Genomic DNA, 115343 nt, shown 5'->3' with positions numbered 1-115343 from the left:
CGTCTGGACAAGTACCGCACCGTCACCGCGACCGGCACCTTCGACACCGCCCACGAGGTGGTCGTCCGCCGCCGCACCAACTCCGACGGCGAGGTCGGCTTCCACGTCCTGACCCCGCTGCGGCTGACGGACGGCGCGGTCGTGCTGGTCAACCGGGGCTGGATCCCCGCCAACGGCGTGCAGACCGCCTTCCCGAAGATCCCGGCGCCTCCGGCGGGCAGGACCACCGTCACCGGGCGGCTCATGGCCGACGAGACGACGGCGGCCAGCGGCATCAAGAACGTCAAGGGGCTGCCCGACCGGCAGATCATGCTGATCAACAGCGCGACGGAGGCACGGCGCCTCGGCGCGAAGGTGGTCGGCGGCTACATCGAGCAGACCGCGCCCGCGCCCAGGGGCGACACCCCGGAGCAGATCTCCAGCCCGGGCAGCGAGGACGCTCCGCTGAACTACGCGTACATGATCCAGTGGTGGCTGTTCGCCGCCGCCGTGCCGGTGGGCTGGTGGTTCCTGGTCCGCCGCGAGATCCGGGACCGGGCGGAGGCAGCGGCCGGGGGCGACGCGCAGGACAACTCCCCGGAGACCGAGCCCGCCGCCGTGTAGCGCCCCTACCGGGGTGGCAGGGGCGTCACTCCCCCGGCCGCACCACCTGATTGCCCCTCAGACCCGCCGGGAACCGCCTTCCCGTGAGAGCGCGCATCGAGGACTACGCCGTCATCGGCGACGAGCAGACCGCGGCCCTGGTCGGCATGGACGGCTCGATCGACTGGCTGTGCCTGCCCCGCTTCGACTCCGGCGCCTGCTTCGCCCGGCTCCTCGGCGACGACGACAACGGCCACTGGCGGATCGCCCCCAAGGGCGCGCACACCTGCACCCGGCGCGCCTACCGGCCCGACACCCTCGTCCTGGACACCGAGTGGGACACCCCCGACGGGACGGTGCGCGTGACCGACCTGATGCCGCAGCGCGCCCGGGTGCCCGACGTCGTACGGATCGTGGAGGGACTCAGCGGGCGGGTCACCGTGCGCGGCACGCTGCGGCTGCGCTTCGACCACGGCTCGATCGTGCCGTGGATGCGGCGCTCGGACGGTCACCGGGTCGCCGTGGCGGGACCCGACTCCGCCTGGCTGCGCACCGTGCCGCCGGTGCGCACCTGGGGCGAGGACTTCGGCACTCACTCGGAGTTCACCATCGGCGAGGGCGAGCGGGTGGCGTTCGTGCTCACCTGGCACCCCTCGCACGAGCCGCGCCCCCGGCTGATCGACCCGTTCGACGCGCTGGAGTCCAGCGTGCGCGACTGGCAGAGCTGGGCGCGCCGCTGCCGCTACGAGGGGCCGTACCGGGACGCCGTGGTCCGCTCGCTGATCACGCTGAAGGCGCTCACCTACCGCCCGACCGGCGGGATCGTCGCCGCCGCGACCACCTCGCTGCCGGAGAAGCTGGGCGGGGTGCGCAACTGGGACTACCGCTACTGCTGGCTGCGCGACTCCACCCTCACCCTCGGCGTGCTGCTCGCGGCGGGCTATCACGAGGAGGCGGAGGCGTGGCGCGACTGGCTGCTCCGGGCGGTCGCGGGCAGCCCGGAGGACCTTCAGATCATGTACGGGGTCGCGGGCGAGCGGCGGCTGCCGGAGAGCGAGCTGCCCTGGCTCTCCGGGTTCGCGCGCTCGGCGCCGGTCCGGATCGGCAACAGCGCGGTGGACCAGCTCCAGCTCGACGTGTACGGCGAGGTGATGGACTCCCTCTGGCTCGCCCGGCAGTCGGGTCTGTCGCCCCGCCCGCACATGTGGTCCCTGCAGTGCGCGCTGATCGACTTCCTGCGCTCGGAGTGGCGCCAGCCGGACGAGGGGCTGTGGGAGGTGCGCGGGGGACGCAGGCAGTTCACGCACTCCAAGGTGATGGTGTGGGTCGCCGTCGACCGCGCCGTGCGCACCCTGGAAGAGCACCCCGGGCTCGAGGGCGACCTCACGGGCTGGCGGGAGCTGCGCGACGACATCCACCGCGAGGTGTGCGAGAAGGCGTACGACCCGGAGCGCAACACCTTCACCCAGTACTACGGCTCGCGCACCCTGGACGCCGCGCTGCTGCTGATCCCGCGCGTCGGCTTCCTGCCGCCGGACGACCCGAGGGTGATCGGCACCGTGGACGCGATCCGCGCGGGGCTCGGCCAGGACGGCTTCGTGCGCCGCTACGACACCGACGACACCGAGGGTCCGGTGGTGGACGGGCTGCCCGAGGGCGAGGGCGCGTTCCTCGCCTGCTCGTTCTGGCTGGCCGACGCCCTGCACATGACGGGTCGCACCGAGGAGGCGCGGGACCTCTTCGCCCGCTTGGTCGACCTGTCCAACGACGTGGGGCTGCTGGCCGAGGAGTACGACCCGGTGACCGGCCGCCAGCTCGGCAACTACCCCCAGGCGTTCAGCCACATCGCCCTGGTGAACACCGCCCGCACGCTCTACGGGGGCGAGGGGGCAGGATAGGGGGCATGGATCTTGGACTGAAGGACCGGGTGTACATCGTGACCGGCGCCTCGCGGGGGCTCGGCAACGCCGCCGCGCGGCAGTTGGTCGCCGACGGGGCGAAGGTGGTCGTCACGTCACGGGACGCCGAGCGGGTGGCCGACGCGGTCGCCGAGCTGGGACCGGACGCGGTGGGCGTGGCCGTGGGCAACGCCGATCCGGAGGCGCCGGAGCGGCTGATCGCTGCCGCCCGTGAGCACTTCGGGCGGCTCGACGGCATCCTCGTGAGCGTGGGCGGACCGCCGCCCGGGTTCGTGGCGGACGTGACCGACGAGCAGTGGCAGGACGCCTTCGAGTCGGTGTTCCTCGGCGCGGTGCGCCTGGCCCGCGCGGCGGCTGCCGAGCTGGAGCCGGGCGGGGTCATCGGCTTCGTGCTCTCCGGCTCGGTGCATGAGCCGATCCCGGGGCTGACCGTCTCCAACGGGCTGCGCCCCGGACTCGCCGGGTTCGCGAAGTCCCTCGCGGACGAGCTGGGACCGCGCGGCATCCGAGTCGTCGGACTGCTGCCGGGCCGGATCGACACCGACCGGGTGCGCGAGCTGGACCGGCTCTCCGCCGACCCCGAGGCGACCCGGGCTGCCGCCGAGTCCCGTATCCCGCTGCGCCGTTACGGCGCCCCGGAGGAGTTCGGGCGGACCGCCGCCTTCCTGCTGTCCCCGGCGGCGTCCTATGTGACGGGCGTGATGCTGCCGGTGGACGGCGGGATGCGGCACGGGTTCTGACGGACCATCAATTCCGGCTGCGGGGAGGTGACTTGCTCGCCCGGTGATCAGGTGACGCGTTCGGCGCGGTGCCTGATCACCCGCAGCCGGACCTCGGCGGGCAGTGCCGTAAGACCCGCCGAGTCCCGGGCGCGGGCCAGGGGTCCGGAGGTGAACTCCGCGAGCGCGGCTCCGGGGGGCATGTCCGGCTCCAGCCGGAACCACGCCCGTACCGCGGGCGCGCCGCGGCGACCGGTCAGCAGCACGTCGCTCTGGGCCACGCCCTCCTGCCCCGAGGCGTCCCGGGCCAGGGCGTTCTGCAGGGCGGAGCCGCGCAGCCGCGCGGTGCCGCCGTCGCCGGTGTCGACCCGTACCTCGGAGACCCGGTGACGGCGCAGGACCGACACCAGCCACCACACGCCGATCAGGAACAGGATCGCCAGACCCGCGATGAGGGCGGGCCACCACCAGTCGGTGTCCCGGAAGCTGGTGCGCTCCGCCCGGCTGAGCAGCACGTCGTGCGCGCTGGTGTGGATCCACCAGCGCGGGAAGGGCGCCCCGAGTCCGGCGGCGAGGACCACACCGCCGAGGGCGAGCAGCAACAGCCCCGCGAGCGCGAGCAGGACCCGGTTGACGATGCCGGTGCGCATCGGGCTCACCCCTTCTTCCCCGGGCGGCGGACCCGGACCGACAGCTTCGGCGGGCGGCTCAGCCCCAGCTCGCGGACCGCGCCGTCGAGCGTGGTGTCGAGGTCCTCGCGGACCTCCTCCGGTTCGCGGAAGTGCGAGACCACCTTGACGTCCGCCTTTCTGCGTCCGACCCGGACGTGTGCCTCGCGGACGCCGGAGATGTCCATGGCGCGGTCGCGCAGCAGCACCGCCGCCGCCTCGCGGCGCAGCGCGGCGCGCACGTCGGGGTGCGGGCGGCTCATGGGCAACAGGCGGCGCAGTCCGGGCGTGAGCGCGAGGAGGAGCAGCCAGAGTCCGACGGCGGCGACGAAGGCGGCGCCCGCCAGCACCGGGATCGCGTCGACCCGCTGCTCGGCGAGCTGCCGGGCCAGTTCGCGGCGCCAGTACATCGCGGGGTGCCCGGCGCGCACGGCGGCCACGTCGTACAGCAGCAGACCCGCGCCGCCGATCAGGCACAGGGCGACGAGGGCGGCCGGGACACGGCGCGCGGACCAGAAGCGGCCGCTGCTCTTCTCGGGCGGGGGTGCGGGCTGCTCGTCGGGGTCGAGGACGGGCAGGCGGTGGGTGGTGTTCTCGCTCATGACGTCCTCCCGTGCGCGTCACCGGGGGCGGCCACCGGGTGCAGCCGCTCGACCTGGACGACCACCTCGGGCACCGTCATGTTCGCCAGCGCGCTCACCCGTTCGGTGACCCGGCTACGGACGGCGGCGCAGCGGGCGCCGATGTCCGCCGGGTAGGCGAGTTCGAGGGAGACCCGCACGCGTGCCGTGCCGAACGGACCGCCCTCGCCGCGGTGGGTGCCGGAGCCGTGGGAACGTACGGCGACGGTGGCGTGCGGTTTTCCGACGCCCGGCGGGAGCGGGGCGAGCGCCTCGCGGGCCGCCTGGGCGGCGATCTTCGCGACGGCCTTGTCCGCGATCCGGGTGGCGCCGCGCTCGCCCGCCGGGGTGGGCTCCGTGGCCGGACGGCCGGCCGCCGTCGCGCTCACGGTGTTCACCGCCGCCGGTCGCGCCGGCCGTCGCGGGCGCGGAAGAAGTCACCCGGCTCCAGGTCGCCGTCCAGGAAGCGGCCGACGACGAACCCGACGGCTCCGAGCGCCGCCACCAGCAGGAAGGCCCCGAATCCGCCGAAGTACCCGGCGAATCCCAGCGCCAAGCCGGCGATCATGCCGGCCACGGCCATGCTCATAGCGCTCCTCAGTTCGTCAGGCCCCCACAACCCGGATTCCCCCTACGACGCGGTGAATACGCGCAGCTCACTGAATACGTGGCTGGGCGGGTTCCTCGTCGTCCTCCTCGTCGGGCAGCTTGACGTCGCTGACCGCGATGTTGACCTCCACGACCTCCAGCGAGGTCATGCGCTCCACGGCGGCGACCACGTTCTCGCGCACCGCGCGGGCGACGTCGCCGATGGAGTAGCCGTACTCGACGACGATCTCCAGGTCGAGCGCGGTCTGCACCTCGCCGACCTCTGCCTTCACGCCCCGGGTCACGGCCTTGGAGCCGCCCGGCACCCGGTCGCGCACGGCGCCGAAGGTGCGGGCGAGCCCGCTGCCCATGGCGTGCACGCCGACCACGTCGCGTGCGGCCATTCCGGCGATCTTCTCCACCACGCCGTCCGCGATGGTGGTGCGTCCCCGGGCCGCCGGGTCACCGCCGCCGCGCCGGGTGGTCTTGCGGGTGGACACCTGCGACTCGTCGTTTCCGCCGGGGCTCGTCGTCGTCTCGGTCATCGCCGTAGGTCCCTTTCGGTCGTGGTTCCTGGACCACCGTAAGCACGGCTGCGCGAATGCGCGCCAGGTATACGGCAGGCTGGAGGAATGACGGCTGAGTGGACACAGGCGGTGCGTCAGCGGCTGGGCGTGGGCAGACTTCTGCCGCTCGGCGGGAGCCGCGACGGCGCGTGGATCTCGGAGCAGGCGGCCGGGGCGGTGCTGGGGAGCGCGGCCACGGACGAAGTGCCGGGGGTACGGCTGGGGGCCCTCAGGATCGGGCTCGCCGATCCGGCGGACGCCGGGGAACCGGTCGTACCGCCGCCGCCGAGCGCGCTGCCGCCGGGCGCCCTGCGGGTGACGGCGGACTTCGCGGCGGGCGCGGAACGCCCGCTGCCGGTGACGGCGGAGCTGCTGCGCGCCGCGCTCGCGGACGCGGCGGTCCGGCGGCTCGGGCTGGTGGTGACCGAGGTGGACCTGCGGGTGACGGATCTGCTGGGTCCGGCGGATCCGCCGCCCGAGCCGCGCCGCGCGCCCGCGCCGCCGTCCGCCGCCGAGGCGACGGATCCCGACGGCTATCTGGTGGCCACCGCCGCGCGGGCGGTGCCCGGGGTGACCCGGCTGACGGCGGTGCTCGGGGACCGCTGCGGGGTGGTGCGGACGGAACGGCCCGCCGTGCCCGCCTCGCTCCCCCGGCGCCATGTGTGCGTGGAGCTGGCCGCCGACCCCGTCCACCGCACCGCCGACGTGGCCCGCGCGGTGCGTACGGCGGTACGGGACGCGTTGGAGGACCGTCCGACGGTGGCGGTGCTGGTGACGGCGGTGGAGGAACCGGAAGCGGAGTCCGGTCCCCTCACCTGAGCCGTGAGTCGCGGCTTTCGCGGGGTGACGCGGGGGCTCAGTCGCCGATGCCCGCGAGGTCGCGCAGACGGCGGGTCTGGGCGGCGCGCTCGGCCGTGCGCTGCTCGTCGTAGGTGCGCTCGGGGGCGCCGCGCAGCAGTGCCTTGGTCTCCACCACGGCGTCGCGGGGCGCGGCGAGGAGCGCGGCGGCCAGGTCGGCGGTCGCCGCGTCGAGTTCGGCGACCGGGACCGCCGCGTTGGCAAGCCCGGAGACGACCGCCTCCTCGGCGTGCACGAAGCGGCCCGTCACGCAGATCTCCAGCGCGCGGGCGTATCCGACCAGGCCGACCAGCGGGTGGGTGCCCGTGAGGTCGGGCACCAGCCCCAGGCTCGTCTCTCGCATGGCGAACTGCACGTCGTCGGCGACGATGCGCAGGTCGCAGGCGAGCGCGAGCTGGAAACCGGCCCCGATCGCATGGCCCTGGACAGCGGCGATGGACACGAGGTCGTTCCGTCGCCACCAGGTGAACGCCTCCTGGTACTCGGCGATGGTCGCGTCGATCCCGGCGTCGTCACGGCGCGCGAGGTCGACGAAGGTCGGCTCGCCCTCGATCCCCTCCGGCGTGAACATGCGTCGGTCGAGACCGGCGGAGAAGGACTGGCCCTCGCCGCGCAGCACGACGACACGCACGGTGCCCGGCAGCAGCTTCCCCGCCTCGGCCAGCGCCCGCCACATGGCGGGGCTCTGCGCGTTGCGCTTGGCCGGGTTGGTCAGCGTCACCGTGGCGAGCGCGTCGTCGACGGTGAGCCGTACGCCGTCCTTGTCGAGTACAGGAGCGAGGTCCTGGTCGGGCGAAGCCATGGGGCGCCTCCGATGGGTGCGGTCATCACGCGGTGCCGTACGGCACGCGAAGTGACTGCACAGTAACCACCCGGGCGATCACACGACCGACCGGGTGGCCACCATCGAAGCCGATGGGCCGCCCGGAGTCAGGACGATGCGGCCTTCTTGCCCCGGGTCGCTCCGCCACGCCCACGCAGCGTGACGCCCGACTCGCTGAGCATCCGGTGCACGAAGCCATACGAGCGGCCGGTCTCCTCGGCCAGCGCTCGAATGCTCGCACCGGAGTCGTACTTCTTCTTCAGGTCTGCCGCGAGCTTGTCGCGCGCGGCGCCGGTCACCCGGCTGCCCTTCTTCAGAGTCTCGGCCACCCGTGCCTCCTCATGGGAAGTGCGCTCTGGTCTTCTCATGATCACCCCTCCGGGGCGGGTTGGCCACCCATTCGGCAAGGTCCGTGAGACAAGGTTGTGACGACAGGAGCACATCCCCACATGCGGAATCCCGTATTCCACGGCTGGATGCGCGGGCTTTCCGCGCGGCTTTCTGGTGAATCACCAGGTCACGGACGCGAAGCGGCCGGCCCCTCCGCACGGGAGGGACCGGCCGCGAAATCCGTGTACGACACACCTCGGTACGAGGAGATCTCACACAGATGAGGGATCACCGATCGGCCGAATGATCCATGTCCGTGGATCACGCAAGGGCGACGAGGTCCGCGTAGTCGGAGCCCCAGAGGTCCTCGACGCCGTCCGGGAGCAGGATGATCCGCTCCGGCTGGAGCGCCTCGACGGCGCCCTCGTCGTGGGTGACCAGGACGACCGCGCCCTTGTAGGTGCGCAGGGCGCCGAGGATCTCCTCGCGGCTGGCGGGGTCGAGGTTGTTGGTGGGCTCGTCGAGCAGCAGGACGTTGGCCGAGGAGACGACCAGGGTGGCGAGCGCGAGGCGGGTCTTCTCGCCGCCGGAGAGGACGCCCGCGGGCTTGTCCACGTCGTCGCCGGAGAACAGGAACGAGCCGAGCGTCTTGCGGACCTCGACCAGGTCCAGGTCCGGCGCCGCCGAGCGCATGTTCTCCAGGACCGTGCGCTCGGGGTCCAGGGTCTCGTGCTCCTGGGCGTAGTAGCCGAGCTTGAGACCGTGGCCGGGGACGACCGAGCCGGTGTCGGGCTGCTCCGCGCCGCCCAGGAGGCGCAGCAGGGTCGTCTTGCCCGCGCCGTTGAGACCGAGGATAACGACGCGGGAGCCCTTGTCGATGGCCAGGTCGACGTCGGTGAAGATCTCCAGCGAGCCGTACGACTTCGACAGCCCCTCCGCCATCAGCGGGGTCTTGCCGCAGGGCGCGGGCTCGGGGAAGCGGAGCTTGGCGACCTTGTCGGACTGGCGGACCGCCTCCAGACCGGAGAGGAGCTTGTCGGCGCGCTTGGCCATGTTCTGCGCGGCGACCGTCTTGGTCGCCTTGGCACGCATCTTGTCGGCCTGCGAGTGCAGGGCGGCGGCCTTCTTCTCGGCGTTCTGCCGCTCGCGCTTGCGGCGCTTCTCGTCGGCCTCGCGCTGCTGCTGGTAGAGCTTCCAGCCCATGTTGTAGACGTCGATCTGGGCGCGGTTGGCGTCCAGGTAGAACACCTTGTTGACGACCGTCTCGACCAGGTCGACGTCGTGGGAGATCACGATGAAGCCGCCGCGGTAGGTCTTGAGGTAGTCGCGCAGCCAGGCGATCGAGTCGGCGTCGAGGTGGTTGGTGGGCTCGTCGAGGAGCAGGGTGTCGGCGTCCGAGAAGAGGATGCGGGCCAGCTCGACGCGGCGGCGCTGACCGCCGGAGAGGGTGTGCAGGGGCTGGCCGAGCACGCGGTCGGGCAGGTTCAGCGCGGCGGCGATGGTGGCTGCCTCGGCCTCGGCGGCGTATCCGCCCTTGGTGAGGAACTCGGTCTCCTGGCGCTCGTACTGCTTGAGCGCCTTCTCGCGGGTGGCGCCGGAACCGTTGGCGATGCGCTGCTCGTTCTCGCGCATCTTGCGGATCAGGGTGTCCAGACCGCGCGCGGAGAGGATGCGGTCACGGGCGAGCACGTCGAGGTCGCCCGTGCGGGGGTCCTGGGGCAGGTAGCCGACCTCGCCGGAGCGGGTGATCTGCCCGGCGGCCGGGATGCCCTCACCGGCCAGGCACTTGGTGAGGGTGGTCTTGCCGGCGCCGTTGCGGCCGACCAGACCGATGCGGTCGCCCTTGGCGACACGGAAGCTGGCGTTCTCGATGAGGATGCGGGCACCGGCGCGCAGCTCGATACCGGAGGCGGAGATCACGGACAGGCTCCTGGGCGTACGGGACGGGATCGTCGGGCGGTCTGCTGAGGGCGTTCCCGCCGTCTAATGCGCGAGGAGAAAGGCCATGCGGGCAAGTCTAACGGGGGCGGGCAAGGGGATTTCCTGACGCGGGGACCCTCCGGGGGTTGGCGGGGGTTCGGCGGGGGCGGGGGGTGTCTTCGGGGTGTGCGGGGGTGGGGTCGGCTCCGGAGAGGAGGAGGTGCGCCCGGTGGCGGGTGGTCGTGCGCGAGTGAGTCGGCTTCGGGGGTGAGGGGGTGCGCCCGGTGGCGGGATGGTCGTGCGCGGGTGAGTCGGCTCCGGGGGTGCGGGGTGGCTCCGGGGGTGAGGGGGCGCGCCCGGGGGCGGGATGGTCACGCGCGGGTGAGTCGGCTCCGGGGGTGAGGGGTGGCTCCGGGGTCGGGGTTGGCTCCGGGGTCGGGGTTGGCCGTCCTCGCAGGGGCACTGCTCGCGCGGGGGATCGTCGCCTGTCCCCGCGGGACCATCCCCCGTCCGCCCAGGATCACCGCTCACGCGCGTGAGACCACTCCGCGTTCCCCGCGGCCACCGGCCGCCCTCGCTGCCACAGCGGGAGCTGCCCTCGCACGACGCCCCTCCGCCGCGAGCGAGCGACCTCTGCCCGGCTGCTCAGCGCCCAGGGGCGCCACTGGACCCGCGAGGGGCCGCCGCCCGGTCCCGCAGGGCCGTCGCCCCGCCGCTCTTGCCGCTCGCATGACCCCCACTCGCTCCACGGGACCGCCGCCCCGCACGGGACCTGGTGGAAGCCCCGCAGGGTTCCGCGGTGGTCGGGGGCAAGTGGACGGGTAAGGATGGCGGCAGGGCGCCGGATGTGAGGGCGGCGTGGGACGGAAGGTGTGGGGTCGGTGCAGTTCGACGACGACGCGAATCTCGACACGTCCGAGGTGCAGGACGTGCGCGGGAGCCGGATTCCGGGTGGGCGGGCGACCATCGGGGGTGGCATCGGCGGGCTGATCGCGCTGTTGCTGGCGCTGTTCCTGGGGGTCGGGCCGGATCAGCTCGGGCTGTCGTCCGGGGGCGATCAGGCGGCGCCGCAGCCGTCGTCGCTGGGGCAGGTGCAGGAGTCGTGCCGTACCGGCAAGGACGCGAACACGCGGACCGACTGCCGGATGGTGGCGGTGGTCAACAGCGTGCAGGACTACTGGTCGCAGGAGTTCCGCTCCCAGGGCCGTACCTACACCCCGGCGCCGACCGTGCTGTTCACCGGCCAGATCCGTACCGCCTGCGGGGCGGCGACCTCGGCGGTGGGACCGTTCTACTGCCCCGGGGACCGCAAGGTCTATCTGGACCTCGGCTTCTTCGACGAGCTGCGGACGAAGTTCGGGGCGAGCGGGGGTCCGTTCGCGCAGGCGTACGTCGTCGCGCACGAGTACGGCCACCACGTGCAGGACCTGGAGGGCACGCTGGGCCGCACCCAGGACGGGATGACCGGCGAGAACAGCAACTCGGTGCGCACCGAGCTGCAGGCGGACTGCTACGCGGGCGTGTGGGCGCACCACGCGACGACGACCCCGGACCCGGCGACCGGGCGCCCACTGATCACCAGCCTGACCCCGGCGGACATCAAGGACGGTCTGGACGCCGCCGCTGCCGTGGGCGACGACCGCATCCAGCAGGAGTTCCAGGGCCGGGTGACCCCGGAGACCTGGACGCATGGCTCCTCACTCCAGCGCCAGCAGTGGTTCGACCAGGGCTACCGCACGGGCGACCCGGCGCGGTGCGACACCTTCGGCTGACGGGCAGGGGGAAAGACCCGGGGCGTTGTCAGTGGCGGGTGTCACACTGAGCGGCGAGTCACCACGGATCCGGACAGGACCGTCCGGAGTACCCGGCGCACAAGGGAGTGATCGCCATGACGGTGAGGGACGGACGGCCGAGCGTCTACCCGACGGTGCTCTACGCGGACGCGAAAGCCGCGATCGGGCAGCTCACGGAGGCTCTCGGCTTCACCGAGCTGACGGTGTACGAGTCGGAGGACGGCATGGTGCTGCACGCCGAGCTGGCCCAGGGCAACGGCGCGGTGATGGTCGGCTCCAAGGGCCGCGGCGGCGTCTTCGACTCGGTGATGAAGGACGCCGGGCCCGCGGGGGTGTACATCGTCGTGGACGACGTGGACGCCCACCACCAGCGGGCCGTGGAGCACGGCGTGGAGATCCTGATGCCCCCGACGGACCAGGACTACGGCTCGCGGGACTACATGGCGCGCGACGCCGAGGGCAACGTCTGGAGCTTCGGGACGTACGCACCGGCGATCGCGCTGTGAGTTCCTGAGCCCCGCGGGGGCGCGCCGCTAACCGCCGGTGTGCACCTGGAAGGCGGCCCGGCGTACCGCTTTGGCGAGCGCGGGGTCGGGGTGGGCGGCGGCGAGCGCGACCAGGACCTGCACGGTGCGGGGGTGGCCGACGGCGCGCACCTCCTCCAGGAGGGCGGGGACGGTCGGCTGCACGGCGGCCTCCAGGTGCCGCACCAGCATCTCCGTCTCGCCGTGGTCGGCGACGGCGGCGGCGGTGTCGACCCAGAGCCAGGTGGCTTCCTCGCGGGTGAGCACCTCGTGCGCGTCCTCGGGGTCCACGCCGTCGTGCTCGGCGAGCCACAGCAGGGCGTACGGCCGCAGCGCGGGCTCCTCGACGACCGCGCGGACGTCGGGCTCGGCGGGGGCGCCGACGACGCGCAGCGCCTCGAAGGCGAGCCCGCGCAGCAGGGCGTCCTCGCCGCGGGCCGCCTCGATGAGCTGGCCGACGGCACCGCCGACGGGGCGGGCGGCGAGCCAGGCGCGGTACTCGGCGCGGGCCGCGTTGGGGCGGAGCTGGGCGCAGCCGCGCAGCATGTCCTCGGCGGACTGCTCGATGTTCCCGGCGGGGCTCTGCGCGGCGACGCAGATCTGCTCCAGCTTGACCCAGACGGCCCAGTTGCCGAGCGGGGTGAGGGTGGCGTGGCCGTCGCCGTAGGTGAGGGCGCCGACCGAGGCCAGCGCCCGCACGGCCCAGTCGAGGAGCGGGGCGAGCGGGGCGTCGGCGGGACCGTCGTCCGGGGCGGCGAGCGGGGCGGGGACGCCGGGAGCGTAGGAGACCTCGCAGCGCTCGGTGCGCAGTTCGGTGACGCGCTGCTCAAGCAGGTCCAGGAGCTGTTCGACGGGCACGGGTCCCGCGGACAACTGGAGGAAGGAGAGCACCTGGGGCATGGCCGAGACGACCTCGGCGACGGCGGCCGGTTCGTGGCCCGCCGGTTCGGGGCAGGCGAGCGACCAGGCGTCGAAGAGGGCGACCCAGCCGCGCAGCACGGCGCTGTCGTCGCGGTCCCAGGCGCGCAGGCGCCAGCCGGGGCGGGCGCTGTCGCCGTGCACCTCGACGAGTCCGGCGAGCCGGGCGGTGTCCCAGTCGGCGCGGATCTGACGGGTGGTGAGACCGAGGTCGGCGGCGGCGCGGGCGGCGGTCGCGTCGGAGAGGGTGGCCTTGCCGTCGGCGGTGGCGGCGTCGCTGCCAGGACCGAGGGCGGAGTCGGCCCAGCGTGCGACGCGGACGGCGCCGGCCAGTCCGGTGCGGGCCATTCTGGCCAGTTCGGCGGGGGCCGGGGTGCCCTCCGGGGGCCGGGGTGCGGCGCGGCGCGGGCGCCGCTGGTTCACAGCTCTGGGGGCGGCGGCCAGGGGTCGCGGTCGGACGAGTCGGAGCCTGGAGTCGCGCGGGATACGGGACGTCACGGGTGCAGTCTTCCGGTTGACGGTCCGAAAACCCAAACGGGATGTCACGGGCGGCGACGGAGAAGGCCAACGCACCAGGTCGGGCGAGGGGCACGGAGTCAGGATCAGGCCATGACCCCGGGGACCTCCGGCGGGGTACGAAGCGGTACGGAACCGGGGATTCCGGCTGGCTGAGGGGGCGTACCGGTGTTCGCGCCCGGGTTCACATCAGCGGGACCAGGAACCGGCGCAGCCGCTCCTCGTACTCCTCCGGACCGGCGTTCCACATCGCGGCGTGCGGGGCGCCGGGGACGGTGTGGAGGGCGACGAGGTCGGGGCGGCGGTCGGCGAGGCGGCGGGAGTACTGCCAGGGGGCGACGGTGTCACCGGGGCCGTGGATGATCAGGGTCGGCGCGGGGACCTCGGGCGGACCCGAACCGGCCGCTCCGGCGGCGCGCCCGGGGCGCAGTCCCGCCCTGCCCTGCGCGGCGCGCACCGCGAGCGGCAGCAGGGGGCGCGGGAGGTGCCGGGCGTGGGCGAGGGCGCGCAGCGTCGACTCCCAGTCGAGGACGGGCGAGTCGAGGATCAGCCCGGCGACCCGGTCGGCCAGCGGGGAGTGCTGGGCGGCGCGCAGCGCCATGGTGGCGCCGGTGGACCAGCCGAGCAGGACGACGCGGCGGGCGCCGTGGCCGACGGCCCAGCGGATCGCGGCGTCCACGTCGCGCCACTCGGTCTCACCGAGATGGTTGATGCCGTCGGGCGGCGCCGGGGCTCCGGTGTCGCCCCGGTAGGACAGCGCGAGCACCGGAAGGCGCAGCGCGTGCAGGGCGCGCAGCACGTTCAGGGACTGCTCGCGGGTGGCGCCGAGCCCGTGCACGGCGATCACCCAGGTGTCCCGCTGCCCGGGCACGAACCAGGCGGGCAGCAGACCGTTCTCGCTGGGCACCTCGACGTCGGCGAAGTCCAGCCCGAGCGCGGTGCGCGGGTCTCCGACGTGGACGTTCGGGGTCAGCCGCACCGACTCGCCGGGGGTGAGCGTGCCGTGGGTGACGCGTTCGAGGCGCCGTACGACCGTGTCGGCGGTGTGCTCGGCCGAGTCCAGGACGGGTCCGACGACCGCGTGCGTGCCGTGGCCGGTGATGCCGTACGTCCCCCGCCGCAGCGAGGCGAGATCCCGGGTGAGCGTGATCCGCCCGGCCTGCGTGGCGTGCACGGTGAGCCGGGGCTCGGTCGGCAGCGGTCGCCCGGCGGGCGCCTTCAGCGCGGCCCCGCTCGCATACCGCCCCACGGCCAGGGACACGGCCCCCGCCGCGACGACGGCACCGACGACAGCAGCGGACACTTTGACTGTACGCACGGCTCCAGTGTCGGGGGACGGGGCGGGGGCGGCCAGTGGAAGCGGCGTCCCGACGGGAGCCGGGGGCTGGCGGAGACCCGGCAGGCGGCGGAACCCGGGGCCGGGACCGGCGGCCGGGCGTCGAGATCGGAGCCCGGGGGCCGAGGCCGGGAGGAGGCGGGAACCGGCCCGGAGCCGGACCGACCCCGAAGCCGGACCGGCCCCGAAGCGGCGCGCCGCCGGAGGAACGGGGAGACACGCCACGGCTCCCGGCGCGAGCGGGAACGGTCGGCGGGGCGGCTCGAAAAGGTCGGCGTCGCGTCAGCCCTGCTGGCCGTAGCCCTTCAGGCGGTCGGTCGCCTCGGCCAGTTCCGCCTCCGTCAGCAGGGACGGGGTGTGGCCGGGGACCGAGGAGGCGGTGAGCCACAGGTGGCACATCCACTCCAGTTGGGCGGTGCGGTCGTACGCCTGGGCGAGGGTGGTGCCGTAGGTGAGGGTGCCGTGGTTGCGCAGGAGGCAGCCGGTGCGGTCGGTGAGGGCGGTGACCGCGTGGGCGGCGAGTTCGGGGGTGCCGTAGGCGGCGTAGGGGGCGACGCGGACGGGTCCGCCGAGGGCGCAGGTCATGTAGTGGACCGGGGGCAGCTCGGGGACCAGCGTGGAGACGGCGGTGGCGTGTACGGCGTGGGTGTGGACGACCGCGCGGGCGTCGGTGGCGCCGTAGACCGCGAGGTGCAGGGGGAGTTCGCTGGTCGGCTTCAGCGTGCCGAGCACCTGGTGTCCGCTCAGGTCGACGCCGGTGATGTCGTCGGGACCGAGCCGGTCGTAGGGCACGCCGGTGGGGGTGACCAGCACGGTGTCGCCGACGCGCGCGGAGACGTTCCCCGAGGTGCCGACGACCAGCCCCTCGGCGGCGGTGCGCCGTGCGGTGGCGACCACCTCCGCCCACGCCTCGGCCTCCGCCGCGCCGATCCGCCCCGTGTCGCCCCGCGTGTCGCCCCGCTGCCGGTCCATGCGCCGATCCTGCCAGCCGGACGGCGACGGCGGGCGGTGCTCCGGGGACTCCGGGGCCGACCGGACCGTACGTCCGATCGAACGAAAATCATGACACAGCATCACAAATCAGCCCCCGCACCCCGCCCCGCACCTTGAATGGGGCGTCCGCCGACCGACCGGACGACGACGTTTCACCGCCACCCCGGGGGACGCATGGCCTTCTCTGCCCACCGCCGCGCCGGAGTCCTCGCGACCGCCACCGCGGCGCTCGCCCTGACGGGCACCCACACCAGCGCCGCCGGACCGCTCCACGCGACGGCCGCCGACCGGGCACCGCACCGCGCCGTCCTCCCGGCGCTCCCCCGGGGTCACGACGTCTCCTCGCACCAGAAGCGCGTGGACTTCACCCGCGCCCGCGCCAGGGGCGCCCGGTTCGCCTACGTCAAGGCGACCGAGTCGACGAACTACCGCAACCCGTACTTCGCCGGGCAGTACGACGGCGCCCGCCGCGCGGGACTGATCCGGGGCGCCTATCACTTCGCCCGCCCCGACCGCTCCTCCGGCGCCCGCCAGGCCGCGTACTTCGTCCAGCACGGCGGCAACTGGCGCGCCGACGGCGTCACGCTGCCGCCCGCGCTCGACATCGAGTACAACCCGTACGACAAGCACCACAAGTGCTACGGGCTGAGCCACCGGAAGATGGTCCGCTGGATCTGGTCGTTCAGCGACGAGGTCCGCCGCGAGACGGGGCGCCGCCCGGTCATCTACACCACCGCCAACTGGTGGAACGCCTGCACGGGGCGCAGCCGCGCCTTCGCCGCGAGCCACGCGCTGTGGGTCGCCGGACACGGCTCCTCGAGCCCCGGGACGCTCCCCGCGGGCTGGCGTTACTGGACGTTCTGGCAGTACGGCGTCAAGGGTCGGCTGCCGGGTGACCAGGATCTCTTCAACGGCTCCGTGAACCGCCTGCGGACCTTCGCGCTCGGCCGCTGACCCAAGGGGCGTACGGGCACTGCGGAATCACAGATTCCGGTCGGAATCCGGACCCTCCGTTTCCGACACCGTGATGCCCGGCCGAGTTCACCTTCCGTTCACCCAGGTTGCCTACGTTCATCCAGCCAATGACGCTCGAACGATTGCCTGGGTAAATGGAAAGCTTCTCGCTGATCCTCGCGATTGTGGTGGTCACCGCACTCGCGTTCGATTTCACGAACGGTTTCCACGACACCGCCAACGCGATGGCCACGACCATCTCGACCGGTGCGCTCAAGCCCAAGGTCGCGGTGGCCATGTCGGCCGCTCTCAACCTGGTGGGCGCTTTTCTCTCGGTGGAGGTCGCCAACACGATCTCCAAGGGTCTCGTCGACGAGGCCGGCATCCGTCCCGAGGTCATCTTCGCCGCGCTGACCGGCGCGATCCTCTGGAACCTCCTCACCTGGCTGGTGGGTCTGCCCTCCAGTTCCTCGCACGCCCTGATGGGCGGTCTGATCGGCGCCACCGTCGCGTCGGCGGGCTTCGGTGCCGTCCACGGCGACGTACTGGTCACCAAGGTGCTGCTCCCGGCCGTCGCCGCCCCCGTGGTGGCAGGGCTGGCCACCATGCTCGCCACCCGGCTGTCCTACGGCGTCTCCAAGGACTCCGGCGGCGCGGCGACCCGCAAGGGCTACCGCGCGGGCCAGATCGCCTCGGCGGGTCTGGTCTCCCTCGCCCACGGCACCAACGACGCCCAGAAGACGATGGGCATCATCACCCTCGCGCTGATCACCGGCGGCGCCATCGCCCCTGGCTCCAACCCGCCGGTCTGGGTCATCCTCTCCGCGGGTCTGGCCATCGCGGCCGGTACCTACATCGGCGGCTGGCGCATCATCCGCACCATGGGCACCGGTCTCACCGACCTGGAGCCGCGTCAGGGCTTCGCCGCCCAGACCAGCGCCGCGACGGCCATCCTGGCCTCCTCGCACCTCGGCTTCTCCCTGTCCACCACCCACGTCGTCTCCGGCGCGGTGATGGGCGCGGGTCTGGGCCGCAAGGGCGGTGTGGTCCGCTGGTCCACCGCGACCCGGATGTTCGTCGCCTGGGCGCTGACCCTCCCGGCCGCCGCCCTGGTCGCCGCGGGCGCCGAGTCCGTGACCGACCTGGGCGACTGGGGCACCGCCGCCGTCGCCGTCTTCCTGATCGCCGCGAGCGCCGCGATCTGGAAGATCTCCCGCCGCGAGGTCATCGACCACACCAGCGTCGCCCCGACCGGCGCGCACGAGGAGCCCGCCGGTGTGGTCACCACCGCCATGGCAGCGGTCACCCCGCCCCCCGCGGGCACCGTCGCCGAGAGCCTGAGCACCGAGAGCCTGACGGCCACCATCCCCGCCCCGGCCGTCGTCGAACCGGCCACCGCGACCCCCGTCGCCCCGCCCGCCTCCGCGGCCTGACCCGGAATCCGAAGGAGCAACCCCATGCAGATCGACTGGGCGGCCATCGGTTCCGTCTTCGGTGTCAGCCTCGTGGCGAGCGTGGCCCTGGTGGTCCTGTTCACCCTGGGCGTCGGCGGGCTCGCCCGCCGCGAGAAGGCCGCCGCGCGCGGCGAGTCGGCCGCCCTCGCGGTGACCGGCGCGTACGTCTGCTTCGCCGCCTGCGCGGCGGCGGTGGCGTACGGGTTCTATCTGATCGTGGCGAAAGCCTGAGCCGACAGCCTTGATCGTGGCGAAGACCTGAGCCGACAGCCTTGATCGTGTGGCCCCTTCCGGCACCCGCCGGGAGGGGCCACACGCGTTGCCGAGCCCCCCGACGTACGCCCCGCCCGCGCCTGATATGGCCCCGATGTGGGCCCGCCCACACTCTCCCTCCGCAGGTCAAGGGCAGGTTGACGGCCCTTCGGGGGGCGTGGTGGACTTCCGGGGCCATGTACGGCGGCAGAAGAGGAAGCCGGTGCGAATCCGGCGCGGTCCCGCCACTGTCACCGGGGAGTGATCCCCGGAAGCCAGGAACTCCTGCCGCCGGTCTCGTCGAACCAGGGCGTGGACACCCTGAGTGAGGACATACCGCCATGCCCGGCTGCCCGTCGAGTACCCCTCCCAGGACCACTCCCGCGCCCACGGCCGGCTGAGCCGATGGGTGCCGATCGCTCCTACGCGTACGGCGCCGCCGCCGGTCTCCTGGGCGACCTGCTCCTCGGTGATCCCCGCCGCCGCCACCCCGTGGCGGCGTTCGGACGCGCCGCCGGAGCCGTCGAGCGCGCGCTGTGGCACGACCACCGCGGCTGGGGCGCCCTGCACACGCTGGTGTGCGCCGGGGGCGCCGTCGCGACGGGCGCGCTGGCCGAACGCGCCGTACGCCGCTCCCCCGCCGCGACCCTCGCGCTGACCGCCGCCGCCACCTGGGCCGTCGTCGGCGGCACCTCGCTCGCCCGGGAGGCGCGCGCCGTCGGCCGTGCCCTGGCCGACGGGGACCTGACCGCCGCCCGCGCCCGCCTTCCGCATCTGTGCGGACGCGACCCGCAGGCGCTGGACGCCGACGGGATCGCCCGCGCGGTGGTCGAGTCGGTCGCGGAGAACACCTCCGACGCGGTCGTGGGCGCCCTGGTGTGGGGCGCGGTGGCCGGGGTGCCCGGGCTGCTGGGCTTCCGGGCCGTCAACACGCTGGACGCCATGGTGGGGCACAAGTCGCCCCGGCTGCGCCGCTTCGGCTGGGCCGCCGCCCGCCTGGACGACGTGGCGGGGTGGCCCGGTGCCCGGCTGACCGCCGTGCTGGCGACGCTGGCCGGACCCGATCCGCGCGGTGCCGTCCGTGCCTGGCGGGCGGACGCCCACCGGCATCCGAGCCCCAACGCCGGTCCGGTGGAGGCGTCGTTCGCGGGCGCCCTCGGCGTGCGCCTGGGCGGCACGCTGTCCTACGCCGGACGGATCGAGCACCGGCCCGTGCTCAACGGCTCCGGGCGCGCGGTCCGGGTCACCGACATCGACCGGGCGGTACGGCTCTCCCGCCGCGTCGGTCTGCTCGCGCTCGGTGTGAGCGCCGGGGCGAGCCTGATCCTGAAGGGACGCGGGAAGTGAACGGTGGTCTCCTCGTCGCGGGTACGACCTCCGACGCGGGCAAGAGCGTCGTGACGGCCGGGATCTGCCGCTGGCTGGTCCGCCAGGGCGTGAAGGTGGCGCCCTTCAAGGCGCAGAACATGTCCCTCAACTCCTTCGTCACCCGCGAGGGCGCCGAGATCGGACGCGCCCAGGCCATGCAGGCGCAGGCGTGCCGCGTCGAGCCGACCGCGCTGATGAATCCCGTGCTGCTCAAGCCCGGTGGCGAGCAGAGCAGTCAAGTGGTGCTGCTGGGCAAGCCGGTGGGCGAGATGAGCGCCCGCGGCTATCACGGCGGGCGTCAACAGCGGCTGCTCGGCACGGTGCTGGAGTGCCTTGCCGAGTTGCGGGGCACGTATGACGCGGTGATCTGTGAGGGGGCCGGTTCGCCCGCCGAGATCAATCTGCGGCGCACCGACATCGTGAACATGGGGATCGCGCGCGGCGCGCGGCTGCCCGTCCTCGTCGTCGGCGACATCGACCGCGGCGGCGTCTTCGCCTCCTTCTACGGCACGCTCGCCCTGCTCTCCCCCGAGGACCAGGAGCTGGTCGCCGGGTTCCTGGTGAACAAGTTCCAGGGCGACGTCACCCTGCTGGAACCGGGGCTCGACATGCTGCGCGGTCTCACCGGGCGCGGCACCTACGGCGTGCTGCCGTTCCGGCACGGGCTCGGCATCGACGAGGAGGACGGACTCCGCGTCTCGCTGCGCGGCACCGTCCGCGAGTCCACGGTCGCCCCGCCGGTCGGAGAGGACGTGCTGCGGGTCGCGGTGTGCGCGGTCCCGCTGATGTCCAACTTCACCGACGTGGACGCACTCGCCGCCGAACCCGGTGTGATCGTGCGGTTCGTGGACCGCCCGGAGGAACTGGCCGACGCCGACCTGGTGGTGGTCCCGGGCACGCGCGGGACGGTACGGGCGCTGGCCTGGCTGCGCGAGCGCGGTCTCGCGGACGCGCTGGTCCGCCGCGCCGCCGAGGGGCGCCCGGTGCTGGGCATCTGCGGCGGCTTCCAGGTGCTCGGCGAACGCATCGAGGACGAGGTGGAGTCGCGCGCCGGAACGGTCGAGGGACTCGGACTGCTGCCGGTGCGGGTGCGCTTCGCCCGCGAGAAGACCCTCACCCGCCCGTCGGGGGAAGCCCTCGGCGAACCGGTCGAGGGGTACGAGATCCATCACGGGGTCGCCCAGGTCCTGGGCGGCGAAGCCTTCCTGGACGGCTGCCGGGTCGGCCAGGTCTGGGGCACCCACTGGCACGGCTCGCTGGAGTCGGACGGCTTCCGGCGCGCCTTCCTGCGCGAGGTCGCCGCCGCCACCGGGCGCCGCTTCGTCCCGGCCCCCGACACCTCGTTCGCCGCGCTGCGCGAGGAGCAGCTCGACCGGCTCGGCGACCTCATCGAACAGCACGCGGACACGGACGCGCTCTGGCGGCTCATCGAGTCCGGCGCGCCGCGAGGACTGCCCTTCATCCCCCCGGGAGCGCCCGCATGAGCACAGTGTTGTTGTTGTCGACCGCCGACACGGACCTGCTGGCCGCCCGCGCCAGCGGCGCCGACTATCGCATCGGCAACCCCGTCCGCGTGGACGTCACCGGCGAACTGCCGGGGCTCCTGGAGGGCGCCGACCTCGCGGTCGTACGGCTCCTCGGCGGCAAGCGCGCCTGGGAGGACGGGCTCGCCGCGCTGAAGGCGTCCGGCGTGCCGACCGTGCTGCTCGGCGGCGAGAGCGTGCCGGACGCCGAGCTGATGGCCGAGTCCTCGGTGCCCGCCGGGGTCGTGGCGGAGGCGCTGCGCTATCTGGTCGAGGGCGGTCCGGAGAACCTCCTCGAGCTGTCCCGGTTCCTCTCCGACACCGTGCTGCTCACCGGCGAGGGCTTCGAACTCCCGCGCTCGATGCCGGAGTTCGGCGTGCACGGCGCGTACGCGCTGCGGGAGGGGCGCCCGACGGTGGGCGTGCTCTTCTACCGCGCCCATGAACTCAGCGGCAACACCGGCTTCGTGGACACCCTGTGCGAGGCGATCGAGGCGCGGGGCGCCAACGCCCTTCCGGTGTACTGCGGTTCACTGCGAGGTGCGGACCCGGCGCTGTACGAGCTGCTGGGGCGGGCCGACGCGCTGATCGCCACGGTGCTCGCGGCGGGCGGCACGCACGCCTCTCAGGCTTCGGCGGGCGGCGACGAGTCGTGGGACATCGGCGCGCTCGCGGACCTCAACATCCCCGTGCTGCAAGGGCTTTGCCTCACCTCCTCGCGCGCCGCGTGGGACGCCTCGGACGCCGCCCTCTCCCCCATGGACGCGGCGATGCAGGTCGCCATCCCGGAGTTCGACGGCCGTCTGATCACCGTGCCGTTCTCCTTCAAGGAGCAGGGTCCCGATGAGGTCCCGGTCTACGTCGCGGACCCCGAGCGGGCCGCGCGGGTCGCCGGAATCGCCGTACGGCACGCGGCACTCGGGCACAAGCCGAACGCCGAGAAGCGCATCGCGCTCGTCTTCACCGCCTACCCGACCAAGCACTCCCGCGTCGGCAACGCGGTCGGTCTGGACACTCCCGCCTCGGCGGTCCGCGTCCTGGACGCGCTGCGGGACGCCGGGTACGGGGTGAGCGGATACCCGTCCGGGGGCGACGAGTTGATCCACCGGCTCATCGAGGCGGGCGGTCACGACGTGGAGTGGCTGACCGAGGACCAGCTCGCCGCCGCGCCCGCCCGGGTGCCGCTCGCGGACTACCAGGCGTGGTTCGCCACGCTGGACCCGGCGCTGCGCGACGCCATGGTGGAGGCGTGGGGCGAGCCGCCGGGGAACCTGTACGTGGACGGCGACGACATCGTGCTCGCCTCCCTGCGGTTCGGGAACGTCGTCGTGATGATCCAGCCGCCGCGCGGCTTCGGGGAGAACCCGATCGCGATCTACCACGACCCCGACATGCCGCCCTCGCACCACTACCTCGCCGCCTACCGCTGGCTGGAGAACAGCTTCGGGGCGGACGCGGTCGTCCACATGGGCAAACACGGCACGCTGGAGTGGCTGCCCGGTAAGGGACTTGGACTGTCGGGCGGCTGCGCGCCGGACGCGGTGCTCGGTGAACTCCCCCTGGTCTACCCGTTCATCGTCAACGACCCCGGCGAGGGCACCCAGGCGAAGCGGCGCGGGCACGCCACCGTGGTCGACCATCTGGTCCCGCCGATGGCCCGCGCGGACACCTACGGAGACCTGGCGAAACTGGAGCAACTCCTCGACGAGTACGCCCTCGTGTCCGACCTGGACCCGACGAAGGCGCCAGCCGTCCGCGCCCAGATCTGGACCCTGGTCAAGGCGGCCGAGCTGCATCACGACCTGCATGTGGACGCGCAGCCGGAGGACGACGACTTCGACGCGTTCGTCATGCACATCGACGGCTATCTGTGCGAGATCAAGGACGTGCAGATCCGCGACGGACTCCACATCCTCGGCGGCGGTCCTCTCGGTGAGCCGCGCGTGAACCTGGTGCTGGCGGTGCTGCGCGCCTCCCAGGTGTGGGGTGGCCAGGCGAACGCCCTGCCGGGTCTGCGGGCGTCGCTGGCGGCTCATTTCGGGCTGGTGGAGAAGGAGCTGCTGGCGGAGCCGGGCGCGGCGGTGAAGGTGCCGGTGGAGCTGACCGCGCTGGTCGAGGGTCCGGCGCGGACCGGTGCCGACGCGATCGACCTGCTGGAGCAGTTGTGCCGCCGGATCGCGGAGGGGATGGAGGCGCGGGACTGGGACGCGGCAGCCGTGCCGACGGTCCTGGAGGAGGTGCTCGGCTTCGAACTGGGCGAGGCGTCCTCCGTGTTGGAGTTCGCCTGCACGGAGGTCGTGCCCCGGCTGGCACGCACGAGTGACGAGATCGGGCACATCCTCCGCGCCCTGGACGGCGGTTACGTCCCGGCGGGTCCCTCGGGCTCTCCGACGCGCGGTCTGGTCAACGTCCTGCCGACAGGACGGAACTTCTACTCCGTCGACCCCAAGGCGATTCCCTCCCGGCTGAGTTGGGAGGTGGGGCAGTCCCTTGCGGACTCGCTGGTGCAGCGGTATCTCACCGACACCGGGGGCTATCCGCAGTCGGTCGGTCTGACGGTCTGGGGCACCTCCGCCATGCGCACCCAGGGCGACGACATCGCGGAGATCCTGGCGCTGCTGGGCTGCCGCCCGGTGTGGGACGACGCCTCGCGCCGGGTCACCGGCTTCGAGATCGTCCCGCTCCCGGAGCTGGGGCGTCCGCGCATCGACGTCACGGTCCGCATCTCCGGCTTCTTCCGGGACGCGTTCCCGCACGTGGTCGGGCTGATCGACGACGCGGTGCGGGCGGTGGCCGAGCTGGAGGAACCCGCCGAGTCCAACTACGTGCGGGCGCACGTGGAGGAGGACGCCGCCGAACACGGTGACCGGCGGCGCGCGACGGCCCGTATCTTCGGCTCCAAGCCGGGGGCGTACGGCGCGGGGCTGCTGCCGCTGATCGACGCGCGCAACTGGCGCTCGGACGCGGACCTCGCCGAGGTGTACGCGGTGTGGGGCGGTTACGCCTACGGGCGCGGGCTCGACGGGCGGGCGGCGCGCGGGGACATGGAGACGGCGTTCCGGCGGATCGCGGTGGCGGCGAAGAACGTCGACACCCGCGAGCACGATCTCGTCGACGCGGACGACTACTTCCAGTACCACGGCGGCATGGTCGCCATGGTGCGACACCTCACGGGCGACAACCCCGAGGCGTACGTGGGCGATTCGGCGGTGCCGGACCAGGTGAAGACGAGGACGCTGGGCGAGGAGACCCACCGCGTCTTCCGCGCCCGCGTGGTCAACCCCCGCTGGATGGCGGCCATGCGCAGGCACGGCTACAAGGGCGCCTTCGAGATGGCGGCGACCGTGGACTACCTGTTCGGGTACGACGCGACGGCGGGCGTGGTGGACGACTGGATGTACGAGAAGTTGTCCGCCGAGTACGTCTTCTCGCCAGAGAACCAGGACTTCATGAAGAAGTCCAACCCCTGGGCTCTGCGGGGCATCACCGAGCGCCTCCTTGAGGCGGCGGACCGGGGGCTGTGGGCGGAGCCGGACCAGGAGACGCTGGAGCGGCTGCGGGCCACGTATCTGGAACTCGAAGGGGAACTGGAGGGAGACGAGTGAGCACGCATTTCCCGTTCACGGCGGTGGTCGGGCAGGAGGACCTGCAACTGGCCCTGCTGCTCAACACGGTGGCGCCGAACATCGGCGGGGTGCTCGTGCGGGGCGAGAAGGGGACCGCCAAGTCCACGGCGGTACGTGCCCTTTCGGCGCTGCTGCCGGAGGTGCGCGTGGTCTCCGGGTGCCGTTTCTCCTGCGATCCGGACTCTCCCGACCCCGACTGCCCCGACGGACCGCACGAGTCGGTGGCTTCCGGACCCCGCCCCGCGCGCATGGTCGAGCTGCCGGTCGGTGCGTCCGAGGACCGGCTGGTCGGTGCGCTGGACATCGAGCGGGCACTCGCGGAGGGCGTGAAGGCGTTCGAGCCGGGGCTGCTCGCCGCCGCGCACCGGGGGATCCTCTACGTGGACGAGGTCAATCTGCTCCACGACCACCTGGTGGACCTGCTGCTGGACGCCGCCGCCATGGGCGCTTCGTACGTGGAGCGCGAGGGCGTCTCCGTGCGGCATGCGGCGCGGTTCCTGCTCGTGGGGACCATGAACCCCGAAGAGGGGGAACTGCGACCGCAGTTGCTGGACCGGTTCGGGCTGACCGTGGAGGTCGCGGCGTCGCGGGAGACGGACCAGCGGGTGGAGGTCGTACGGCGCAGGCTGGCGTACGACGACGATCCCGCCGGGTTCGCGGCCCAGTGGGCGGGCGAGGAGGCTTCCGTACGGCAACGGGTCGTGGCGGCGCGGGAGTTGCTGCCCAAGGTGCGACTCGGGGACGGGGCGCTGCGGCAGATCGCGGCGACCTGTGCCGCGTTCGAGGTGGACGGGATGCGGGCCGACATCGTGATGGCGCGTACCGCGACCGCGCTGGCCGCGTGGGCGGGGCGTACGGACGTGCTCGCGGAGGACGTGCGGCAGGCGGCGCTGCTGGCGCTGCCGCATCGCAGGCGCCGTAATCCCTTCGACGCGCCGGGACTTGACGAGGACAAGCTCGACCAGACCCTGGAGGAGTCCTCGGAGTCCTCGGAGTCCTCGGAGTCTTCCGGGTCCTCCGGGGACGACGATCCCGATCCCGACGGACCCGGTGGCGGCGGTGGGCAGCCGTCCCCCGACGCCGGTCCGCAGGACGGTGACGGGGGTGCCGCCGCTTCCGAGGGCGGGGAGTCGGAGGGCGCCGGTGCCGGTGCGGGCGAGCAGACGCCCGCGCGGGCGGCAGAGCCGTTCAGGACCCGGATGCTGAGCGTGGACGGGATCGGGGAGGGCGCGGCCGGGCGGCGTTCGCGGGCGCGGACCGAGCACGGGCGGACCACGGGGGCACGGCGCCCTCAAGGCGCCCTGACCAAGCTGCACTTGGCGGCGACCGTGCAGGCGGCGGCGCCGCATCAGCGGGTGCGGGGGCGTTCCGGACCGGGGCTTGTGCTGCGGCGGGACGATCTGCGGCAGGCGGTGCGGGAGGGGCGGGAGTCCAACCTCGTGCTGTTCGTGGTGGACGCCTCCGGGTCGATGGCGGCCCGGCAGCGGATGAGCGCGGTGAAGGGTGCCGTGCTGTCGTTGCTGCTCGACGCGTATCAGCGGCGGGACAAGGTGGGGCTGGTGACCTTCCGGGGTGCGGCTGCCGAGGTCGCGCTGCCGCCCACCTCGTCGGTCGACGCCGCCGCCGCGCGGCTGGAGTCGCTGCCCACCGGTGGGCGTACGCCGCTGGCGGCGGGGTTGCTGCGAGCGCACGAGGTGCTGCGGGTGGAGCGGTTGCGCGATCCCTCGCGGCGACCGCTGGTCGTGGTGGTGACGGACGGGCGGGCGACCGGTGGTCCCGAGCCGGTGGCGCTCGCGGGGCGGGCGGCACGGCTGTTCGCTGCCGAGGGAGTCGCGTCGGTGGTCGTGGACTGCGAGTCGGGTCCGGTGCGGCTGGGGCTCGCCGGGCGGCTCGCGGGTGAACTGGGCGGCACGGCGGTGACGTTGGACGAGTTGCGGGCGGACTCCATCGCCGGGCTCGTGAGGGATGTGCGGGGTATGTCGAGGAGGGCCGCGTAGTGCCGCAGGGACAGCCGAGTGTCGTACCGGACGACGGACTGACGACGCGTCAGCGGCGCAACCGGCCGCTGGTGGTGGTGCACACCGGGATCGGGAAGGGCAAGTCGACCGCCGCCTTCGGTCTTGCGCTGCGCGCCTGGAACCAGGGGTGGCCGATCGGGGTGTTCCAGTTCGTCAAGTCGGCGAAGTGGAAGGTCGGCGAGGAGAACGCGCTCCGGGTGCTCGGTGCCTCCGGGCAGGGCGGGTCCGTGGACTGGCACAAGATGGGCGAGGGCTGGTCCTGGGTGCAGCGGGACGCGCAGTGGGACAACGAGGAGAAGGCGCGGGAGGGGTGGGCGCAGGTCAAGCGGGACCTGGCTGCCGAGACGTACCGCCTGTACGTGCTGGACGAGTTCGCGTACCCGATGCACTGGGGGTGGGTGGACACGGAGGAGGTCGTCTCCGTGCTGCGGGACCGGCCGGGGAATCAGCATGTGGTGATCACCGGGCGTAACGCGCCTGCTCCGCTGGTGGAGTTCGCGGACCTGGTGACCGACATGTCCAAGGTCAAGCACCCGATGGACGCGGGGCAGAAGGGGCAGAGGGGCATCGAGTGGTGATGTCCGTACCCCGGCTGGTCATCGCGGCGCCGTCCTCCGGCAGTGGGAAGACCACGGTCGCCACGGGGCTGATGGCCGCGTTCGCCGCGCGCGGGCTCGCGGTGTCTCCGCACAAGGTGGGTCCGGACTACATCGATCCCGGGTATCACGCGCTCGCGACCGGGCGGGTGGGGCGGAATCTCGACGCGTATCTGTGTGGCGAGGAGTTGATTGCTCCGCTGTTCCTGCACGGTGCGCGGGGGTGTGATCTCGCCGTGGTCGAGGGGGTGATGGGGCTCTTCGACGGGGCTGCCGGGCAGGGGGAGCTTGCGTCTACGGCGCAGGTGGCGAAGTTGCTGCGGGCGCCGGTGGTGTTGGTCGTCGACGCCTCGTCGCAGTCCCGGTCCGTCGCCGCTCTGGTGCATGGGTTCGCTTCCTGGGACACGGGGGTGCGGATCGGGGGCGTGATTCTCAACAAGGTCGGTTCCGACCGGCACGAGGAGTTGTTGCGGGAGGCGCTGGAGTCGGTGGGGGTTCCGGTGCTGGGGGTGTTGCGCCGGTCGGCGGGGCTGGAGACGCCTTCTCGGCATCTGGGGTTGGTGCCGGTCGCCGAACGGCGGGCTGCTGCGGTGGAGGCTGTGGCGGCGATGGGGGCGGTGGTGTCCGAGGGGTGTGACCTCGATGCGCTGCTGGCACTGGCTCGGGGGGCGGGGGCGTTGTCGGGTGCGGCCTGGTGTGCGGCTGAGGTCACGGAGTCGCACACTCACGACCACCCGTCTCGGTTGGCTGAAAAGGGAACGTCCGGTGCGGATCGGGTCGCTGAAAAAGCTCGGCCCCTCATCGCCGTCGCCGGTGGACCCGCCTTCTCCTTCTCCTATGCCGAGCACACCGAGTTGTTGACCGCCGCCGGAGCGGAGGTCGTCGCCTTCGACCCCCTGCGGGACGAGGAACTGCCCGACGGCTGTGCCGGGTTGGTGATCGGAGGCGGGTTTCCCGAGGTGTACGCGGGCGAGTTGTCCGCCAACGAGAGGTTGCGGAAGTCCGTCGCGGAGTTCGCGGAGCGCGGGGCGCCGATTGCCGCCGAGTGTGCCGGACTGCTCTATCTGTGCCGGGAGTTGGACGGGGCGCCGATGTGCGGGGTGCTGGAGGCGTCCGCGCGGATGAGCGAGCGGCTGACGCTGGGGTACCGGGACGCGGTGGCCGTCGGCGACAGCGTGCTGGCGGCGGCCGGGACGCGGATGCGGGGGCACGAGTTCCACCGGACCGTCGTGGAGCCCGGTGCCGGTGCCGACCCTGCCTGGGGGGTGCTCTCGCCCGTCCGGAGGGTCGAGGGCTTCGTACGGCGGGGCGTGCACGCGAGTTATCTGCACACCCACTGGGCGGCCGAGCCCTCGGTGGCCCGTCGGTTCACGGAGAGGTGCCGTACGTCATGAGCAGCAGGCTGATCGGGGTCGGAGTGGGTCCCGGCGACCCGGAACTGGTGACGGTCAAGGGGGTCAACGCGCTGCGCGGCGCCGACGTGGTCGTCGTACCGGTGATGGACACCGGGGAGCGGGGGCGTGCCGAGGCGACGGTGCTGCACTACGTGGACGCCGCGAAGGTGGTCCGGGTGGTGTTCGCGCTGAACGAGCGGACCGACCGGGCGCGCCGGGAGGCGGCGTGGGACGCGGCGGGCACGCGGGTGGCGGAGCTGCTCGCGGCGCACGGGTGCGTGGCGTTCGCGACCATCGGCGACCCCAACGTGTACTCGACGTTCACCTATCTCGCGCAGACCGTCGCCGGGCTGGTGCCGGGGGTCGTGGTGGAGACGGTGCCCGGGATCACCGCGATGCAGGACCTGGCGGCGCGGTCGGGTGCCGTACTGACGGAGGGCACCGAGCCGCTGACCCTCGTACCGGTGACGGCGGGCGAGTCCGCACTGAAGGAGGCGCTGGCCGGTCCCGGCACGGTGGTGGCGTACAAGTTCGGGCGCCGGGCCGCCGAGGTCGCCGAGGCGCTGCGCGAGTCCGGCCGCCTCGACGACGCGGTGTGGGGTTCGGCGCTCGGTCTGCCGGAGGAGTCGATACGCCCCGCCGCCGAGTTGGACGGCGCCGCGCTGCCGTATCTGTCGACCCTGATCGCGCCGCCGAGGCGGGACGGCGGCAGGGGCGGGAAGCTGTGAGGAGGACGCGTACGGAGCGAGCGGTCTCAGCCGCCCGACAGACCCACCACCAGCCAGATGAACGCCGCCCCCGCCACCGTGCACAGCAGCGTCGAGCGCGCCGGGTGGTCGTGGTGCGCCTCGGGGAGGATCTCCGCCGCGGCGAGGTAGAGCAGGGCGCCGCTGAAGAGACCGAGGTAGCCGCCGAGCAGGGGCTCGGGGATGTGCACGAAGACCGTGGACAGGGCGCCCAGCAGGGGTGCGCAGGCGTCGGCGACGAGCATGGCGACGGCGCGGCGGCGGGCGTTGCCGTAGAGGCTCGTGATGGTGAAGGTGTTGAAGCCGTCGGCGAAGTCGTGCGCGATGACGGCGAGGGCGACGGAGAGACCCATGCCGCCGCCGACCTGGAAGGCGGCGCCGATGGCCACGCCGTCCATGAGGCTGTGGCCGACCATCGCGGCGGCTGCCGTGAGACCGACCTCGGGGGCGCGGTGGTGGTCGTGCTCCTCCCCGCCGTGCGCGGCCTGGCGCGCGGCGAGGAGACGTTCCACCAGATGGGCCAGCAGGAATCCGCCGACGAAGAGCAGCAGGGCGGCGGGTACGCCGAAGACCTCGCGGCCGGCCGCGTGCAGCGCCTCCGGCAGCAGGTCGAGGCCGACCACGCCCAGCATCAGACCGCCCGCCAGGCCCAGCACCAGGTGGCGACGGTCGGTCACACGCTGTGCCGTCCAGCCGCCGGCCAGCGTCATCACAAACGCGCCGAGCGCGACGAGGACCGCCATAACGACCTTGGTATCCGATGAAGGGCCCTCCGCGCACATCCGACGCCTGTGAAACCTCCGCAGACCCTGACATTTCCCTCACTTCTTTTCGTACGAGAGGACCTTTCCCCATGGCCGAGCCCCAGCCCGCGCCGCAGGACGCCCCCGTGGCCGAGCCCTCAGCCGCCGCCCCCGCCCCCACCGGCAAGGTGACCTTCGTCGGTGCCGGTCCCGGCGCCGCCGATCTGCTGACCTTCCGCGCCGCCCGCGCGATCGCCGAGGCGGACGTGGTGATCTGGGCGGCGAGCCTGGTCCGGGCGGAGGTCCTGGAGCACGCGCGGGCGGACGCGGAGGTCCTGGACTCGGCCGCGCTGTCCCTGGAGGACGTGGTGGCGGTGTACCGGCGCGCCCTGGCCGAGGGGCTCAAGGTGGCCCGTGTGCACTCGGGCGACCCCTCGCTGTGGGGCGGTACCCAGGAGCAGCTCGACCGGTGCGCGGAGATCGGGATCGCGACGGAGATCGTGCCGGGCGTGTCGTCGTTCTCGGCGGTGGCCGCGCTCGCGGGGCGCGAGCTGACGATCCCCGAGGTGGCGCAGTCGGTGATCCTGACCCGGCTCGGCGGCGGCAAGACGCCGATGCCGCCGGGTGAGGAGGTACGGGAGTTCGCCCGGCACGGGACGACCATGGCGGTGTTCCTGTCGGCGGCGCGCAGCGGCCAGTTGGTGCGGGAGCTACTGGAGGGCGGTTATCCGACGAGCACACCGGTGGTGGTCGCCCATCAGGTGACCTGGCCGGAGGAGCTGGTGGTGCGCTGCACCATCGGCACGCTGGAGGAGACGGTCAAGGAGCACCGGCTGTGGAAGCACACGCTGTTCCTGATCGGCGCCGCCCTGGACGCCCACGGCACCCGCTCGCACCTCTACCACCCCGGTCACTTCCACGGCTTCCGCAAGGCGGACCCCCAGGCGCGGCGGGCGCTGCGGGAGCGGGGGGCGAGCAGTTGACCGCGTCGGTCGCCCCGCTGATCACGGTCGTCGGCACCGGCACCGGCGCGCCCCTTACGGCGGACGTCCTCGCCCAGGCCGCGCTGGTCGTCGGTGGCCAACGCCATCTGGACGCCGCCGGTCTCCCCGAGGACGTACGGCGCATCGCCCTCGGCTCCCTCTCCCCCGCCCTGGACGCGATCGCCGAGACCCTGGCCAAGGACCTGCCGGTGGTCGTGCTGGCTTCCGGCGACCCCGGGTTCTTCGGGATCGTGCGGGTGCTGGCCGAGCGGTTCGGTCCGGAGCGCCTCGACGTGCGACCCGGGGTGTCCTCGGTGGCCGGGGCGTTCGCGCGGCTGGGGCTGACCTGGGACGACGCGGTGGTGGTGAGCGCGCACGGGCGTGATCCGCGTACGGCGGTGCAGTTGTGCCGGGCGTATCCGAAGGTCGCCGTGCTGACCGGACCGGGGTCGGGTCCCGCCGAGCTGGGTGCCCGGCTGGCCGGCAGCGGTCGGACGCTGGTCGTGGTGAGCGCCCTCGGTGAGCCGGAGGACGAGCGGGTGGAGCGGGTGACGCCCGCCGAGGCTGCCCGGCGGGACTGGGGCACGGCGGTGAACGTGGTGCTGTGTCTGGACGAGTCCCGGGCGCCCCGGGGACCGCGCACGATGGCGGGTCCTGCCGTCGGACCGGGGCGCTGGGCGCTGGAGGAGGACGCGTTCGCGCACCGGGACTCGATGATCACCAAGTTCGAGGTGCGGGCGCTCGCGCTCGCCCGGCTCGGACCGCGCCCCGGCGATCTGGTGTGGGACGTGGGCGCGGGGTCGGGCTCGGTGGCGGTGGAGTGCGCGCGCCTCGGCGCGGCCGTGGTCGCGGTGGAGAAGACCGAGGACGGCTGCGAGCGGGTCCGCGCCAACGCGCGCGCCCATGACGTGGACGTGTCCGTGGTGCACGGTACGGCTCCGGAGGCGCTGGCCGGTCTGGACGACGACCCCGACGCCGTGTTCGTCGGCGGCGGGGGGCGTGAGCTGGGCGCGGTGGTCGAGGCGTGCGCGCGGCGGGCGCGGCGCACGGTCGTGGTCGCGATGGCGGCGCTGGACCGGGTGCCCGAGGCGCGCGCGGCGCTCGCGCGGGCCGGATTCGGCTGTGACGGCGTGCTGTTGCAGTCCTCGCGGCTGGCACCGCTGCCCGGTGACGTGACCCGGCTCGCGGCCACCAACCCCGTTTTCCTGCTGTGGGGCGAGCGTGCCCCGCGGCCGAACGAAGGAGCAGTTCAGTGATCGGCCTGATTTCCGCCACCTCGGCGGGGGCTGCGGCGCGGGACCGCCTTGCGGCGGCGTGGCCGGACCGTACCCGGGTGTACGAGGGCCCGGTCGGGGACGCGGTGCGCGCCGCGTTCGCGGAGTGCGAGCAGCTCGTGTGCTTCCTGGCGACGGGCGCGGTGGTGCGTCTGGTGGCGCCGCTGCTCGGGGACAAGGCGGCCGATCCGGGTGTGGTGTGCGTGGACGAGGGTGGCCGGTTCGCGGTGTCGCTGCTCGGCGGGCACGCGGGCGGTGCCAATGAACTCGCCGGTGCGGTGGGTGAGTTGCTGGGTGCGGAGCCGGTGGTGACGACCGCGACGGACGCGGTGGGTGTCGCCGGGCTGGACACGCTGGGGCTGCCCGTCGAGGGCGCGGTGGCGGCGGTGTCGCGGGCGCTGCTGGACGGCGAACCGGTGGCTCTGGAGGCGGAGTTGGCGTGGCCGCTGGCTCCGCTGCCGGTGGCGGAGCGCGGGGCGTACACGGTACGGCTCACCGACCGTGCCGTCGAACCGGGCCCGCGTGAGGTGCTGTTGCGTCCCCCGTCGCTGGTGGTCGGGGTGGGTGCCTCGCGGGGCGCGCCCGTGGACGAGGTGCTGGAGCTGATCGGGTCGGCGCTCGCGGAGGCGGGGCTGTCGGTGCGGTCGGTGACTCAACTGGCCACGGTGGACGCCAAGTCGGAGGAGCCGGGGCTCGTGGGCGCCGCCGAGCGGCTGGGCGTTCCGCTGATCACTTATACGGCAGAGGAGTTGGCGGGCGTCGCCGTGCCGAATCCGTCCGACGCGCCCCTCGCGGCGGTCGGCACCCCGTCCGTCGCGGAGGCGGCGGCGCTGCTCGGCGGAGGTGAACTCCTCGTGCCCAAGCGGAAGTCGGCGGGCAGTCCGGCGATGGCGACCTGTGCGGTCGTACGGCGTCCGGCGCGCGGGCGGCTCGCGGTGGTGGGGCTCGGTCCCGGCGCCCGGGACCTGGTCACGCCGCGCGCGGTGGCCGAACTGCGGCGCGCCTCGGTGCTGGTGGGGCTCGACCAGTACGTGGACCAGATCCGCGATCTGCTGCGTCCGGGCACCCGGGTGCTGGAGTCGGGGCTCGGCGCGGAGGAGGAGCGGGCGCGGACGGCTGTCGCTCAGGCGCGCGCCGGACACGCGGTGGCGCTGATCGGCAGCGGGGACGCAGGGGTGTACGCGATGGCGTCCCCGGCGCTCGCGGAGGCGTCCGACGACATCGACGTGGTGGGCGTGCCGGGGGTGACGGCGGCGCTTGCGGCGGGGGCGCTGCTCGGCGCGCCGCTGGGCCACGACCATGTGTCGATCAGCCTGTCCGACCTGCACACGCCGTGGGAGGTCATCGAGCGACGGGTGCGCGCGGCGGCGGAGTCGGACCTCGTGGTGACGTTCTACAACCCGCGCTCGCGCGGCCGTGACTGGCAACTCCCCAAGGCGCTGGCGGCGTTGGCGGAACACCGGGCGCCTTCCACCCCGGTCGGGGTGGTCCGCAACGCCTCGCGCCCCGACGAGTCCAGCCGGGTGACCACGCTGGCCGCGCTCGACCCGGCGTCCGTGGACATGATGACCGTGGTGACCGTGGGCAACACCGCGACCCGGGAGATCGCCGGGCGCATGGTGACCCCGCGCGGCTACCGCTGGCAGGCGAGCGCCGAGGAGGGTGCCCGGTGAACCGTGTGGTCCATCCCATCGAACAGGAGTCCTTCCGGCGGCTGCGCGCCCGCCTGGACACCTCTGAACTCCCCTTGCTGACCAGGGCGGTGGTGGAGCGGGTGATCCACTCCGCCGCCGATCTCGACTACGCGACGGATCTCGTCCTGGCCGAGTCCGACCTCGCGCGCGGACATGCCGCGCTGCACGCGGGGGCGCCCGTCGTGGTGGACGTGGAGATGGTCGCGGCGGGGATCACCCGGCGCGAGACCGTCTGCCGTCTGAAGGACGCCGAGTCCGGTCCCGGACTGACCCGTTCGGCGCACGCCGTGCGGCTCGCGTACGAGGAGGTCGGACCCGGCGCCCTGTGGGTGATCGGCTGTGCGCCGACCGCCCTGGAGGAGTTGCTGACCCTGGACGCCGACCCGGCGCTCGTCATCGGTCTGCCCGTCGGCTTCGTCGGCGCGGCCGAGTCCAAGGAGGCGCTGCGCGCGAGCGGGCTGCCCGCCGTGAGCAACGTCTCCGAGAAGGGCGGTTCGGCGGTGGCCGCCGCCGCGCTCAACGCCCTGCTGTACCAACCGATTTCCCCCGAGGAGAAACAGTGACCACCCAGCCGCCCGCCCTGCTCGTCGCCGGACACGGCACCCGGGACGAGGCCGGAGCCGAGGCATTCCGTGACTTCGTGAGGGAGTTGGGCCGTCGTCGCCCCGAACTGCCCGTGGCGGGGGGCTTCATCGAGCTGTCCCCGCCCCCGCTCGGCGAGGCCGTCGCCGAGCTGGTCGAGCGGGGGGTGCGCAAGTTCGCCGCCGTACCGCTGATGCTGGTCTCCGCCGGGCACGCCAAGGGCGACATACCCGCCGCGCTGGCCCGCGAGAAGGAACGGCACCCGGGTCTGACGTACACCTACGGCCGCCCCCTCGGCCCGCACCCCGCCCTGCTGCGGGTGCTGGAACGCCGCCTGGACGAAGCCCTCGCGGGCACCGACCGGAGTGACGTCACCGTGCTCCTCGTGGGGCGCGGCTCCACCGACCCGGACGCCAACGCCGAGGTGTGCAAGGCGGCGCGGCTGCTGTGGGAGGGACGCGGATTCGCCGCCGTGGAGACGGCGTTCGTCTCGCTCGCGGCGCCGGACGTGCCGAGCGGACTCGACCGGTGCGCGCGACTGGGGGCGCGGCGGATCGTCGTCCTGCCGTACTTCCTCTTCACCGGCATCCTCCCGGACCGCGTACGGCGCCAGACCGAGGAGTGGTCCGCCGCCCACCCGGACACCGAGGTCCGCTCGGCCGACGTCATCGGTCCCGAGCCGGAGCTGCTGGACCTTGTCCTGGAGCGGTACGAGGAGGCGGTGCGCGGGGATCTGCGGATGAACTGCGACTCCTGCGTGTACCGGATCGCGCTGCCCGGCTTCGAGGACAAGGTGGGGCTCCCCCAGCAGCCGCACTTCCACCCGGACGACGACGGGTCCGACAGCCATGGTCACGGCCACGGACATGGGCACCACCACCATGGCGGACACACCCACAGCCATGCCCACTGAGGAGGACGGCGGCGCCCCGGACCTGCGCCACCACGGTGACGCGGAGGTCCGCGACGACGGCGCGGACCTGATCGACCTCGCGGTCAACGTCCGCACGGGGACGCCTCCGCTGTGGCTCCGCGAGGAGATCGCCGCGTCGCTGTCCTCCCTGGCGACCTACCCGGACGGGCGTGCCGCGCGGGCGGCGGTCGCCGCGCGGCACGGGCTGCCGGTGGAGCGGGTGCTGCTGACCGCCGGGGCGGCGGAGGCGTTCGTCCTGCTGGCGCGGGCGCTGAAGGTACGGCGTCCGGTGGTCGTGCATCCCCAGTTCACGGAGCCGGAGGCGGCGCTGCGGGACGCGGGGCACACCGTCGACCGTGTGCTGCTCCGGGAGCGGGACGGCTTCCGGCTGGACCCCGGGCTCGTCCCCGAGGACGCGGACCTGGTGGTGGTCGGCAACCCGACCAACCCGACGTCCGTACTCCACCCCGCGTCCGCGCTGCTGCGGCTCGCCCGCCCCGGGCGGACGCTGGTCGTGGACGAGGCGTTCATGGACGCGGTCCCGGGTGAGCGGGAGTCCCTGGCGGGGCGGTGCGATGTGCCGGGGCTGGTGGTGCTGCGGAGCCTGACCAAGACATGGGGGCTCGCCGGACTCCGGATCGGCTATGTCCTCGCGGAACCGGAGATCATCTCCCGGCTTGAGCGTGCTCAGCCCCTATGGGCGGTCTCCACACCCGCACTGGTGGCGGCACGGGTCTGCGTCACACCCCGGGCTGTCACGGAGGCGGAATCGGCTGCCCGTCAGATCGCCGTGGACCGGGAGTTCCTGGTCAAGGGGTTGGCGGAGCGGGGCGTGGAGGTGACCGGCCCAGCGGAGGCGCCGTTCGTGCTGGCCCGGATTCCCGGGGCAGCCGAAGTACGGTCACGGCTGCGGGACTTGGGCTACGCGGTCCGCCGGGGCGACACCTTCCCCGGTCTCGGGGCGGAGTGGGTACGGGTGGCGGTACGCGACGCGGCCACGACAGCGGGATTCCTGACGGCACTCGGCACCGTTCTGAGCCAAGCGGGCTAGCGCTCCTGGCGGTTACTCCAGTCGGACAAAGCGCGTGGCCCGGTACCGCCGATTCGTTCGGCGGCACCGGGCCAACTCGCCCAGGAAACCGGGTCGTTCGTCAGCCCCGCCGACGCCGTGCCAGCACCGCCGCTCCGCCGCCCAGCAGCAGCAACGCCAGTGCGCCGCCTGCCAGATAGGGGGTGGAGGAGCTGGCGCCCGTTTCCGCGAGGTCGCTCTTGGTGCCGCCCTGGGGCTTCACGTCGGAGGCGGGCTTGGCGGGGGCGGGAGAGGCGGTGTCGGAGGACGACGGGGCGGGCTTGGTGCTCGGGGCCGTGCCGCCGTCGCTCGGGGGTGTGCTGGCGGTCGGCTCGTCGTCGTCGCCCGGCTCGTCCGTCTTCGGCGGGGGCGGGACCTGGCCACCGTCGTGCCCGTGACCGCCGCCTCCGTGACCGCCGCCGCCCCAGCCGCCGCGAGGCGTCTCGCAGGTCGCCTTCGCCAGCGTCACCGTGCCCTCGACCTCCGCGACGTTGAGCCGCAACGGGTTGACGGAGACCTTGAGTTCGAGGGCGGTGGCGGCGGCCGTGCGGGAGGTGGTGTGGCGCTGGGAGAGGTCGAGGCGGACCTCACCGACACCGGGGACCTTGACGATGGACGGACCGCCCGCCGTGAGGTTGACGTGCTTGCCGAGGACGGTGACGCCGCCGAGGACGTTGGCGACGGCTTCCGGTCGCTCCCCCGCCTCGCAGGTGGCGCGGGCGGTGACCGTGCCGACCTCGATGAGGGACAGCAGCGGCAGCCCGGGGACGTGCACGCGGGCGTGGACCAGTCGTACGGAGCCCTCGGCGCGCTCGGCATTGGCGGTGGCGTGCGCTCGGGCGACCTCGGCGCCGAGGACGGAGAAGGGACGGTCTCCGTTCACCCCGTCGAGCCGGGCCGTGAGGGCGGTGCGGTCGGCGTCGCCGGGCGCCTCGACCTCGTTGAGGGTGACCTGGAGCGGGACGTCCACGGTCTTGTGGAGCAGGGACACATCGAGCCCGGTGCGCAGGACGACGGCGGAGGCGTGGCCGTGACGACCGGTGGCGTGCGCGGTGCCCGCGCCCAGGACCGCGGGACCGGCGGTGAGGGCGGTGACGGTCGCGACGGCGGCCAGACGGCGTGCGGGCATGCGGAAGTTGAGGCTGTTCAAGGCGGTGGGCTCCCGAGAAGGAACTTGCTTGGGACGCGTCAACTTTTACGCACTGTGGGTGAACGGTCAGCAATCCTGGGTTACTTCACTCCATCGTGGAGATACCGCACGCCTCTTCGATTCCCGGGGCACAGGAGTTCTCCCACGCCCCGGCAGGTCACTGCATGACTCGCCCGTTCAGCACCACGCGACGCGGGGCGGCAAGCACTCGTACATCGGCGCGGGGGTCGGACTCGTAGACGACGAGGTCGGCGGGCGCGCCCTCCTCAAGGCCGGGGCGGCCGAGCCACGCGCGGGCGCCCCAGCTCGTCGCGGAGAGCGCGGCCAGGGACGGGATGCCCGCGGTGACGAGTTCCTCGACCTCCGCCGCGACCAGACCGTGGGGCAGGGAGCCGCCCGCGTCGGTGCCGACGTACACCGCGATCCCGGCGTCATAGGCGTCGCGCACCGTGTCGTAGCGGCGTTCATGGAGGCGGCGCATATGTGCGGACCACCGGGGGAACTTGGTGTCGCCGCCCGCCGCCAGGCGCGGGAAGGTGGCGATGTTGACCAGGGTCGGGACGATCGCCACACCGTGCTCGACGAAGAGCGGGATCAGCTCGGGGGTGAGTCCGGTGGCGTGCTCGACGCAGTCGATGCCGGACTCCACCAGGTCGCGCAGCGAACTCTCCGCGAAGCAGTGCGCGGTGACGCGGGCGCCCTGGCGGTGCGCCTCGGCGATGCCCGCCGCGACCGTCTCGCGCGGCCAGCAGGGGGCGAGGTCGCCGAGGTCGCGGTCGATCCAGTCCCCGACCAGCTTGACCCAGCCGTCCCCGCGCCGCGCCTCCTGGCGGACGTAGGCGACGAGGTCGTCCGGCTCGATCTCGTGGGCGTAGCCCCGGATGTAGCGGCGGGTACGGGCGATGTGCCGCCCGGCGCGGATGATCTTCGGCAGGTCGTCGCGCTCGTCGGTCCAGCGGGTGTCCGAGGGCGAACCGGCGTCCCGGATCAGCAGCGTTCCGGTCTCCCGGTCGGTCAGCGCCTGTTTCTCGGCGGTCTCCGCGTCCACGGGACCCTCCGCGCCGAGCCCCACATGGCAGTGCGCGTCGACCAGACCGGGCAGCGCCCATCCCGTCACCGTCGTCACGTCCCCGGCGCCCACAGGACGGTCGTACGTGACCCGTCCGCCGACCACCCACAGCTCGTCCCGGACGTCCTCGGGCCCGACGAGCACCCGCCCCTTGACGTGCAGCACCGACTGATCGCTCATGTACGGCACCCTAAACCGCCTTCCCGGCGGCGCGGCAGGTCCGGTAACGTCCTCCGGCGTGAACACCGGACCGGCCCCTTCGCGGCCACTCACGGACAGGCGACCCGGTGGGTAGCTGATCGCCACATGGGTGCGCCCCACATGGTTGCGCCACACATGGGCGCGTCCCACATGGGTGCGCCGCACATGCGCCGCCCTCGCCAGGTGTCCCCGCCACCCGTCCCGCGGACCTCCCCGCGCCCGAGCACCGAGCCATCTCTTACTCCGTGCCGGACCACAGCGAGGTCAGCCGTATGACAGTCACGTTCAACCACACCATCATCGCCGCCAGGGACCGGGACGTCTCCGCCAGGTTCTTCCGGGAGCTGCTGGAGCTTCCCGAAGCGCCGTCCTGGGGACCGTTCCGCAACATCCAGCTCACTGACGGGGTGCTGCTCCAGTTCGCGGAGCCGCCGGTGGAGATCCAGATGCAGCACTACGCGTTCCTGGTCGACGACGAGCTGTTCGACCGGGCGTACCGGCGGCTGTGCGAGGGGGGTGTCACGCACTGGGCCGATCCGCAGATGCGGCGCCCCGGCGAGATCAACCACGAGCACGGCGGCCGGGGCGTCTACTTCAAGGACCCCGCCGGGCACGCGATCGAGCTGATCACGCGCCCGTACCTGTAGGCGGACACCCCAGGCGCACATGGAAGGACCGGGCACCCCAGCACAAGGGAGCCCGGCCGTTCCGGGAACACAGCGAAGCCCTCAGGCGCCGGACTTCTCCGGACCCGCCCCCACCGGTCCGTCCGTCTCCTCCACCTCGGCCATCGCCGGGTCGAGGACGCGGGAGAGGAAGTGGCGGGTGCGTTCGTTGCGGGGGTTGCCGATGACCTGCTCGGGCGTGCCGTCCTCGACGATGACACCGCCGTCCATGAAGACGACGCGGTCGGCAACCTCGCGGGCGAAGGTCATCTCGTGGGTGACGACCATCATGGTCATGCCCTCCTGGGCGAGCCCGCGCATCACCGCGAGCACGTCCCCGACCAGCTCGGGGTCGAGCGCGGAGGTCGGCTCGTCGAAGAGCATCACCTCGGGTCCCATGGCGAGCGCGCGGGCGATGGCCACACGCTGCTGCTGACCGCCGGAGAGGGCGGCCGGGTGCGCCTCGGCCTTCTCCGCGAGACCCACCCGCGCGAGGTTCTCGGCGGCGATCCGCGCGGCCGTCGCCTTGTCCCGGCCGAGGACCCGGCGCTGGGGCAGTGTGAGGTTCTCGGTGACGTTCAGGTGCGGGAAGAGGTTGAACTGCTGGAAGACCATGCCGATGCGGCGGCGGGCGGCGTCGAGGTCGACGTCCGGGTCGGTCAGCTCGGTGCCGCCGACGAAGACCTTGCCCTCGCTGGGCTCTTCGAGCAGGTTGACGCAGCGCAGCAGGGTGGACTTGCCGGAACCGGAGGGGCCGATGACGCAGACCACCTCGCCCTGGCCGATCTCCAGGTCGACGCCGCGCAGGACGTGGTTGTCGCCGAAGGACTTGTGCAGGTGCTCGATACGGATCTCGGGGGTGCTCACCGGATCGCCTCCTGGGACCTGGACTCCATGCGCCGCACGACGAAGCCGAGCGGGACGGTGACCAGCAGATAGCACAGGCCGGCCACCAGGATCGGCGTGGAGTTGGCGGTGGTGCTGGCCAAGTCGTTGCCGAACTTGGACAGTTCGCGCTCCTCCAGGGTGACGCCGAGGAACAGCACCAGCGAGGAGTCCTTGAAGAGCAGGACGAGTTCGTTGGTCAGCGGCGGCAGGATGATGCGGAACGCCTGCGGGATGACGATCGAGATCATGGCCCGCGCGGGTGAGAAGCCGAGCGAACGGGCCGCCTCCATCTGCCCCTTGGGCACGGCCTGGATGCCCGCGCGGATCGTCTCGGCCATGTAGGCGGCGGAGACGAGTCCGAGCGCGACGGCGACCTTGCCGTAAGTACCGCCCGGATACTGCACGTTCGGGAACGCCAGCGGCACGCCGACGCCCACGAAGATGAAGATCAGCAGGGCGGGCAGACCGCGGAAGATCTCGATGTAGACGCCGGCGACCCAGCGGTAGGGCGCCACGGAGGACAGCCGCATCAGGGCGACGACGATGCCGAGACCGAGTCCGACGACGAAGCCGGACAGGGTGTAGAGCACGGTGTTCTTCAGCGCCAGGGTGATGACGTCGGGGAACATCTGCTCGGCGATGGGCAGTTGCAGGAACTGGTTCTGCAGCCGTCCCCAGTCCGCCGAGAACGCGAAGGCGAGTACGGCGGCGACGAAGACGGCGTACTGCACGCCGCGCGAGACCCGCCGTCGCTGGCGGCGGGTCAGTCCCTGCTTCTTCGGTTGGCTACGGGTGTCCGTGTCGGTCATGGAGTCAGCGGATTCAGGAGGAGGGCGTCGCGGCCGGGGAGGCGGCCGAGGCGTCGTACGGGCCGATCCACTTCTCGTAGATCTTCTTGTAGGTGCCGTCGGACTTGGCCTTGGCGAGCTGCTTGTTGACGGCGTCGAGGAGGGCGGTGTTGCCCTTCTTCACCGTGAAGCCGTACTGCTCGCCGGTGCGCAGATTCCCGACGATCTTGAAGGCGTCGGCGTTGGACTTGTCCTTCAGCCAGCTCTGGACCACCGGGTAGTCGACGATGATCGCCTGGACCTGGTTGGTGCGCAGACCGTTGAGGAGCGCGTCGGAGGAGTGGAAGGAGACCGGGTCGAGACCCTTGCTCTTCGCGTAGTCCTCGCCGGTGGTCTGCGCCTGGGCGCCGAGCGACTTGTGCTCCGCCTTGATGTCCTGGAAGGACTTCAGACCGCTGTTCTTGCCGACCAGGACGGCCTGGGTCGCCTCGAAGTACGGGTCGGAGAAGTCGACGTTCTTCTTGCGCTCGGGCGTGATGGTCATGCCCGCCGCCGCCAGGTCGCACTGGCCGGAGTTGAGGAACGCGCCCGTCTTGAAGTTCTCGAAGGGCGTGTCGAGGATCTGCTGCTTGACGCCCAGGTCCTTGGCGACGAGGTCGACCAGGGAGACGTCGAAGCCCTGCACCTTGCCGTCGATCACCGACTGGAACGGCGGGTAGGGCAGATGGGTGCAGACGGTGAGCTGACCGGCCTTGACGAGGTGGACCCCCTTGGCGGTGGCGTTGCCGCTCCCGCCGCCGTCCGAAGAGGAACAGCCCGCGACGAGCGCGACGGCGCCCGCCACGGTGGCGGCTGCCAGAAGACGGGTCCGGCGCCCGAGGAGCGTTTTCATGGGGGATCTCCCTGTGGGGGAACTGTGGGTTCCGATTATAAGGAGAGGTTTGGGTCTCTCAAATCAAACCGATGGCCTGGAGGCCGTCCGGCCTAAGAACTCGCCGGTCAAAGCGGCATGGAGACCGCGAGTTACCCTCGTCACCGTCGGCCTCCGGCCGGTTCCGTGTACCCATGCGAGCGAAGAGAGCACCCCGTGACCCACCCCTTCCTCGACCTGCCCCCGCTGACCGCCGCGCGGTTCGCCGCCATCGAGGACCAGGTGGCCGCGCTCCTCGAGACCGGGCAGGACGTGCTGATCACCCAGGGCGAGGCGCTGCTGCCGCTGGAGGGCGCGATCCGCGCCGCCGCGGGTCCGGGCACGGTCGCCCTGAACGTGATCACGGGTCCCTACGGCCAGACCTTCGGCAACTGGCTGCGCGACAGCGGCGCCACCGTGCACGACCTCGCGGTCCCCTTCCACGCGGCCGTCACCGCCGAGCAGATCCGGGAGGCGTTCGCCGAACACCCGGAGATCGACTTCGTGTCTCTGGTGCACGCCGAAGCGGCGACCGGCAACACCAACCCGGTCGCGGAGATCGGCGAGGTGGTGCGCGAGCACGGCGCCCTCTTCTATCTGGACGCGGTCGCCTCGGTCGGCGCGGAGCCGGTGCTGCCGGACGCGTGGGGCGTGGACCTGTGCGTGATCGGGGCGCAGAAGGCGATGGGCGGACCGGCGGGGGTGTCCGCGATCTCGGTGAGCGAGCGCGCCTGGGCCCGGATGGCCGCCAACCCGGACGCCCCGCGCCGCTCCTATCTGTCGCTGCTGGACTGGAAGGAGCGCTGGATCGACGCGGGGCGCGCCATCCTGCCGCACGCCCCGGCGCAACTGGAGATGCTGGCTCTCGAGGCGTGCCTGGAGCGCATCGAGGCGGACGGTCTCGACGCCGTGATGGCCCGGCACCGGGCGGCCGCGCGGGCGACGCGGGCGGGCGCGCTCGCGCTGCGCGGCGGTCTGGAGCCGTACGTCCACCAGGCACGCGACGCGGCTCCGGTGGCGACGACGCTGCGGGTGCCGGAGCGGGTGGCCGCCTCGGAGCTGGTGGCCGAGGCACTGCGCACGGACCCGGGGCTGCCGCTGGCCGCCGGGGGCGGCGCGCTGGCCAAGGAGATGATCCGGGTCAACCACTACGGTCCCGACGCGACCTTGGACGCGGTGCGCCGTTCGCTGGCGGCGCTGGGCGCGGCCATGGCCGCGCAGGGGATCGCGGTGGACCCGGAGGGCGCGCTGCGGGCGGCGGGGGAAGCCTGGCACTGACCGGCAGCCCGAATCCTGCCGACGGCCCGCGCGAATTCGCGCGGGCCGTTTTCCATGCCCGCTTCCATGCCGTCTTCCGCGCTCGCCCACTCTTTCACCAATTCCACATTCTTCGTTCAATTCTCAGGGGGCAGCGCCCGGGTATTCGTCTGCCCGCTTTTTGCAACGCTAAACAAGATGAAACACGGGCGGTTTTCGGCGCTGTGACACACCCCACAGCGCGCCCCTTTTTGTCCGTGTTTTTCCCAGGTCAAACCAGGCATATCGCCGACCCGGTCGTACACAACCCGCTGTGCGCCCGTGCATTTACGCATTCGCCTCGCTAAATTCGTGCCGCATGACCGCAGCACCCACAGACCTGATCGTCGACAGACCGGCGGTAACCGATGGAGCCGCCCTCTGGCGTCTCGCCAAGGAATCGAAAACCCTCGACCTGAACTCCTCGTACAGCTATCTGCTGTGGTGCCGGGACTTCGCCGACACCTCGGCGGTGGCACGCGGTAGGGACGGCGAGCCGATCGGTTTCGTGACCGGTTACGTACGGCCCGACCGTCCGCACACCCTGCTCGTCTGGCAGGTGGCCGTCGACGACGCCCACCGGGGGCGCGGGATCGCCGCCGCGCTGCTGGACGGGCTGACCGCCCGGCTGGCCGCCGAGCGGGGGATCACCGGCCTGGAGACCACGATCACGCCCGGGAACACCGCCTCCGAGCGGCTGTTCACCTCGTTCGCCGCCCGGCACGGCATCGAGCCGGAGCGGGAGACGCTGTTCCCCGCCGAGCTGTTCCCGGACGGTCCGCACGACCCCGAAGTCCTGTACCGCATAGGCCCGTTGACGCACACCCCGGCCCACTGAACGCCGCACCGAGGAGCGAATCACCGTGACCATCACCCAGCCCGACCTGAGCGTGTTCGAGACCGTCGAGTCCGAGGTGCGCAGCTACTGCCGCGGCTGGCCCACCGTGTTCGACACCGCGCGGGGCAGCCGGATGTACGACGAGGACGGCCGCGCCTGGCTCGACTTCTTCGCCGGCGCCGGATCGCTCAACTACGGCCACAACAACCCCGTTCTCAAACGGGCGTTGATCGACTATCTGGCCCGGGACGGCGTGACCCACGGACTGGACATGTCGACCGTGGCCAAGCGGTCGTTCCTGCGCACCTTCCAGGAACTGGTCCTCGGCCCGCGCGAGTTGCCGTACAAGGTCATGTTCCCGGGGCCGACCGGCACCAACGCGGTGGAGTCCGCGCTGAAGCTGGCCCGGAAGGTGAAGGGGCGCGAGGCGATCGTGTCGTTCACCAACGCGTTCCACGGCATGTCGCTGGGTTCGCTCGCGGTCACCGGCAACGCCTTCAAGCGCGCCGGGGCGGGCATTCCGCTGGTGCACGGCACGCCGATGCCGTTCGACAACTACTTCGACGGGCAGGTCCCGGACTTCCTGTGGTTCGAACGGCTCCTTGAGGACCAGGGGTCGGGTCTGAACAAGCCCGCCGCGGTGATCGTGGAGACCGTGCAGGGCGAGGGCGGCATCAACGTCGCCCGGCCCGAATGGCTGCGCGCGCTCAAGGAGTTGTGCGAGCGGCAGGACATGCTGCTCATCGTCGACGACATCCAGATGGGCTGCGGGCGCACGGGCGCGTTCTTCTCCTTCGAGGAGGCGGGCATCGTCCCCGACATCGTCACGGTGTCCAAGTCCATCAGCGGCTACGGGCTGCCGATGTCGCTGTGCCTGTTCAAGCCGGAGCTGGACATCTGGGAGCCGGGCGAGCACAACGGCACCTTCCGCGGCAACAACCCGGCGTTCGTCACCGCGACCGCCGCGCTGGAGACGTACTGGGCCGACGGCGCCGCCATGGAGAAGCAGACCCGCGCCCGGGGCGAGCGCGTCGAGCGGGAACTGGTCTCCATAGCCGAGGAGAACCCCGCCGCGGTGAAGGACTACCGGGGGCGCGGTCTGGTCTGGGGTCTGGAGTTCCACGACAAGGAGCGGGCCGGCCGGGTCGCCGCCCGCGCCTTCGAACTCGGGCTGCTCATCGAGACGTCGGGTCCCGAGAGCGAGGTCGTCAAGCTGCTGCCCGCGCTCACGATCACCCCGGAGGAGCTGGACGAGGGCATGAGCATCCTCGCCCGGGCCGTCCGCGAGACCGCCTGACGCCCGGGCCGTCCGGAACCCCGACCGTCCGGCACCCCGACCGTCCGGCGCCCTGACCGCCTGACCACGAGACCGCCGCCGACACGGAAGCAACAGGAGGCACCCACCCGTGATCGTCCGATCGTTCAAGGACATCGAGGACACCGACCGCCACGTCCGGGCCAGGTCCGGCACCTGGGAGAGCAAGCGGATCGTGCTCGCCAAGGAGCGCGTCGGCTTCTCCCTGCACGAGACCGTCCTGTACGCCGGGACCGAGACGTCGATGTGGTACGCGAACCACATCGAGGCCGTCGTCTGCACCGAGGGCGAGGCCGAACTGACCGACCACGAGACCGGGGAGACCTACACGATCACCCCCGGCACGATGTACCTCCTCGACGGGCACGAGCGGCACACGCTGCGCGTCAAGGAGGACTTCCGCTGCCTCTGCGTGTTCAACCCGCCGGTGACCGGACGGGAGGACCACGACGAGAACGGCGTCTACCCCCTGCTCACCGAACCCGAGGAGGTGTGATCCCATGACCACGACCCCCACCGCGCCCGTCACCGATCTCTACCCCACCCGCGGCACCGCCGAGGTGGCCGTCCCGCGCAAGGACCCGGTCGTCTGGAGCGCCCCCGGCGCCTACGGCCCGATCCCCACCGCCGACCTGGAGGGGTACGAGCGCGACGGCTTCCTGGGCGTGGACCAGCTCATCACCCCCGCCGAGGTCGAGGTGTACCGGCGTGAGCTGGAGCGGCTGGTCGCCGACCCGGTGATCCGGGCCGACGACCGGGCGATCGTGGAGCCCCGCTCGAAGGAGATCCGCTCGGTCTTCGAGGTCCACCGGCTCAGCGAGCTGTTCGCGAACCTGGTGAGCGACGAGCGCGTGGTCGGCCGGGCGCGGCAGATCCTCGGCTCGGACGTGTACGTCCACCAGTCCCGGATCAACGTCAAGCCCGGGTTCGGCGCGAGCGGCTTCTACTGGCACTCGGACTTCGAGACCTGGCACGCCGAGGACGGGCTGCCCCGGATGCGCACGGTGTCGGTCTCGATCGCGCTGACCGAGAACCACGACACCAACGGCGGCCTGATGATCATGCCGGGCTCGCACCGGACGTTCCTGGGCTGTGCGGGCGCGACGCCCGAGGACAACTACCGGAAGTCGCTCCAGATGCAGGACGCGGGCACCCCGTCCGACGAGGCGCTCACCCGGATGGCGGGCGAGCACGGCATCCGCCTGTTCACCGGCAAGCCGGGCTCGGCGACCTGGTTCGACTGCAACTGCATGCACGGCTCCGGCGACAACATCACGCCCTTCCCGCGCAGCAACGTCTTCATCGTGTTCAACAGCGTGGAGAACACGGCGGTGGAGCCGTTCGCGGCGCCGGTGCGCAGGCCGGAGTACATCGGGGCGCGGGACTTCGCGCCGGTGCGGTGATGTCTGTGCTGCCGGGGGTCCGGGGGTCGTCCCCCGGAGGATGCGGCATCGGGGCGCGGGACTTCACGCCCGTGCACTAGCCGCACACCTCGAACCCCGGGCCGGGGCCTCCTTGTTGTGGGACGGGAGGCTCCGGCCCGGTCATGTACTCGCGCGTTCAGCCGGACAGCGCGTCCAGCAGCCGGTCCACGTCCGCCTCGGTGTTGTAGAGGTGGAAGGCGGCGCGCAGGTTGCCCGCCCGTGCGGAGACCTCGATGCCCGCGCGGCTCAACTCCTCCTGCCGGACGCCGAGTCCGGGTACGGAGACGATCGCGGAGCCGGGTGAGGGCAGCGGCTCGTGACCGAGGGCGGCAAGTCCCGCGCGGTAGCGGTCGGCCAGCGCCGTGTCGTGGGCGTGGATCGCGGACACGCCCACTTCCTCGACCAGTTCGAGGGAGCGGCGCAGTCCCGCGTAGCCGAACAGGGCGTGGGTGAGGTCGAACCGCCGCGCGGAGTGGGCGAGTTCGGTGACCGGACCGTAGCAACTGTCCCAGGGGCGTTCGCCCGCGACCCAGCCGGCGAGCAGCGGGGTGAGACCGCCGAAGTCCTCGGGCAGGACGAGGAAGGCGATGCCGTGCGGGCCGAGCAGCCACTTGTAGGCGACGGAGGCACTGAAGTCCCACTCCCCCGCGTCCATCGGGAGCCAGCCCGCGGCCTGGGAGAAGTCGACGTAGGTGCGGGCGCCGTGCGCGTGGGCTGCCTCGCGCAGTGCGGGCAGGTCGGCGATCCGTCCGTCGGCGGACTGCGCGGCGCTGACCGCGACCAGGTCGGTCTCCGGGCGGACGGACTCCGCGATGCGCTCGACGGGCACCGCGCGCACCTTGAGGTCGCCGCGGACGTGGAACGGGTTGAGCACGGAGGTGAAGTCGCCCTCGGCGGTGAGGACTTCGGCGCCCGGCGGGAGCGACGCGGCGATCACCCCGGTGTGCGCGGCGACCGAGGCGCCCGCCGCGACGCGCTCGGCGGGGACGTGGGCGAGCCGGGCGAAGGCGGCCCGGCACTCCTCCACGTCCTCGAAGAGCGCGGTCAGCGGGCGGCCCTGCGCCCGCAGCAGCGCCGCCTCGTGCAGGGCGGTGACGGTGCGGGCGGGCAGCAGGGAGCTGCTCGCCGTGTTGAGGTAGGTGCCTACGGGGGTGAACTCGGCGCGGACGAGGCTGTCGAACGTCTCCGTGGTCTCCATGGATCCACTGTGCGTCCACGGGGAGTCACCGTCCATTGCGCGTTTTTACGCGGTGCCTCTCAGCGATCCTTATGGATCGGCTCCCACCTGCGGTTTTCTACTGCTGCGGCACCGCGCACCCGTCCGGGCCGCAGGTGTCGGCGTCGTCCTGCCCGAGCACGGTGAGCGGGGAGCGCGCGTCCCACGCCTGGGTGAGCGCCCGGGTGAAGACCTCGGCGGGCTGGGCGCCGGAGACGCCGTAGGCGCGGTCGAGGACGAAGAAGGGAACGCCGTTGGCGCCGAGCTGAGCCGCCTCGCGCTCGTCGGCGCGGACCTCGTCGGCGTAGGCGGTGGGGTCGGCGAGGACCGCGCGGGCTGCCTCGGGGTCCAGACCCGCCTGCCCGGCCAGCTCCACCAGGCGCTCGTCGCCCTCGGTGAAGACGGACCGCTCCTCGGCGAAGTTGGCGCGGTACAGCAGTCCGATCAGCTCGTCCTGCCTGCCCTGCTCCTTGGCGAAGTGCAGCAGGCGGTGCATGTCGAAGGTGTTGCCGTGGTCGCGTCCCCGGGTGCGGTAGGGCAGTCCCTCGGCGGCTGCCTGGGCGCCGAGGTTGTCCTCGCCCGCCTCGGCCTGGGCCTCGCTCATGCCGTACTTCTTGGTGAGCATGGTGAGCACGGGCTGGACGTCGCCCTTGGCGCGGCCGGGGTCCAGTTCGAAGGAGCGGTGCACGACCTCGACGTCGTCGCGGTGCGGGAAGGCAGCGAGCGCCTTCTCGAAGCGTGCCTTTCCTACGTAGCACCACGGGCAGGCGATGTCGCTCCAGATCTCGACGCGCATTCTTCGGGCTCTCTTCGGTTCGTACCGGGTGAGGGATCTCCCCACCCGGTACGTGAACCTTCAAGCAGCCGGGTTCATTCCCCGGGCGCGCTCCAGCGCAGGAAGAGGTGGTGGTCGCCCTCGGCGGGCGGGTTCTCGGGGTCGGGCACCCAGCCCTGGCGGGCGTAGAAGTCCTGGGCGCGCCGGTTGTCCACGTGCACGTCGAGTACGGCGACCCGTCTGCCGTCGGCCAGCCAGTGCTCCACGCAGGCGGCGTGCAGGGCGGTGCCGAGTCCCGCGCGCCAGTGGTCGGGGTCGACGTGGAACTGGAACAGCTTGACCTTGTCCGCGGGCGCGCCCTCCGGGGTGCGGAAGGAGGCGATGGCGACGATCCGGCCGTCCTGGACGCCGCACAGGACCCGTCCGTCGGGCCGCTCGATGGAGGCGCGCCAGGAGTCCGTCCAGTCGAAGTCGGCGGGCGGCAGTCCGCCGGGGTAGTAGGTGGAGCGGGCGCGCTCGTGCAGCGCGGCGATCGTCGCGGCCTCGGCGGGCTCGGCGGGGCGGATCACCAGGGCGCTGTTCGCTCGTTCACTGATCATGCCGGTGAGGACGTGGCACCGGTGGGCGCGGTTGCGTACCGGCGGAACTGGGCGCGGTAGGCGCTCGGGGTCAGTCCGGTGCGGCGCACGACGTGGGCGCGCAGCGAGTCGGCGGTGCCGAGACCGCAGGCGGTGGCGACCTGGTCCATGGGCAGGGTGGTGGTCTCCAGGAGTTCCTTGGCGCGTTCGACGCGCTGGTGCAGCAGCCACTGCAGCGGGCTGACCCCGCTCTCGGCGTGGAAGCGGCGGGTCAGGGTGCGCACGCTGACGCCGGAGTGGCGGGCGAGGTCGGTGAGGGTGAGCGGCTTGTCGAGGTTGCGCATGGCCCAGCCGCGCACGTCGGCGCAGGCGGTGCCGCGCTCGGGCGGCAGCGGGGTGTGCGTGAACTGGGTCTGCCCGCCCGGGCGTACGGGGGCGACCAGGGCGAGCCGGGCGACCTCGTTGGCGACGGCGGCGCCGTAGTCGGTGCGGACGATGTGCAGGCACAGGTCGATTCCGGCGGCGTATCCGCTGGAGGTGAGGAACTGGCCGTCCTCGGTGTAGAGCACGTCGCCCTCGAAGGCGATGGCGGGGTGGCGGCGGCGCATCTCGTCGGCGTGCGCCCAGTAGGTGGTGGCCCGGCGGCCGTCGAGGAGTCCGGCCTTGGCCAGCGAGAAGGCGCCGGTGCAGATGGAGGCGATACGGGTGCCCGCGTCGGCTGCCTCGCGCAGCGCGGCGACCACGCGGAGGTCGGGTTCGTAGGTCTCGCCGGTGCCCGCGACGAGCACGGTGTGCGCCTCGCGCAGCGCCTCCAGACCGTGCGGCACGGTGAGTTCGAGCCCGCCGGAGGTGGCCACCGGACCGGGGTCCGGCGCGCAGACGACGACCTCGTAGCCGCGTCCGCCCGCCACCTCGACCTTGCCGAACAGCAGGTCGGGGATGGCGAGGTTGAACATCGACACGGGCGGGGCGGCGATGACGACGACACGGATCATGGCCAGAACCTCCGGACGTATGGCAATCAGGCCACTACTGTACGCGCCGCGTCCTCCGCAAGCTGGAGTCATGTCCCTGAACAAGACCCTCAGCCCTCCCCAACCCGTCCTCTCCGAAAGCCCGTTGGAGCAGCGGACGGCGCCCGCTCTCGCCCTGGCCGCCGCTCTGCTCGGCTCCGCGCTGATCACCCTCGACGCCTCGATCGTGAACGTCGCCCTCCCCGCCATCGGCTCGGGGCTCGGCGGCGGACTGCGCGGACTGCAGTGGGTGGTGGACGCCTACACCCTGCCCTTCGCCGCCCTGATGCTCTCCACCGGTGCCTTCGCCGACCGGGCGGGGGCGAGCCGGGCGTACGGCATCGGCATCGCGGTGTTCACGCTGGCGTCGGCGGCGTGCGGCTTCGCGCCGAACCTCGCGGTCCTGACCGCCGCCCGGGTGGCGCAGGGCGCGGCAGCCGCCGTGGTGCTGCCCGCCTCGCTGTCCCTGGTGCGCGAGGCGTACGCGGACGCGGCGCGCCGGGCCAGGGCGGTGGCCGTATGGGCGGCCGGGGGCTCGACCGCGCTGGCCCTGGGTCCGGTGGCGGGCGGCGCGCTGACCACGGCCTGGGGCTGGCGGGGCATCTTCTTCGTCAACCTGCCGGTGGGGGCGGTGGCGCTGGTCCTGCTGCTGCGCGCCCCGCGCTCGACGCGCCGGCCCGCCCCGCTGGACCTGCCCGGACAGACCGCTGCCGCGCTCGCCCTGACCGGTGTGACCTTCGCGGTGATCGAGGGCGGTACGACCGGCATGGTGGCGCTCGCGGTGGCGGTGGTCGCGGCGGCGGTGTTCGTGCGGGTGGAGACGCGGCGGGCGCATCCGGTGGTCCCGCTGGGGATGTTCCGCGACCGGGCGGTGCGCGCGGCGGTCGCGGCGGGGGCGGCGTGCAGCGTGGCGTTCTACGGCGTCCTGTTCGTCTTCTCGCTCTTCTTCCAGCAGGTGCAGGGTCGTTCGGCGCTGTACGCCGGGCTGATGTTCCTGCCGATGACCGGCGTGATCGCGGTGACGAACCTGGTCTCGGGCAAGCTGACCGGGCGCTACGGTCCCCGGGTGCCGATGACCGCGGGTCTCGCGCTCTCCGTGGTGGGCGTGCTGGGGCTGCTCGGGGTCGGCACGTCGACGCCGACCGTCGCAGCCGCGCTGCTGCTGGTGCCGCTGGCGCTCGGCTGCGCGCTGGCCATCCCGGCGCTGACCGCCGTGATGCTGGACGCGGTGCCCGCCGGGCGGTCCGGGCTCGCGGCGGGCGTGCTCAACGCGGCGCGGCAGGTGTCCGGCGGGCTCGGCATCGCGGTGTTCGGGGCGCTGATGGCGGGCGGCTTCGTGACGGGGCTGCGCATGGGCCTGGCCGTCTGCGTGGCCGCGCTGCTCGTGGCCCTCGCGCTCAGCTTCCGTCTCGCAGGTCGTCCGGCCACCGGGGTCTGAACTCCAGGCGGTCGTAGGTGACCACACAGCCCGCGCCGAGCGGCGACTGGGTCATGAAGCCGACCAGGGCGTTCGACGTCTCCTTCTCGTCGCCCAGGGTGAACAGGCGGACGAAGGTCCAGCGTTCACCGTCGCGGGAGGCGTGGAAGGCGAGGGCGCGACCGGTGCGGCTCAGCCGGAGCCAGACGGAACTGCCGCTCACGGTGAAGGAGTTGGCGTCGTCGGAGTGTCCCCGGGTGACGACCGTGCAGACGGTGGCCACGTCCGGGGAGTACTCCAGGCAGAGCTTGGCCCAGGCGCGGTCGCCGACGTGGACGTAGAGCGCCCCGGCGTCGAAGGAGGCGTTGAAACCGACGGTGACCCGGGCGATCAACTGGAAGTCGCCCTCGGGCGATCCGAGCAGCCGGGGCGCGTCGGTGGCGGGGTCCAGAGCCTCCCCGGTCGGGGTGACGAACCGGTCCTGGCGGGGTCCGGCCCAGCCGGTGAGCACGCCGTCCTCGTGGGACCAGTCGCCGTCGGGTCCGTAGGTCCGCAAGGGGAAAGGGAGTTCGGGAAGGGCTATGTCCATCCGGGGATTCTCGCAGGGGGCGGGGCGCGGACCGGGGTGTTCCGCCCCCTTCACAGGGGCGGTTCACCCGGCGGGCGTTCAGCGTTCCAGTACGCCGTCGCAACGGCGGGGCAGACCCAGCGGGTTGTCGTCCCGCAGCTCCGGCGGAAGCAGCGGCGCGGGGGTGTTCTGGTACGCCACCGGGCGCAGCCACCGCTCGATCGCCGTGCCACCCACCGAGGTCGAGGTGGAGGTGGTCGCCGGGTAGGGACCACCGTGGTGCTGGGCCGGGGCGACGGCGACGCCGGTCGGCCAGCCGTCGACCACCAACCTGCCCGCCAGCGGGATGAGTCGGGCGAGCAGCTCGGTCGCGTCCCCCTCGCCCGCCGCCTCCGCCGAGGACAGATGGACGGTGGCCGTGAGACTGCCGGGCAACCGGGCGAGGACGGAAGTCAGTTGGTCCTCGTCGTCGTAGCGTGCCACCACGGTGACCGGTCCGAAGCACTCCTCCAGGAGCAAGTCGTGGGAGGCGCCGGTCAGTTCGGTCGCCGGGACGGTGAGGAAACCCGCGCTGACCGTGTGCGGACCGCCCGCGCCCGGGGTGAGCGGTGACTCGACGCCGGGCAGCGCCGCGCGTTCGGCGACACCCGCGACGAAGGCGTCCCGCATCCGGGGGTCGAGCATCACGCCGGAGTCGGTGTCGCTCACCGCGTCCACGAGCGCCTTGACCACGCCGTCGCCGGACGTGTCCGAAGGCACCAGCACCAGTCCGGGCTTGACGCAGAACTGGCCGACGCCGAGCGTCATGGACCCGGCGAGACCCAGTCCGATCTCGTCGCCGCGCTCGGCGGCGGCCGCCTCGGTCACCACGACCGGGTTCAGCGAGCCGAGTTCGCCGTGGAAGGGGATCGGCACCGGGCGGGCGGCGGCGGCGTCGAACAGCGCCCGGCCGCCGCGCACCGAGCCGGTGAACCCGGCGGCGGCGAGCAGCGGATGCCGGATCAGCTCCACGCCCGCGTCGAAGCCGTGCACCAGTCCGACGACAGCCTCGGGGAGACCGTGCGCGGCGGCGGCGCGGCGCAGCACCTTGGCGACCAGCTCGGACAGCGCCGGATGGTCGGGGTGGGCCTTGACGACGACCGGGCAGCCCGCGGCGAGCGCGCTCGCGGTGTCGCCGCCCGCGACGGAGAAGGCGAAGGGGAAGTTGGAGGCGGCGTAGACGGCCGCGACCCCGAGCGGGATCTTCATCCGGCGCAGGTCGGGGACCGGCGGGACGGCGGCGGGGTCGGGGTGGTCGATCACCACGTCCAGGAAGGCACCCTCGGCCACGATGCCCGCGAACGCCCGCAACTGATAGGCGGTGCGCGCGAGTTCACCGGTGAGCCGGACGGGTCCGAGGGCGCTCTCGGCGTCGGCGACCTCGATCAAGAGGTCCCGTACCGACTCCAGGCCGTCCGCCGCCGTGCGCAGGAAGGCGGCGCGGACCGTGCGGTCGGCGAGACTGCCGCGCGCGGCGTGCGCCGCCCGGACGGTCGCGTCGACCTCCTCGGCCGTTGCCTCCACCGCCACTTGCTCCCGCCGCTTCCCGGTGCGCGGGTCGACGCTCCACACTGGTGCTGCTGCCACCGCGGGTACCTCCAGACAACGCCGTACGGTCGAGGTCGCTCATCAGCCGTGTTCGCTATATTGAACGCCGTCTTCGATGGTGAACCGGCAGTGCGGAGTCTAGGGCTCCGGGTCCTCGGACTTCCAGGTCGCCGTCGGACGAAGTCGAACGAGATCGAACGACGCCGAACCGGACCCGGCGCGAGCACGCGGGACCGGACGAGGGCGAGCGAAGGAGCCGGGGGCGATGTCGGCAGCGGAGGCGGGCGGCGGGGCGCAGGTGAAGTCCGCGGTGCGGACGGTGGAACTCCTCGAGTACTTCGCCGGGCGCCCCGGGATGCACTCCCTCGCGGATGTGCAGGAGTCGGTCGGCTACCCCAAGTCCAGCCTGTACATGCTGCTGCGCACGCTGGTGGAGCTGGGCTGGGTGGAGACGGACGCGACCGGCACCCGGTACGGCATCGGGGTGCGCGCGCTGCTGGTCGGCACCGCGTACATCGACGGCGACGAGGTGGTCGCCGCCGCCCGCCCCACCCTGGACCGCCTCGCGGACGACACCACGGAGACCATCCACCTGGCCCGGCTCGACGGCACCGACGTGGTCTACCTCGCCACCCGCCAGTCGCAGCACTATCTGCGCCCCTTCACCCGCGTCGGGCGCCGGCTGCCCGCGCACGCGACCTCGCTCGGCAAGGCGCTGCTCGCCACGCACACCGACGAGCAGGTGCGGGCGCTGCTGCCGCGCGAGCTGCCCGCGCTCACCGAGCACACGGTCACCGACCGCGAGAGGCTCATCGAGGAGCTGCACCGCATCCGCGAGCAGGGCTTCGCCGTGGACCGCGAGGAGAACACGCTCGGGCTGCGCTGCTTCGGGGTCGCGGTCCCGTACCGGACCCCCGCGCGGGACGCCGTGAGCTGCTCGGTCCCGGTGGCGCGGCTGACGGACGCCCACGAGCAGACGATCAAGGACGCGCTGTTCGACGCGCGGGAGCGGCTGACGCTGGCGACGCGGCGGCTGTGAGGACAGAGGCTGTGAACAGGGTCAACAGGCGCATCGGCGTTTGACCGTGCCCCACAGCCGCCTGAGCGTTCCGTGAGAAACACAAACGGAGGGGAACGTTCCGATCTGATCGGTCGTCTGTCCGAGCGGGATGAACAAGACGATCAGACACGCGTCCGTCTTCGCACTGCTGCTCGTCCTGGGGCTGCTGCTCCGGGCGACCTGGGTGCAGTTCTACGAAGGCAAGGCGCTCGCGGACGACAACGACAACCGCCGCAACGCGATCGCGACGTACTCGCGCCCGCTCGGGGACATCATCGTGGCCGGTAAGGCGGTCACGGGCTCGGCACGCACCAAGGGCGACCTCGCCTACAAGCGCTCCTACAAGGACGGCGAGCTGTACGCCGCGGTGACGGGCTACGCCTCGCAGGCGTACGCCCCGACCCAGTTGGAGGGCGTCTACGCCGACCTGCTCAACGGCACCGACAACCGGCTGACCACAATGATGGACACCGTCACCGGTCGGCGCCCCGATCCCGGTGACGTGGTCACGACCATCGACCCGGACGTGCAGAAGGCGGGGTACGCGGCGCTGGGCGACAAGAAGGGCGGCGCCGTCGCGATCGACCCGAAGACCGGGAAGATCCTCGCGATGGTCTCCACCCCGTCCTACGACCCCGGGCAGCTCACGGACGCGAACACGGCGGGCTCCGCCTGGGTGCGGCTCACCAAGGACCCGGACAAGCCGCTGAACAACCGCGCGATGCGCCAGCCGCTGCCGCCGGGCTCGACCTTCAAGCTGGTCGTGGCCTCGGCGGCGCTGGAGGACGGGCTGTACTCGGACGTGGACCAGCGCACGGACAGCCCGGCGCCGTACATCATGCCGGGCACCAGCCGCCCGCTGCCGAACGAGAGCGCCTCGGCGCCGTGCGAGAACGCCTCGATCCGGGTCGCGCTCCAGTACTCCTGCAACAACGTCTTCGGCAAGCTGGCCGTGGACCTCGGGCAGGACAAGGTGCGGGCGATGGCCGAGAAGTTCGGCTTCAACAGCGAGAAGCTGGACGTTCCGGCGCGGGCGTACACCAGCGTGTACCCGTCGAAGATGGACAAGGCGCAGACCGCGCTCTCCGGCATCGGACAGTTCGACGTGACCGCCACCCCGCTCCAGATGGCCATGGTGTCGGCCGCCATGGCCAACGACGGCAAGCTGGTGTCCCCCCATATGGTGTCCCAGCTCACCAGCGGCGACGGCGACCTGCTGAAGGACTATGACGGGGACGCCGGGACCAAGCGGATCGTCAGCTCCCGTACGGCCGAGCAGTTGCGCTCCGCGATGGAGACGGTCGTCCGCGACGGCACCGGGCGCAACGCCCTGATCGACGGCGTGACGGTCGGCGGCAAGACGGGCACCGCGCAGCACGGCGAGAACAACAGCGGTACGCCGTACGCCTGGTTCACCTCGTACGGCAAGTCGGACACCACCGGCAAGGAGGTGGCCGTCGCGGTGATGGTCGAGCAGTCGAACGCGGCGCGGGGTGAGGTCAGCGGCAACGGGCTCGCGGCTCCGGTGGCGCGGGCGATGATGGCGGCGGCGCTGAAGTAGGCGTCCGCGGACGGGCGGGGGCGGCCGGTGTCGCGTGCACCGGCCGCCCCCGTGCGCGTACGGCTCGGCTCACTGCACGCCGAGGAGCTGCTCCACCGGGTCGATCGCGAAGTAGACCAGGAACAGCGCCGAGACCGCCCACAGCAGCCAGTTGACCTCCTTCGCCTTGCCCACGACCGCCTTGATGACGACGTAGGCGAGGAAGCCCGCGCCGATGCCGTCGGTGATGGAGTAGGTGAAGGGCATCGCGGCGATGGTGAGGAATGCCGGGACGGCGATCTCGTAGTCGTCCCAGTCGATGTGCTTGACGTGGGTCATCATCAGGAAGCCCACCGCGATCAGCGCGGGCGCCGCCGCCTGGAGCGGGACGATGGTGAGCAGCGGGGTGAGGAAGAGCGCGAGTCCGAAGAGACCGCCGGTGATCACGTTGGCGAAGCCGGTGCGGGCGCCCTCGCCGACCCCGGCGGCGGACTCGATGTAGGCGGTGTTGGAGGAGGCGGAGCCGACACCGCCCGCGACGGCCGCGGCGCCGTCGATGAACAGCACCCGTCCGATGCCGGGCACCTTGCCCCGCTCGTCCAGGAGTCCGGCCTCGGCGCTGATGCCGACGATGGTGCCCATGGCGTCGAAGAAGTCGGACAGCACGAGGGTGAAGACCAGCAGGACGGCGGTCAGCACGCCCGCCTTGGCGAACCCGCCGAACAGGTCGAAGTGTCCGACGAGCCCGAAGTCCGGCGCGGCGACGACGCTGTCAGGGACCTTCGGGGTGGTCAGTCCCCAGCTCTTCACGTCCGCGACCGCGTTGACGACGATCGCGACGACGGTCATCGTGACGATGCTGATGAGGATCGCGCCCTTCACCTTGCGGGCGAGCAGCGCGATGGTGAGCAGGACGCCGATGCAGAAGACGAGCACGGGCCAGCCGGTCAGCCGCCCGGTGGCGCCGAGCTGCACGGGGACCGTGGTGTGGGCGACGTCCGGGATACGGCTGACGAAGCCCGAGTCCACGAGTCCGATGAAGGCGATGAACAGACCGATGCCGACGCCGATGGCCTGTTTGAGCTGCTGCGGGATGGCATTCATGATCGCCTCGCGCAGTCCGGTGAGGACCAGGACGCAGATGACGACGCCCTCGATGACGACCAGACCCATCGCGTCGGACCAGCTCATCAGCGGGGCGAGCTGGAAGGCGACGACGGCGTTGAGACCGAGGCCAGCGGCGATGGCGAGCGGGAGGTTGCCGCCGACGCCCATGATGATCGTCATCACGCAGGCCACGAGGGCGGTGGCGGTGGCGAGTTGGCCGGTGTCGAGGGTGTGCCCGAACTTGTCCTTGGCGCTGCCCAGGATGATCGGGTTGAGCACGAGGATGTAGGCCATGGTGAAGAACGTGGCGACGCCGCCGCGTATCTCACGCCCGAAGCTCGATCCCCGCTCGGATATCCGGAAGTACCGGTCGACACCGTTTCCGGCGGGGGGCGCGGCTCTGCCGGGCTGTGAATCCACCTTCTGCGTCTCGGACATGGGCGTACTCCTCGTCGCGCCGCCGTGGCGGGTGTGTGTGCGGATGCTGGCTGGATTGTTCCCCTGTTCCACCGGTTTCAGGTTTTCCCCGTGTAACGGAATCGGACATGACTCCGGCCCCGGCGGGAGGGCCGGGGCCGGACGGCAACTGCCGTGTCTGTCAGCTCGGTTGGGACTTAGCTGACGAAGTACGTCGGGTTGGGCAGCTTGTACGTGCGGTCGGCGTAACCGCCGTCCAGGTCCGAGTACTGGTCGCCGAAGTTGGCGATGATGTCGTACCCGAGGTCCTTCTCGATGTGCTGGCGGGTACCGGCCTTGTACTGCACGGTCGTGCAGGTCCAGGTGCCCGGCGTGGCACAACCCGACAGGTAGGCGGGCGGGTTGGCTTTGTCCTTGAGGAACATGTGCGCCGGGTCGAGGTTCACGTCGGCGCCGACCTTCTTCAGGTTCTCCACCGCACCGGCGCGCTGCGACTCACTGAGCCCGGAGTTGTAGAAGACGGCGACACCCTTGGACTCGGCGTACCGCACGAGGGCGGGGCTGCCGAAGACCTCGGGCCGGTCGGCACGGTTGACGTAGTCGTTCCACGTGGCGGGGTCGTACGTGTAGTTGTACCGCTTCTCGTAGTCGAGGCTCAGCAGCAGCGTGTCGTCGATGTCGAACACGACGGCCGGCTTGTGCCCCCGGTGGTGCGTCTTGCGCGCCGCCTGGTCGATCCAGCGCTTGGCATCGGCGTCGATCCGCGCCAGGTCCTTGGCGTACGGGCTGGCCGGCGACGCCTGGTACACCCCGTTGCTGTCGGCGGTGGTGCCGTAGTAGGTGTCGATGTCCTTGACCAGAACCCCGATGTTGTAGGGCTCGTGGGTGGAGTTCGCCGTCGACTGCCCGGCGGTGGCCGCACCGGCGCCGTACAGCAGTCCCCCGGCGAGCGCACAGGCGGCGGTGGCCGCCGCGATCCGCAGTGATTTATGCATGACAGGTTTTCTACGCGCGTCATCGCTGCGGCGGGGCGGACGTTGCACGATCGATATCAAGCCATGACCCCTCCGGGGGGAGGCGGAGGGTCGGCCGGACATGGGGGACCTCGCGCGGGGCACACCACGTGAGCGAACCGGCGGAGCACAGGCCACCGTTCGCGCCGTTGCGTCGAGCAGGGAACCGCCTGTTCTCGTGGAGGCGCCGCCGGTTTCCGCGCTACCTCCGCCACCCCGGGTCGCGTCCGCTCAGCCCCAGTGCTCGGTCCAGCAGGGACGCGTCCTCCGGGACGGACACGATCGGGCCGAAGAGTCCGGCGGGGCGGTCGGGGAGGGTGGCGGCTGCCCGGAGGAAGGTGTGGGCGGAGGACAGGGCTTCGGGGTCGGGGGTGTAGGGGAGGTCCAGGGCTCGGGCGAGGTCCCAGGCGTGGATCACCAGTTCGTCGGCGGCCACGGCGCCCGCGACCTCGCCGGGGAGGGCGACGCCACCGGCGCGGGTGTCGCCGGTCCAGGCGGAGGGGTCGCGCCAGGCGTCGGCCAGGGCGTCCAGGGCCTTGGGCAGCTCCGTGCGCCAGTCCGGGGAGAGGACGGGCTTGGCGGTGGTGGGGGCGGTGTCGGTCCTCGGGCCGAAGTCCTTGAGCGCGGCCGACCGGAAGGCGAGGGACAGGTTGTGCAGGTGGGCCAGCAGGTCGCCGACTGTGTAGTCCGGGCACGGGGTGGGGGCCGTCAGGTGGTGGTCGGCCACATGGTCGGCGAGTTGGGCCACGACCCGGGTCTGGGGGCCGAGGTCGGGCAGCGGGGCGGTCGGATCGGTCATGGCGGGCTCCTCACGCGCAGGGGGCACGGCGAGCGTCCGTGTCTGGAGGTGTGACCCGGTCGAGGGGGTGAACTCATCGGCGTCTCCCCGGACAGACCCCTGACCGGTCCCGAATTCGACCCCGAATTCGGCCCCGAATAGGGCATCCTCCCGATCCCCCGTCCCCCTCCTCAGACCCACGATCGGTGGGCATGACGACTTTCTCGACCGTGCGGCGCGTGCTGCGGGACCGGTCCGCGGGGCTGTGTCTGGCGACCACGGTGGTGTCCGGGTTCGGTTCGTCCGCGCTGTGGCTGGCGTCGGGGGTGTGGGTCAAGGACATCACCGGGTCCGACGGGCTGGCGGCGCTGTGTGTGTTCGCCCTGTGGGCGCCCACGCTGGCCGGACCGGCGCTGGGCGCGCTCGCGGACCGCGTGCGCAGACGCCCCCTGATGATCACCATGAACCTGGTCCTGGCCGCGCTGCTGATCCCGCTGACCACCGTCGACTCCCCCGCCCGCCTCTGGCTGCTGTTCGCGGTGCTGTTCCTGTACGGCGCCGCCGACGCCGTGCACGACGCGGCCGAGTCCGCCCTGGTCGGAGCCGCCGTGGACCCCGAGCTGCTCGGCGCCTTCAACGGGCTGCGCATGACCGCCAGGGAGGGCATGAAGCTGCTCGCACCCCTGGCGGGCGCCGGTCTCTACACCGCGTACGGCGGTCCGGCCGTCGCCCTGCTCGACGCGGCCACCTTCGTGCTCGCCGCCGCCCTGTGCGCCCTGCTCCGGGTGCGCGAGGAGCGTCCGGAGGGACACGAGCCCCCGCACATCACCCAGGGCGTGCGCCACGTGTGGTCCCACCCCACCCTGCGACCGCTCGTCATGGCGGCAGGCACCACGATGCTGCTCGCCGCGCTGAACGGCGCCACGGTGTACGCCGTCGTGGACCGCCTCGGCCGCGCCCCCGCCTACGCGGGCGTGCTGTACGCCGCCCAGGGCGCCGGTTCGGTGGTGATCGGCGTGGCCGCCGGACCGCTCCTCGCCCGGTTCGGCGCCCACCGGTTCGCTGCGGCCGGGATCGCCCTGACGGCGCTCGCGGTGGCGGCACGGGTGGTGCCGTCCGCCCCGGTGGCGCTGGCGGCGGGCGCGGTGGCCGGGATCGGGCTGCCGTGCGCGCTGATCGCGGCGTTCACGGCGGTGCAGCGCGAGACGCCCGAGGACCTCCTTGGTCGCGCCTCGGCCGCCACGAACACCCTGGTGTTCGCCCCGAACGTGCTCGGTCTGGCCCTCGGCGCCGCCCTGGTCGAGACCGCCGACCTGAGGCTGCTCCTGCCGCTCTACGCCCTCCCCCTGCTCCTCACGGCGGTCCTCCTCGCTCAGTGCCCCGACAGCGCCTCCCGCACCGCCGCGAGGTCGCCGTCCGATGCCAACCCGGCGTGATAGAGCCGCAGTTCGGTGGCCCCGGCGTCCTGCGCCCGGACCGCGTCGGCCGCGAGGGTGCCCGGACTGCCGCCGAGACCGGAGACGATGGTGAGGTTGGCGGCCAGCACCGTGTCGAGACCGGCCCGCGCGGCGAAGGGCGCCAGCCGCGCCGTACCGTCCACAGCCGTACCGCCCACACAGGGCACCACCACACCATCCGCCAGGGAGAGTATGTGGGCGGCATCCACCCCGGCGTTGGCGCCGCAGTGGTACGACACCGGGTCCGCGTGCAGGAGCACCTGGAAGCCCTCGGGCGCGGCGGCGCGTACGGCCGCGACGGCGTCCTCCTGGAGGGTGCGGGCGGTGTGCTCGCGCCAGGCCAGCGTGGCCGCCGCCGTGTCCGCGCCGAGCAGCCGCTCCACGTTCGACCAGCCCTCGCCGTCGTCCGCCGCCCCGCGCCACACCGGCTCCAGGGCGCCCCGTACGACGGCTGCCAGCTTGTCGGCGTCCAGGCCGTGTTCGCCGTACCCCTCCCGGCAGTCGGGGCAGAAGCAGAGCGACATCAGATACTCGCCCGCGTCCCCGAGGGCGACCCCGCCCGTCTTGTCGTGGGCGTGCAGATGGCGCAGCCCGTACCAGCCGAGGGACTCCAGTTCGGTGCCGTGCGCGCCGGGGCGTACGGCGGCTTCGGCGGCCAGGTCCACCAGATAGGCGCGGACGGCGGGCTGGGCGATACAGGGCGCCCAGGGGTAGCGGTCGCCGTAGGCGTTGACGACCGAGGTGTGCGGATGCTCGGCGCCCAGGCGGGAGTTGTGGGCGAGCACCACCCAGGTGTGCACCTCCAGACCCGCCGCCGCGAGCGCCCCGGCGGCCTCACCCCAGGCGTCGCCGGGCGCCCAGTCGCCCGCCACGTGGGGGCGGAGCACACGGTCCGCCCACCGGTCCCCCGGCGGATAGAGCACCGCCGTGTGCTCGGCGGTGACGATCCGGTGGCGGGGATGGCGCGGGGTGAGCGCGCGGGTGGAGTGGTAGGCGGCGGCGAGCGTGGCCTGTTCCACACCGAGCCCGGCGATCCGGTCGGCCGCGGCGGGATCACCGACCACGTCCCAGGGGTAGACGAACGCCGACGCCTTCACGTCTCCACCTCCGGCGGCACGGCCGGAGCAGCGTACGGGGTGTATCCCTGACCGGCGTCCAAGTCCATGAACAGCGGCACGCTACGGTCCCGCTCTCGGGCGGGTCAAGGCATCCAACAAGCCACCCGCACACGGGCGTTCCGTCCCGGGATGTCCCCTTGACCGGTCCCGGCGGCGCTCCATAGCTTGCCCATGTATGTGAATCACGTTCGCGCATACGACCGGCAGCCCAGCGGCAAGGAGACCACATGTCCGCCCCCCACACAGCGCCCCGCACCCTCCTGCTCACCGGCGCCTCCGGCGGAGTCGGCACCCTGATGCGCTCCCTGCTGCCCCAGTACGGCTACACGCTGCGCCTGCTGGACGCCCGCCCCGTCGAGGGTGAACCGGACGCGATCATCGCCGACCTCGCGGACCGGGAGACCCTGCGCGAGGCGGTGCGCGGGGTGGACGGGATCCTCCACCTCGCGGGCATCTCCCTGGAGGCGCCGTTCGAGAAGATCCTCCGCGCCAACATCGAGGGCACCTTCAACCTCTACGAGGCCGCCCGCCTCGAAGGCGTCCCGCGCGTGGTCTTCGCCTCCTCCAACCACGCCGTCGGCTACACCTCCGCGCCCCTGGACGGCGGACGCCCGATCCCCGCCGACACCCCGCACCGCCCGGACACCTTCTACGGTCTGTCCAAGTGCTTCGGCGAGGACCTGGCCCAGCTCTACTGGGACAAGCACGGCCTGGAGACCGTCTCCGTGCGCATCGGCTCCTGCTTCCCGGAGCCCACCAGCGTGCGGATGCTGTCGATCTGGCTGAGTCCCGCCGACGCCGCCCGCCTCTTCCACGCGGCGCTGACCGCCGAGGGCGTCGGCCACACGGTCGTCTACGGCGGCTCGGCCAACACGCGCGCGTGGATGGACCTGAGCGGTGCGCGGGCGCTCGGCTACGAGCCGCGCGACGACTCCGAGCCGTACGCGGCCGATCTGATCGCCGAGGAGGGCGAGCTGGACCCGGCGAACCCGGCCCATCACCACCTGGGCGGTCCCTTCCTCGTCGACCCGCCGATCTGGCCGTACTGAGACCCGCCGCGCCCCGGTGCGGCCGAAAACGATCCCTCGCGGCGGCGGGCGGGCACCAAACGGGCCCGCCCGCCGCCGTTTCGGGCACCCGTTGCGCCCGCTTCGATCTCCGTTCGGGCAGCCGCGCAGGTCCGGGGCGGGCATGGCGCTGTGTGAACGGGCACACACGGGCAGGATCGGACACCCAACAGACCTGGTCAGCGCCGCGCGACCGCTGTAGAACTCTCCCCAGGGCCCGAACGGGCATCTCAATGACGAGAGCGGGTGACTACATGGGCACCAACACGGCCGAGGAGCGCCAGCGCGCGATCGTGCGCGCGGCACGCGAGACCGGCGCCGTGGACGTCGCCGCTCTGGCCATCGAGCTGGGCGTGGCCAAGGAGACCATCCGGCGCGATCTGCGCGCGCTGGAGGACCACGGTCTGGTCCGCCGTACGCACGGAGGCGCCTACCCGGTCGAGAGCGCCGGATTCGAGACGACGCTCGCCTTCCGTGCCACCAGCCACGTTCCCGAGAAGCGCAGGATCGCCGCCGCCGCGGCCGAACTGCTCGGGGACGCCGAGTCGGTCTTCGTCGACGAGGGCTTCACCCCGCAGCTCATCGCCGAGGCCCTGCCCGCCGACCGCCAGCTCACCGTGGTCACCGCCTCCCTGCCGGTCGCGGGCGCCCTCGCGGAGGCCGAGAACGTCTCGGTCCTGCTGCTGGGCGGCCGGGTCAGGGCCGGAACGCTCGCCACGGTCGACCACTGGACGACCAAGATGCTGGCCGGGTTCGTCCTGGACCTCGCGTTCGTCGGCGCCAACGGCATCTCCCGCGAACACGGTCTGACCACACCCGATCCCGCCGTGAGCGAGGTCAAGGCACAGGCCGTCCGCGCCTCGCGGCGCACGGTCTTCGCGGGCGTCCACACCAAGTTCGGGGCGGTCAGCTTCTGCCGGTTCGCCGATGTCGGCGCGGTGGACGCGATCGTCACGAGCACCCAGCTCCCGGCCGCCGAGGCCCACCGCTACTCACTCCTCGGACCGCAGGTCATCAGGGTCTGACCGCAGGGCCCGAAGCCGCCTCCCCGCACGCACCGCCCCCCATGTACCCGCACCACCCGGCCGTCCGCCGTACCCCCGGCGAGCCGCACGGCCGGTCCCGCCACACCCCGAGCACCACCGGCACCACCTGAGCACCACCCGCATCACCCGCCACCGCACCACCCGCACCACCCACCTTCCGCTTACGGGACCGACAAGCGATCAGGAGCACCCCAGCCATGCCAACCCAGAGCCGACGTACGCCTCGCGTTCTCCTCGCCGCCGCTGCCGCGGGAACGCTCGTCTCGCCCCTGCTCACCGGCTGCGCGGGCGCGGGCGGCGCGGGAGGCGGCGGGTCCACCGCCCACTCCATCAACGTCCTGATGGTGAACAACCCGCAGATGGTGGAGCTGCAGAAGCTCACCGCCGCCAACTTCACCAAGAAGACCGGCATCAAGGTGAACTTCACGACGCTGCCGGAAAACGATGTCAGAGACAAGATCAGCCAGGACTTCGCCAACCAGGCGGGCCAGTACGACGTCGCGACCCTGAGCAACTACGAGATCCCGATCTACGCCAAGAACGGCTGGCTGCACTCGGTCGACAGCTACGTCAAGAGCGACAAGGGCTTCGACCAGCAGGACATCCTCACGCCGATGACGCAGGCGCTGACCGGCACGGACGGCAAGCTCTACGGCGAGCCGTTCTACGGCGAGTCCTCCTTCCTGATGTACCGCAAGGACGTCCTGGCGAAGAAGAAGCTGACGATGCCGACCCACCCCACCTGGCAGCAGGTGGCCGACATCGCCGCGAAGGCGGACGGCGCCGAGCCCGGCATGAAGGGCATCTGCCTGCGCGGTCTGCCCGGCTGGGGCGAGGTCATCGCCCCGCTGACCACGGTGGTCAACACCTTCGGCGGCACCTGGTTCGACAAGGACTGGAACGCCCGCCTGACCTCCCCCGAGTTCAAGAAGGCCACCAAGTTCTATGTCGACCTGGTGCGCAAGCACGGTGAGTCCGGCGCCGCGCAGTCCGGCTACGCCGAGTGCCTGAACAACATGACCCAGGGCAAGACCGCCATGTGGTACGACGCCACGGCGGGCGCGGGCTCGCTGGAGGCGGCCGGTTCCCCGGTCAAGGGCAAGATCGGCTATGTGTCGGCGCCGGTCGAGAAGACCAAGAGCTCCGGCTGGCTCTACACCTGGGCGTGGGGCATCCAGAAGGCGTCCAAGCACCCCGACGACGCCTGGAAGTTCATCTCCTGGGCGTCCGGCAAGGGCTACGAGAACCTGGTCGGGCAGAAGGCCGGCTGGTCCAACGTGCCCGCGGGCAAGCGCGCCTCGACCTACGAGATCCCGCAGTACACCAAGGAGGCGGGCGCCTTCGCGGACGTCACCAAGGACGCCATCGCGAGCGCCGAGCCGAAGAACCCGGGCGTGCAGCCCCGGCCCGCGCCGGGCATCCAGTTCGTCGGCATCCCCGAGTTCACCGACCTGGGCACCAAGGTCGCCCAGGAGATCAGCTCCGCGATCGCCGGACGTCAGTCGGTGGACAGCGCGCTGAAGAAGTCGCAGGCGTACGCCGAGACCGTCGGCAAGAAGTACCGGAAGTAAAGAAGTACAAGGATCATGACCGTCACGACATCGGCCCCGGCCGCCGCCACCACGGCGCGGCCGGCGGCCCGGCGGCCCTCGGACCGCCTGCGCGCGTGGGCGACCCGCGCCCCGCTCCTGCCCGCTCTGGTCTTCATGATCGCGGTGACCCAGTTGCCCTTCGTGGCCACGCTGGTGATCTCGTTCTTCGACTGGAACGCCCTCTACCCGAAGGCCCGCCACTTCGCCGGGGTCGACAACTACCGCCAGGTGCTGACCGACGCGGACCTGCGCCACTCGGTGTGGGTGACCGTGCTGCTCACCGCCGCGGTGGTGCTGACCAGCCTGGTCATCGGGCTGGCTCTGGCGCTGCTGCTCGACCGGAAGTTCCCGGGCCGCGGCGCGGTGCGCACCCTGCTCATCGCGCCGTTCCTGGTGGTGCCCACCGCCGCCGCCCTGCTCTGGAAGCATGTGCTCTACAACCCGGAGTACGGTCTTTTCAATGGGTTGCTGCACTATGTGGGCGGCCCACAGCCCGACTGGATCTCGAACACCCCGCTGCTCGCGGTCGAGGCTTCGCTGGTGTGGCAGTGGACGCCGTTCATGATGCTGATCCTGCTGGCCGGACTGCAGAGCCGGGACCAGCAGCAGATCGAGGCCGCCCGGGTGGACGGGGCGAGCGACTGGCAGATCTTCCGCCATCTCACCCTGCCGCACCTGCGCCGTTACCTGGAACTGGGCGCCCTGCTGGGTTCCATCTACATCGTGCAGAACTTCGACGCGGTGTTCACGCTGACCTCCGGCGGTCTCGGCACCGCCAACCTGCCCTACACCGTGTACCAGACCTTCTACCAGGCGCACGAGAACGGCCTGGCGTCCGCCGCGGGCGTGCTCGTCGTCATCGGTTCCATCGTCATCGCGACCTTCGCCCTGCGCGTGGTGTCGTCCCTGTTCCGCGAGGAGGTGTCGCGCGGATGAGCGCCCTGACCGCGAAGCGGCGCGGCGGCATCGGTCTTGGCCTGGTGGCCTGGCTGGCCGGCATCGTCTTCTTCCTGCCCATCGCCTGGATGGCACTGACGTCCTTCCACTCCGAGACGGACGCGGCGACCAACCCGCCGTCCTTCGCCGCCGCCCTCACCCTGGACGGCTACCGCGACTTCTTCGGCGCGAACGGCGGGGCGAGCCCGTGGCCCGCGCTGATCAACTCGGCGATGGCGTCGGTGCTCTCGACCGTCTTCGTGCTGCTGCTCGCCCTTCCGGCGGCGTACGCGCTGTCGATCCGGCCGGTGCGGAAGTGGACGGACGTCCTGTTCTTCTTCCTGTCCACCAAGATGCTGCCCGCCGTGGCGGGTCTGCTGCCGCTGTACCTGTTCGCGAAGAACACCGGGATGCTGGACAACATCTGGCTGCTGGTCATCCTCTACACCTCGATGAACCTGCCGATCGCGGTGTGGATGATGCAGTCGTTCCTCGCCGAGGTGCCGGTCGCCATCATCGAGGCGGCGCGGGTGGACGGGGCGCCGCTGCCGATGATCCTGGCGCGCGTGGTGGCCCCGATCGCCCTTCCGGGCATCGCGGCGACGTCCCTGATCTGCTTCATCTTCAGTTGGAACGAGCTGCTGTTCGCCCGGGTCCTGACGGGCGTGGTCGCCCAGACCGCCCCCGTGTTCCTGACGAGCTTCATCACCAGCCAGGGCCTGTTCCTGGCCAAGGTGTGCGCCGCGTCCCTCGTCATCTCCCTGCCGGTGCTCGCCGCGGGGTTCGCCGCCCAGGACAAGCTGGTCCAGGGCCTGTCGCTTGGAGCCGTGAAATGAAGGCCGCCGTCATCGAGTCCGTGGGCCGCGCCGTCGTCATGGAGGTCCCCGACCCGACGCCCGGACCCCGCGAGGTCGTCGTCGAGGTCGCGGCCTGCGGCCTGTGCGGCACCGATCTGCACATCCTCCAGGGCGAGTTCGCGCCCAAGCTGCCGATCATCCCGGGCCACGAGTTCGCGGGCGAGGTCGTCGGGATCGGCAGCCAGGTCACCGAGGTCGCGGTGGGCGACCGGGTCGCCGTCGACCCCTCGCTCTACTGCTACGAGTGCCGTTTCTGCCGCGACGGCCACAACAACATGTGCGAGCGCTGGGCCGCGATCGGCGTGACCACGGCGGGCGGCGCCGCCCAGTTCGCGGTGGCGCCGGTGGCCAACTGCGTGAAGCTGCCCGAGCACGTGCGCACCGAGGACGCGGCGCTGATCGAGCCGCTGTCCTGCGCGGTGCGCGGCTACGACATCCTCAACTCCCGCCTCGGCGCCCATGTGCTGATCTACGGCTCGGGCACCATGGGTCTGATGATGATGGAGCTGGCCAAGCGCACCGGCGCCTCCAGCGTGGACATCGTGGACATCAACCCGGCCCGCCTGGAGACCGCCAAGCTGCTCGGCGTCTCGGGCGCGGCGGCGAACGCCGACGAGCTGGACCGGCCGCAGGGCTGGGAGGTCGTGATCGACGCGACCGGCAACGCGGCGGCGATCCAGGACGGTCTGGGCCGGGTCGCGAAGGCGGGTACGTTCCTGCAGTTCGGCGTGGCCGACTACGCGACGCGGGTCACCATCGACCCGTACCGCATCTACAACCAGGAGATCACCATCACGGGCTCCATGGCCGTGCTGCACAGCTTCGAGCGGGCGGCGGAGCTGTTCGCGAACGGGGTGCTGAACCCGGAGGTGTTCATCAGCGACCGGATCGCGCTGGACAACTACCCGCAGGCGCTGGAGCAGTTCGCGGCGGGCGTCGGCCGCAAGATCGTCGTGGTGCCCTGACCCGGGCACCGTCGCGGCGCCCCACCCCCGCCCGGGGCGCCGCCACCGACCCTGCCTGACCCAGGGCACTGCCCGGTGCCGTGACCCGAACGGGGGTCGCGGCACCGGGTAAGGGAACGGCAAAGTGATGTCGTTCGTTCACCCGGCATGACCGCTATGACCCCCGGTTCGAACGTCCCGCTGCCGGCCGCCCGTGTCTCCGTGGATGTCGCCGCGCCCGTCCGGCTCGACGTGTCGGGCCTGCTGCTCACCGCCGACGGCAAGGTGCGCTCCGACGCCGACTTCATCTTCTACAACCAGCCGTCCGGACCCGGTGTGTCCTACACCTCCGGCGGGGGTGCCGCGCCGGACGCGATCACCGTGGACACCGCCGCCGTGCCGCCGGACATCGAGAAGATCGTGGTGACCGCGAGTCCGGACGCGGCGGGCCAGACCTTCCAGGGCATCGAGCCGACGGCCACGATCCGCGACGCGGACGGCGGCGCGGTCCTGGCCACCTTCACCCCGCCCAGCCTGGGCAGCGAGACCGCGCTGGTGGTCGTGGAGGTCTACCGGCGCAACGGCCAGTGGAAGGCCCGCGCGGTCGGCCAGGGCTATGCGAACGGTCTGGCGGGCATCGCCACCGACTTCGGCGTGACGGTGGAGGAACCGGCACAGGCGGCGCCCCAGTCCCCCGCTCCCCCGCAGCCCGCGTCCCAGCAGCCCGCGCCTCCGCAGCCGGTGTCCCCGCAGGGCACGCCGCCGATGCCGTCCGCTCCTCCCGCCCAGCCCGCTCCGCCCGCTCCCGGCGCGGGCAAGGTCAATCTGGACAAGGGCCGGGTCAGCCTCCGCAAGAACGAGACGGTGTCGCTGGTCAAGGGCGGCACCCCGCTGCTCTCCCGGGTCCAGATGGGCCTCGGCTGGGAGCCCGCCTACCGGGGCAAGGACATCGACCTGGACGCCTCGGTCATCGCCTACGGCCCGCAGCGCAACGTGGTCGACGCCTGCTACTTCGGCAAGCTGTCGATCCTGAACGGCGCGATCAAGCACTCCGGCGACAACCTGACGGGCGAGGGCGGCGGGGACGACGAGGTGATCACGGTCGACCTCGGCCGCATCCCCCAGGAGGTCACCGGGCTGGTCTTCACCGTCAACTCCTTCTCCGGCCAGAAGTTCACCGAGGTCGCCAAGGCGTACTGCCGCCTGATCGACCCGGTGACCGGCGACGAACTGGTCCGCTTCGACCTGACCTCCGCCGAGCCCCAGACCGGCGTCCTCATGGCCAAATTCGTCCGCCAGTACTCCGGCGAGTGGGACATGACCGCCCTCGGCGACTTCGTGAAGGCCCGCACGGTGAAGAACATGATGGACCCGGGCGCCCGAGCCCTCTGACGGACCGCGCGCTCAGCACACGTCGGCCGCCGGTCTCCGCCTCCTCCCCTCCGGGGTGAAGCGGAAGGACCGGCGGAACGGCTCGTCGGACCGGCGGACGGCGAGAAGTGACGGCTGTTCACGCCCGGCGTCCGCCGACGCGCCGTCGTTCCACAGGTCGAAGAGGATCATCGGCTGGGTGAGGTCGGCGCAGAGATAGCCGAGCGTCTTCCCGTACCTCGGGTTGCTCCCTCCGAACAGGACGGAGGGGGCGCCGAACTCGGCGGTGATGTCCGGCCAGGTGCGGTCCTCCTCAGCCCACTGACCGACCCGCCCGGCGAGCACCGCGTACTCCTCGGAGGTGAGCGTCCGGTCCGGCACGAGCCAGCCGCGCCGCCGCGCGAACTCGGCGTACACGGAAGCCGATCCGCACTGGTAGGAGCGGTCGGGGATCAGAGTGTGGAAGGCACCGGTCACGCCCAGCGGCGACCAGGCGCCCTCCTTCTCCCAGCGCCCCCGCAGTTCCTCCCATGCCTCCGGCTCGCGCTCCACGAAGAGCAGATGCTCGACGAGGGCACGCAGGGCAGGCTCGCCGCCGAACATTCCGGTGAGACGGAGCGCCGAGTTGAGCTGCTCGACGAAGTGGGCGTGGATCTCTTCGACGGTCGCGTACGCGGGCGGAGGCGTCATGCGCCCAGTCTTCTACGGCCGCAGCCCCTCCGTCAGCAGGGTCAGATAGCGGCGGATCTCGCGACCCTCGCCGTCCGCCAACTCCGAGGCGGTGGCGACTCCGTGGGCCAGGCGAAGAAGATCGACCGGGGTGAGGTCCTCGCGGAGGGTGCCCTCAGTCTGGGCGGCGGAGACCAGACGGGTCACCGCGCCCTTGACCACCGCGCCGCAGGTGGTCAGCGGGACCGGGCTGCCGTCGCTGACGGCGTTGCCCAGCAGGGACTTCATACCGCGGACCTGGATCGAGGCGACACAGAGTTCGTACAGCCACTCCGAGAGCGCCTCACCCGGGGGCAGACGTTCGGCGAGGGCGTCGGCGCGGGCCCCGAGCGCCTCGATCCGTTCCACGTACGCCGCCTCCAGCAGCGCCTGGCGGGTCGGGAAGTGCCGGTAGAGGGTGCCGGAGCCGACCCCGGCGCGCTTGGCGATGTCGTCGAGCGAGGCGTTCTCCCCATGCTCGGCGAACGCCTCGGCCGCCACCTCCAGCAACCGCTCGTAGTTCCGCCGAGCGTCCGCCCGCATGGGCCTGACCCGCGCCATCACCTGACTCCTCCCCCGCTCAAAGCCCTTGCTGCGACCGTGCCTTGAACGCCGCCTTGCGGGCTTCCTTCGCCACCCGCTTGTCGGGATGGAGGCGGCCCATCGCCTCCAGGACCTCGGGGGTCGCGGGATGGTCCACGCGCCAGGCGGCGGCGAAGAAGCCGCTGTGCTGGGCGGCCAACCCCTCGACCAGTGCCTGGAGTTCCTCGGAGTTCCCCTCCGCCTGGAGCTGGGCGGCGATGGTGTCGACGGTCAGCCAGAACACCAAGTCCTCGGTGGGCGGCGGCACATCGGCAGCGCCGCGCTCGCTGAGCCAGACCCGGGCGAGTCCGCCCAGCTCGGGGTCGTCCAGCACCTCGCGCAGCGCGGGCTCCGCCTCCGGGCCGACCAGGGACAGCGCCTGCTGGCAGTGCAGCCGCCGCAGCGGGGCACCCGAGTCGGCACCGCGCGCCGCGGCGAGCAACTCCTGTGCGGCGGCGAGGGGTTCGCGCTCGGCGAGCCACCGCTCGGTCTCGGCGAGCGCGGCGCGCGGTCCGAACCCGGCGGTGCCGTCGAGCAGCGCGTCGGCGCCCTTGTCCGCGAAGTCACCGACCGCCGGTGCCTCGAACCCCGCCTCCAGCAGCCGGGCGCGCATCCCGTACACCCCGAGCGGGGTGAGGCGGACCATGCCGTAGCGGGCGATGTCGTCCTCGTCCACGGGCGCGGCGGGCTCGGTGTCGGCGTCGCCAAGCAGCGCCTCGTCCATCGGCTCGTACTCCACCGCGCCGACCGGTGCGAGGAGGCGGAACTGGTCGTCGAGGCGCATCATCGCGTCGGAGACCTGTTCCAGGACGGCGTCGCTGGGGTTCTCCATGTCGCCGGGCACGATCACGGAGGCGGCGAGGGCGGGCAGCGGCACCGGGCTCTCGCCGGGACCGACCTCACCGGCGGACAGCAGATAGAGGTTGCCGAGGACGTTGTCGAGGAACTCCGCCTCCGCCTCGGGGTCCCAGCCGAGCGAGGCGAAGTCGATCTCGCCGCCCCCCTCCAGGGCGTCGACCAGACCGTCCAGGTCGGGCACGCTCGCGTCCGCGAGGACCGTCTCCAGGGCCGCCAGCCAGATGCCGAGCACGTCCTGCGGGGAGCCGGTGAGCAGCGCGAGACCCTCGCCGGGCGCCACGGTCCCCGCCTCCTCGTCGGTGATCTCGACCAGCCCGGCGTCCACCGCGACCCGCCAGGCACCGGCGGCGTCGGCAGCCGCGTCCTCGTCGTCGAGCCCGAGCAGCGCGGCGGCGGCCGGGAGCTGCTCCTCGACCAGGCTGCCGCCCGCGTCCACCCGGGTCCCGGGACCGGCCCAGCGGGCGAGGCGGGCGGCGCGGGAGAGCAGCGGGGTGGACAGCGCGGCGCGCGCCAGCTCCGCTTCGGGGCGCAGCCGCACGGGCGGCAGGGGTGCGCTGTCTGACATCGGCTGGTTCTCCTCGGACCGTGAACGGGCTCGACCGCTCAGCCTAGACGGGTTTGCCGCCATGACCCCCGGTTCATCTGTGCGCCATCACCCGTCCATGGCGTGAACCTTGACAACTCCCGTCACCAGGCAGGAGATTGACGCGCGTAGAAGTCGGGGGGACTCCTGTTCGCTCGGTTCTGCACGCGTCACGGAGGGCCACCGGCCCGACACGCAACCGTATTTCCACCCTCGTTCCGGCGTTCTCGTACGTCCCCGGAGGCATCCCTTGCCGAGCAGGTCTTCCGCGCGTCTCGCCGCGCTCACCGTCGCCGCCGTGTGCAGCGCGACGTCCGTCGTCGTCCTCACCTCGCCCGCGCACGCGGACGCGGTGCGCGTCCACGACATCCAGGGCACCACCCGTCTCTCGCCGTACGCGGGCCAGAAGGTCGCGGACGTGCCGGGCATCGTCACGGCCGTGCGGGACTACGGCTCGTCCAAGGGCTTCTGGCTCCAGGACCCGACGCCGGACGACAACCCGGCCACCAGTGAGGGCGTGTTCGTCTTCACCAGCTCCGCGCCGAAGGCCGCCGTCGGTGACTCGGTCACGGTGTCGGGCACGGTCTCCGAGTACGTGCCGGGCGGCACCGCCTCGGGCAACCAGTCGGTCACCGAGATCACCAAGCCGGTCGTCACGACGGTCTCCACCGGCAACCCGGTCCCGGCCCCGGTCGTCATCGGCAAGCACTCCGTGCCGGACCGCTACACCCCCGCCGGGGACGCGAACGGCTCCGTCAACAGCACGCAGCTCGCCCCCTCGACGTACGCCCTGGACTACTACGAGTCCCTGGAGGGCGTGAACGTCCAGGTCGCCAACACCCGTGTGGTCACCGGCACCGACCCCTACAGCGAGCTGTGGGTCACCGTGAAGCCCGGCGAGCACCGCACCCCGCGCGGCGGCACCCTCTACGGCTCGTACGACGCGCAGAACACCGGCCGTCTGCAGATCCAGTCGCTCGGCGCGACCGCCGACTTCCCGCAGGCGAACGTCGGTGACACCCTCAAGGGCGCCACGACCGGTCCGCTGGACTTCAACCAGTACGGCGGCTACACGCTCGTCGCGAGCAGCCTCGGCACGCTGAAGAGCGGTGGTCTGGAGCGGGAGACGACGCGCAAGCAGTCCGCGGGGCAGCTCGCGGTGGCGACGTACAACGTCGAGAACCTGGACCCCTCGGACAACACCTTCGCGCAGCACGCGTCCGCGATCGTGAACAACCTGCGGTCGCCCGACGTGGTGTCCCTGGAGGAGATCCAGGACGACAACGGCGCCACCGACGACGGCACGGTGTCGGCGGGCGTGACCGTGAACAAGCTGATCGACGCGATCGTGGCGGCGGGCGGTCCGCGCTACGACTGGCGCTCGATCGACCCGGTCAACGACCAGGACGGCGGCGAGCCCGGCGGCAACATCCGCCAGGTGTTCCTGTTCAACCCGGAGCGGGTGTCCTTCGTGGACCGCGCGGGCGGCGACTCCACGACCGCCGTCGGCGTGACCAAGGACCACGGCAAGGCGCATCTGACCGCCTCGCCCGGGCGGATCGCCCCGTCCGACGCGGCGTGGAACGCGAGCCGCAAGCCGCTGGCGGGCGAGTTCGTCTTCCGAGGGAAGACGGTCTTCGTCATCGCCAACCACCTCAACTCCAAGGGCGGCGACCAGCCGCTGACCGCGCAGTACCAGCCGCCGACGCGCAGCTCGGAGACGCAGCGGCACGCGCAGGCGACCCTGGTGAACGGGTTCGTCAAGGACATCCTGTCGGTCCAGAAGGACGCGAACGTCGTCGCGCTCGGTGACATGAACGACTTCGAGTTCTCCGACACCGCCAAGATCCTGGAGGGTCGCGGCGAACTCTGGTCGGCGATCAAGTCGCTGCCCAAGAAGGAGCGTTACACCTACGACTACCAGGGCAACGCGCAGGTCCTGGACCAGATCCTGATCAGCCCGGAGATCAGGCGGGACGGCTCCTTCGCGTACGACAGCGTGCACATCAACTCGGAGTTCCACGACCAGATCAGCGACCACGACCCGCAGGTGCTGCGCTTCCGCCCGTAACTCTTCAGGGCTGCTTAGCGATACCTCGCAGCAGATTTAAGTGGAGCTTTACGGTCGAGGGTGCCGAGACTACGTCCATGACGCCTCGCACCGCACCCTTCGGCCGTACGCTCTGCGCGATGGTCACCCCGTTCACGCCGACCGGCGCGCTCGACGTGGACGGGGCGTCGCGCCTCGCCGCCCACCTGGTGGCGCAGGGCTGTGACGGTCTGGTCCTGAACGGCACCACGGGCGAGTCCCCGACGACCACGGACGCGGAGAAGACCGAGCTGATCGCGGCGGTCCGCGCGGCGGTGGGTCCCGGGGTCCCCCTGGTCGCGGGCGTCGGCACGGCGGACACCCGCCACACGATCGAACTGACCCACGCGGCCGAAAAGGCGGGCGCCGACGCCGCGTTGGTGGTCACGCCGTACTACAGCAAGCCGCCGCAGGAGTCGGTCGAGTCCCACTTCCGCCGGATCGCGGACGCGTCCGGACTCCCCCTGATGCTCTACGACATCCCCGGCCGCACCGGCACCCGCATCGAGCCGGAGACGATGATCCGCCTCGCCGAACACCCCGGGATCGTGGCCGTCAAGGACTGTTCCTACGACTTCCTCGGCACCCAAAAGGTGCTCGCCGCAACCGACTTGGCCTACTACGCGGGCTGCGACGAACACATCCTCGCCCTGTACGCCGTGGGCGCGGCGGGCTGCGTGAGTACCATTGCGAACGTCGTCCCGCGCCAAGTCGCCGCCATCCTCGCCGCGTTCGACGCGGGCGACACGGCACGCGCGACCGAACTCCAGCTCCGCGCCACCCCGTTGATCGAGGCGATGATGAACGCGGGTCTGCCCGGCACGGTCACGGCCAAGGCTCTCCTCACCGAACTCGCCCTCCCCGCAGGGCCGGTACGCGCCCCGCTGCTGCCCGCCGACGAGAAAACCACGGCCGCTCTCGTGGCCCACCACAAAATGCTGACCTGCCGACGGTGAGCCCGACCTGTATGCGACCGAGCCGGGTGGTTCACCTCGAGACGAGCGGGATGAACCACCACCGGCCCTCTGTCTTTCTACGCGCTACCCGCGGGCTTCATCCGCTCAGTTGGCGATGTTGGTGCGGTGCCAGCCGTAGAACGGTGCACGGTGGGAGCCGTAGTCGGCGACAAGGCGGCCCTCGAGGGTCTTGGCCGCAACGGCCAGGTCGGGCGTGGAACCACTCTTCGGATTGACGGCGATGGTGCCGTCCCCGGTGACGTAGACATATCCGTGCTCGAAGAGCTCGTCACAGCCGATGAGACAAGCAGGCATGATGTTGGCCATCATCAGCCGCTCCGAGCGCGTGGCAGCACTGCGGCGCTTGATGTGCGCGGCCCTGATGAGCCGACTGGGCAAGACACGCCCGCAGAGGGCGCAACCCATCTCGGCGGCACCGCGGAGCAGCGCTTTGCGCAACTTGGCCTGTTCGCGGCGAACGAATACCTGGGCGACGGCACTGTCGGCGCCGTCGTGCTCCACTGTCATGTCTGACGGAGCGTCCGCCGCCAACGAGAGCGCGTCAGCGAGCCGGACAACCGCCGCGATATCGGACCGGAGAACTGCGGCACCCTGCTTGTTGGCGGACAGCCGCAGAGCTTCCATGGCATCGGCACCGAGGGCGTCGCCCTGAACGTTCCGCTCCTCCTCGAGAACGTTGATACCGATGCGCTCCGGATAGTCGTCATCGGGCCAGACCGGAGCGCCGTCGGTGTAATAGGGCCGACTGACTTCGGCAACGACGACATGCTGCAGCGTTATGTCGGCCCAGCCGCCCGGAGCAACCCGGCTGTTCGGCCCCTTGTGCCCCAGAACGAGGAAGTCCCCCTCGCTCAGCGACTGAACGGCCTGGCGAGCGCCGGCGCGGTCGAGAGCGCTGCTGCGCCATCCCCACACACCTTGATCGAGCCCGATCTCGAGGTTCGTGCGGGAAGCGCTGGGAACGTACGTGTACGCGGTCTTGGGCATGAGCCCTCCATCACTCGGCCTCCCGCCGGGGAGGGTGCAGTGGGCTGCGCCGACAGCGAGTCGGTTGACTGGAAGCGACGCAGACAGCCTGAGACTCGATAATACGATCACCGCACAAAGAGTTCGTTCGGGCGGGTCGGTTCTCGGCCATCCGCTGAACATGAGCGCCCTCCCGGCCGACCCAGGAGGGGCGGTGGAAGGGCGCTCGGTGAAAGGGCGGCGGCAGCCGGTCAGTTGTGGCTGTGCAGTACGTCGTTCAGGCCGCCCCAGACCGCGTTGTTCGGGCGGGCCTCCACCGCTCCCGTCACCGAGTTGCGGCGGAAGAGGATGTTGGAGGCGCCGGAGAGTTCGCGGGCCTTGACGATCTGGCCGTCGGGGAGGGTGACGCGGGTGCCCGCGGTGACGTAGAGACCCGCCTCGACCACGCACTCGTCGCCCAGCGCGATGCCGACGCCCGCCTCGGCGCCGACCAGGCAGCGCTCGCCGATGGTGATGATGACGTTGCCGCCGCCGGAGAGGGTGCCCATGGTGGAGGCGCCGCCGCCGATGTCCGAGCCGTCGCCCACGACGACGCCCGCGGAGATGCGGCCCTCGACCATGGATGTGCCGAGCGTGCCCGCGTTGAAGTTGACGAAGCCCTCGTGCATGACCGTGGTGCCCTCGGCCAGGTGCGCCCCGAGGCGGACCCGGTCGGCGTCGGCGATGCGCACGCCCTTGGGCGCCACGTAGTCCGTCATGCGCGGGAACTTGTCGATCGAGGTGACCTGGAGGTGCAGGCCCTCGGCGCGGGCGTTCAGCCGCACCGTCTCGATGGCGTCCACGGCGACCGGACCGAGCGAGGTCCAGGCGACGTTGGCGAGGTGGCCGAAGATGCCGTCCAGGCTCACGCCGTGCGGCTTGACCAGGCGGTGGGAGAGCAGGTGGAGGCGCAGATAGGCGTCGTGCGCGTCGACCGGCTTCTCGTCCAGCGAGCCGATGACCGTGCGCACCGCGACCACGTCGACACCGCGGCGGGCGTCCGGGCCGAGCGTGGAGACGACCTTGTCGCCGAGGAACTCGGCGGCCCGGTCGGCCGACAGCCGCTCGGTGCCGGACGGACCCGGCTCCGCGACCAGCTCGGGGGCCGGGAACCAGGTGTCGAGAACGGTGCCGTCGGCGGCGATGGTGGCGAGACCGGCGGCGACGGCGCCGGTGGTACGGGAAGCGGTGTCGGTCATACGGAAAACCTAACGTGGGGTGGGGGCGGGTACGCACCCGCGCGCCGGACATACGAACGCGCCGGGTGTGCGAAGGCGGCGGCACCCGAAGGCGCCGCCGCCTCGCTCACAAAGCTCACAGGCTCACTGAAGAGCCCCGAGGGGACCTCAGACGTTGAACCCGAGGGCCCGCAACTGCTCGCGGCCCTCCTCGGTGATCTTGTCGGGACCCCACGGCGGCATCCAGACCCAGTTGATGCGCAGCTCGTTGACCAGACCGTCCGTGGCGGACTTGGCCTGCTCCTCGATGACGTCCGTGAGCGGGCACGCCGCGGAGGTCAGGGTCATGTCCAGCGTCGCGACATTGGAGTCGTCGATGTGGATGCCGTAGATCAGGCCGAGGTTGACGACGTCGATGCCCAGCTCGGGGTCGACGACGTCGTACAGGGCCTCGCGGAGTTCTTCCTCCGAGGCCGGCTTCATCTCAGCGGTGTCGGTCATGCCGTCTTCCTTTCGGCTTCGGCGCCACCCAGCGCCTGGGCCGTCGCGTCCTTCCACGCCATCCAGCTCAGGAGGGCGCACTTGACGCGGGCCGGGTACTTGGAGACACCGGCGAACGCGACCGCGTCCTCCAGCACCTCCTCCATCGCGTCGTCGGGCTCGATCCTGCCCTTGGACTGCATCAGCTCCAGGAAGGTCTCCTGGATCTTCTGCGCCTCGGGCAGGTCCTTGCCCACCAGCAGTTCGTTGAGCACGGAGGCGGACGCCTGGCTGATGGAACAGCCCTGCCCCTCGTACGACACGTCGGCGATCCGGCTGCCGTCGTACTTCACCCGGAGGGTGATCTCGTCGCCGCAGGTCGGGTTCACATGGTGCACCTCGGCGTCGCCGTCCCTGAGGCCACGCCCGTGCGGATTCTTGTAGTGGTCCAGGATGACTTCCTGGTACATGGAGTCCAGCTTCATGCGATCGCTCGTCCCGTCAGCCGAAGAAGTTCCGTACGTGCTCCAGCCCCTCGACCAGTGCGTCGATCTCGGCGGGCGTGGAGTACAGGTAGAACGACGCCCGGGTGGTCGCCGGAATTCCGTACCGCAGGCAGACCGGTCGCGCGCAGTGGTGGCCGACGCGCACGGCGATGCCCTGCTCGTCGAGGACCTGGCCCACGTCGTGCGGGTGGATGTCGCCGAGGGTGAAGGAGATCGCCGCGCCGCGGTCCTCGGCCGTGGAGGGACCGATGATGCGCAGGTCCGGGACCTCGCCGAGCCGCTTCACCGCGTACTCGGTGAGCGCGTGCTCGTGGGCGAGGATCTTGTCCATGCCGATCGAGTTCAGGTAGTCGATCGCGGCACCGAGACCGACCGCCTGGGCGATCGGCGGGGTGCCCGCCTCGAACTTGTGCGGCGCCGGGGCGTAGGTCGAGGAGTGCATCGAGACGGTCTCGATCATCTCGCCGCCGCCGAGGAACGGGGGCAGGTCCTCCAGGAGTTCCTGGCGGCCCCAGAGCACGCCGATGCCGGTCGGACCGCACATCTTGTGACCGGTGAAGGCCACGAAGTCGGCGCCGAGCGCCTGCACGTCCAGCGGCATGTGCGGCGCGGCCTGCGAGGCGTCGACGCACACCAGCGCGCCGACCTCCTGGGCGCGGCGCACGATCGCCTCGACCGGGTTGACCGTGCCCAGGATGTTGGAGACCAGCACGAAGGAGACGATCTTCGTCTTCTCGGTGATGATCTCGTCGATGTTGGACAGGTCCAGGCGGCCGTCGTCGGTGAGACCGAACCACTTCAGCTTCGCGCCGGTGCGCTGCGCGAGCAACTGCCACGGCACGATGTTGGAGTGGTGCTCCATCTCCGTGATGACGATCTCGGTCTCGTGGTCGACCCGGTAGGGCTCGTCCGCCCAGCCGAGCATGTTGGCCACGAGGTTGAGGGACTCGGAGGCGTTCTTGGTGAAGATCACCTCGTCGCGGCTGGGCGCGTTGATGAACGACGCGACCTTGTCCCGCGCGCCCTCGTACAGCGCCGTGGCCTCCTCGGCGAGCACGTGCACGCCGCGGTGGACGTTGGCGTTGTACCGCTCGTAGTACTCGCTCAAGGCGTCCAGCACCTGGCGCGGCTTCTGCGAGGTCGCCGCGTTGTCCAGGTATACGAGCTTCTTCCCGTCGTGGACCTGGCGGTCCAGGATGGGGAAGTCCTTGCGGATCGCCTCTGTGTCGAGGAGGCCCGGCATCTGTGTCACGCGCTTACGCCACCCTTCGTGTACGCCTCGTAGCCCTCGTTCTCCAGCTTGTCGGCCAGCTCCGGACCGCCGGACTCGACGATGCGGCCACCGGCGAAGACGTGGACGAAGTCGGGCTTGATGTACCGCAGGATGCGCGTGTAGTGCGTGATCAGCAGGGTGCCGGTCTCGCCCGTCTCGCGGACGCGGTTGACGCCCTCGGAGACGATGCGCAGCGCGTCCACGTCGAGGCCGGAGTCGGTCTCGTCCAGGATCGCGATGTGCGGCTTGAGCAGTTCGAGCTGGAGGATCTCGTGGCGCTTCTTCTCACCGCCGGAGAAGCCCTCGTTGACGTTGCGCTCGGCGAAGGAGGGGTCCATGTGGAGGCGCTCCATGGTCTCCTTGACCTCCTTCACCCAGGTGCGCAGCTTGGGCGCCTCGCCGCGGATGGCGGTGGCGGAGGTGCGCAGGAAGTTGGAGACGGAGACGCCGGGGACCTCGACCGGGTACTGCATGGCGAGGAAGAGACCGGCGCGGGCGCGCTCGTCGACGGACATCTCCAGGACGTCCTCGCCGTCGAGGGTGACGGTGCCGCCGGTGATCGTGTACTTCGGGTGACCCGCGAGCGAGTAGGCGAGGGTCGACTTGCCGGAGCCGTTGGGGCCCATGATGGCGTGCGTCTCGCCCTGCTTCACGGTGAGGTCGACGCCCTTGAGGATCTCCTTCGTGGCGTTGTCGGCCTCGACGGTGACGTGCAGGTCTCGGATTTCAAGCGTTGCCATGGATGCCTCAGGACTCCTGGGAGAGGGAGACGAGCACGTCGTCCCCTTCGATCTTTACGGGGTAAACGGGGACGGGGCGCGTCGCGGGCGGGCCGGACGGCTTGCCGGTGCGGAGGTCGAAGCACGAGCCGTGCAGCCAGCACTCGATCTGGCCGTCCTCCACCTCGCCCTCGGAGAGGGAGACGTTCGCGTGCGAGCAGATGTCGTAGATCGCGTACACCTCGCCCTCGGTCTTCACGACCGAGACCGGCGTGCCGTCGAGCTCCACCCGCTTGGGGGTGTCCTCCGACAGCTCGCTCAGCCCACAGGCGCGTACGAAGCTGGTGGTGGTCATGCGACCGACGCCTCCAGCTCCTCCTCGATCTTGGCGAGCAGGCGCTCCTCGATGTCGGTGACACCGATCTGCTGGACCAGCTCGGCGAAGAAGCCGCGGACCACGAGGCGGCGGGCCTCGTGCTCCGGGATGCCGCGGGCCATCAGGTAGAAGAGCTGCTCGTCGTCGAAGCGGCCGGTGGCGGAGGCGTGTCCGGCGCCGACGATCTCGCCGGTCTCGATCTCCAGGTTCGGCACCGAGTCGACGCGCGAGCCGTCGGTGAGGACCAGGTTGCGGTTCATCTCGTAGGTGTCCGTGCCCTCGGCCTTGGCCTCGATGAGCACGTCACCGATCCACACCGCGTGCGCGCCGTCGCCCTGGAGCGCGCCCTTGTAGGCGACGTTGGACTTGCAGTGCGGGGTGTTGTGGGTGACCAGGAGGCGGTGCTCCTGGTGCTGACCGGCGTCGGTGAAGTACAGGCCGTACAGCTCGGCCTCGCCGCCGGGGCCCGTGTACTCGACGCGCGGGTGCAGGCGGACCACGTCGCCGCCGAAGGTGACGACCACGGACTTGAAGGAGGCGTCCCGGCCGATCAGCGCGTTGTGCTGGGCGACGTGCACGGCCTTGTCGTCCCAGTCCTGCACGGAGACGACGGTCAGCTTGGCGCCGTCACCGAGGACGAAGTCCACGTTGGCGGCGAGCACCGTGTCACCGGTGTGGTCGATGACCACGACGGCCTCGGCGAAGGCACCCAGCTCGATCACCTGGTGGCCGAAGGCGACCCCGCCCTCGCCGTGCACCGCGATGCGGATCGGCTCGGTGAGGACGGTGTCCTTCGCGACGGTGACGACCGACGCCTGCTCGAAGGCGGAGTACGCCTGGGCGGCGACGCGGTCCACCGGGGTGCCCGCCTTGCCGATCCGGGCGTCGTCACGGCCGACGGTCTCGACCGTGACGCCCTCGGGCGCCTCGACGGCGACCTTCACGCCCTCGCCGGTGGCGACGGCGGTGCCGTCGTGCAGACCGCGCAGGCGCTCCAGCGGGGTGAACCGCCACTCCTCCTCACGGCCGTGCGGGACGGGGAAGTCCGCCACGTCGAAGGAGGGGGGCGCGCTCATGCGCGAGACGACGGTCGACTCCGCGGCGACCGCGATCGAGCCGGCGGTGGTGGAGCCCACCGGGATGTTCTGAGCCTCAGCCATGGCTGTCGTAGTGCTCTCTTTCCTGAGTTCGGGCGGCTGCTTGGGGTGGGGGCGGTCTTAACCGACCGCGCCCTCCATCTGCAGCTCGATCAGCCGGTTGAGCTCCAGCGCGTACTCCATCGGCAGCTCCTTGGCGATGGGCTCGACGAAGCCGCGCACGATCATCGCCATCGCCTCGAACTCGGAGAGACCGCGGCTCATCAGGTAGAAGAGCTGGTCCTCGGAGACCTTGGAGACGGTCGCCTCGTGACCCATGGACACGTCGTCCTCGCGGACGTCCACGTAGGGGTAGGTGTCCGAGCGGGAGATGGTGTCGACCAGCAGCGCGTCGCACAGCACGTTGGACTTCGATCCGGCCGCGCCCTCGCCGATCTCGATGAGACCGCGGTAGGAGGTACGGCCGCCGCCGCGCGCCACCGACTTGGAGACGATGTTGGACGACGTGTTCGGCGCCATGTGGACCATCTTGGCGCCCGCGTCCTGGTGCTGGCCCTCGCCCGCGAAGGCGATGGAGAGGGTCTCGCCCTTGGCGTGCTCGCCCATCAGGTAGACGGCCGGGTACTTCATCGTCACCTTGGAGCCGATGTTGCCGTCGATCCACTCCATGGTCGCGCCCTCGTACGCCACGGCGCGCTTGGTGACCAGGTTGTAGACGTTGTTCGACCAGTTCTGGATGGTCGTGTAGCGGCAGCGGGCGTTCTTCTTGACGATGATCTCGACGACGGCGCTGTGCAGCGAGTCCGACTTGTAGATCGGCGCCGTACAACCCTCGACGTAGTGCACGTAGGCACCCTCGTCGACGATGATCAGGGTCCGCTCGAACTGGCCCATGTTCTCCGTGTTGATACGGAAGTACGCCTGGAGCGGGATCTCCACGTGCACGCCCTTCGGCACGTAGATGAAGGAGCCGCCGGACCACACGGCCGTGTTCAGCGAGGCGAACTTGTTGTCACCGACGGGGATGACGGTGCCGAAGTACTCCTTGAACAGCTCGGGGTGCTCACGGAGCGCGGTGTCGGTGTCCAGGAAGATGACGCCCTGCTCCTCCAGGTCCTCGCGGATCTGGTGGTAGACGACCTCCGACTCGTACTGCGCGGCGACACCGGCGACCAGGCGCTGCTTCTCCGCCTCCGGGATGCCGAGCTTGTCGTAGGTGTTCTTGATGTCCTCGGGCAGGTCCTCCCAGGACTCCGCCTGCTTCTCCGTGGAGCGCACGAAGTACTTGATGTTGTCGAAGTCGATGCCCGAGAGGTCCGAGCCCCAGTTGGGCATGGGCTTCTTCTCGAACAGCTTCAGGCCCTTGAGCCGCAGCTTCGTCATCCACTCCGGCTCGGACTTCTTGTCCGAGATGTCACGGACGACGGCCTCGTTCAGGCCACGCTTCGCTGCGGCACCGGCCACGTCGGAGTCGGCCCAGCCGTATTCGTACTTGCCCAGACCCTCGAGTTCGGGGTGGGCAGTCTCCGTGGGGAGAGTCATGCGGGGTTCCTCCCGGCCGTGCTTGCAGGTGCGTCGGTGTTGGTCTTGGGGATGAACGTCGTGCAGACGCCGTCGCCGTGCGCGATGGTCGCCAGCCGCTGGACGTGGGTTCCCAGCAGTTCGGCGAAGAACTCCGTCTCCGCCTCGCAGAGCTGGGGGAAGCGTTCGGCGACGTGGGCGACCGGGCAGTGGTGCTGACAGAGCTGCTCGCCGACCGGTGCGCTGCGCGCTGTAGCAGCGTACCCGTCCGCGGTCAAGGCCCTGGCCAGGGCTTCGGCGCGGTGCTCGGGGGCGACGCCCTCGACGGCCTTGCGGTAGCCGTCCGCCTGGGCGGCGATCCGGGCGCGGGCGAAGGCGGCGACCGCCTCGTCCCCGCCCTCGCGCTCGGCGATCCAGCGCAGGGCGTCCACGGCGAGCTGGTCGTAGGACTGGTCGAAGGCGTCCCGGCCGCAGGGGGTCAGGGCGAACACCTTGGCGGGGCGACCGCGGGTACGGGCTCCGTACACCCGCTGCTCGCGTGCCTCCACGACGTCGTCGGCGGCCAGCGCGTCGAGGTGCCGGCGGACGGCGGCCTGGGTCAGACCCAGCCGTCCCGCCAGCTCGGCGACGGTGGACGGGCCGTGATCCAGGATGGACCGCGCGACCCGGTTGCGCGTCGAACGCTCACCGGTCGCTAGCTCCTCCTGCGGGGTACCCACCGGGGTCTCCCGAGCCTCGCCGACGTTTTTCACAACGCCATTGTTGCGTAATTCCTCAGAGCCTGACAAGCCGGGTCCCGCCGGGCGGACGGTGCCCTGCGTCACTTAGGCACACCTAACCTGACCTGCGGAAACGATCTCCGGATCATCGAGCGCGGCGCCCCTCACCAGGCAAAACCACTGGCACCCCGCACCCCGGCGCGGCACACTCCGGTCATGCCGAAACCCGCCCCGAACGGCCCGCTGATCACCCGCGACACGATCTCCGCACGGCTGCGCGAAATGGGTGTCGCACCCGGCGAAACCCTCCTCGTCCACTCCTCGCTGAGTTCCCTCGGCTGGGTGAACGGCGGACCCGTCGCCGTCGTCCAGGGACTCCTCGACGCCCTCGGTCCGGCCGGCACGCTGACGGTCCCCACGCACTCGACCCACCTCTCCGACCCGGCCCGCTGGCGCAATCCCCCGGCGCCCGAGGAGTGGTGGGACGCCATCCGCGCCACGATGCCCGTCTACGACCCCCGGATCACGCCCACCCTGGGCATGGGCGCGATCCCGGAGACCGTCCGCACCTGGCCCGGAGCCCTGCGCAGCGCCCACCCCCAGACCTCGTTCGCCGCGCTCGGACCGCGCGCCGCCGAGATCACCGAGGGCCACGCACCCGACTGCCGCCTCGGCGAGCACAGCCCGCTGGCCAGGCTGGAGCGGGCCGGGGCGCGGGTCCTGCTGCTCGGCGTGGGATACGGCTCCTGCACCGCGTTCCACCTGGCCGAGTACCGCGTACCGTCCCCGTCGGCGCGGATCGAATGGCCCGCGCCCGGCGGCGGCTGGGAGGAGGCGACGGACGGGTCCATCGACTCGGAGCGGTTCGAGGAGCTGGGCCACGACTTCGAGCGGGACCGCCCGGTCGTGCGCGCCCGGATCGGCACCGCCGAGGCGCGGCTCTTCCCCCTCGCGGACGCCGTGTCGTACGCCGAGCGCTGGCTGCCGGTGCACCGGCCCCGCGAGGAGGAGTTCTCCGACCCCCGCGCCTGAGTGCCGGCGGGGCTCCCTAGACTCTGGAGTCATGCGAAGTGAGCCCGTGGTCCAGGTCCAGGCCCTGGTGAAGCGGTACGGCCAGAAGACCGCGGTGAACGGCCTCGACCTGGAGGCGCGGGCGGGGGTGACCGCCGTGCTCGGTCCCAACGGTGCCGGGAAGACGACCACCGTCGAGACCTGCGAGGGGTACCGCAAGCCGGACTCCGGCACGGTGCGGGTCCTGGGGCTCGACCCCGTGCGCCAGTCCGCCGAGCTGCGCCCCCGGATCGGGGTGATGCTCCAGTCCGGCGGCGTCTACTCCGGCGCCCGCGCCGACGAAATGCTCCGCCATGTCGCCAGGCTGCACGCGCACCCGCTGGACGTGGACGCGCTGATCGAGCGCCTCGGGCTCGGCTCCTGCGGGCGGACCAGCTACCGGCGCCTGTCCGGCGGGCAGCAGCAGCGGCTCGCGCTCGCCATGGCCGTCGTCGGCCGACCCGAGCTGGTGTTCCTGGACGAGCCCACCGCCGGACTCGACCCGCAGGCCCGCCGCGCCACCTGGGACCTCGTGCGCGACCTGCGCACCGACGGTGTCTCCGTCATCCTCACCACTCACCACATGGACGAGGCAGAGCAGCTCGCCGACGACGTCGCGATCATCGACGGCGGGCGGGTCATCGCCCAGGGCTCCCCCGAGGAGCTGTGCCGCGGCGGCGCCGAGAACACCCTGCGCTTCACCGGTCGTCCCGGACTCGACCTCGCCGCGCTGCTCAAGGCGCTCCCCGCCGACTGCACCGCCGCCGAGCTGACCCCGGGCTCCTACCGGGTGACCGGCAAGATAGACCCCCAACTGCTCGCCACCGTCACCTCGTGGTGCGCGCAGCACGGGGTGATGCCGGACCGGATCTCGGTCGAGCGGCACACCCTGGAAGACGTGTTCCTCGAACTGACCGGCAAGGAGCTGCGCTCGTGACCACCCCCGCGGACACGACCGCCCCGGGCACCACCCCCTCGGGCACCTACGCCCCGCGGCCCGGAGCCGCCCCGCTCCCCCGCATGATCGCCGCGCAGACCGCGCTGGAGACGCGGATGCTGCTGCGCAACGGCGAGCAACTGCTGCTGACCGTGGTCATCCCGACCCTGCTGCTCGTGCTCTTCAGCACGGTCGACATCACGGACACCGGTCCCGGCAAGGCGGTGGACTTCCTCGCCCCGGGCATCCTGGCGCTGGCCGTCATGTCGACGGCGTTCACCGGCCAGGCCATCGCGACCGGCTTCGAGCGCCGCTACGGCGTCCTGAAGCGGCTCGCCGCCTCGCCGCTGCCGCGCTGGGCCCTGATGACCGCGAAGACCGCCTCCGTGCTGGTCACCGAGGTGCTCCAGGTGATCCTGCTGACGGTCATCGCCTTCGCGCTCGGCTGGTCGCCGCACGGCAACCCGGCCGCCGTCCTGCTCCTGCTGGTCCTCGGCACCGCCGCCTTCTCCGGGCTCGGTCTGCTGATGGCGGGCACGCTCAAGGCGGAGGCGACGCTCGCCGCCGCCAACCTCGTCTTCCTGCTGCTGCTCGTCGGCGGCGGGGTGATCGTGCCGCTGGAGAAGTTCGGCGCCGCCGGACAGCACGTGCTCGGTCTGCTGCCGATCTCCGCCCTCTCCGACGGTCTGCGCGACGTCCTCCAGCACGGCGCCGGGATGCCCTGGGGCGACCTCGGCATCCTCGCGGTGTGGGCGGTCGTGGGGCTCGCTGCGGCGGGGAAGTTCTTCCGCTGGGAGTAGCGGAACCAGCCACAGGGCGCTGACCTCGGGAAACCGGCGTACCGCAACCCTAGTGAAAGCGTGCACAAGCGGGGCATCTACTATTACGCGCGTGCCAAAGCTGACCCCCGCCGACACCGCAGCGGCCCTGCGCAACCCGCTCGCCTTCATCGCCGAGCGCTGGACCCCGGACCCCCGTACCGTCCGCCGGGCCGCGCTCGCCGCACTCGTGATGGCGGTGGTCATCGTGGTCACCGGCGGCGCGGTGCGGCTGACCAGTTCGGGTCTCGGCTGCCCGACCTGGCCCACCTGCACCGCCGACTCGCTGACCACGACCCGCGCGATGGGCTTCCACGGCGCGATCGAGTTCGGCAACCGGATGCTGACGTACGTGCTGTGCGCCGCCATCGGCTGGGCGATCATCGCCGCGCGCTCGGCGAAGCCCTGGCGGCGGAGCCTGACCCGGCTGGGCTGGGCGCAGTTCTGGGTGGTCATGGGCAACGCGGTGCTCGGCGGCATCGTCGTGCTTGTCGGTCTGAACCCCTACACCGTCGCCGCGCACTTCCTGCTCACCACCGCGCTGATCACCGTCGCGACCGTGATGTGGCAGCGCACCCGGGAGGGCGACGGCGAGGCGCGTCCGCTGGTCGGCGGAGCGGTACGGCAGCTCGTGTGGTTCCTGGTCGTCGCGTCCGTGCTGCTGATCGCGGTCGGCACCGTGGTGACCGGCGCGGGTCCGCACGCCGGTGACTCCAGCGAGGTCGAGCGCATCCCGCTCGACTGGGAGATGATCGCCAAGCTGCACGCGGTGCTCGCCTGGATCGTGGTCACGCTGACCTTCGCCCTGTGGTTCGTCCTCAAGGCGGTCGACGCCCCGAAGGGACCCCTGCACCGCACCCGCGAGCTGTTCGTCGTCCTGCTGCTCCAGGGCGTCATCGGCTACGTCCAGTACTTCACGCACCTGCCCGAGGCGCTGGTCGCCCTGCACATGCTGGGCTCCTCGGTGATGTGGATCTGGGTGCTGCGCGTCCTGCTCTCGCTGCGCGAGCGTCCCTCCGACGCGGTGACGGTGCCCGGTCCCTCGGCCGAGGTCACGGTCGGCACCTCCGCCTGACGCCTTCGGGCGCCGAGGGGCTCACTCCAGCCCGTACACCCTGAGCGCGTTCTCCGCCGCCACCATGCGGGCCACCCGGCGCGCGTCCGTCAGGGACCAGGCGCCGTCGGTGACCCAGGTGCCGAGGACGCGGTTGAGGGACTCGCGGAAGAGCTGGGCGGCGACGACGTGCAGCTCCGGCAGGGAGCGCGCCCCGCTGGAGAAGAGGATCTTGCCGAAGGGCGCCAGCTCCAGGATCTCCGCGAGCACGGTGGCCGCGCGGGCGCCGGTACGGACGAGCGCGGCGCCGGAGTCGGCGTAGACGTGCGGATGGGCGGCGGCGAGATGCGCCGCGTACCGGTGGTGCGGGTAGCCGTGCAGCAGGACCAGGTCCGTGCCGAGACCGGCGGTGGCCCGTACGAAGCCGGTCAGCGGACCGGGGTCGACCGGCACGCCCGGCGCGCCGAGCCCCGCGTGCAGTTGGAGCGGGCGTCCGGAGGCGACGGCGGTCCACAGCAGATGGCGCAGCAGCACCGGATCGACCGGCGCCTCCCCCACCCGCCGCCCCGCCAGCCAGCGCGAGACGGCGCCCCGCACCTCGCCGGGTCCGGGCGGCTCGGGCGAGAGGGCGGCGCCGTCCGCGAACCCCGCCCCGGTCGTGAAGGCGACGGCGTGACCCGCCGCGCCGTGCACCGACTCGGCGAGGTTGGCGAGGAAGGACGCGACGCTGCCCGAGGTGTCCGCGACCTGCGCGGCCAGCGGCTCCAGGCGGACGATCTCCCGCGCCTCGGCGTCCCCGGCGGTGGCCATCTCCTCGGGTCCGGTGAGATCCCCGGGCAGTCCGGTGTCGACCAGATAGGTCGTGATCCCGCTCCCCCGCAGCAGCCTGCGCCCCGCCTCCAGGACGCCCAGCTCCCGCCGCCGCGCCAGATACCGCGCGGGCGCGCAGTGCGGCTCAAGCCCCAGCAGCGGCGGACACCACCGCCGCACCGCGAACCCCGTCTGCGTGTCGAACAACGTGGTCCCCGCCGCGGGCGCCCCCTCCATCCGCCCGAGCTGAGCCTCGAACGTCCCGAGCCCCAACTCGGTCCGCAGCACCCCATGACAGTGCTGATCCACGAGCGACGCCGTTTCGATCATCGAGAACTCCCGCAAGGACGGTGTACTGCCTTACCGTCCTAACGGCACGAATGAGACTCAGGTGGCGCTGCCCAACCTGAAAGGGGCGCGGGACCGTATCGATCTGCGGCTCCGCCGCGTGGGCGCGATCAACCACGACGCACCCGCACCCTGCAACGCACCCACACCACCCGAGCTGGATTCAGATCTGAATCCCAGCCATCCGCTTCCACTCATACGCACTCGTACGAATCTTCGCCGCGAACTCCCCGTCGAACTCCTCGTGGATCTCGACCCCCGCCCGCTCCAGCGCCTGCCGCCCGATCTCCACGCTGGGCGCGACCAGGTTCCCCCACTCCCCGTCCTCGCCGACGAGGGCGATCCGCGCCCCCCGCTCACCGAGGTACGCCACGTTGCCCCCGGCTCCGCCGTGCGCCTTGGCGAAGGTGCCGATCTCGTGGGCGAGGCGCTTCACCTTGCGCTCGGTCTTCGCGTCAACCTGCTCCGTGTCTGCCATGGTCAGGATGCTACCGACGGGTAGACGCAACGGCGAAGGGAGGGGCGCGTGGCCTTGACCACGCGCCCCTCCCTTGCTCGACATCAGTGCGGCGCTACCTCAGGAACGGGTCCACCGCGACCGCCACGAACAGGATCGACACGTACGTGATCGACCAGTGGAACAGCCGCATCTCCTTGAGCTTGACGCCCGTCACCTCGGCCCGCGCCCGGTTCTGCAGCCCGTGCGCCTCCCACAGCCAGAAGCCGCCCGAGGCCAGCGCGACCGCCGTGTAGAACCAGCCGGTGTAGCCGAGCGGCTGGAGCAGCAGGGAGACGGCGACCATCACCCAGCTATAGATGACGATCTGCCGGGCGACGACCTTGTTGGAGGCGATGACCGGGAGCATGGGCACGCCCACGCGCGCGTAGTCGTCCTTGACCTTCATGGAGAGCGGCCAGTAGTGCGGCGGCGTCCAGAAGAACATGACGAGGAAGAGGATGACCGGCGCCCACGACATGGAGTTCGTGACCGAGGACCACCCGATCAGCACCGGCAGACAGCCCGCGATGCCACCCCACACGATGTTCTGCGACGTACGCCGTTTGAGGATCATCGTGTAGACGACGACGTAGAAGAGGAGCGCTCCGAGCGACAGCCAGGCGGACAGCCAGTTGACGGTGAATCCGAAGAGCAGGGTGGAGACGACCGCCAGGCTGATGCCGAAGGCGAGGCACTCGCGCGGGCTGACCATGCCGGTCACCAGCGGTCGCTGCGAGGTGCGGTCCATCAGGGCGTCGATGTCCCGGTCGATGTACATGTTCAGCGCGTTGGCGCCGCCCGCGGAGAGGTAGCCGCCCACGCAGGTGAGCAGCACCAGCTTGAGGTCGGGCACGCCCTGCTGGGCGAGGAACATGACCGGCACCGTGGTGATGAGCAGCAGCTCGATGATCCGCGGCTTGGTCAGCGCCACGAAGCCCTTGACCCGGGCGCCGAACGGCCGGTGGACCGGGCTGCGGCTCGCACCGAGCGCAGCAGCAGGACGGGATTCGACGGCCGTCACGCACACCCCTGACAGAGACATCCCAGCGGGCCACCCGTGTGAAACCGGTGTAAAGGCCCGCGCGTACCACGCCACTTTAGACGTTGCCCATACCTCGCCTTTCGCCGGGGTCCGCTCGTGTTGGCGCGGGGCGCGCCGGGGGGCGTTTGAGCAGGACGGCGAGCCTCTCCGTATTCATGTGCCAAGCCGCCTCCGGGCCGGTCGGGAGGCGGATCGCAGCGAGTCCCGGCAGTCTGGAATGACTCGAAAAAACGCACGTCCCCTCGGGGGTAGGCTCGACAACGGCCGGTGGACACGCTGTCCACCGGCGGCCGGACGGGCCCTGTCCCGACGACCGGCGAACAACATGTGGAGAGGAGCCCTGACCCAGGGTGAGCACCAAGCCGACCACCACAGACCTTGAGTGGACCGAGCTGGACCAGCGGGCCGTGGACACCGCTCGTGTCCTGGCCGCCGACGCCGTACAGAAGGTCGGCAACGGCCATCCCGGCACGGCGATGAGCCTGGCCCCGGCCGCCTACACCCTCTTCCAGAAGGTGATGCGGCACGACCCGGCCGACCCGGAGTGGGTGGGGCGGGACCGCTTCGTGCTGTCCGCCGGCCACTCGTCCCTGACCCTCTACACGCAGCTCTACCTGGCCGGCTTCGGCCTGGAGCTGGACGACCTGAAGTCCTTCCGCACCTGGGGCTCGAAGACCCCGGGCCACCCGGAGTACGGACACACCAAGGGCGTCGAGACCACCACCGGCCCGCTGGGCCAGGGTGTGGCCAACGCGGTGGGCATGGCCATGGCCTCCCGCTTCGAGCGCGGTCTGTTCGACCCGGAGGCGCCGGAGGGCTCGTCCCCCTTCGACCACTACATCTACTGCATCGCCGGTGACGGCTGCCTCCAGGAGGGCATCTCCTCCGAGGCGTCCTCGCTCGCAGGCCACCAGAAGCTCGGCAACCTGATCCTGCTGTGGGACGACAACCACATCTCGATCGAGGGCGACACCGAGACCGCCGTGTCCGAGGACACGATGAAGCGGTACGAGGCGTACGGCTGGCACGTCCAGCGCGTGGAGCCCAAGCCGGACGGCGACCTGGACCCCGAGGCGATCTACGCGGCGATCGAGGCGGCCAAGGCCGTCACCGACCGCCCGTCCTTCATCGCGATGCGCTCGATCATCGCCTGGCCCGCGCCGAACGCCCAGGACACCGAGGCGGCGCACGGCTCGGCCCTCGGCGACGACGAGGTCGCCGCCACCAAGCGCGTCCTCGGCTTCGACGACAAGCAGACCTTCGCCGTCGCCGACGAGGTGCTGGCCCACACGCGCGGCGCCCTGGAGCGCGGCCGCGAGGCCAAGGCCGAGTGGGAGAAGTCCTTCCAGGAGTGGCGGGACAACAACGCCGAGCGCGCGGCCGAGTTCGACCGCATCGCCGCGGGCGAGCTGCCGGCCGGCTGGGCGGAGAAGATCCCGGTCTTCGAGACCGGCAAGAGCATCGCCACCCGCGCCGCCTCCGGCAAGGTCCTCCAGGACCTCGGCGCGGTCGTGCCCGAGCTGTGGGGCGGCTCCGCCGACCTCGCCGGTTCGAACAACACGACCATCGACAAGGACAGCTCCTTCCTCCCGGCGGGCAACCCGCTGCCCGAGGCGGACCCGTACGGCCGGACGATCCACTTCGGCATCCGCGAGTTCGCGATGGCCGCCGAGATGAACGGCATCACCCTGCACGGGAACACCCGTGTCTACGGCGGTACGTTCCTCGTCTTCTCCGACTACATGCGCAACGCCGTGCGCCTGTCGGCCCTGATGCACCTGCCGGTGACGTACGTGTGGACGCACGACTCCATCGGTCTGGGCGAGGACGGCCCGACCCACCAGCCGGTCGAGCACCTGGCCGCGCTGCGCGCGATCCCCGGTCTGAACGTGGTCCGCCCGGCGGACGCCAACGAGACCGCCATCGCCTGGCGCGAGATCCAGCAGCGCTGGACGAAGGAGTTCGGCAAGGGCGCCCCGCACGGTCTGGTCCTCACCCGCCAGGGTGTGCCGACCTACGCCCCGAACGACGACGCCGCCCGTGGCGGTTACGTCCTGTTCGAGGCCGAGGGCGGCGAGCCCGAGGTGATCCTGATCGCCACCGGTTCCGAGGTGCACGTGGCCGTGGAGGCGCGTGAGCAGCTCCAGGCCGAGGGTGTGCCGACCCGGGTGGTCTCGATGCCGTCGGTGGAGTGGTTCGAGGAGCAGGACCGGGGGTACCGGGAGTCCGTGCTGCCGCCGTCGGTCAAGGCGCGGGTCGCGGTGGAGGCCGGTATCGGTCTCACCTGGCACAAGTACGTGGGCGACGCCGGCCGCATCGTTTCCCTGGAGCACTTCGGTGCGTCTGCGGACGGCAAGGTCCTGTTCCGCGAGTACGGATTCACTCCGGAGAACGTGGTCGCGAAGGCGCGGGAATCCCTCGCCGACGCCCAGCGCTGACGCCCGTAAACGACACGTAGGAGATGCATTTTCCATGACAGACGCACTCAAGCGCCTCTCCGAGGAAGGCGTCGCGATCTGGCTGGACGACCTGTCGCGCAAGCGGATCACGTCCGGCAATCTCGCCGAGCTGATCGACCAGCAGCACGTCGTGGGCGTCACCACCAACCCGACGATCTTCCAGAAGGCGATCTCCCAGGGCGACGGCTACGACCAGCAGTTGGCCGACCTCGCCGCCCGCGAGGTCACCGTGGAAGAGGCCATCCGCATGATCACCACGGCGGACGTCCGTGACGCCGCCGACATCCTGCGCCCGGTCTTCGACGCGACGGGCGGCCAGGACGGCCGGGTCTCCATCGAGGTCGACCCGCGCCTGGCGCACAACACCCGCGCGACCGTCGCCGAGGCCAAGCAGCTCGCGTGGCTGGTGGACCGCCCCAACGCGCTGATCAAGATCCCGGCCACCGAGCCGGGTCTGCCCGCGATCGCGGAGACGATCGGCAACGGCATCAGCGTCAACGTCACGCTGATCTTCTCCCTCGACCGGTACCGCAAGGTCATGGACGCCTACCTGACCGGCCTGGAGAAGGCCAAGGAGCGCGGTCTGGACCTGTCGCAGATCTACTCGGTCGCGTCCTTCTTCGTGTCCCGCGTGGACACCGAGATCGACAAGCGGCTCGCGGCGCTCGGCACCGACGAGGCCAAGGCGCTGCGCGGCAAGGCCGCCATCGCCAACGCCCGGCTCGCCTACCAGGCGTACGAGGATGTGTTCGGCTCCGCCGACAATTCGACGCCGCCCTCGGACCGCTGGAAGGCGCTGGAGAAGGCGGGCGCGAACAAGCAGCGTCCGCTGTGGGCGTCGACCGGTGTGAAGGACCCGGCGTACTCGGACACGATGTACGTCACCGAGCTGGTCGCGCCGAACACGGTCAACACCATGCCGGAAGCCACCCTTGAGGCCACCGAGGACCACGGGCAGATCACCGGGGACACGGTGTCCGGCACCTACGAGCAGGCGCGCGCCGACCTCGACGCGCTGGAGGCGCTGGGCATCTCGTACGACGACGTCGTCAAGGTCCTGGAGGACGAGGGCGTCGACAAGTTCGAGGGGTCCTGGAACGACCTGCTGAAGTCGACCGAGGCGGAGCTCAAGCGGCTCGCCCCTTCGGAGGGCTGATTTGTCACCCCTCAACGGTTCCGGAGCCAACCCGCTTCGTGATCCCGCCGACCGACGGCTCCCGCGCATCGCGGGGCCGTCGGGCCTGGTGATCTTCGGTGTCACCGGCGACCTGTCCCGCAAGAAGCTGATGCCCGCGGTCTACGACCTGGCCAACCGCGGTCTGCTGCCGCCGGGCTTCTCCCTGGTGGGCTTCGCCCGCCGCGACTGGGAGCACGAGGACTTCGCGCAGGTCGTGCACGACGCCGTGAAGGAACACGCCCGTACGCCGTTCCGCGAGGAGGTCTGGCAGCAGCTCCTGCAGGGGATGCGCTTCGTCCAGGGCACCTTCGACGACGACGAGGCGTTCGAGCGGCTGCGCGCGACCATCGACGAGCTGGACAAGGCGCAGGGCACCAGCGGCAACTTCGCCTTCTATCTGTCGGTGCCGCCGCGCGCCTTCCCCGTGGTCATCCAGCAGCTCAAGAAGCACGGGCTGGCCGACCAGACCGGGGGCTCCTGGCGGCGCGCGGTCATCGAGAAGCCCTTCGGCCACGACCTGAGGTCGGCCGAGGAGCTGAACAAGGTCGTGCACGAGGTGTTCGAGCCGGACCAGGTGTTCCGGATCGACCACTACCTCGGCAAGGAGACCGTCCAGAACCTGCTGGCGCTGCGCTTCGCCAACACCATGTTCGAGCCGATCTGGAACCGGTCCTACGTGGACCACGTGCAGATCACCATGGCGGAGGACATCGGCATCGGTGGCCGCGCCGGGTACTACGACGGCATCGGCGCCGCCCGTGACGTCATCCAGAACCACCTGCTGCAGTTGCTCGCGCTGACCGCGATGGAGGAGCCGTCCTCCTTCGACGCGGACGCGCTGGCGGCGGAGAAGACCAAGGTGCTCGGCGCCGTCCGGCTGCCGGACGAGCTGGGCCGGCACACGGTGCGCGGTCAGTACGCGGCCGGGTGGCAGGGCGGTCAGAAGGTCATCGGCTACCTCGAAGAGGACGGGATCAACCCCGAGTCGAAGACCGACACCTACGCGGCGGTGAAGCTGGAGATCGACAACCGCCGCTGGGCGGGTGTCCCCTTCTATCTGCGCACCGGCAAGCGGCTCGGCCGCCGGGTCACCGAGATCGCGGTGGTCTTCCAGCGCGCCCCGCACTCCCCGTTCGACCACACGGCGACCGAGGAGCTGGGCGAGAACGCGATCGTCATCCGCGTCCAGCCGGACGAGGGCATCACGGTGCGCTTCGGCTCCAAGGTGCCGGGCACCTCGATGGAGATCCGGGACGTGTCGATGGACTTCGCGTACGGCGAGTCCTTCACCGAGTCCAGCCCCGAGGCGTACGAGCGGCTGATCCTCGACGTGCTCCTCGGTGACGCCAACCTCTTCCCGCGCACGGAGGAGGTCGAGCTGTCCTGGGAGATCCTCGACCCGGTCGAGGAGTACTGGGACACCCACGGCAGGCCCGCGCAGTACAAGTCGGGTACGTGGGGTCCGGCCGAGGCGGACGAGATGCTCGCACGAGACGGACGGAGCTGGCGCCGGCCATGAAGATAGACCTGACCGGAACCACCGCCGGAGACATCAACAAGGCGCTGGTGGAGGGCCGCCGGGCGATCGGCACCCCCGCCGTCGGCATGGTCCTGACCCTCGTCATCGTCACCGACGAGGAGAACGCCTACGACGCGCTGCGCGCCGCCAACGACGCCTCGCGCGAGCACCCCTCGCGCACCCTGGTCGTCATCAAGCGGCACGCCCGCACCCTGCGCGACCGCACCTCCTCCCGGCTCGACGCCGAGGTCAGGGTGGGTGCGGACGCGGGCACCGGGGAGACCGTGGTGGTGCGGCTGCACGGCGAGGTCTCCGACCACGCCGACTCGGTCGTGCTGCCGCTGCTGCTGCCCGACGCCCCCGTGGTCGTCTGGTGGCCGGTGGCGGCGCCGCTGGACCCGGCCAAGGACCCGCTGGGCGCGCTCGCGCAGCGCCGGGTCACCGACACCTACGCCGCCGAGCAGCCGGTGCGGGAACTGGCCGCGCGTGCCGAGACGTACACCCCCGGCGACACGGACCTGTCCTGGACCCGGATCACGCCCTGGCGCTCGATGCTGGCGGCGGCTCTGGACCAGGTGAGCTGCGAGGTCACCGGTGTCGAGGTGGAGGGCGAGGAGTTCAACCCGAGCTGCGAGCTGCTCGCGATGTGGCTGGCGGACCGGCTCGCGGTGCCCGTGCGGCGGACGCTGTCCTCGGGTCCGGGGCTCACCGCCGTCCGCATGGACACCACATGCGGTCCGATCGTCCTCGACCGGGCGGACGGTTCGCTGGCCACCCTGTCCATCTCGGGTCAGCCCGCTCGCGCGGTCGCGCTCAAGCGGCGGGACACCGCCGAGCTGATCGCGGAGGAGCTGCGCAGGCTCGACCCGGACGACACCTACGCGGCGGCGCTGCGCTACGGCGTGGAGCGGCTGGCGAAGGCGGAGGACGCGGTGGCGGGGCTGTCCGAGGTGGTGGCCGAGGACGTCGCGGCGGAGGCGGCGGCGGCCGAACAGGCGGCGGCGGAGGACGCGGCGGTAAAGGTCGTGGCCGAGGAAGCCGCGGTCGAGGAGACGGCGGTCGAGAAGCCGACTCCCAACTCCCTGGCGAGGAAGGCGGCGTCGAAGTGAGCACTCCGCAGTTGGTCGTGCACCGCGACAAGGAACTGATGGCCGAGGCAGCCGCGGCGCGCCTGATCACGAAGATCGTGGACGCGCAGGCTTCGCGCGGTCACGCCTCCGTGGTCCTCACGGGCGGGCGCAACGGCAACGGTCTGCTGGCCGCGCTGGCTTCCGCGCCCGCGCGGGACGCCGTCGACTGGAGCCGTCTGGACCTGTGGTGGGGCGACGAGCGCTATCTCCCCGAGGGCGACCCGGACCGCAACTACACGCAGGCTCGTGAGGCGCTGCTCGACGCCGTACCGCTGGACCCGGCGCGGGTGCACCCGATGCCCGCCTCGGACGGTCCGTACGGCGCGGACGTGGACGCGGCTGCCGAGGCGTACGCGGCGGAGCTGGCCAAGGCGGCGGGCCCCGAGGACCACGCCGAGGTGCCGGAGTTCGACGTGCTGCTGCTCGGCGTCGGTCCGGACACCCATGTGGCGTCCCTGTTCCCGGAGTTGCCCGCTGTCCGGGAGACCGAGCGCACGGTGGTGGGTGTGCACGGCGCGCCCAAGCCGCCGCCGACCCGGGTCTCGCTGACGCTGCCCGCGATCCGCGCGGCGCGTGAGGTGTGGCTGCTGGCGGCGGGCGAGGACAAGGCCGAGGCGGTGGCCATCGCGCTGTCCGGCGCGGGCGAGATCCAGGCTCCGGCGGCGGGTGCCCAGGGACGGGCGCGGACGCTGTGGCTGCTGGACTCGGCGGCGGCGAAGGACCTGCCGCGTTCGCTGTACCCTCCGGCTTCCCCGTGAGCTGAACCGGCAAAGGGCGGTGGGAGCTTGAGGCTCCCGCCGCCCTTTCGCGTATTCGGCTCGTGCGGGCGGGTTCAGCGGACGGCGGCGACCTGGTCGGGTCCGCCCTGGAGGCGTCCGGCGCGGCGCAGTTCGGCGATGTCGGCGGCGAGCCGGTCGCGGATGTCCTTGCCGGTGCGCCGCCAGCCGAAGAACTCGCAGGCCAGCTTGACCAGTTCGTCCTCGCTCAAGCCGGGGCACTCGACGGCCAGTTCGTACAGGGCGACGTGCCGCTCCCCCGGCGCTATGTGCACGACCTTGCGGGGCGTGTCGCCGCCCTGCGGGTGACGGGCCCTGGTCGGACCGGACTTGGCGAGCGCGTAGAAGCCGTCGGCCGAGGTGAGCTTCCCGGAGCGCACGAGGGCGTCGGCCACCGCGCGCACGTTGTCGCGGATCCGGCTGCCCGCGCGCCCGACACCCCACGCCTCGCGGGCTCGCTGGACCAACAGGTCCTCGTGGACGGGTCCTTCGGCCTCGACGATCCGGGTCAGCGCCTCGCGCAGGGCGGGCCGGGCTTCCTGGGTGTGGAGTTCGTGGCGGGGGGTGACCGTGACGGCGGCGGGTGTGTAGGGGGCGCTCCATTCCCGCTCGGTGGCGGGGTCGACGGGGACGCGCTCGACGACCGGCTCCGGGGGCGTGTCGGCGGTGGGTGCGGTGCCGCTGGTCTCGCCCGGCGTCGGCGTGGTGGGCGGGGGTCCGGTCACGGTGAGCAACGGGCCGTCGGCAACGGCCTGTTCGACGGCTTCGCGCAGCCGGAGTTCCGCCGCCGCGCGACCCCGGTACCAGTCGGTGCCCCAGATGCGGTGCAGCCGCCAGCCGAGTCCGTTCAGTACCTGTTCGCGGAGCCGGTCGCGGTCGCGGGCGGCCTTGGAGGAGTGGTACATCGCGCCGTCGCACTCGATGCCGAGGGCGTAGGCGCCGGGCAGCGCGGGGTGGCGTACGCCGAGGTCGATGCGGTATCCGGCGACACCGACCTGCGGCTGGACCCGGTAGCCCCAGCCGCGCAGGACGGCGAGGACGGACTCCTCGAAGGGGCTGTCGGGCTCGGCGTCCGACTGGACGACGTCGCGGGCGAGGACGGAGGGACCGTTCTCGGCGTATTCGAGGTAGCGCTTGAGGTACTGCACGCTTTCGTTGGGGCTGTCGGCGAGGGCGGTGCCCCGGAAGGAGGAGACGACCTCCATGCGGTAACGGGCGCGGGTGACCGCGACGTTGAGGCGCCGCCAGCCGCCGCTCTTGTTGATGGGTCCGAAGTTGAGTCCGAGGCGGCCGTGTTCGTCGGGTCCGTAGCCGATGGACATGATCATCACGTCGCGCTCGTCGCCCTGCACGGATTCGAGGTTCTTCACGAAGAACCCGTCGAGCCGGTCCTCGGTGAAGCAGTGGTCGAGGTCGGGGCGGGCGAGCCGGGCCTGCTGCACGGCGAGGTCGATGGCGGACGCCTGGGCCTGGGAGAGGGCGACGACGCCGAGGGTCCTGCCGGGGCGGGTGTCGAAGTGGTGCAGCACGCGGCGGGCGACGTACTCGGCCTCGACGCGGTTGTCGCGGCGTCCGCCCCGGTCGTAGGCGCCCGCGGCGTCGAGGAAGGCCACGCCGACGTCGTCGCCCTCGGCCACCGCGCCGGGGAAGGTGATCATCGAGTTGGCGTAGAACTCGCGGTTGCTGAAGGTGATCAGGTTCTCGTGGCGGCTACGGTAGTGCCAGCGCAGCGGGAGTTCGCGCATGGCGCCCGCCTTGCAGGCGTGCAGCAGGGACTCGAAGGAGTCGGGCAGGTCGTCGGCGTACTCGTCGGAGTCGTCGTCCACGGCGGAGTCGAAGAACGAGGTCGGCGGCAACTGCTTGTCGTCACCGGCGACGATCAACGTGCGCCCCCGGTAGATGCAGTTCACCGCGTCGCTGGGCCGTACCTGGGACGCCTCGTCGAAGACCACCACGTCGAAGTGGAAGTCCGGCGGCAAGAACTGACTGACCGTCAGAGGGCTCATCATGAAACAGGGCTTGACCGCCTGGACGACCTCGCGGGTGCGGCCGAGCAGTTCGCGCACCGGCATGTGGCGGGTCTTCTTCTCCGCCTCGCGGACGATGACGGCACCGGCGCCGCCCGCGAAGTTGCGGGGGCGCCGCTTGTTGCACGCCTCGGTCACCGCGCCGCCCGCCGCCGCGATCAGCCGCAGGTCGGCGGCGCGGAAGTCCGCGACGCGGGTGTCCAGGTCCTCGGAGCGGGTGCTGCGCAGGCGCGGGTCGGTGGCGAGGAGGTCGTCCGCCCAGGCGCGCAGCACCGCCTGTTCGGCCACCTCGGGCAGCCTGGCGGGGTCGAGCCCGCGTTCGGCGGCGCCGGTGACCAGCGCGTCGGCGCCGTGCCGGGCGAGCACGGCGAGACCGGCGAGGTGGGCGTGCCAGACCTCGGGACCCTGGGGGTCCTCGCGCAGCACGTCGACGGCCTGTCCCGCCTCGGCGAGGGTGCCGAGCAGGGCGGGCGAGAGCTGGGTGCGGCGGGCGGTGTCGAACTGGTCGAGGAGATCGGTGACGGCCCGGTTCCAGCGCTCGGCGCGGGCGTCGGCGGCCGCGCACCAGGCGCCGAGCGCGCTGTGGACGTGGTCGACCAGGAGGGCGGGCAGCGGGTCGGGCTCGGCGTCCGCGGCGAGCCGGTCGACGAGCGCGCCGGGGCGTTCGGCGGTGCCGCCGAGCACGGCGATCCGGTCGGCGGTGGCCAGGGCGCGGTCGAGGGCGGCGCACGCGTCGAGGGTGCGCGGGGTGTACGGCGCGAGCAGGGCGGCGTGGGTGTCGGCGAGGCGGGTCACCTCGGCCGCCGTCTCGTGCCAGGCGAGCGCGTCGTCCAGCCGCGCGGGCAGGGACTTGTCCCAGGTGCCGGTGCGGGCGAGGTCGGTGACGGTGGCGCGGTCCGCCTTGTACTGCGCGGAGAAGCGGGACATCAGACCCCGGTGCTGCTGCGCGAAGCGCTTGACCAGCTCGGGCAGTCCGGTCTCGGTGAGCACCTTCTCCCCGAACACGTCGGCGGCGGTCGCGCGGGCGCGCTCCTCGGCGTCGAGGGCGGTACGCAGGTCTCGCGCGGCTTCGTGGGCGCGGCGCAGGGTGTCGGCGTCGAACCAGCCGCGCGGCGGGCGCTGCCCTGCGGTGGTGAGTCCGGCCAGCTCGCACAGGGCGAAGGCGTCGGCGGCGCGGTCGGGTTTGGGCATCCCGAAGAGGTCCGCGAGCTGGGCGGTGCGGTCGGTGACGTCGTCGGGGAGGATGCCGTCGACCGGGGCGGGGGCGTTCGGCAGGTCCGCGCGCAGGGTGCGCACGAGCTGCTGGAGTTCGCGGACGGTACGGGGTGCGGGCTCGCTGACGGCGAAGGGGCGGCGCTCGGCGGCCGTCACCAGCGCGCCGAGGGCGTCGGCTGCCTCGGAGACGGCCTGGTGCGGGGCGGTGCCGACGAGCCCGCGCCAGGGGAAGGCGTCGCCCTCGGCGGCGGGGCGCCAGGCGCGGGCGACCGTCCCCGCGGCGGCGGTGAGGTCGCGCAGGGCACCGGCGCTCAGCGTGCGCACAGCCCTGGCGCTCTCGGTGCCGAGCGGGAGCCGCGGGGTGTCGTCCTGTTCCAGCAGGACGAGCCGGCCGAGCACGTCGTGCAGGGTGCGGCCGAGCGGGGCGCGGGTCTCGTTCATGGCGGCGGCGTAGGCGGACAGCTCCTCGCGCAGCCTGCGGGCGTGCTCCAGCTCGTGCGCGGCGGCGCCGGTGACGCGCGCCTCGGTGGTGAGGACCCGGGCGAGTTCGGTGGCGACGGCCTTCTTGCTCGTGTCACCGCTGTGCAGGGCCATGACGAAGTCGCCGAGACCGACCCCGCGCAGCCGGTTGCGCACGACGTCGAGGGCGGCTGCCTTCTCGCTGACGAACAGCACGCTGCGGCCCGCGTGCACGAGGGCGGCGATCAGGTTGGTGATGGTCTGGCTCTTGCCGGTGCCGGGCGGTCCGCTCATCACGAAGGAGCGACCGTCGAGGGCAGCCGCGACGCACTGGCGCTGGGAGGCGTCGGCGTCGAGCACCAGGGGCGTCTGCTCGGGCAGTTGGACCTCGTCGATGCGGTCGAGTCCGGCGGGCTCGAAGTCGACGAGACCGTCAGGGAGTTCGGCGTCGGGTCCGAGGGCGACGGCGCGGACCAGCGGGTGGGCGAGGATCTGCTCCTCGTTCTGCTGGAGGTCCTGGTACATCGCCTCGCGGTGGGAGGCGAACAGTCCGAGCACCACGCGCTCTTCCACCGCCCAGTCCTTCAGGGCACCGGTGGCCCTGCGGGCGGCGGCGAGGACGCCGGGCAGGTCGGCGGGGTCGGTGGCGGTGACGGCGCTCCAGTCGACGCCGAGCCGGTCCAGCTTCACGGCGAGCGCGGGGTTGTGGATGCGGTCCTGGCCCTCGGCGGGGTGGAGCCGGTAGCGGCGGTTGCCGTCGCGGCGCAGCTCCACGGGGACGAGGAGCAGCGGGGCGGCGCTGCTCTCGTGGGCGCCGGGCTCGCGCCAGTCGAGGATGCCGACGCCGAGCCACAGCACCCACAGGCCGTAGTCGTTGTACATCTGGCCGGACTTCTGGCGCAGTTGGTACAGGGAGGTGTCCAGGGACGCCTGGGTGGTCTTCTGGGTGACGAGCCCGGGGCGGGAGCGCCGTGCCGCCGCCCCGCCTCGGGAGGCGCCGGTCCCGTCGCTCTCCTTGGCCAGCGCCACGCCCTCCGGCCGCTCGGCGACCGGTGCGAACTCCCAGCCCTTGCCCAGTTCCGCGAGGAGCGCCGCCGCCTCGGGCGTGGTGATCTCCAGCGTGGCGGTCCTGGTGTGCCGGAAGTTGAGCAGCCGGTTGCGGCCGCCCATGTCCAGCAGGGAGTTCCGCCATCCGTCGAGCACGGCCTTCAACAGATTCTGCGGCTGGTGGGCCATGGGGTGGGTACCTCCCGGAGCTGGGCAGGGGAAGCCACCCTCACCGGCCCCCCTGGAGATACCTCCCTATCAGGTGTTTTTCTACGCCACGCCGAAGATCGACGATCCGAGATGAACTTGTTGTGAACAAACCGGGGATGTCCTGTGCCCCGTCGTCGCCGTCACTTGACGGAGCCCGCCATCACGCCCTGCACGAAATGCCGCTGGAAGGCGAAGAAGACGACCACCGGGACGATCAGCGAGAGGAAGGCTCCCGGCGCCAGCACGTCGATGTTGCTGCCGAACTGACGGATCTGCGACTGGAGTTGGACGGTGAGCGGCTGGGACGAGCTGTCCGCGAAGAGCAGGGCGACCAGCATGTCGTTCCACACCCACAGGAACTGGAAGATGGCGAGGCTCGCCAGGGCGGGGCGCCCCACGGGCAGCACCAGTTGGGTGAAGATTCGCCACTCGCCCCCGCCGTCCATGCGAGCCGCCTCCAGCATCTCCTTCGGGATCTCGGCGAAGTAGTTCCGCAGCAGGAACACCGCGAACGGCAGCCCGTACGCCACGTGGAAGAGGACCACGCCCGGGATCGTGCCGAACAGGCCCAACTGGCCGAAGAGTTTGGCGACGGGCAGCAGACCGATCTGCACCGGCACCACCAACAGCGCGACCACCAGCAGGAAGAGGGGTTCCCTGAGCGGGAACTCCAGCCAGGCGAAGGCGTATCCGGCGAGCGCCGCGAGCACGACGACCAGGGCGGTGGTCGGCACCGAGATCAGCACGGTGTTCCAGAACGCCTGCGTCATCCCGGAGTTCTTCAGCAGCGCCGTGTAGTTGTCGAAGGACAACTGACCCGGACTCGTCAGCGCCGTCCACCAGCCGCCCTTGGCGGTGTCCTCGGGGGTGCGCATCGAGGAGACGAACAGCCCCGCGAGCGGGGTCAGCCAGACCAGCCCGATCACCACCAGGAACGCCTGGACCAGACCGTTGCCCAGACCGCGCCGGACCGCGTTCATCGCTGACTCCTCTTGAAACGCCGGACGTTGAAGACCATCGCGGGGATCACCAGGAGCAGCAGGAGCACGCCGAGGGCGCTGCCGAGACCCTGGTTGTTGCCGCCGCCGAAGGAGACCAGCCACATCTGGGTGGCAAGCACGGTGGCGTCCTCCTGCACCGGTCCGGGCGCGATGATGTAGACGAGGTCGAAGACCTTCATCACGTTGATCACGAGGGTCACGAAGACGACCGTGAGCACGGGTGCGAGCAGCGGGACGGTGATGCGGCGGAAGATCTGCCACTCGTTCGCGCCGTCCACCCGGGCCGCCTCCAGGGTCTCCCGGGGCAGCGTGGACAAACCCGCGCCGATGAGCACCATGGCGAACCCGGTCCAGATCCACAGGTACGCGCCGATGATCGCGGGCGTGACCAGCGCCGGACCGAGCCAGGAGACGCCCTGGTAGGGCGGGGCGAAGTTGGCGCCGGGCAGCCGGAGCGCGTACGTACCGGCGGCGAGGTGGGTGAAGCGGAAGGAGCCGTCGGCGGCGGTGGTCGCGGTGGCGGCGGTGTGCCCGTCGCGCACCGCCTCGACCTTCATCCCGGGCAGCCCGCTCTCCTTGGCGTCGACCTGCCCCTGCTTTCCTCCCCCGCCGGGGGTGAAGTCGAGGTAGACGACACCGCGCACCTCGCCGGAGGGGGCGTGACCCGCGGGCTGCCGGGCGGGTTCGGCGCCCTTGGGGAGGTCCTTGGGCAGGACGCCGACCATCGGGAGGACCGCGGGCGCGCCGCCCGGCGAGATCCCGGCGGCCGTGGTGTACGCGCCGCCGGACGCCGGGGTGAGCCCGTGACCGTCGCGGGCGCGGGCGGTCGGGTAGGTGGAGGTCCCGGCGAAGGCGTCGTGCACGGAGACGACGGCGGCGTTCAGGACGCCCTTGTCGGGGTCCTCGTCGTAGGCGAGCCGGAAGATGATCCCGGCGGCGAGGAAGGAGACCGCCATCGGCATGAACAGCAGCAACTTGAAGGCGGTGGCCCAGCGGACCTTCTCCACCAGCACGGCGAGGATCAGACCGAGCCCGGTGAGCAGGGCGGGAGCGACGACGACCCAGATGGCGGTGTTCCGGATGGCCTTCACGGTGGCCGGGTCCTGGAACATCTCGGCGTAGTTGCCGCCGCCGACGAACCGGGTGCCGGAGGCGTCGAAGAAGCTGCGCCCGATCGAGAAGAGCACCGGGTAGACGACGAGGGCGCCGAGCAGGAGCAGCGCGGGGAGGACGAAGAGGAGGGCGACCGCCCGGCCGCGCCGCCGGGTGCGGCGCTGGCGCGCCGGCCCGGCGGCGGACGGGGCCGCCTGTTCCTTGACGGGGACGGTGGCGGTCATCGGGCCACTCAGTCCTGGTACGCCTTGGCCGCCGCGGACTCCAGCTTCGCCGCGGTGCCCTTGGGGTCGGACGGGTCGCGCAGGAAGTCCTGGAGGAGCTTCCACTCACCGGCGCCCTTCGTGCCGCCGAACGCGGCAGGTGCCTGGTCCGACATGTCGAAGCGGACCGAGTCCCCGGCGCCGACCAGGGACTTGGCGGTGGCGCGGGTGACGTCGTCGCCGTAGGAGGCGAGGTCGAGGTTCTTGTTCGGGGAGAGGAAGCCGCCCGCCTTGGCCCAGACGGCGGCGGCTTCGGGCGTGGCCAGGTACTCCAGGAGCTTCATGCCCGCCTTGGCGTTCTTGCCGTCCTTGAGGACGACCGCCGCGTCACCGCCGCTGACCACGGGCGCGGTGCCGCCGTCGACCGCCGGGAAGGGGAAGAAGTCGGCGTCCTTGCCGATGGTGCGGTGGAACTGGTCGTGGGCGACACCGGCCACGAAGTCGCCCTCGTAGACCATGCCCGCCTGCGGCTTGGGTCCGAAGACCTTCTCGACGGAGCCGGGGAAGTCGGTGTTCAGCGCCTCCTTGCTGCCGCCCGCGACGAGCTGCTTGTCCTTGAACAGCTTGCCGAGGGTGGTGAGCGCCTTGACCACACTGGCGTCGGTCCACTTGAGCTTGTGGGCGGCGAGCGCGTCGTACTTCTCGGGTCCCGCCTGGGAGAGGTAGATGTTCTCGAACCAGTCGGTGAGGGTCCAGCCGTCCTGTCCGGCGACGGCGAAGGCGGCGAGCCCGGAGTCGGAGACGGTGTGCCCGGCCTTGAGGAGGTCCGCGTACGTCTTCGGGGGCTTGACGCCCGCCTGGCTGAGCGCGTCGGGGCTGTACCAGACGGTCGACTTGTGGGCGGCCTTGAAGTAGAGCCCGTAGAGGGTGCCGTCGACGCTGCCGTACTTCTTCCAGACCGGGGCGAAGCCCGCGTCGACCGACTTCTCGGTGGTGGCGGACAGCGGCTTGAGCCAGCCCTTCTTGGCGAACTGCTGGAGCACGCCGACCTGCGGGACCATCACCACGTCGGGGGCGTTGCCGCCCTCGATCTTGCTGCCGACGACGGTGGAGACGTTGTCGCCGGTGGAGGTGAACTGGGTCTTCGCGCCGGTCTTGGCGGTGAAGGCGTCGAGCACCTTCTGGAAGTTCTTCTGCTCGCTGCCGGACCAGACACCGGCGACGGTGACGGTCTGGCCGGTGAGCGCCTTGTCGCCGCCCCCGGCGGAGACGGGCTTGTCGCCACCGCACGCGGTCGCGCCGAGCGCGAGGACGAGGGCGGTGCAGCCGGTGAGCAGGGTGGTACGTCGTCGCATCATCGTTGATGCCCCTTCAAGGAGGTGGGTGTTGACGGCGGATCAGACGTCGGCGAGCCACCAGGCGGCGGTGGAGCCGGGGAGTTCCCCGGCCGGGCAGGGTCCGCTGGCGAGCAGCGGGGTGCCCGGGACAGGCGCGGTCGTGGGCGCGGTGGAGAAGTTGACGGCGCAGACCAGTCCGTCGCCGCGCGTGAAGGCGAGGACGCCGGGCTCGGTGTCGAGCCAGCGCAGCGTGCCGTCGCCGTCGCCCAACTGGGGCAGGGAGGCGCGCAGTTGGAGTCCGTCGCGGTAGAGGTGCCAGAAGGAGCGGGTGTCGGCGAGGGCGCGCTCGGTGGCGTACTCGGCGAAGTAGTCGGGCTGCGGCAGCCAGGTCCTGACGCCCTCGACGCCGGTGGTGAAGCCGAACGGGGACGCCTGTCCGGACCAGGGCAGCGGCACCCGGCAGCCGTCGCGGACCCGGGCGCGGCTGCCGGTGCGGTGGAAGACGGGGTCGGTGAGCACGTCGTCGGGGAGGTCGACGACCTCGGGCAGACCCAGCTCCTCGCCCTGGTAGATGTACGCGGCGCCGGGCAGCGCGAGCATCAGCAGGGCGGCGGCGCGGGCGCGGGCGGCGCCGAGTCCGCTGCCTCCGGGTGCGGGTTCGCCGTAGCGGGTGACGGTGCGGACCTGGTCGTGGTTGTTGAGGACCCAGGTGAGCGTGGAGCCGGTGCCCGCGATGTCGCGCATGGCTTCGGAGATGACCTTGCGGAAGGCGTCGGCGTCCCAGGGGGCGCCGAGCAGGTCGAAGAAGAACGCCTGGTGCAGCTCGTCGGGGCGGACGTAGGCGGCGTGCTCGCGGGCGGTGGGCACGGAGACCTCGCCGACCAGGAGCCGTTCGCGGCCGTCGCGGGCGGTGTACTCCTCGCAGACCGCGCGCCAGCGGCGCCACACGTCGTGCACCTCGGGCTGGTTCCAGGCGAGCGGGTTGACCGAGTCGCGGGTGCGGGCGTCGGCCTCGGGGTCGTCGGAGTCGGGCAGCTCGGGGTGCTTGTAGAGTCCGGCGGCCACGTCGATGCGGAAGCCGTCCACGCCCCGGTCGAGCCAGAAGCGCAGGACCTCCTCGAACTCGGCGGGGATCTCGGGGTGGCGCCAGTTCCAGTCGGGCTGCTCGGGCGTGAACATGTGCAGGTACCACTGGCCGTCGTCGGTCCGGGTCCAGGCGGGACCGCCGAACATGGCGTGCCAGTTGTTGGGCGGCTCGGCGCCGTCCGGGCCGCGTCCCTCGGCGAAGTGGAAGCGGGCGCGCTCCTCGCTGCCCGCTGCGGCGGCGAGGGCGGCGCGGAACCAGGGGTGCTCGCTGGAGCAGTGGTTGGGGACGATGTCGAGCAGGATCTTCAGCCCGAGCCGCCGGGCGTCGGCCATCAGCAGGTCGAACTCGGCGAGGTCGCCGAAGAGCGGGTCGACGTCGCGGTAGTTCGCCACGTCGTAGCCGTGGTCGTGCTGGGGCGACGGGTAGAAGGGGCTCAGCCAGACGCCGTCCACGCCGAGCTTCTTCAGGTACGGCAGTCCCGCGCGGACTCCGGCGAGGTCGCCGACGCCGTCACCGGTGCTGTCCAGGAAGCTGCGGACGTACACCTGGTAGATCACCGCGTCGCGCCACCAGTGGTGCCTTTTCATGCATGCATGTTAGGTAGCTGTTTCTCAGGGGTGTCAATGAGAAGAACGCACGGCGTCGCCAAGTGAGGCACACAAAAGGGGACTTACCCGGGCAGGAAGAAGCGCTTCGATATGAGCGCGTTACCTAACAAGTAACTATCTGAGCTAGCGACTGGCGACGGCGTCGAGTTCCCGGGCCAGCCTGCGGACGGCGGCTGCCGGGGTCTGCCGACCGGTCAGCGCGTCGTGCACGACCGCCTGGACGACCAGGCTGACCTGGTCGTAGCGCGGGCTCTTGGGGCGCGGGGCGGCGGTGAGCACGGCGGTGCGCAGGGTCGGCAGATAGGGGAAGCGCCGGATGAGGTCAGGGTCCTGGTACAGCGCGGCGCGCACGGGTGGCAGCGCGCCCCGGGTGAGGACCTGGCGCTGGACGGGCTCGCTGGTGAGGTAGGCGATCAGGCGCGCCGCCGAATCGGGGTGCCGGGCATGGCTGTTGACGGCGAGGTTGGAGCCGCCGAGCACGCTGGTGCCGGGACCGTGCGGTCCGGGCAGCGTCACGGCGCCGATCTTCCCGGCCACCTTGGAGCCCTTGGCGGAGGCGACGGCGTAGGGCCAGTTGCGCAGGAAGAGCAAGTGACCGTCCTGGAACGCCTGTTTGGACTCCTCCTCCTTGTAGGTGAGGGCAGCCTTCGGTATCCAGCCCTCGCGCACGCCCCGGGCGAGGAAGCCGATGCCCTCGCGGGCGGCGTCGGAGTTCACGGTGACGCGGGTGCCCTCGCCGCCGAGGATGGAGCCGCCGGCCGAGTACACCGCCTCGGCGGCGTTGACGGTCAGCCCCTCGTAGGGCAGGAACTGACCCGCGTAGCCGTCCAGTCCGTACTTCGGGGCGATGGTCCGGGCGTCGTGCTCCAGCTCGGCCCAGGTGCGCGGGGGCGGCACGCCCTCCTTGTCGAGGACGTCCTTGCGGTAGAGCAGCAGTCCGGCGTTGGTGACGTACGGGACCGCGTAGAGCCGCCCCTCGTAGGTGGCGGTGTCGACGACCGGGGGCAGGAAGGTCTTCAGCGGGAAGCGGCTCGGGGGCAGCGGGCGTATCCAGCCCGCGGCGGCGAACTCGGAGGTCCAGTTGACGTCGATGTTGAGGACGTCGAAGCGGCCGCGGTCGCCGCCGCGCAGGTCGGTGGTCATCTGCGCGTGGGTCTCGTCGGCGGAGTCCGGGAGTTCGACCAGGGTGACGCGCTCGGCGGGGTGGGCGCGGTTCCAGCCCGCGAGCAGCGGACCGAGATAGCCGGTGAGGTCGCCCGCGGTGGCCAGGGTGAGCGGTCCGCGCCCGTCTCCGCCGTCGGCACGGGCTCCGGAGGACACACATCCGGCCAGCACCACGGCGAGAACGAGGACTCCCCTACCGGCGGCGCGCATCCACCGCATAGGTTCCTCCCAGTGCACCCCACGCCACCGGGCATCATCGCCCGGGACCGAGCCATGTATACCTGTTAGGTATGCGCGATACTAGGGGGTGGAGCACATTCGGCGGACAGGAGGACAGCACGAGTGCGTCTGCCCCTCCTGGCACTCCTCGCGCGCGGCCCCGCCCACGGCTACGAGCTGAAACAGGACCTTGAGCAACTGCTGGGCTCCGCGTACCCTCAGCCGAACGTCGGGCAGATCTATGTGACCCTCGGGCGCCTGGAGAAGTCGGGGCTGATCGCGGGCGAGGACGTCGAGCAGTCCGGCCGTCCCAACAAGAAGGTCTACCACCTCACCGACGCCGGGCGTGAGGCGCTGCACGTCTGGTTCGAGGAGACCGAGGGCGAACCCCGGGTGCGGGACGAGTTCTTCATGAAGCTCGCGCTGGCCCCGAGGACCGGTCTCGCCGACCAGATCGACCTCATCAACCGGCAGCGGCGCCGCTATCTGAACACCATGCGGGACCTGTCACGCCTCGCGGCGGCCGAGGACCGGGACAACCGTGTCGCCCAGTTGCTCATCGAGGGCGCGATGCTGCATCTCCAGGCGGACCTCGACTGGCTGGAGCGCTGCCAGGAGGAACTGGAGGGGCCTCAGTGAGCGAGAAACCGGGCGAGAAGCCGCAGTCTCCCGTGCCGCCGCCTCCTGTGCCGCCGCCTCCTGTGCTGCGGGCCGAGGGTCTGGAGAAGACCCACCACGGCGAGGGCGCCCCGGTGCGGGCCGTGCGCGGGGTCGATCTGACCGTGGCGCGCGGCGAGTTCGTCGCCGTCACCGGACCCTCCGGCGCGGGCAAGTCCACGCTGCTGCATCTGCTCGGCGGTCTCCAGCGCCCCGACGCGGGCAGCATCTGGCTCGACGGCCGCCCGACGGACTCCTTCACCGAGGCGCGCTGGGCGGTGGAGCGCCGCAGATCCATCGGCATCGTCTTCCAGTTCTTCAACCTGGTCTCCAACCTGTCCGTCGCGGACAACGTGGAGCTGCCCGCCCTGCTCGCGGGCGTCCCCCCGAAGCGCGCCCGCGCCGAACGCGAGGCACTGCTGGCCGAGCTGGGTCTCACCGGCAAGGAGCGCGCGATGCCCCGTGAGCTGTCCGGCGGCGAGCAGCAGCGGGTCGCGCTGGCCCGCGCGCTGGTCAACCACCCTCCGCTGCTCCTCGCCGACGAACCCGCGGGCAGCCTCGACAGCAAGGGCACCCGTGAGGTGATGCGGCTGCTGACCCGCTTCCACGCGCGCGGCCAGAGCATCGTCCTGGTCACGCACGACGCCCGCCTGGCGAGCGCGGCGGACCGCGTGATCAGCTTCTTCGACGGCCGTATCGCCGACGACGCGGTCCTCGCGGGCACGCCCTCCCCGAGGTCCGGCACTTCGGGCGTGCTGGAACTGAGGGACTGACGACCGTGCCCGACCATCCCCGCCGTCCTGTCGGTACGAGGAGCTGAGCCCGTGCGTGCCACCCTGCGCTGGGCCCACTCCGATCTGCGCGCGCACCGCGGCGAGGCGCTGTTCCTGTCCCTCGCCACCGCCGGGATCGTCGCCTCCCTGCTCCTCGCCGCCGCCCTGTTCGGCTACGCGACCAACCCCTGGCAGCGGATCTTCACCCAGGCTCACGGCGCGCACGTCTGGCTGCACACCGCGCCCTCTGCCGACGCCGCCCGGCTCGCCTCCCTGGACGGGGTGCGCGCGGTCGCCGGACCGTACGCCACCGAGACCGCCACCGTCTCCTGCCGGGGCACCCGGGCGTCGGTGGAATTGCGCGCCGCTGTGCGTCTGCCCTCCGTGGGACGCCCGTTGCTCACCGCCGGGCACTGGCTCGACGCCGCCCGGCCGGACGGCGTGGTCCTGGAGAGCGGGCTGGCCCGCGCCCTGCTGGCCGAGCCCGGAGACACCCTCACGCTGCCCGGCACCGCCCGCACCCTGACCGTGGAGGGCATCGCCGACAGCGCGGAGCCCCGCTACAGCGCGGGCGAACAGCCGGGGCTGGTCTGGGCGCTGCCCTCCGCCGTGCGCGCCCCCGGCTACCAGGTCACCGGGCTGCGCCTGACCGACCCCGCCGACACCGACTACGCCGTCCAGCGCGCCGTGACCCGGCTGGGCGCGGGCGCGGTCGGGGAGGTCTCCACCTGGCAGCAGGCGCGGGCACAGGCACAGGGCGACAACCGGCTGCTCGGCCAGGTGCTCGGGGCGTTCGGGCTCGGCGCGCTGGCCGCCGCCGGGTTCGCGGTGCACGGGGCGATCGGCACCCGCATCCGGGGGCATCTGCGGGACATCTCGGTGCTGAAGGCGATCGGGTTCACGCCCGCGCAGGTCGTACGGGTCTTCCTGCTCCAGCATCTGGCGTACGCCGTGCTCGGCGCGGTGGTCGCGGCAGCGCTCATCGAGGGGCTCGGCACCCGGGTGCCGGGGCGGCTCGGGGACGCGGTGGGCGTGTGGCAGGGGCTGCCGGGGCACACCCTGGCGCTGTCCGCCGTCCCCGTGGGCACGGTGCTGCTCATCGGGCTGACCACCGGACTCGCCGCCTGGCGCGCGGGGCGGGTTCCGCCCGTCCCGGTACCCCGTCCGGCGGGACCCTCGGGCGCCGGGCTGACCGAGGTGGCCCGCCGGGCACTCGGTCTACGGCTGCCCGCCGCGCTGGTCCTCGGCTGCCACCGCGCCTTCGCCGGGCGCGGCCGCTCCTCCGCCGCGCTGGCCCGGCTGACGCTTCCGCTGCTGCTCATGGTGGTCGCGCTGAGCGCCTGGACCACCATCGACCGCTTCCACACCGAACCCTCCCGCGTGGGTCTGCCCGCCGCGCTCACCGTCCGCGCCGACGACGGACTGAGCGACCAGCGGATACGGCATCTGCTGGCGGCCGACCCCCGGATCGCCGAGGCGTACCCGGGTGTGGAGCTGGCCGCGCTGGTCCCCGGGCAGACCGGCACCATCGCGCTGCGCGGTCTCGGCACGCGTGAACGCCCCTACCCCTACGCCCTCGTCGAGGGACGGCGCGCGCACGGACCCGACGAGGCGGTGGCGGGTCAGGGACTCCTCGACCTGCTGCACGTCCGGGTGGGCGACTGGGTCCGCATGACGGTCGGCGACCAGCCGCAGATCCTGCACATCGTGGGCCGCGCCCTCGAACCGCAGAACGGCGGCCGGACCGTGACGACCTCCCTCGACACCCTCCGCGAGAACGACCCCACTCTCTCCCCCGCCTTCTACCAGCTCCGGCTGCGCCCGGGCGCCGACCCCGCGTCGGTCGCCGCCGCGCTCACCTCGGCGGGCGGCGGCCACCTCGACGTACACACCGTCACCAACCCCGCCGACGGTCTCTCCCCGCTCCGCGCCGTGGTCGCGGGCCTGATCGCCGTCCTCGCCCTCGTCGGTCTGGTCGAACTCCTCACCGCCATCGGCGGCACCGTCCGCGAAGGCGAACGAGACGTCCTCGCCCTGCGCGCCATCGGCATGTCCCCCCGCCAGATCACCGCGATCACCGTCACCTCGATCAGTTGCACAGCCCTGGCAGCAGCCCTCACCGCCACCGCCCTCGGCGTCCCCCTGGCCCACCACCTGATCAACGCCCAGGCCAACTCCACCGGCATCGGCTCCGGCCTGGCCCGCGCCCCCTCCCTCGGCCTACTACTCCTGATCGGCGCGGGCGCGGTGGCGGGCGCGGCGGCGCTGGCCACGGTGCCTGCCGCCCGGTCGGCACGCGGTCGACCGGCGGATACGGTGAGCGCGGCGGGGTGATTGCCTGACGGCGACGGGGGCGGGGCCAGGGGCCCAGGCTACGGGGGCAGCCCCGGGCGGCACGCCCAGGAGCCCTGGGGGCGGACCCGGGTACGGGCCGGAAGTCCGGGGGCGGACCCGAGGGCAGACCCGGGAGCCCTGGAGGCAGACCCGGTACGAGCCGGGGACCCAAGCGGTAGACCCGAGGGCCAGGGGGAGACCCGTAGGCCCGGGGACAGAACCAGGGCGCGAACCCGGGGCCCGCGGAGGAGAGACGCGAGGAGGGAGCCGCCAGGAGCCAGGGAGCAGACCTTGGCGGCAGGCACGGAGGCGCCGGGGGCAAACCCGGCGAGCCGGGGGGACAGGGGGAAGACCAACCTTGGACCCCCGGCCGAGGGCAGACCCTGAGCGGCAGCTCCGAGGTCCCCGGCGGGACCGGGGGGGCAGCCCCGGGGCACAAGGTGGGAACAGACCCGGGACACGGAGCCCGGGGCCGGGGCGGCAGCCCGGGGAGCCGACCCCAGGGGCAGGTCCCGGGCTCGGCCCCCTGGCGTCAGCCTCGGTCGCGCATCTCGCGGTACTCGGTCACCAGTGCCTTGGTCGACGGGTCGAGCCCTGGGACCTCGGCGCCCTCGGTCAGGGCGGGCTCGATCCGCTTCGCGAGGACCTTGCCCAGCTCCACGCCCCACTGGTCGAAGGAGTCGATGTTCCAGACCGCGCCCTGGACGAACACCTTCTGTTCGTAGAGGGCGATGAG

General features: G+C 71.9%; 102 protein-coding genes, 1 pseudogene and 1 riboswitch (1 of these 104 running past the window's edge). Of the genes and pseudogenes, 53 read left to right on the top strand and 50 right to left on the bottom strand.

The features are described from left to right. From IF655_RS21375 to IF655_RS21365, 3 genes are all read left to right on the top strand, one after another. Positions 1-603, top strand: partial view of an SURF1 family protein gene (locus tag IF655_RS21375; protein ID WP_199586614.1) — the 3' portion only. The gene continues 240 nt to the left of window position 1, outside the view; only the last 603 of its 843 coding nucleotides appear in the window; the start codon falls outside the window, past its left edge; the stop codon is at positions 601-603. A gap of 83 nt (positions 604-686) precedes the next feature. Next, a complete protein-coding gene (locus tag IF655_RS21370; RefSeq protein WP_199586613.1) occupies positions 687-2480 on the top strand; it encodes a glycoside hydrolase family 15 protein in 1794 nt (597 codons plus the stop codon). Between the two features lie 5 nt (positions 2481-2485). Next, positions 2486-3241 carry an SDR family oxidoreductase gene (locus IF655_RS21365; RefSeq protein WP_199586612.1) on the top strand — a complete coding sequence of 252 codons (756 nt, stop codon included), beginning with the start codon at positions 2486-2488 and terminating at the stop codon, positions 3239-3241. Between the two features lie 47 nt (positions 3242-3288). On the opposite strand, the gene amaP is transcribed toward IF655_RS21365, so the two are convergent. The 5 genes from amaP to IF655_RS21340 form a co-directional block, all read right to left on the bottom strand. After that, positions 3289-3870 (bottom strand): alkaline shock response membrane anchor protein AmaP, encoded by a 582-nt coding sequence (gene amaP, locus IF655_RS21360; RefSeq protein WP_199586611.1) that lies wholly within the window; start codon positions 3868-3870, stop codon positions 3289-3291. 5 nt (positions 3871-3875) lie between these two features. Then, a complete protein-coding gene (locus IF655_RS21355; RefSeq protein WP_199586610.1) occupies positions 3876-4490 on the bottom strand; it encodes a DUF6286 domain-containing protein in 615 nt (204 codons plus the stop codon). Then, entirely contained in the window at positions 4487-4897 is a 411-nt protein-coding gene (locus tag IF655_RS21350) for a hypothetical protein (protein ID WP_199586609.1), read from the bottom strand. Before IF655_RS21350 ends, IF655_RS21355 begins: the two co-directional genes overlap by 4 nt. Before the next feature lie 5 nt (positions 4898-4902). After that, positions 4903-5097, bottom strand: coding sequence for a hypothetical protein (locus tag IF655_RS21345; protein ID WP_018545846.1), 195 nt, complete (start codon positions 5095-5097; stop codon positions 4903-4905). A gap of 67 nt (positions 5098-5164) precedes the next feature. Then, positions 5165-5641: an Asp23/Gls24 family envelope stress response protein gene (locus IF655_RS21340; protein WP_199586608.1), complete on the bottom strand. Its 477-nt coding sequence runs from the start codon at positions 5639-5641 to the stop codon at positions 5165-5167. An 87-nt stretch (positions 5642-5728) separates the two neighbouring features. Between IF655_RS21340 and IF655_RS21335 the strand changes: the two genes are divergently transcribed. Next, positions 5729-6481: a nucleopolyhedrovirus P10 family protein gene (locus tag IF655_RS21335; protein ID WP_199586607.1), complete on the top strand. Its 753-nt coding sequence runs from the start codon at positions 5729-5731 to the stop codon at positions 6479-6481. 37 nt (positions 6482-6518) lie between these two features. Here IF655_RS21335 and IF655_RS21330 read toward each other — a convergent pair whose 3' ends face one another. The 3 genes from IF655_RS21330 to abc-f all read right to left on the bottom strand — a co-directional run bounded on the left by IF655_RS21330 (position 6519) and on the right by abc-f (position 9593). Then, entirely contained in the window at positions 6519-7322 is an 804-nt protein-coding gene (locus IF655_RS21330; RefSeq protein WP_199586606.1) for an enoyl-CoA hydratase/isomerase family protein, read from the bottom strand. A gap of 128 nt (positions 7323-7450) precedes the next feature. Next, positions 7451-7672, bottom strand: coding sequence for a helix-turn-helix domain-containing protein (locus tag IF655_RS21325; protein WP_004002281.1), 222 nt, complete (start codon positions 7670-7672; stop codon positions 7451-7453). A 322-nt stretch (positions 7673-7994) separates the two neighbouring features. Beyond that, entirely contained in the window at positions 7995-9593 is a 1599-nt protein-coding gene (gene abc-f, locus IF655_RS21320; protein WP_199586605.1) for a ribosomal protection-like ABC-F family protein, read from the bottom strand. A gap of 881 nt (positions 9594-10474) precedes the next feature. On the opposite strand from abc-f, the gene IF655_RS21315 reads away from it, so the two are divergent. Then, positions 10475-11365, top strand: coding sequence for a neutral zinc metallopeptidase (locus IF655_RS21315; RefSeq protein ID WP_199586604.1), 891 nt, complete (start codon positions 10475-10477; stop codon positions 11363-11365). 116 nt (positions 11366-11481) lie between these two features. Beyond that, positions 11482-11892, top strand: a complete 411-nt coding sequence (locus tag IF655_RS21310) for a VOC family protein (protein ID WP_199586603.1) — start codon at positions 11482-11484, stop codon at positions 11890-11892. A 27-nt stretch (positions 11893-11919) separates the two neighbouring features. On the opposite strand, the gene IF655_RS21305 is transcribed toward IF655_RS21310, so the two are convergent. From IF655_RS21305 to IF655_RS21295, 3 genes are all read right to left on the bottom strand, one after another. Further along, a complete protein-coding gene (locus IF655_RS21305) occupies positions 11920-13326 on the bottom strand; it encodes a hypothetical protein (RefSeq protein WP_199586602.1) in 1407 nt (468 codons plus the stop codon). Between the two features lie 202 nt (positions 13327-13528). Further along, positions 13529-14662 carry an alpha/beta hydrolase gene (locus IF655_RS21300; RefSeq protein WP_199586601.1) on the bottom strand — a complete coding sequence of 378 codons (1134 nt, stop codon included), beginning with the start codon at positions 14660-14662 and terminating at the stop codon, positions 13529-13531. A 300-nt stretch (positions 14663-14962) separates the two neighbouring features. Continuing rightward, complete coding sequence (locus IF655_RS21295; protein ID WP_199586600.1) at positions 14963-15652, bottom strand: class II aldolase/adducin family protein; 690 nt, start codon at positions 15650-15652, stop codon at positions 14963-14965. A 195-nt stretch (positions 15653-15847) separates the two neighbouring features. Here IF655_RS21295 and IF655_RS21290 point away from each other — a divergent pair, with 195 nt between their 5' ends. The 10 genes from IF655_RS21290 (at position 15848) to cobI (ending at position 29586) form a co-directional block, all read left to right on the top strand. Beyond that, positions 15848-16627: a GH25 family lysozyme gene (locus tag IF655_RS21290; protein ID WP_199586599.1), complete on the top strand. Its 780-nt coding sequence runs from the start codon at positions 15848-15850 to the stop codon at positions 16625-16627. 155 nt (positions 16628-16782) lie between these two features. After that, positions 16783-18060 carry an inorganic phosphate transporter gene (locus IF655_RS21285; RefSeq protein WP_199586598.1) on the top strand — a complete coding sequence of 426 codons (1278 nt, stop codon included), beginning with the start codon at positions 16783-16785 and terminating at the stop codon, positions 18058-18060. A gap of 24 nt (positions 18061-18084) precedes the next feature. Further along, positions 18085-18312, top strand: a complete 228-nt coding sequence (locus tag IF655_RS21280; RefSeq protein ID WP_199586597.1) for a hypothetical protein — start codon at positions 18085-18087, stop codon at positions 18310-18312. Positions 18313-18521: 209 nt separating this feature from the next. Beyond that, positions 18522-18641, top strand: a riboswitch (cobalamin riboswitch). A gap of 97 nt (positions 18642-18738) precedes the next feature. Continuing rightward, positions 18739-19680, top strand: coding sequence for a cobalamin biosynthesis protein (locus IF655_RS21275; protein WP_199586596.1), 942 nt, complete (start codon positions 18739-18741; stop codon positions 19678-19680). Further along, positions 19677-21185: a cobyric acid synthase gene (locus IF655_RS21270; protein ID WP_199586595.1), complete on the top strand. Its 1509-nt coding sequence runs from the start codon at positions 19677-19679 to the stop codon at positions 21183-21185. Before IF655_RS21275 ends, IF655_RS21270 begins: the two co-directional genes overlap by 4 nt. Then, positions 21182-24829, top strand: a complete 3648-nt coding sequence (cobN, locus tag IF655_RS21265; protein WP_199586594.1) for a cobaltochelatase subunit CobN — start codon at positions 21182-21184, stop codon at positions 24827-24829. The genes IF655_RS21270 and cobN overlap by 4 nt, the downstream gene beginning before the upstream one ends. Next, the gene (locus IF655_RS21260; protein WP_199586593.1) at positions 24826-26847 is read left to right on the top strand and encodes a putative cobaltochelatase; all 2022 of its coding nucleotides are present in this window, start codon (positions 24826-24828) and stop codon (positions 26845-26847) included. The genes cobN and IF655_RS21260 overlap by 4 nt, the downstream gene beginning before the upstream one ends. Continuing rightward, positions 26847-27446 (top strand): cob(I)yrinic acid a,c-diamide adenosyltransferase, encoded by a 600-nt coding sequence (gene cobO / locus IF655_RS21255; protein WP_199586592.1) that lies wholly within the window; start codon positions 26847-26849, stop codon positions 27444-27446. Before IF655_RS21260 ends, cobO begins: the two co-directional genes overlap by 1 nt. Next, positions 27446-28858, top strand: a complete 1413-nt coding sequence (locus IF655_RS21250) for a cobyrinate a,c-diamide synthase (RefSeq protein ID WP_199586591.1) — start codon at positions 27446-27448, stop codon at positions 28856-28858. Before cobO ends, IF655_RS21250 begins: the two co-directional genes overlap by 1 nt. Further along, positions 28855-29586: a precorrin-2 C(20)-methyltransferase gene (cobI, locus tag IF655_RS21245; protein WP_199586590.1), complete on the top strand. Its 732-nt coding sequence runs from the start codon at positions 28855-28857 to the stop codon at positions 29584-29586. Before IF655_RS21250 ends, cobI begins: the two co-directional genes overlap by 4 nt. A 26-nt stretch (positions 29587-29612) precedes the next feature. On the opposite strand, the gene IF655_RS21240 is transcribed toward cobI, so the two are convergent. Further along, a complete protein-coding gene (locus tag IF655_RS21240) occupies positions 29613-30347 on the bottom strand; it encodes a ZIP family metal transporter (RefSeq protein ID WP_199586589.1) in 735 nt (244 codons plus the stop codon). A gap of 110 nt (positions 30348-30457) precedes the next feature. Here IF655_RS21240 and cobM point away from each other — a divergent pair, with 110 nt between their 5' ends. Genes cobM through cobC form a run of 6 tightly spaced genes read left to right on the top strand, consistent with a single transcriptional unit; the run spans position 30458 to position 36844 of the window. After that, positions 30458-31330: a precorrin-4 C(11)-methyltransferase gene (gene cobM / locus IF655_RS21235; RefSeq protein ID WP_206776223.1), complete on the top strand. Its 873-nt coding sequence runs from the start codon at positions 30458-30460 to the stop codon at positions 31328-31330. A 17-nt stretch (positions 31331-31347) separates the two neighbouring features. After that, complete coding sequence (gene cbiE / locus IF655_RS21230; protein WP_199586658.1) at positions 31348-32586, top strand: precorrin-6y C5,15-methyltransferase (decarboxylating) subunit CbiE; 1239 nt, start codon at positions 31348-31350, stop codon at positions 32584-32586. Then, complete coding sequence (gene cobJ / locus IF655_RS21225; RefSeq protein WP_199586588.1) at positions 32583-34277, top strand: precorrin-3B C(17)-methyltransferase; 1695 nt, start codon at positions 32583-32585, stop codon at positions 34275-34277. Before cbiE ends, cobJ begins: the two co-directional genes overlap by 4 nt. Beyond that, positions 34274-34861: a precorrin-8X methylmutase gene (locus IF655_RS21220; protein WP_199586587.1), complete on the top strand. Its 588-nt coding sequence runs from the start codon at positions 34274-34276 to the stop codon at positions 34859-34861. The genes cobJ and IF655_RS21220 overlap by 4 nt, the downstream gene beginning before the upstream one ends. Continuing rightward, positions 34858-35793, top strand: a complete 936-nt coding sequence (locus tag IF655_RS21215) for a sirohydrochlorin chelatase (RefSeq protein WP_199586586.1) — start codon at positions 34858-34860, stop codon at positions 35791-35793. The genes IF655_RS21220 and IF655_RS21215 overlap by 4 nt, the downstream gene beginning before the upstream one ends. Next, positions 35783-36844, top strand: coding sequence for an Rv2231c family pyridoxal phosphate-dependent protein CobC (gene cobC, locus IF655_RS21210; protein ID WP_199586585.1), 1062 nt, complete (start codon positions 35783-35785; stop codon positions 36842-36844). Before IF655_RS21215 ends, cobC begins: the two co-directional genes overlap by 11 nt. A gap of 100 nt (positions 36845-36944) precedes the next feature. On the opposite strand, the gene IF655_RS21205 is transcribed toward cobC, so the two are convergent. After that, positions 36945-38012, bottom strand: coding sequence for an SCO1860 family LAETG-anchored protein (locus IF655_RS21205; RefSeq protein WP_199586584.1), 1068 nt, complete (start codon positions 38010-38012; stop codon positions 36945-36947). A 157-nt stretch (positions 38013-38169) separates the two neighbouring features. After that, positions 38170-39261 (bottom strand): amidohydrolase family protein, encoded by a 1092-nt coding sequence (locus IF655_RS21200; protein ID WP_199586583.1) that lies wholly within the window; start codon positions 39259-39261, stop codon positions 38170-38172. A 293-nt stretch (positions 39262-39554) separates the two neighbouring features. Here IF655_RS21200 and IF655_RS21195 point away from each other — a divergent pair, with 293 nt between their 5' ends. After that, complete coding sequence (locus IF655_RS21195; RefSeq protein WP_199586582.1) at positions 39555-39929, top strand: VOC family protein; 375 nt, start codon at positions 39555-39557, stop codon at positions 39927-39929. Positions 39930-40010: 81 nt separating this feature from the next. Here the strand turns inward: IF655_RS21195 and IF655_RS21190 are convergent, their stop codons facing one another. From IF655_RS21190 to IF655_RS21180, 3 genes are read right to left on the bottom strand one after another with little or no spacing between them, the layout of a single operon-like run. Further along, complete coding sequence (locus IF655_RS21190) at positions 40011-40814, bottom strand: amino acid ABC transporter ATP-binding protein (protein WP_199586581.1); 804 nt, start codon at positions 40812-40814, stop codon at positions 40011-40013. Next, positions 40811-41644 carry an amino acid ABC transporter permease gene (locus IF655_RS21185; RefSeq protein ID WP_199586580.1) on the bottom strand — a complete coding sequence of 278 codons (834 nt, stop codon included), beginning with the start codon at positions 41642-41644 and terminating at the stop codon, positions 40811-40813. Before IF655_RS21185 ends, IF655_RS21190 begins: the two co-directional genes overlap by 4 nt. Positions 41645-41657: 13 nt before the next feature. Beyond that, positions 41658-42515 carry a transporter substrate-binding domain-containing protein gene (locus tag IF655_RS21180; protein ID WP_199586579.1) on the bottom strand — a complete coding sequence of 286 codons (858 nt, stop codon included), beginning with the start codon at positions 42513-42515 and terminating at the stop codon, positions 41658-41660. 195 nt (positions 42516-42710) lie between these two features. Between IF655_RS21180 and IF655_RS21175 the strand changes: the two genes are divergently transcribed. From IF655_RS21175 to thpD, 5 genes are all read left to right on the top strand, one after another. Next, the gene (locus IF655_RS21175) at positions 42711-43811 is read left to right on the top strand and encodes an aminotransferase class V-fold PLP-dependent enzyme (protein ID WP_199586578.1); all 1101 of its coding nucleotides are present in this window, start codon (positions 42711-42713) and stop codon (positions 43809-43811) included. A gap of 337 nt (positions 43812-44148) precedes the next feature. Beyond that, positions 44149-44667, top strand: coding sequence for a diaminobutyrate acetyltransferase (gene ectA / locus IF655_RS21170; protein ID WP_199586577.1), 519 nt, complete (start codon positions 44149-44151; stop codon positions 44665-44667). A 25-nt stretch (positions 44668-44692) separates the two neighbouring features. Further along, positions 44693-45964, top strand: a complete 1272-nt coding sequence (gene ectB, locus IF655_RS21165; protein WP_199586576.1) for a diaminobutyrate--2-oxoglutarate transaminase — start codon at positions 44693-44695, stop codon at positions 45962-45964. Positions 45965-46073: 109 nt separating this feature from the next. Next, positions 46074-46478: an ectoine synthase gene (locus tag IF655_RS21160; RefSeq protein ID WP_199586575.1), complete on the top strand. Its 405-nt coding sequence runs from the start codon at positions 46074-46076 to the stop codon at positions 46476-46478. Between the two features lie 4 nt (positions 46479-46482). Then, positions 46483-47385 (top strand): ectoine hydroxylase, encoded by a 903-nt coding sequence (thpD, locus tag IF655_RS21155; RefSeq protein ID WP_199586574.1) that lies wholly within the window; start codon positions 46483-46485, stop codon positions 47383-47385. Positions 47386-47542: 157 nt separating this feature from the next. Here thpD and IF655_RS21150 read toward each other — a convergent pair whose 3' ends face one another. From IF655_RS21150 to IF655_RS21135, 4 genes are all read right to left on the bottom strand, one after another. Beyond that, complete coding sequence (locus IF655_RS21150; RefSeq protein ID WP_199586573.1) at positions 47543-48604, bottom strand: aminotransferase class V-fold PLP-dependent enzyme; 1062 nt, start codon at positions 48602-48604, stop codon at positions 47543-47545. 97 nt (positions 48605-48701) lie between these two features. Continuing rightward, the gene (locus IF655_RS21145) at positions 48702-49418 is read right to left on the bottom strand and encodes a DsbA family oxidoreductase (protein WP_199586572.1); all 717 of its coding nucleotides are present in this window, start codon (positions 49416-49418) and stop codon (positions 48702-48704) included. Positions 49419-49492: 74 nt separating this feature from the next. Then, on the bottom strand, positions 49493-49996 hold the full coding sequence (locus tag IF655_RS21140; RefSeq protein WP_199586571.1) for a GNAT family N-acetyltransferase: 504 nt from the start codon (positions 49994-49996) through the stop codon (positions 49493-49495). Beyond that, on the bottom strand, positions 49993-50970 hold the full coding sequence (locus IF655_RS21135; protein WP_199586570.1) for a GlxA family transcriptional regulator: 978 nt from the start codon (positions 50968-50970) through the stop codon (positions 49993-49995). Before IF655_RS21135 ends, IF655_RS21140 begins: the two co-directional genes overlap by 4 nt. 70 nt (positions 50971-51040) lie before the next feature. On the opposite strand from IF655_RS21135, the gene IF655_RS21130 reads away from it, so the two are divergent. Further along, positions 51041-52426, top strand: coding sequence for an MFS transporter (locus IF655_RS21130; RefSeq protein ID WP_199586569.1), 1386 nt, complete (start codon positions 51041-51043; stop codon positions 52424-52426). On the opposite strand, the gene IF655_RS21125 is transcribed toward IF655_RS21130, so the two are convergent. Together IF655_RS21125 and IF655_RS21120 are read right to left on the bottom strand one after the other, a co-directional pair. Continuing rightward, positions 52386-52994: a DUF1349 domain-containing protein gene (locus IF655_RS21125; protein ID WP_199586568.1), complete on the bottom strand. Its 609-nt coding sequence runs from the start codon at positions 52992-52994 to the stop codon at positions 52386-52388. The two genes, IF655_RS21130 and IF655_RS21125, sit on opposite strands and share 41 nt — an antisense overlap. Before the next feature lie 78 nt (positions 52995-53072). Continuing rightward, on the bottom strand, positions 53073-54599 hold the full coding sequence (locus IF655_RS21120) for an aldehyde dehydrogenase (NADP(+)) (RefSeq protein ID WP_199586567.1): 1527 nt from the start codon (positions 54597-54599) through the stop codon (positions 53073-53075). 226 nt (positions 54600-54825) lie between these two features. Between IF655_RS21120 and IF655_RS21115 the strand changes: the two genes are divergently transcribed. Then, the gene (locus IF655_RS21115) at positions 54826-55599 is read left to right on the top strand and encodes an IclR family transcriptional regulator (RefSeq protein ID WP_199586566.1); all 774 of its coding nucleotides are present in this window, start codon (positions 54826-54828) and stop codon (positions 55597-55599) included. 130 nt (positions 55600-55729) lie between these two features. Next, positions 55730-57181 (top strand): penicillin-binding protein 2, encoded by a 1452-nt coding sequence (locus tag IF655_RS21110; RefSeq protein ID WP_199586565.1) that lies wholly within the window; start codon positions 55730-55732, stop codon positions 57179-57181. 69 nt (positions 57182-57250) lie between these two features. On the opposite strand, the gene IF655_RS21105 is transcribed toward IF655_RS21110, so the two are convergent. From IF655_RS21105 to IF655_RS21095, 3 genes are all read right to left on the bottom strand, one after another. Next, positions 57251-58705: an NCS2 family permease gene (locus tag IF655_RS21105; protein ID WP_199586564.1), complete on the bottom strand. Its 1455-nt coding sequence runs from the start codon at positions 58703-58705 to the stop codon at positions 57251-57253. 176 nt (positions 58706-58881) lie between these two features. Further along, the gene (locus IF655_RS21100) at positions 58882-59679 is read right to left on the bottom strand and encodes an HAD family acid phosphatase (RefSeq protein ID WP_199586563.1); all 798 of its coding nucleotides are present in this window, start codon (positions 59677-59679) and stop codon (positions 58882-58884) included. 220 nt (positions 59680-59899) lie between these two features. Beyond that, entirely contained in the window at positions 59900-60496 is a 597-nt protein-coding gene (locus tag IF655_RS21095) for a TIGR03086 family metal-binding protein (protein ID WP_199586562.1), read from the bottom strand. Between the two features lie 191 nt (positions 60497-60687). Between IF655_RS21095 and IF655_RS21090 the strand changes: the two genes are divergently transcribed. Beyond that, a complete protein-coding gene (locus tag IF655_RS21090; protein WP_199586561.1) occupies positions 60688-61911 on the top strand; it encodes an MFS transporter in 1224 nt (407 codons plus the stop codon). On the opposite strand, the gene IF655_RS21085 is transcribed toward IF655_RS21090, so the two are convergent. Continuing rightward, positions 61848-63029: a hypothetical protein gene (locus IF655_RS21085; protein ID WP_199586560.1), complete on the bottom strand. Its 1182-nt coding sequence runs from the start codon at positions 63027-63029 to the stop codon at positions 61848-61850. The genes IF655_RS21090 and IF655_RS21085 overlap by 64 nt on opposite strands. Positions 63030-63277: 248 nt before the next feature. Here IF655_RS21085 and IF655_RS21080 point away from each other — a divergent pair, with 248 nt between their 5' ends. From IF655_RS21080 to IF655_RS21050, 7 genes are all read left to right on the top strand, one after another. Continuing rightward, positions 63278-64099, top strand: coding sequence for an NAD(P)-dependent oxidoreductase (locus IF655_RS21080; protein ID WP_199586559.1), 822 nt, complete (start codon positions 63278-63280; stop codon positions 64097-64099). A 272-nt stretch (positions 64100-64371) separates the two neighbouring features. Next, positions 64372-65142, top strand: coding sequence for a DeoR/GlpR family DNA-binding transcription regulator (locus IF655_RS21075; protein WP_199586558.1), 771 nt, complete (start codon positions 64372-64374; stop codon positions 65140-65142). A gap of 218 nt (positions 65143-65360) precedes the next feature. After that, entirely contained in the window at positions 65361-66734 is a 1374-nt protein-coding gene (locus tag IF655_RS21070) for a sugar ABC transporter substrate-binding protein (protein WP_199586557.1), read from the top strand. Positions 66735-66749: 15 nt separating this feature from the next. Further along, the gene (locus IF655_RS21065; protein WP_199586556.1) at positions 66750-67691 is read left to right on the top strand and encodes a carbohydrate ABC transporter permease; all 942 of its coding nucleotides are present in this window, start codon (positions 66750-66752) and stop codon (positions 67689-67691) included. After that, complete coding sequence (locus IF655_RS21060; RefSeq protein ID WP_199586555.1) at positions 67688-68527, top strand: carbohydrate ABC transporter permease; 840 nt, start codon at positions 67688-67690, stop codon at positions 68525-68527. Before IF655_RS21065 ends, IF655_RS21060 begins: the two co-directional genes overlap by 4 nt. Further along, complete coding sequence (locus tag IF655_RS21055) at positions 68524-69513, top strand: zinc-dependent alcohol dehydrogenase family protein (protein ID WP_199586554.1); 990 nt, start codon at positions 68524-68526, stop codon at positions 69511-69513. Before IF655_RS21060 ends, IF655_RS21055 begins: the two co-directional genes overlap by 4 nt. Positions 69514-69669: 156 nt before the next feature. Further along, the gene (locus IF655_RS21050) at positions 69670-70884 is read left to right on the top strand and encodes a TerD family protein (RefSeq protein WP_199586656.1); all 1215 of its coding nucleotides are present in this window, start codon (positions 69670-69672) and stop codon (positions 70882-70884) included. A 12-nt stretch (positions 70885-70896) separates the two neighbouring features. Here IF655_RS21050 and IF655_RS21045 read toward each other — a convergent pair whose 3' ends face one another. From IF655_RS21045 to IF655_RS21035, 3 genes are read right to left on the bottom strand one after another with little or no spacing between them, the layout of a single operon-like run. Continuing rightward, on the bottom strand, positions 70897-71553 hold the full coding sequence (locus IF655_RS21045) for a hypothetical protein (RefSeq protein ID WP_199586553.1): 657 nt from the start codon (positions 71551-71553) through the stop codon (positions 70897-70899). Between the two features lie 12 nt (positions 71554-71565). After that, positions 71566-72132 carry a TetR/AcrR family transcriptional regulator gene (locus IF655_RS21040; RefSeq protein WP_199586552.1) on the bottom strand — a complete coding sequence of 189 codons (567 nt, stop codon included), beginning with the start codon at positions 72130-72132 and terminating at the stop codon, positions 71566-71568. Positions 72133-72151: 19 nt separating this feature from the next. After that, complete coding sequence (locus tag IF655_RS21035; protein ID WP_199586551.1) at positions 72152-73576, bottom strand: hypothetical protein; 1425 nt, start codon at positions 73574-73576, stop codon at positions 72152-72154. A gap of 268 nt (positions 73577-73844) precedes the next feature. On the opposite strand from IF655_RS21035, the gene IF655_RS21030 reads away from it, so the two are divergent. Both IF655_RS21030 and dapA read left to right on the top strand, forming a co-directional pair. Then, positions 73845-75665: an endonuclease/exonuclease/phosphatase family protein gene (locus IF655_RS21030; RefSeq protein ID WP_199586550.1), complete on the top strand. Its 1821-nt coding sequence runs from the start codon at positions 73845-73847 to the stop codon at positions 75663-75665. A gap of 77 nt (positions 75666-75742) precedes the next feature. Beyond that, positions 75743-76639, top strand: a complete 897-nt coding sequence (gene dapA / locus IF655_RS21025; protein ID WP_199586549.1) for a 4-hydroxy-tetrahydrodipicolinate synthase — start codon at positions 75743-75745, stop codon at positions 76637-76639. Between the two features lie 105 nt (positions 76640-76744). On the opposite strand, the gene IF655_RS21020 is transcribed toward dapA, so the two are convergent. The 10 genes from IF655_RS21020 to IF655_RS20975 form a co-directional block, all read right to left on the bottom strand. Next, positions 76745-77647 carry a hypothetical protein gene (locus IF655_RS21020; RefSeq protein ID WP_199586548.1) on the bottom strand — a complete coding sequence of 301 codons (903 nt, stop codon included), beginning with the start codon at positions 77645-77647 and terminating at the stop codon, positions 76745-76747. 230 nt (positions 77648-77877) lie between these two features. Continuing rightward, a complete protein-coding gene (gene dapD / locus IF655_RS21015) occupies positions 77878-78864 on the bottom strand; it encodes a 2,3,4,5-tetrahydropyridine-2,6-dicarboxylate N-succinyltransferase (protein ID WP_199586547.1) in 987 nt (328 codons plus the stop codon). A 147-nt stretch (positions 78865-79011) separates the two neighbouring features. Then, positions 79012-79344 (bottom strand): metal-sulfur cluster assembly factor, encoded by a 333-nt coding sequence (locus IF655_RS21010; RefSeq protein ID WP_199586546.1) that lies wholly within the window; start codon positions 79342-79344, stop codon positions 79012-79014. Next, positions 79341-79808, bottom strand: coding sequence for a Fe-S cluster assembly sulfur transfer protein SufU (sufU, locus tag IF655_RS21005; RefSeq protein ID WP_199586545.1), 468 nt, complete (start codon positions 79806-79808; stop codon positions 79341-79343). Before sufU ends, IF655_RS21010 begins: the two co-directional genes overlap by 4 nt. Positions 79809-79824: 16 nt before the next feature. Beyond that, on the bottom strand, positions 79825-81081 hold the full coding sequence (locus IF655_RS21000; RefSeq protein ID WP_199586544.1) for a cysteine desulfurase: 1257 nt from the start codon (positions 81079-81081) through the stop codon (positions 79825-79827). Further along, positions 81078-81842, bottom strand: coding sequence for a Fe-S cluster assembly ATPase SufC (gene sufC, locus IF655_RS20995; protein WP_199586543.1), 765 nt, complete (start codon positions 81840-81842; stop codon positions 81078-81080). Before sufC ends, IF655_RS21000 begins: the two co-directional genes overlap by 4 nt. 7 nt (positions 81843-81849) lie before the next feature. After that, positions 81850-82176 (bottom strand): non-heme iron oxygenase ferredoxin subunit, encoded by a 327-nt coding sequence (locus tag IF655_RS20990; protein ID WP_199586542.1) that lies wholly within the window; start codon positions 82174-82176, stop codon positions 81850-81852. After that, positions 82173-83357 (bottom strand): Fe-S cluster assembly protein SufD, encoded by a 1185-nt coding sequence (gene sufD, locus IF655_RS20985; protein WP_199586541.1) that lies wholly within the window; start codon positions 83355-83357, stop codon positions 82173-82175. Before sufD ends, IF655_RS20990 begins: the two co-directional genes overlap by 4 nt. A gap of 57 nt (positions 83358-83414) precedes the next feature. Further along, complete coding sequence (gene sufB / locus IF655_RS20980; protein WP_018545773.1) at positions 83415-84836, bottom strand: Fe-S cluster assembly protein SufB; 1422 nt, start codon at positions 84834-84836, stop codon at positions 83415-83417. Further along, a complete protein-coding gene (locus IF655_RS20975) occupies positions 84833-85567 on the bottom strand; it encodes a metalloregulator ArsR/SmtB family transcription factor (RefSeq protein ID WP_199586540.1) in 735 nt (244 codons plus the stop codon). Before IF655_RS20975 ends, sufB begins: the two co-directional genes overlap by 4 nt. Before the next feature lie 183 nt (positions 85568-85750). Here IF655_RS20975 and IF655_RS20970 point away from each other — a divergent pair, with 183 nt between their 5' ends. The 4 genes from IF655_RS20970 to IF655_RS20955 all read left to right on the top strand — a co-directional run bounded on the left by IF655_RS20970 (position 85751) and on the right by IF655_RS20955 (position 89414). Next, on the top strand, positions 85751-86566 hold the full coding sequence (locus IF655_RS20970) for an aminoglycoside N(3)-acetyltransferase (protein WP_199586539.1): 816 nt from the start codon (positions 85751-85753) through the stop codon (positions 86564-86566). A 31-nt stretch (positions 86567-86597) separates the two neighbouring features. Continuing rightward, on the top strand, positions 86598-87521 hold the full coding sequence (locus IF655_RS20965; RefSeq protein WP_199586538.1) for an ABC transporter ATP-binding protein: 924 nt from the start codon (positions 86598-86600) through the stop codon (positions 87519-87521). 83 nt (positions 87522-87604) lie between these two features. Then, the gene (locus IF655_RS20960; RefSeq protein WP_206776232.1) at positions 87605-88321 is read left to right on the top strand and encodes an ABC transporter permease; all 717 of its coding nucleotides are present in this window, start codon (positions 87605-87607) and stop codon (positions 88319-88321) included. An 82-nt stretch (positions 88322-88403) separates the two neighbouring features. Next, a complete protein-coding gene (locus tag IF655_RS20955) occupies positions 88404-89414 on the top strand; it encodes a heme A synthase (protein ID WP_199586655.1) in 1011 nt (336 codons plus the stop codon). 21 nt (positions 89415-89435) lie between these two features. On the opposite strand, the gene IF655_RS20950 is transcribed toward IF655_RS20955, so the two are convergent. From IF655_RS20950 to IF655_RS20940, 3 genes are all read right to left on the bottom strand, one after another. After that, positions 89436-90533 (bottom strand): amidohydrolase family protein, encoded by a 1098-nt coding sequence (locus tag IF655_RS20950; RefSeq protein WP_199586536.1) that lies wholly within the window; start codon positions 90531-90533, stop codon positions 89436-89438. Between the two features lie 181 nt (positions 90534-90714). Beyond that, a complete protein-coding gene (locus IF655_RS20945) occupies positions 90715-91029 on the bottom strand; it encodes a hypothetical protein (RefSeq protein WP_199586535.1) in 315 nt (104 codons plus the stop codon). A 94-nt stretch (positions 91030-91123) separates the two neighbouring features. Further along, positions 91124-92077 carry a heme o synthase gene (locus IF655_RS20940; protein WP_199586654.1) on the bottom strand — a complete coding sequence of 318 codons (954 nt, stop codon included), beginning with the start codon at positions 92075-92077 and terminating at the stop codon, positions 91124-91126. Between the two features lie 365 nt (positions 92078-92442). Here IF655_RS20940 and tkt point away from each other — a divergent pair, with 365 nt between their 5' ends. The 5 genes from tkt to pgl are packed head-to-tail and all read left to right on the top strand — an operon-like array spanning position 92443 to position 99135. After that, positions 92443-94530: a transketolase gene (gene tkt / locus IF655_RS20935; RefSeq protein ID WP_199586534.1), complete on the top strand. Its 2088-nt coding sequence runs from the start codon at positions 92443-92445 to the stop codon at positions 94528-94530. Between the two features lie 34 nt (positions 94531-94564). Next, positions 94565-95707, top strand: coding sequence for a transaldolase (gene tal / locus IF655_RS20930; protein WP_199586533.1), 1143 nt, complete (start codon positions 94565-94567; stop codon positions 95705-95707). 1 nt (position 95708) lies between these two features. Continuing rightward, complete coding sequence (gene zwf / locus IF655_RS20925; RefSeq protein WP_199586532.1) at positions 95709-97247, top strand: glucose-6-phosphate dehydrogenase; 1539 nt, start codon at positions 95709-95711, stop codon at positions 97245-97247. Next, entirely contained in the window at positions 97244-98356 is a 1113-nt protein-coding gene (opcA, locus tag IF655_RS20920) for a glucose-6-phosphate dehydrogenase assembly protein OpcA (protein ID WP_199586531.1), read from the top strand. The genes zwf and opcA overlap by 4 nt, the downstream gene beginning before the upstream one ends. After that, positions 98353-99135 (top strand): 6-phosphogluconolactonase, encoded by a 783-nt coding sequence (gene pgl, locus IF655_RS20915; RefSeq protein WP_199586530.1) that lies wholly within the window; start codon positions 98353-98355, stop codon positions 99133-99135. The genes opcA and pgl overlap by 4 nt, the downstream gene beginning before the upstream one ends. Positions 99136-99209: 74 nt before the next feature. Here pgl and IF655_RS20910 read toward each other — a convergent pair whose 3' ends face one another. The 6 genes from IF655_RS20910 to IF655_RS20885 all read right to left on the bottom strand — a co-directional run bounded on the left by IF655_RS20910 (position 99210) and on the right by IF655_RS20885 (position 110843). Beyond that, positions 99210-104090: a DUF3320 domain-containing protein gene (locus IF655_RS20910; RefSeq protein ID WP_199586529.1), complete on the bottom strand. Its 4881-nt coding sequence runs from the start codon at positions 104088-104090 to the stop codon at positions 99210-99212. A gap of 161 nt (positions 104091-104251) precedes the next feature. After that, the gene (locus IF655_RS20905) at positions 104252-105091 is read right to left on the bottom strand and encodes a carbohydrate ABC transporter permease (RefSeq protein ID WP_199586528.1); all 840 of its coding nucleotides are present in this window, start codon (positions 105089-105091) and stop codon (positions 104252-104254) included. Continuing rightward, positions 105088-106449, bottom strand: a complete 1362-nt coding sequence (locus IF655_RS20900; RefSeq protein WP_199586527.1) for a carbohydrate ABC transporter permease — start codon at positions 106447-106449, stop codon at positions 105088-105090. Before IF655_RS20900 ends, IF655_RS20905 begins: the two co-directional genes overlap by 4 nt. Positions 106450-106457: 8 nt before the next feature. After that, positions 106458-107786 (bottom strand): ABC transporter substrate-binding protein, encoded by a 1329-nt coding sequence (locus IF655_RS20895; RefSeq protein ID WP_199586526.1) that lies wholly within the window; start codon positions 107784-107786, stop codon positions 106458-106460. A 39-nt stretch (positions 107787-107825) separates the two neighbouring features. Beyond that, positions 107826-109439 carry a glycoside hydrolase family 13 protein gene (locus IF655_RS20890; protein WP_199586525.1) on the bottom strand — a complete coding sequence of 538 codons (1614 nt, stop codon included), beginning with the start codon at positions 109437-109439 and terminating at the stop codon, positions 107826-107828. A gap of 144 nt (positions 109440-109583) precedes the next feature. Then, positions 109584-110843, bottom strand: coding sequence for an ABC transporter substrate-binding protein (locus IF655_RS20885; RefSeq protein WP_199586524.1), 1260 nt, complete (start codon positions 110841-110843; stop codon positions 109584-109586). 123 nt (positions 110844-110966) lie between these two features. Between IF655_RS20885 and IF655_RS20880 the strand changes: the two genes are divergently transcribed. Genes IF655_RS20880 through IF655_RS20870 form a run of 3 tightly spaced genes read left to right on the top strand, consistent with a single transcriptional unit; the run spans position 110967 to position 114607 of the window. Then, positions 110967-111482, top strand: a complete 516-nt coding sequence (locus IF655_RS20880) for a PadR family transcriptional regulator (protein WP_199586523.1) — start codon at positions 110967-110969, stop codon at positions 111480-111482. A 47-nt stretch (positions 111483-111529) separates the two neighbouring features. Then, a complete protein-coding gene (locus tag IF655_RS20875; RefSeq protein WP_199586653.1) occupies positions 111530-112273 on the top strand; it encodes an ABC transporter ATP-binding protein in 744 nt (247 codons plus the stop codon). A gap of 51 nt (positions 112274-112324) precedes the next feature. Further along, the gene (locus IF655_RS20870; RefSeq protein ID WP_199586522.1) at positions 112325-114607 is read left to right on the top strand and encodes an FtsX-like permease family protein; all 2283 of its coding nucleotides are present in this window, start codon (positions 112325-112327) and stop codon (positions 114605-114607) included. Between the two features lie 532 nt (positions 114608-115139). Here the strand turns inward: IF655_RS20870 and IF655_RS20865 are convergent. Further along, positions 115140-115343 (bottom strand): annotated as a pseudogene (locus IF655_RS20865) (glucose-6-phosphate isomerase); the annotation flags it as partial.

The organism is Streptomyces sp. DSM 110735 (assembly GCF_016482685.1).
Classification (GTDB): domain Bacteria; phylum Actinomycetota; class Actinomycetes; order Streptomycetales; family Streptomycetaceae; genus Streptomyces.
Note: the sequence above shows the minus strand (reverse complement) of the source record. Positions and strands in the feature narration are given on the sequence as shown.

Bases quoted from the DNA above. Each gene is read 5' to 3' on its own strand.
- IF655_RS21365 (WP_199586612.1), top strand. From the start codon at position 2,486: ATGGATCTTGGACTGAAGGACCGGGTGTACATCGTGACCGGCGCCTCG.
- amaP (WP_199586611.1), bottom strand. From the start codon at position 3,870: ATGCGCACCGGCATCGTCAACCGGGTCCTGCTCGCGCTCGCGGGGCTG.
- IF655_RS21355 (WP_199586610.1), bottom strand. From the start codon at position 4,490: ATGAGCGAGAACACCACCCACCGCCTGCCCGTCCTCGACCCCGACGAG.
- IF655_RS21345 (WP_018545846.1), bottom strand. From the start codon at position 5,097: ATGAGCATGGCCGTGGCCGGCATGATCGCCGGCTTGGCGCTGGGATTC.
- IF655_RS21340 (WP_199586608.1), bottom strand. From the start codon at position 5,641: ATGACCGAGACGACGACGAGCCCCGGCGGAAACGACGAGTCGCAGGTG.
- IF655_RS21335 (WP_199586607.1), top strand. From the start codon at position 5,729: ATGACGGCTGAGTGGACACAGGCGGTGCGTCAGCGGCTGGGCGTGGGC.
- IF655_RS21330 (WP_199586606.1), bottom strand. From the start codon at position 7,322: ATGGCTTCGCCCGACCAGGACCTCGCTCCTGTACTCGACAAGGACGGC.
- IF655_RS21310 (WP_199586603.1), top strand. From the start codon at position 11,482: ATGACGGTGAGGGACGGACGGCCGAGCGTCTACCCGACGGTGCTCTAC.
- IF655_RS21295 (WP_199586600.1), bottom strand. From the start codon at position 15,652: ATGGACCGGCAGCGGGGCGACACGCGGGGCGACACGGGGCGGATCGGC.
- IF655_RS21290 (WP_199586599.1), top strand. From the start codon at position 15,848: ATGGCCTTCTCTGCCCACCGCCGCGCCGGAGTCCTCGCGACCGCCACC.
- IF655_RS21285 (WP_199586598.1), top strand. From the start codon at position 16,783: ATGGAAAGCTTCTCGCTGATCCTCGCGATTGTGGTGGTCACCGCACTC.
- IF655_RS21280 (WP_199586597.1), top strand. From the start codon at position 18,085: ATGCAGATCGACTGGGCGGCCATCGGTTCCGTCTTCGGTGTCAGCCTC.
- IF655_RS21275 (WP_199586596.1), top strand. From the start codon at position 18,739: ATGGGTGCCGATCGCTCCTACGCGTACGGCGCCGCCGCCGGTCTCCTG.
- cobN (WP_199586594.1), top strand. From the start codon at position 21,182: ATGAGCACAGTGTTGTTGTTGTCGACCGCCGACACGGACCTGCTGGCC.
- IF655_RS21250 (WP_199586591.1), top strand. From the start codon at position 27,446: ATGTCCGTACCCCGGCTGGTCATCGCGGCGCCGTCCTCCGGCAGTGGG.
- cobI (WP_199586590.1), top strand. From the start codon at position 28,855: ATGAGCAGCAGGCTGATCGGGGTCGGAGTGGGTCCCGGCGACCCGGAA.
- IF655_RS21240 (WP_199586589.1), bottom strand. From the start codon at position 30,347: ATGGCGGTCCTCGTCGCGCTCGGCGCGTTTGTGATGACGCTGGCCGGC.
- cobM (WP_206776223.1), top strand. From the start codon at position 30,458: ATGGCCGAGCCCCAGCCCGCGCCGCAGGACGCCCCCGTGGCCGAGCCC.
- cobC (WP_199586585.1), top strand. From the start codon at position 35,783: ATGCCCACTGAGGAGGACGGCGGCGCCCCGGACCTGCGCCACCACGGT.
- IF655_RS21200 (WP_199586583.1), bottom strand. From the start codon at position 39,261: ATGAGCGATCAGTCGGTGCTGCACGTCAAGGGGCGGGTGCTCGTCGGG.
- IF655_RS21195 (WP_199586582.1), top strand. From the start codon at position 39,555: ATGACAGTCACGTTCAACCACACCATCATCGCCGCCAGGGACCGGGAC.
- IF655_RS21185 (WP_199586580.1), bottom strand. From the start codon at position 41,644: ATGACCGACACGGACACCCGTAGCCAACCGAAGAAGCAGGGACTGACC.
- IF655_RS21180 (WP_199586579.1), bottom strand. From the start codon at position 42,515: ATGAAAACGCTCCTCGGGCGCCGGACCCGTCTTCTGGCAGCCGCCACC.
- ectA (WP_199586577.1), top strand. From the start codon at position 44,149: ATGACCGCAGCACCCACAGACCTGATCGTCGACAGACCGGCGGTAACC.
- thpD (WP_199586574.1), top strand. From the start codon at position 46,483: ATGACCACGACCCCCACCGCGCCCGTCACCGATCTCTACCCCACCCGC.
- IF655_RS21150 (WP_199586573.1), bottom strand. From the start codon at position 48,604: ATGGAGACCACGGAGACGTTCGACAGCCTCGTCCGCGCCGAGTTCACC.
- IF655_RS21145 (WP_199586572.1), bottom strand. From the start codon at position 49,418: ATGCGCGTCGAGATCTGGAGCGACATCGCCTGCCCGTGGTGCTACGTA.
- IF655_RS21140 (WP_199586571.1), bottom strand. From the start codon at position 49,996: ATGATCAGTGAACGAGCGAACAGCGCCCTGGTGATCCGCCCCGCCGAG.
- IF655_RS21135 (WP_199586570.1), bottom strand. From the start codon at position 50,970: ATGATCCGTGTCGTCGTCATCGCCGCCCCGCCCGTGTCGATGTTCAAC.
- IF655_RS21130 (WP_199586569.1), top strand. From the start codon at position 51,041: ATGTCCCTGAACAAGACCCTCAGCCCTCCCCAACCCGTCCTCTCCGAA.
- IF655_RS21125 (WP_199586568.1), bottom strand. From the start codon at position 52,994: ATGGACATAGCCCTTCCCGAACTCCCTTTCCCCTTGCGGACCTACGGA.
- IF655_RS21115 (WP_199586566.1), top strand. From the start codon at position 54,826: ATGTCGGCAGCGGAGGCGGGCGGCGGGGCGCAGGTGAAGTCCGCGGTG.
- IF655_RS21110 (WP_199586565.1), top strand. From the start codon at position 55,730: ATGAACAAGACGATCAGACACGCGTCCGTCTTCGCACTGCTGCTCGTC.
- IF655_RS21105 (WP_199586564.1), bottom strand. From the start codon at position 58,705: ATGTCCGAGACGCAGAAGGTGGATTCACAGCCCGGCAGAGCCGCGCCC.
- IF655_RS21100 (WP_199586563.1), bottom strand. From the start codon at position 59,679: ATGCATAAATCACTGCGGATCGCGGCGGCCACCGCCGCCTGTGCGCTC.
- IF655_RS21095 (WP_199586562.1), bottom strand. From the start codon at position 60,496: ATGACCGATCCGACCGCCCCGCTGCCCGACCTCGGCCCCCAGACCCGG.
- IF655_RS21090 (WP_199586561.1), top strand. From the start codon at position 60,688: ATGACGACTTTCTCGACCGTGCGGCGCGTGCTGCGGGACCGGTCCGCG.
- IF655_RS21080 (WP_199586559.1), top strand. From the start codon at position 63,278: ATGTCCGCCCCCCACACAGCGCCCCGCACCCTCCTGCTCACCGGCGCC.
- IF655_RS21075 (WP_199586558.1), top strand. From the start codon at position 64,372: ATGGGCACCAACACGGCCGAGGAGCGCCAGCGCGCGATCGTGCGCGCG.
- IF655_RS21070 (WP_199586557.1), top strand. From the start codon at position 65,361: ATGCCAACCCAGAGCCGACGTACGCCTCGCGTTCTCCTCGCCGCCGCT.
- IF655_RS21065 (WP_199586556.1), top strand. From the start codon at position 66,750: ATGACCGTCACGACATCGGCCCCGGCCGCCGCCACCACGGCGCGGCCG.
- IF655_RS21060 (WP_199586555.1), top strand. From the start codon at position 67,688: ATGAGCGCCCTGACCGCGAAGCGGCGCGGCGGCATCGGTCTTGGCCTG.
- IF655_RS21055 (WP_199586554.1), top strand. From the start codon at position 68,524: ATGAAGGCCGCCGTCATCGAGTCCGTGGGCCGCGCCGTCGTCATGGAG.
- IF655_RS21050 (WP_199586656.1), top strand. From the start codon at position 69,670: ATGACCCCCGGTTCGAACGTCCCGCTGCCGGCCGCCCGTGTCTCCGTG.
- IF655_RS21045 (WP_199586553.1), bottom strand. From the start codon at position 71,553: ATGACGCCTCCGCCCGCGTACGCGACCGTCGAAGAGATCCACGCCCAC.
- IF655_RS21040 (WP_199586552.1), bottom strand. From the start codon at position 72,132: ATGGCGCGGGTCAGGCCCATGCGGGCGGACGCTCGGCGGAACTACGAG.
- IF655_RS21035 (WP_199586551.1), bottom strand. From the start codon at position 73,576: ATGTCAGACAGCGCACCCCTGCCGCCCGTGCGGCTGCGCCCCGAAGCG.
- dapA (WP_199586549.1), top strand. From the start codon at position 75,743: ATGACGCCTCGCACCGCACCCTTCGGCCGTACGCTCTGCGCGATGGTC.
- IF655_RS21020 (WP_199586548.1), bottom strand. From the start codon at position 77,647: ATGCCCAAGACCGCGTACACGTACGTTCCCAGCGCTTCCCGCACGAAC.
- dapD (WP_199586547.1), bottom strand. From the start codon at position 78,864: ATGACCGACACCGCTTCCCGTACCACCGGCGCCGTCGCCGCCGGTCTC.
- IF655_RS21010 (WP_199586546.1), bottom strand. From the start codon at position 79,344: ATGACCGACACCGCTGAGATGAAGCCGGCCTCGGAGGAAGAACTCCGC.
- sufU (WP_199586545.1), bottom strand. From the start codon at position 79,808: ATGAAGCTGGACTCCATGTACCAGGAAGTCATCCTGGACCACTACAAG.
- sufC (WP_199586543.1), bottom strand. From the start codon at position 81,842: ATGGCAACGCTTGAAATCCGAGACCTGCACGTCACCGTCGAGGCCGAC.
- IF655_RS20990 (WP_199586542.1), bottom strand. From the start codon at position 82,176: ATGACCACCACCAGCTTCGTACGCGCCTGTGGGCTGAGCGAGCTGTCG.
- sufD (WP_199586541.1), bottom strand. From the start codon at position 83,357: ATGGCTGAGGCTCAGAACATCCCGGTGGGCTCCACCACCGCCGGCTCG.
- sufB (WP_018545773.1), bottom strand. From the start codon at position 84,836: ATGACTCTCCCCACGGAGACTGCCCACCCCGAACTCGAGGGTCTGGGC.
- IF655_RS20970 (WP_199586539.1), top strand. From the start codon at position 85,751: ATGCCGAAACCCGCCCCGAACGGCCCGCTGATCACCCGCGACACGATC.
- IF655_RS20965 (WP_199586538.1), top strand. From the start codon at position 86,598: ATGCGAAGTGAGCCCGTGGTCCAGGTCCAGGCCCTGGTGAAGCGGTAC.
- IF655_RS20960 (WP_206776232.1), top strand. From the start codon at position 87,605: ATGATCGCCGCGCAGACCGCGCTGGAGACGCGGATGCTGCTGCGCAAC.
- IF655_RS20950 (WP_199586536.1), bottom strand. From the start codon at position 90,533: ATGATCGAAACGGCGTCGCTCGTGGATCAGCACTGTCATGGGGTGCTG.
- IF655_RS20945 (WP_199586535.1), bottom strand. From the start codon at position 91,029: ATGGCAGACACGGAGCAGGTTGACGCGAAGACCGAGCGCAAGGTGAAG.
- tal (WP_199586533.1), top strand. From the start codon at position 94,565: ATGACAGACGCACTCAAGCGCCTCTCCGAGGAAGGCGTCGCGATCTGG.
- opcA (WP_199586531.1), top strand. From the start codon at position 97,244: ATGAAGATAGACCTGACCGGAACCACCGCCGGAGACATCAACAAGGCG.
- IF655_RS20910 (WP_199586529.1), bottom strand. From the start codon at position 104,090: ATGGCCCACCAGCCGCAGAATCTGTTGAAGGCCGTGCTCGACGGATGG.
- IF655_RS20905 (WP_199586528.1), bottom strand. From the start codon at position 105,091: ATGAACGCGGTCCGGCGCGGTCTGGGCAACGGTCTGGTCCAGGCGTTC.
- IF655_RS20900 (WP_199586527.1), bottom strand. From the start codon at position 106,449: ATGACCGCCACCGTCCCCGTCAAGGAACAGGCGGCCCCGTCCGCCGCC.
- IF655_RS20895 (WP_199586526.1), bottom strand. From the start codon at position 107,786: ATGATGCGACGACGTACCACCCTGCTCACCGGCTGCACCGCCCTCGTC.
- IF655_RS20890 (WP_199586525.1), bottom strand. From the start codon at position 109,439: ATGAAAAGGCACCACTGGTGGCGCGACGCGGTGATCTACCAGGTGTAC.
- IF655_RS20885 (WP_199586524.1), bottom strand. From the start codon at position 110,843: ATGCGGTGGATGCGCGCCGCCGGTAGGGGAGTCCTCGTTCTCGCCGTG.